The organism is bacterium, from assembly GCA_016699995.1.
Lineage (GTDB): Bacteria > Patescibacteriota > Doudnabacteria > UBA920 > UBA920 > UBA920.
In genome coordinates, this window is sequence record CP064996.1 from 746,571 (window position 1) to 861,913 (window position 115,343).

The 115,343-nt window shown below is 44.6% G+C and carries 107 protein-coding genes, 5 tRNA genes and 3 rRNA genes (2 of these 115 cut by a window edge); 21 read left to right on the forward strand and 94 right to left on the reverse strand.

The window, feature by feature from the left end:
- From queA to IPM19_04030, 6 genes are all read left to right on the forward strand, one after another.
- Positions 1-146, forward strand: the 3' end of a protein-coding gene (queA, locus tag IPM19_04005) for a tRNA preQ1(34) S-adenosylmethionine ribosyltransferase-isomerase QueA (GenBank protein ID QQS22765.1). Its footprint begins 910 nt before the window's first position; 146 of the gene's 1,056 nt are visible here — the last part of the coding sequence; its start codon lies off the left edge, out of view; the stop codon is at positions 144-146.
- A gap of 69 nt (positions 147-215) precedes the next feature.
- Positions 216-965, forward strand: a complete 750-nt coding sequence (locus tag IPM19_04010; GenBank protein QQS22766.1) for a prolyl oligopeptidase family serine peptidase — start codon at positions 216-218, stop codon at positions 963-965.
- 2 nt (positions 966-967) lie between these two features.
- The gene (locus IPM19_04015; protein ID QQS22767.1) at positions 968-1,993 is read left to right on the forward strand and encodes a DUF3048 domain-containing protein; all 1,026 of its coding nucleotides are present in this window, start codon (positions 968-970) and stop codon (positions 1,991-1,993) included.
- 25 nt (positions 1,994-2,018) lie between these two features.
- Entirely contained in the window at positions 2,019-2,489 is a 471-nt protein-coding gene (bcp, locus tag IPM19_04020; GenBank protein ID QQS22768.1) for a thioredoxin-dependent thiol peroxidase, read from the forward strand.
- A 21-nt stretch (positions 2,490-2,510) separates the two neighbouring features.
- Positions 2,511-2,786: an acylphosphatase gene (locus IPM19_04025; protein ID QQS22769.1), complete on the forward strand. Its 276-nt coding sequence runs from the start codon at positions 2,511-2,513 to the stop codon at positions 2,784-2,786.
- 425 nt (positions 2,787-3,211) lie between these two features.
- On the forward strand, positions 3,212-3,622 hold the full coding sequence (locus IPM19_04030) for a hypothetical protein (protein QQS22770.1): 411 nt from the start codon (positions 3,212-3,214) through the stop codon (positions 3,620-3,622).
- Positions 3,623-3,680: 58 nt separating this feature from the next.
- Here IPM19_04030 and IPM19_04035 read toward each other — a convergent pair whose 3' ends face one another.
- Complete coding sequence (locus IPM19_04035) at positions 3,681-5,042, reverse strand: sigma-70 family RNA polymerase sigma factor (GenBank protein QQS22771.1); 1,362 nt, start codon at positions 5,040-5,042, stop codon at positions 3,681-3,683.
- A gap of 181 nt (positions 5,043-5,223) precedes the next feature.
- Positions 5,224-7,005: a DNA primase gene (locus IPM19_04040; GenBank protein QQS22772.1), complete on the reverse strand. Its 1,782-nt coding sequence runs from the start codon at positions 7,003-7,005 to the stop codon at positions 5,224-5,226.
- 181 nt (positions 7,006-7,186) lie between these two features.
- Here IPM19_04040 and IPM19_04045 point away from each other — a divergent pair.
- The 3 genes from IPM19_04045 (at position 7,187) to IPM19_04055 (ending at position 8,067) form a co-directional block, all read left to right on the forward strand.
- Positions 7,187-7,274 (forward strand) — tRNA-Ser (locus IPM19_04045).
- 30 nt (positions 7,275-7,304) lie between these two features.
- A complete protein-coding gene (locus IPM19_04050) occupies positions 7,305-7,607 on the forward strand; it encodes a hypothetical protein (GenBank protein QQS22773.1) in 303 nt (100 codons plus the stop codon).
- Positions 7,608-7,656: 49 nt separating this feature from the next.
- The gene (locus IPM19_04055) at positions 7,657-8,067 is read left to right on the forward strand and encodes a hypothetical protein (GenBank protein ID QQS22774.1); all 411 of its coding nucleotides are present in this window, start codon (positions 7,657-7,659) and stop codon (positions 8,065-8,067) included.
- A 35-nt stretch (positions 8,068-8,102) separates the two neighbouring features.
- Here IPM19_04055 and IPM19_04060 read toward each other — a convergent pair whose 3' ends face one another.
- The 8 genes from IPM19_04060 to IPM19_04095 form a co-directional block, all read right to left on the reverse strand.
- Positions 8,103-13,946, reverse strand: a complete 5,844-nt coding sequence (locus tag IPM19_04060) for a fibronectin type III domain-containing protein (protein ID QQS22775.1) — start codon at positions 13,944-13,946, stop codon at positions 8,103-8,105.
- Positions 13,947-13,997: 51 nt separating this feature from the next.
- Positions 13,998-14,354, reverse strand: coding sequence for a hypothetical protein (locus tag IPM19_04065; protein ID QQS22776.1), 357 nt, complete (start codon positions 14,352-14,354; stop codon positions 13,998-14,000).
- 107 nt (positions 14,355-14,461) lie between these two features.
- A complete protein-coding gene (gene pyk, locus IPM19_04070) occupies positions 14,462-15,892 on the reverse strand; it encodes a pyruvate kinase (protein ID QQS22777.1) in 1,431 nt (476 codons plus the stop codon).
- 91 nt (positions 15,893-15,983) lie between these two features.
- Complete coding sequence (locus IPM19_04075; protein QQS22778.1) at positions 15,984-16,721, reverse strand: NTP transferase domain-containing protein; 738 nt, start codon at positions 16,719-16,721, stop codon at positions 15,984-15,986.
- 140 nt (positions 16,722-16,861) lie between these two features.
- Entirely contained in the window at positions 16,862-17,353 is a 492-nt protein-coding gene (locus tag IPM19_04080) for a hypothetical protein (protein QQS22779.1), read from the reverse strand.
- Positions 17,354-17,370: 17 nt separating this feature from the next.
- Positions 17,371-17,547, reverse strand: a complete 177-nt coding sequence (locus tag IPM19_04085; GenBank protein ID QQS22780.1) for a hypothetical protein — start codon at positions 17,545-17,547, stop codon at positions 17,371-17,373.
- A 109-nt stretch (positions 17,548-17,656) separates the two neighbouring features.
- Positions 17,657-17,772 (reverse strand): 5S ribosomal RNA (gene rrf / locus IPM19_04090).
- A 216-nt stretch (positions 17,773-17,988) separates the two neighbouring features.
- A 23S ribosomal RNA gene (locus IPM19_04095) occupies positions 17,989-22,123 on the reverse strand.
- A 658-nt stretch (positions 22,124-22,781) separates the two neighbouring features.
- Here IPM19_04095 and IPM19_04100 point away from each other — a divergent pair.
- A complete protein-coding gene (locus IPM19_04100; GenBank protein ID QQS22781.1) occupies positions 22,782-23,102 on the forward strand; it encodes a hypothetical protein in 321 nt (106 codons plus the stop codon).
- Here the strand turns inward: IPM19_04100 and ligA are convergent.
- On the reverse strand, positions 23,074-24,603 hold the full coding sequence (ligA, locus tag IPM19_04105; GenBank protein QQS22782.1) for an NAD-dependent DNA ligase LigA: 1,530 nt from the start codon (positions 24,601-24,603) through the stop codon (positions 23,074-23,076). The two genes, IPM19_04100 and ligA, sit on opposite strands and share 29 nt — an antisense overlap.
- Positions 24,604-24,628: 25 nt before the next feature.
- On the reverse strand, positions 24,629-25,168 hold the full coding sequence (locus tag IPM19_04110) for a hypothetical protein (protein QQS22783.1): 540 nt from the start codon (positions 25,166-25,168) through the stop codon (positions 24,629-24,631).
- Positions 25,169-25,258: 90 nt separating this feature from the next.
- Here IPM19_04110 and IPM19_04115 point away from each other — a divergent pair, with 90 nt between their 5' ends.
- Positions 25,259-25,633, forward strand: a complete 375-nt coding sequence (locus tag IPM19_04115) for a LysM peptidoglycan-binding domain-containing protein (GenBank protein ID QQS22784.1) — start codon at positions 25,259-25,261, stop codon at positions 25,631-25,633.
- 79 nt (positions 25,634-25,712) lie between these two features.
- Here IPM19_04115 and IPM19_04120 read toward each other — a convergent pair whose 3' ends face one another.
- From IPM19_04120 to pilM, 22 genes are all read right to left on the reverse strand, one after another.
- Positions 25,713-26,501, reverse strand: a complete 789-nt coding sequence (locus IPM19_04120; GenBank protein ID QQS22785.1) for a hypothetical protein — start codon at positions 26,499-26,501, stop codon at positions 25,713-25,715.
- Positions 26,502-26,664: 163 nt separating this feature from the next.
- Positions 26,665-27,075 (reverse strand): type II secretion system protein, encoded by a 411-nt coding sequence (locus tag IPM19_04125; protein QQS22786.1) that lies wholly within the window; start codon positions 27,073-27,075, stop codon positions 26,665-26,667.
- A 1-nt stretch (position 27,076) separates the two neighbouring features.
- Positions 27,077-27,763, reverse strand: coding sequence for a prepilin-type N-terminal cleavage/methylation domain-containing protein (locus tag IPM19_04130; protein QQS22787.1), 687 nt, complete (start codon positions 27,761-27,763; stop codon positions 27,077-27,079).
- A complete protein-coding gene (locus IPM19_04135; GenBank protein QQS22788.1) occupies positions 27,750-28,610 on the reverse strand; it encodes a prepilin-type N-terminal cleavage/methylation domain-containing protein in 861 nt (286 codons plus the stop codon). Before IPM19_04135 ends, IPM19_04130 begins: the two co-directional genes overlap by 14 nt.
- Before the next feature lie 30 nt (positions 28,611-28,640).
- Positions 28,641-29,462: a prepilin peptidase gene (locus IPM19_04140; GenBank protein QQS22789.1), complete on the reverse strand. Its 822-nt coding sequence runs from the start codon at positions 29,460-29,462 to the stop codon at positions 28,641-28,643.
- A complete protein-coding gene (locus IPM19_04145) occupies positions 29,462-29,848 on the reverse strand; it encodes a hypothetical protein (protein QQS22790.1) in 387 nt (128 codons plus the stop codon). The genes IPM19_04140 and IPM19_04145 overlap by 1 nt, the downstream gene beginning before the upstream one ends.
- A gap of 81 nt (positions 29,849-29,929) precedes the next feature.
- Complete coding sequence (locus IPM19_04150) at positions 29,930-31,225, reverse strand: sugar transferase (protein ID QQS22791.1); 1,296 nt, start codon at positions 31,223-31,225, stop codon at positions 29,930-29,932.
- A complete protein-coding gene (locus tag IPM19_04155) occupies positions 31,218-32,339 on the reverse strand; it encodes a glycosyltransferase (protein ID QQS22792.1) in 1,122 nt (373 codons plus the stop codon). The genes IPM19_04150 and IPM19_04155 overlap by 8 nt, the downstream gene beginning before the upstream one ends.
- A complete protein-coding gene (locus IPM19_04160) occupies positions 32,336-32,764 on the reverse strand; it encodes a glycosyltransferase (GenBank protein ID QQS23424.1) in 429 nt (142 codons plus the stop codon). Before IPM19_04160 ends, IPM19_04155 begins: the two co-directional genes overlap by 4 nt.
- 1 nt (position 32,765) lies before the next feature.
- Positions 32,766-33,455 (reverse strand): hypothetical protein, encoded by a 690-nt coding sequence (locus IPM19_04165; GenBank protein ID QQS22793.1) that lies wholly within the window; start codon positions 33,453-33,455, stop codon positions 32,766-32,768.
- A 9-nt stretch (positions 33,456-33,464) separates the two neighbouring features.
- Entirely contained in the window at positions 33,465-34,382 is a 918-nt protein-coding gene (locus IPM19_04170) for an FkbM family methyltransferase (GenBank protein ID QQS22794.1), read from the reverse strand.
- Complete coding sequence (locus IPM19_04175) at positions 34,372-36,312, reverse strand: O-antigen ligase family protein (GenBank protein QQS22795.1); 1,941 nt, start codon at positions 36,310-36,312, stop codon at positions 34,372-34,374. The genes IPM19_04170 and IPM19_04175 overlap by 11 nt, the downstream gene beginning before the upstream one ends.
- Positions 36,313-36,391: 79 nt before the next feature.
- A complete protein-coding gene (locus tag IPM19_04180; GenBank protein ID QQS22796.1) occupies positions 36,392-36,802 on the reverse strand; it encodes a prepilin-type N-terminal cleavage/methylation domain-containing protein in 411 nt (136 codons plus the stop codon).
- Positions 36,803-36,936: 134 nt separating this feature from the next.
- Positions 36,937-37,344, reverse strand: a complete 408-nt coding sequence (locus IPM19_04185; protein QQS22797.1) for a type II secretion system F family protein — start codon at positions 37,342-37,344, stop codon at positions 36,937-36,939.
- Positions 37,265-38,140: a type II secretion system F family protein gene (locus tag IPM19_04190; GenBank protein ID QQS22798.1), complete on the reverse strand. Its 876-nt coding sequence runs from the start codon at positions 38,138-38,140 to the stop codon at positions 37,265-37,267. Before IPM19_04190 ends, IPM19_04185 begins: the two co-directional genes overlap by 80 nt.
- Positions 38,141-38,142: 2 nt before the next feature.
- Positions 38,143-39,213, reverse strand: coding sequence for a PilT/PilU family type 4a pilus ATPase (locus tag IPM19_04195; GenBank protein ID QQS22799.1), 1,071 nt, complete (start codon positions 39,211-39,213; stop codon positions 38,143-38,145).
- A 9-nt stretch (positions 39,214-39,222) separates the two neighbouring features.
- Complete coding sequence (locus IPM19_04200) at positions 39,223-39,648, reverse strand: hypothetical protein (GenBank protein QQS22800.1); 426 nt, start codon at positions 39,646-39,648, stop codon at positions 39,223-39,225.
- A 9-nt stretch (positions 39,649-39,657) separates the two neighbouring features.
- Positions 39,658-41,463: a type II/IV secretion system protein gene (locus tag IPM19_04205; GenBank protein ID QQS22801.1), complete on the reverse strand. Its 1,806-nt coding sequence runs from the start codon at positions 41,461-41,463 to the stop codon at positions 39,658-39,660.
- A gap of 1 nt (position 41,464) precedes the next feature.
- Positions 41,465-41,719, reverse strand: coding sequence for a hypothetical protein (locus tag IPM19_04210; protein QQS22802.1), 255 nt, complete (start codon positions 41,717-41,719; stop codon positions 41,465-41,467).
- 13 nt (positions 41,720-41,732) lie between these two features.
- The gene (locus IPM19_04215; protein QQS22803.1) at positions 41,733-42,344 is read right to left on the reverse strand and encodes a hypothetical protein; all 612 of its coding nucleotides are present in this window, start codon (positions 42,342-42,344) and stop codon (positions 41,733-41,735) included.
- A gap of 5 nt (positions 42,345-42,349) precedes the next feature.
- Entirely contained in the window at positions 42,350-42,910 is a 561-nt protein-coding gene (locus IPM19_04220; GenBank protein ID QQS22804.1) for a hypothetical protein, read from the reverse strand.
- Between the two features lie 32 nt (positions 42,911-42,942).
- Entirely contained in the window at positions 42,943-43,956 is a 1,014-nt protein-coding gene (gene pilM / locus IPM19_04225; protein QQS22805.1) for a type IV pilus assembly protein PilM, read from the reverse strand.
- Positions 43,957-44,150: 194 nt separating this feature from the next.
- Between pilM and IPM19_04230 the strand changes: the two genes are divergently transcribed.
- From IPM19_04230 to IPM19_04240, 3 genes are all read left to right on the forward strand, one after another.
- Positions 44,151-44,226: transfer RNA gene (locus IPM19_04230), tRNA-Ala, on the forward strand.
- Positions 44,227-44,309: 83 nt separating this feature from the next.
- Entirely contained in the window at positions 44,310-44,549 is a 240-nt protein-coding gene (locus IPM19_04235; protein ID QQS22806.1) for a hypothetical protein, read from the forward strand.
- 71 nt (positions 44,550-44,620) lie between these two features.
- Positions 44,621-44,697 (forward strand) — tRNA-Ile (locus IPM19_04240).
- A gap of 101 nt (positions 44,698-44,798) precedes the next feature.
- Here IPM19_04240 and IPM19_04245 read toward each other — a convergent pair.
- From IPM19_04245 to IPM19_04275, 7 genes are all read right to left on the reverse strand, one after another.
- On the reverse strand, positions 44,799-46,142 hold the full coding sequence (locus IPM19_04245; protein QQS22807.1) for a hypothetical protein: 1,344 nt from the start codon (positions 46,140-46,142) through the stop codon (positions 44,799-44,801).
- Between the two features lie 161 nt (positions 46,143-46,303).
- Positions 46,304-46,459: a hypothetical protein gene (locus IPM19_04250; GenBank protein ID QQS22808.1), complete on the reverse strand. Its 156-nt coding sequence runs from the start codon at positions 46,457-46,459 to the stop codon at positions 46,304-46,306.
- Positions 46,460-46,493: 34 nt separating this feature from the next.
- A complete protein-coding gene (locus IPM19_04255) occupies positions 46,494-47,234 on the reverse strand; it encodes a ZIP family metal transporter (protein ID QQS22809.1) in 741 nt (246 codons plus the stop codon).
- An 89-nt stretch (positions 47,235-47,323) separates the two neighbouring features.
- Positions 47,324-48,445: a M23 family metallopeptidase gene (locus IPM19_04260; GenBank protein ID QQS22810.1), complete on the reverse strand. Its 1,122-nt coding sequence runs from the start codon at positions 48,443-48,445 to the stop codon at positions 47,324-47,326.
- A gap of 125 nt (positions 48,446-48,570) precedes the next feature.
- The gene (locus IPM19_04265; protein ID QQS22811.1) at positions 48,571-49,227 is read right to left on the reverse strand and encodes a hypothetical protein; all 657 of its coding nucleotides are present in this window, start codon (positions 49,225-49,227) and stop codon (positions 48,571-48,573) included.
- Positions 49,217-49,729, reverse strand: a complete 513-nt coding sequence (gene coaD / locus IPM19_04270) for a pantetheine-phosphate adenylyltransferase (GenBank protein QQS22812.1) — start codon at positions 49,727-49,729, stop codon at positions 49,217-49,219. Before coaD ends, IPM19_04265 begins: the two co-directional genes overlap by 11 nt.
- Before the next feature lie 267 nt (positions 49,730-49,996).
- Positions 49,997-51,463: ribosomal RNA gene (locus IPM19_04275) — 16S ribosomal RNA — on the reverse strand.
- 546 nt (positions 51,464-52,009) lie between these two features.
- Here IPM19_04275 and IPM19_04280 point away from each other — a divergent pair.
- Positions 52,010-52,450 carry a hypothetical protein gene (locus tag IPM19_04280; GenBank protein ID QQS22813.1) on the forward strand — a complete coding sequence of 147 codons (441 nt, stop codon included), beginning with the start codon at positions 52,010-52,012 and terminating at the stop codon, positions 52,448-52,450.
- A 93-nt stretch (positions 52,451-52,543) separates the two neighbouring features.
- Here IPM19_04280 and IPM19_04285 read toward each other — a convergent pair whose 3' ends face one another.
- The 4 genes from IPM19_04285 to IPM19_04300 all read right to left on the reverse strand — a co-directional run bounded on the left by IPM19_04285 (position 52,544) and on the right by IPM19_04300 (position 56,117).
- Positions 52,544-53,158, reverse strand: coding sequence for a DNA-3-methyladenine glycosylase 2 family protein (locus tag IPM19_04285; GenBank protein QQS22814.1), 615 nt, complete (start codon positions 53,156-53,158; stop codon positions 52,544-52,546).
- Positions 53,121-53,795, reverse strand: a complete 675-nt coding sequence (locus IPM19_04290; protein ID QQS22815.1) for a 3'-5' exonuclease — start codon at positions 53,793-53,795, stop codon at positions 53,121-53,123. Before IPM19_04290 ends, IPM19_04285 begins: the two co-directional genes overlap by 38 nt.
- A 151-nt stretch (positions 53,796-53,946) precedes the next feature.
- Positions 53,947-54,162 (reverse strand): hypothetical protein, encoded by a 216-nt coding sequence (locus IPM19_04295; GenBank protein ID QQS22816.1) that lies wholly within the window; start codon positions 54,160-54,162, stop codon positions 53,947-53,949.
- 92 nt (positions 54,163-54,254) lie between these two features.
- Positions 54,255-56,117 (reverse strand): ABC transporter ATP-binding protein, encoded by a 1,863-nt coding sequence (locus IPM19_04300; GenBank protein ID QQS22817.1) that lies wholly within the window; start codon positions 56,115-56,117, stop codon positions 54,255-54,257.
- A gap of 476 nt (positions 56,118-56,593) precedes the next feature.
- Here IPM19_04300 and IPM19_04305 point away from each other — a divergent pair, with 476 nt between their 5' ends.
- Complete coding sequence (locus IPM19_04305; protein QQS22818.1) at positions 56,594-57,085, forward strand: hypothetical protein; 492 nt, start codon at positions 56,594-56,596, stop codon at positions 57,083-57,085.
- 34 nt (positions 57,086-57,119) lie between these two features.
- On the opposite strand, the gene IPM19_04310 is transcribed toward IPM19_04305, so the two are convergent.
- The 9 genes from IPM19_04310 to rny form a co-directional block, all read right to left on the reverse strand.
- On the reverse strand, positions 57,120-57,695 hold the full coding sequence (locus tag IPM19_04310) for an ATP-dependent Clp protease proteolytic subunit (GenBank protein QQS22819.1): 576 nt from the start codon (positions 57,693-57,695) through the stop codon (positions 57,120-57,122).
- Positions 57,696-57,756: 61 nt separating this feature from the next.
- Complete coding sequence (nusA, locus tag IPM19_04315) at positions 57,757-58,992, reverse strand: transcription termination/antitermination protein NusA (protein QQS22820.1); 1,236 nt, start codon at positions 58,990-58,992, stop codon at positions 57,757-57,759.
- 194 nt (positions 58,993-59,186) lie between these two features.
- The gene (locus tag IPM19_04320; protein QQS22821.1) at positions 59,187-59,600 is read right to left on the reverse strand and encodes a YraN family protein; all 414 of its coding nucleotides are present in this window, start codon (positions 59,598-59,600) and stop codon (positions 59,187-59,189) included.
- A 93-nt stretch (positions 59,601-59,693) separates the two neighbouring features.
- The gene (locus IPM19_04325) at positions 59,694-60,104 is read right to left on the reverse strand and encodes a hypothetical protein (GenBank protein ID QQS22822.1); all 411 of its coding nucleotides are present in this window, start codon (positions 60,102-60,104) and stop codon (positions 59,694-59,696) included.
- Between the two features lie 98 nt (positions 60,105-60,202).
- A complete protein-coding gene (locus IPM19_04330) occupies positions 60,203-60,730 on the reverse strand; it encodes a class I SAM-dependent methyltransferase (protein QQS22823.1) in 528 nt (175 codons plus the stop codon).
- Between the two features lie 75 nt (positions 60,731-60,805).
- Positions 60,806-61,639, reverse strand: coding sequence for a YmdB family metallophosphoesterase (locus tag IPM19_04335; protein ID QQS22824.1), 834 nt, complete (start codon positions 61,637-61,639; stop codon positions 60,806-60,808).
- Entirely contained in the window at positions 61,639-62,163 is a 525-nt protein-coding gene (locus IPM19_04340) for a hypothetical protein (GenBank protein QQS22825.1), read from the reverse strand. The genes IPM19_04335 and IPM19_04340 overlap by 1 nt, the downstream gene beginning before the upstream one ends.
- On the reverse strand, positions 62,160-62,537 hold the full coding sequence (locus IPM19_04345) for a GNAT family N-acetyltransferase (GenBank protein ID QQS22826.1): 378 nt from the start codon (positions 62,535-62,537) through the stop codon (positions 62,160-62,162). The genes IPM19_04340 and IPM19_04345 overlap by 4 nt, the downstream gene beginning before the upstream one ends.
- Before the next feature lie 3 nt (positions 62,538-62,540).
- A complete protein-coding gene (gene rny / locus IPM19_04350) occupies positions 62,541-64,085 on the reverse strand; it encodes a ribonuclease Y (GenBank protein QQS22827.1) in 1,545 nt (514 codons plus the stop codon).
- Positions 64,086-64,424: 339 nt separating this feature from the next.
- Here rny and IPM19_04355 point away from each other — a divergent pair, with 339 nt between their 5' ends.
- The 3 genes from IPM19_04355 to IPM19_04365 are packed head-to-tail and all read left to right on the forward strand — an operon-like array spanning position 64,425 to position 66,040.
- Positions 64,425-65,006, forward strand: a complete 582-nt coding sequence (locus tag IPM19_04355) for a peroxiredoxin (GenBank protein QQS22828.1) — start codon at positions 64,425-64,427, stop codon at positions 65,004-65,006.
- A 4-nt stretch (positions 65,007-65,010) separates the two neighbouring features.
- Positions 65,011-65,622, forward strand: a complete 612-nt coding sequence (locus tag IPM19_04360) for a superoxide dismutase (GenBank protein QQS22829.1) — start codon at positions 65,011-65,013, stop codon at positions 65,620-65,622.
- A gap of 1 nt (position 65,623) precedes the next feature.
- A complete protein-coding gene (locus IPM19_04365) occupies positions 65,624-66,040 on the forward strand; it encodes an NUDIX hydrolase (protein QQS22830.1) in 417 nt (138 codons plus the stop codon).
- A 31-nt stretch (positions 66,041-66,071) separates the two neighbouring features.
- Here the strand turns inward: IPM19_04365 and rplS are convergent, their stop codons facing one another.
- The 38 genes from rplS to IPM19_04555 form a co-directional block, all read right to left on the reverse strand.
- Positions 66,072-66,479: a 50S ribosomal protein L19 gene (gene rplS, locus IPM19_04370; GenBank protein ID QQS22831.1), complete on the reverse strand. Its 408-nt coding sequence runs from the start codon at positions 66,477-66,479 to the stop codon at positions 66,072-66,074.
- A gap of 13 nt (positions 66,480-66,492) precedes the next feature.
- Complete coding sequence (locus tag IPM19_04375) at positions 66,493-67,449, reverse strand: RluA family pseudouridine synthase (GenBank protein ID QQS22832.1); 957 nt, start codon at positions 67,447-67,449, stop codon at positions 66,493-66,495.
- 36 nt (positions 67,450-67,485) lie between these two features.
- The gene (locus IPM19_04380; protein ID QQS22833.1) at positions 67,486-68,577 is read right to left on the reverse strand and encodes a hypothetical protein; all 1,092 of its coding nucleotides are present in this window, start codon (positions 68,575-68,577) and stop codon (positions 67,486-67,488) included.
- A gap of 34 nt (positions 68,578-68,611) precedes the next feature.
- Positions 68,612-69,343, reverse strand: a complete 732-nt coding sequence (trmD, locus tag IPM19_04385; GenBank protein ID QQS22834.1) for a tRNA (guanosine(37)-N1)-methyltransferase TrmD — start codon at positions 69,341-69,343, stop codon at positions 68,612-68,614.
- A gap of 214 nt (positions 69,344-69,557) precedes the next feature.
- On the reverse strand, positions 69,558-69,899 hold the full coding sequence (locus tag IPM19_04390; protein QQS22835.1) for a KH domain-containing protein: 342 nt from the start codon (positions 69,897-69,899) through the stop codon (positions 69,558-69,560).
- A gap of 178 nt (positions 69,900-70,077) precedes the next feature.
- Positions 70,078-73,980: a hypothetical protein gene (locus IPM19_04395; GenBank protein QQS22836.1), complete on the reverse strand. Its 3,903-nt coding sequence runs from the start codon at positions 73,978-73,980 to the stop codon at positions 70,078-70,080.
- Positions 73,977-75,410: a hypothetical protein gene (locus IPM19_04400; protein QQS22837.1), complete on the reverse strand. Its 1,434-nt coding sequence runs from the start codon at positions 75,408-75,410 to the stop codon at positions 73,977-73,979. The genes IPM19_04395 and IPM19_04400 overlap by 4 nt, the downstream gene beginning before the upstream one ends.
- A gap of 38 nt (positions 75,411-75,448) precedes the next feature.
- Positions 75,449-75,925, reverse strand: a complete 477-nt coding sequence (locus IPM19_04405) for a hypothetical protein (protein QQS22838.1) — start codon at positions 75,923-75,925, stop codon at positions 75,449-75,451.
- A 110-nt stretch (positions 75,926-76,035) separates the two neighbouring features.
- Entirely contained in the window at positions 76,036-81,966 is a 5,931-nt protein-coding gene (locus IPM19_04410) for a hypothetical protein (protein QQS22839.1), read from the reverse strand.
- Positions 81,967-81,974: 8 nt separating this feature from the next.
- Positions 81,975-82,484, reverse strand: coding sequence for a hypothetical protein (locus IPM19_04415; protein QQS22840.1), 510 nt, complete (start codon positions 82,482-82,484; stop codon positions 81,975-81,977).
- A gap of 114 nt (positions 82,485-82,598) precedes the next feature.
- Entirely contained in the window at positions 82,599-84,107 is a 1,509-nt protein-coding gene (locus IPM19_04420) for a hypothetical protein (GenBank protein QQS22841.1), read from the reverse strand.
- Positions 84,108-84,251: 144 nt separating this feature from the next.
- Positions 84,252-84,725: a hypothetical protein gene (locus tag IPM19_04425; protein ID QQS22842.1), complete on the reverse strand. Its 474-nt coding sequence runs from the start codon at positions 84,723-84,725 to the stop codon at positions 84,252-84,254.
- 78 nt (positions 84,726-84,803) lie between these two features.
- A complete protein-coding gene (locus IPM19_04430) occupies positions 84,804-85,508 on the reverse strand; it encodes a hypothetical protein (GenBank protein QQS22843.1) in 705 nt (234 codons plus the stop codon).
- 68 nt (positions 85,509-85,576) lie between these two features.
- Positions 85,577-86,101, reverse strand: coding sequence for a 30S ribosomal protein S16 (gene rpsP / locus IPM19_04435; protein QQS22844.1), 525 nt, complete (start codon positions 86,099-86,101; stop codon positions 85,577-85,579).
- Positions 86,102-86,272: 171 nt separating this feature from the next.
- Positions 86,273-88,906 carry an AAA family ATPase gene (locus tag IPM19_04440; protein ID QQS22845.1) on the reverse strand — a complete coding sequence of 878 codons (2,634 nt, stop codon included), beginning with the start codon at positions 88,904-88,906 and terminating at the stop codon, positions 86,273-86,275.
- A gap of 192 nt (positions 88,907-89,098) precedes the next feature.
- Positions 89,099-89,785: a ribonuclease III gene (rnc, locus tag IPM19_04445; GenBank protein ID QQS22846.1), complete on the reverse strand. Its 687-nt coding sequence runs from the start codon at positions 89,783-89,785 to the stop codon at positions 89,099-89,101.
- Positions 89,786-89,800: 15 nt separating this feature from the next.
- A tRNA-Val gene (locus IPM19_04450) sits at positions 89,801-89,876 on the reverse strand.
- A complete protein-coding gene (locus tag IPM19_04455) occupies positions 89,842-90,828 on the reverse strand; it encodes a hypothetical protein (protein ID QQS22847.1) in 987 nt (328 codons plus the stop codon). The genes IPM19_04450 and IPM19_04455 overlap by 35 nt, the downstream gene beginning before the upstream one ends.
- A gap of 51 nt (positions 90,829-90,879) precedes the next feature.
- A complete protein-coding gene (ftsH, locus tag IPM19_04460; protein ID QQS22848.1) occupies positions 90,880-92,781 on the reverse strand; it encodes an ATP-dependent zinc metalloprotease FtsH in 1,902 nt (633 codons plus the stop codon).
- A gap of 15 nt (positions 92,782-92,796) precedes the next feature.
- A tRNA-Leu gene (locus tag IPM19_04465) sits at positions 92,797-92,883 on the reverse strand.
- Between the two features lie 94 nt (positions 92,884-92,977).
- Positions 92,978-93,769, reverse strand: a complete 792-nt coding sequence (locus IPM19_04470; GenBank protein ID QQS22849.1) for a hypothetical protein — start codon at positions 93,767-93,769, stop codon at positions 92,978-92,980.
- Between the two features lies 1 nt (position 93,770).
- Positions 93,771-94,190, reverse strand: coding sequence for a hypothetical protein (locus tag IPM19_04475; GenBank protein QQS22850.1), 420 nt, complete (start codon positions 94,188-94,190; stop codon positions 93,771-93,773).
- Positions 94,191-94,296: 106 nt separating this feature from the next.
- A complete protein-coding gene (locus IPM19_04480; protein QQS22851.1) occupies positions 94,297-94,728 on the reverse strand; it encodes a hypothetical protein in 432 nt (143 codons plus the stop codon).
- A 119-nt stretch (positions 94,729-94,847) separates the two neighbouring features.
- Positions 94,848-95,312, reverse strand: coding sequence for a hypothetical protein (locus IPM19_04485; protein QQS22852.1), 465 nt, complete (start codon positions 95,310-95,312; stop codon positions 94,848-94,850).
- A 3-nt stretch (positions 95,313-95,315) separates the two neighbouring features.
- Positions 95,316-96,170, reverse strand: coding sequence for a hypothetical protein (locus IPM19_04490; protein ID QQS22853.1), 855 nt, complete (start codon positions 96,168-96,170; stop codon positions 95,316-95,318).
- Positions 96,171-96,173: 3 nt separating this feature from the next.
- The gene (locus IPM19_04495) at positions 96,174-96,629 is read right to left on the reverse strand and encodes a hypothetical protein (GenBank protein QQS22854.1); all 456 of its coding nucleotides are present in this window, start codon (positions 96,627-96,629) and stop codon (positions 96,174-96,176) included.
- A 4-nt stretch (positions 96,630-96,633) separates the two neighbouring features.
- Positions 96,634-97,434 carry a hypothetical protein gene (locus IPM19_04500; protein ID QQS22855.1) on the reverse strand — a complete coding sequence of 267 codons (801 nt, stop codon included), beginning with the start codon at positions 97,432-97,434 and terminating at the stop codon, positions 96,634-96,636.
- Positions 97,434-98,744 carry an extracellular solute-binding protein gene (locus IPM19_04505; GenBank protein ID QQS22856.1) on the reverse strand — a complete coding sequence of 437 codons (1,311 nt, stop codon included), beginning with the start codon at positions 98,742-98,744 and terminating at the stop codon, positions 97,434-97,436. The genes IPM19_04500 and IPM19_04505 overlap by 1 nt, the downstream gene beginning before the upstream one ends.
- A 38-nt stretch (positions 98,745-98,782) precedes the next feature.
- Complete coding sequence (locus tag IPM19_04510; protein QQS22857.1) at positions 98,783-99,679, reverse strand: NTP transferase domain-containing protein; 897 nt, start codon at positions 99,677-99,679, stop codon at positions 98,783-98,785.
- A gap of 21 nt (positions 99,680-99,700) precedes the next feature.
- Entirely contained in the window at positions 99,701-101,200 is a 1,500-nt protein-coding gene (locus IPM19_04515) for a YifB family Mg chelatase-like AAA ATPase (GenBank protein QQS22858.1), read from the reverse strand.
- Between the two features lie 56 nt (positions 101,201-101,256).
- Positions 101,257-101,715, reverse strand: a complete 459-nt coding sequence (locus IPM19_04520; GenBank protein ID QQS22859.1) for a signal peptidase II — start codon at positions 101,713-101,715, stop codon at positions 101,257-101,259.
- A 6-nt stretch (positions 101,716-101,721) separates the two neighbouring features.
- A complete protein-coding gene (locus IPM19_04525) occupies positions 101,722-102,027 on the reverse strand; it encodes a hypothetical protein (GenBank protein ID QQS22860.1) in 306 nt (101 codons plus the stop codon).
- A gap of 673 nt (positions 102,028-102,700) precedes the next feature.
- A complete protein-coding gene (locus IPM19_04530; GenBank protein QQS22861.1) occupies positions 102,701-104,872 on the reverse strand; it encodes a hypothetical protein in 2,172 nt (723 codons plus the stop codon).
- 82 nt (positions 104,873-104,954) lie between these two features.
- Positions 104,955-106,025 (reverse strand): recombinase RecA, encoded by a 1,071-nt coding sequence (gene recA, locus IPM19_04535; GenBank protein QQS22862.1) that lies wholly within the window; start codon positions 106,023-106,025, stop codon positions 104,955-104,957.
- A 9-nt stretch (positions 106,026-106,034) separates the two neighbouring features.
- Positions 106,035-107,042 (reverse strand): DUF4115 domain-containing protein, encoded by a 1,008-nt coding sequence (locus IPM19_04540; GenBank protein QQS22863.1) that lies wholly within the window; start codon positions 107,040-107,042, stop codon positions 106,035-106,037.
- 215 nt (positions 107,043-107,257) lie between these two features.
- Positions 107,258-109,498, reverse strand: coding sequence for a DNA translocase FtsK 4TM domain-containing protein (locus tag IPM19_04545; GenBank protein ID QQS22864.1), 2,241 nt, complete (start codon positions 109,496-109,498; stop codon positions 107,258-107,260).
- 165 nt (positions 109,499-109,663) lie between these two features.
- Entirely contained in the window at positions 109,664-110,293 is a 630-nt protein-coding gene (locus IPM19_04550; GenBank protein ID QQS22865.1) for an Hsp20/alpha crystallin family protein, read from the reverse strand.
- Between the two features lie 120 nt (positions 110,294-110,413).
- On the reverse strand, positions 110,414-111,544 hold the full coding sequence (locus tag IPM19_04555; protein QQS22866.1) for a hypothetical protein: 1,131 nt from the start codon (positions 111,542-111,544) through the stop codon (positions 110,414-110,416).
- Positions 111,545-111,831: 287 nt separating this feature from the next.
- Here IPM19_04555 and IPM19_04560 point away from each other — a divergent pair, with 287 nt between their 5' ends.
- Complete coding sequence (locus IPM19_04560) at positions 111,832-112,569, forward strand: aminoglycoside phosphotransferase family protein (protein QQS22867.1); 738 nt, start codon at positions 111,832-111,834, stop codon at positions 112,567-112,569.
- A 54-nt stretch (positions 112,570-112,623) separates the two neighbouring features.
- Positions 112,624-113,262 (forward strand): dephospho-CoA kinase, encoded by a 639-nt coding sequence (locus IPM19_04565; GenBank protein ID QQS22868.1) that lies wholly within the window; start codon positions 112,624-112,626, stop codon positions 113,260-113,262.
- On the opposite strand, the gene IPM19_04570 is transcribed toward IPM19_04565, so the two are convergent.
- The gene (locus tag IPM19_04570; GenBank protein ID QQS22869.1) at positions 113,248-113,994 is read right to left on the reverse strand and encodes a DUF1801 domain-containing protein; all 747 of its coding nucleotides are present in this window, start codon (positions 113,992-113,994) and stop codon (positions 113,248-113,250) included. The two genes, IPM19_04565 and IPM19_04570, sit on opposite strands and share 15 nt — an antisense overlap.
- Positions 113,995-114,104: 110 nt before the next feature.
- Positions 114,105-115,343 carry the 3' portion of an AAA family ATPase gene (locus IPM19_04575; GenBank protein QQS22870.1) on the reverse strand. The gene runs 1,458 nt beyond the window's last position, so the window shows 1,239 of its 2,697 coding nt (coding positions 1,459-2,697); its start codon lies beyond the right edge, outside the window; its stop codon occupies positions 114,105-114,107.

Below are 115,343 nucleotides of genomic sequence, written 5' to 3' on the forward strand. Positions count from 1 at the left end.
TAACGAATTTTCACGTCCCTCGATCAAGCTTGCTTATGCTTGTGTCTAGTCTTATTGGAAGAAAGAGACTCTTAGAGTTGTACAAGATGGCGATTAGAAAAAAATACCGCTTATTCTCGTTCGGTGATGGTATGTATATAAAATAATGGGATACAACAACTTTTAACATTAAATGACTGCTAGTTTTACGGCAGTTATTTTGTTAAAATAAAGCCATGCATACATACCGAACAAGGTTTGCCAGAGAAATTGTGGCGGAATTTTTACCACCAGCCCGTGCTACAAAAAAGCAGCGAGTAATTTTACTGTGCGACGGCGCACCAAGCATGCCTAACAAAAAGCAGATGTTGGAATTTTTCAGCAAGAAGGGTTTTTGGGCAATTCACGTCCACTACCGCGGCAGCTGGGAAAGCGATGGTAAATTTTTAGCGAAATCCCCCCATCAGGATGTTTTGGATGTTATTGAACAACTTCCAGAAGGCTTTACGGAACTATGGGGAAATAAAAAATTCAAAGTTAAACCAGACAAAATTTATGTAATCGGCGGCAGCTTCGGTGGCGCTGCAGCCATACTAGCGAGTATGGACAAACGGATAGATAAAGTGGCAGCAATTTCTGCTATGCTCGACTGGACAAAGCCAGGGCCCGACGAGCCATATCCTAAGATGGTTCGGTTCTTTAAAGAAGCTTTCGGCAACGGATACAGGCTGCACCCGAAAGGCTGGGACAAGCTAAAAAGCGGTAAATTTTATAATCCAGTAAACCATGTTGAGGATATAGACGGGCAAAAAATCCTGATGATTCACGCTAGAGATGACCGTACCTGCCCTTATAGCATAACCAAGAAATTTGCCGAACAGACAAAAAGCAAGCTTATCTCCCTCCCGCGTGGCGACCACATGAGCTCCAGTCTGATCATGAAGCCCCGTTTCTATAAATCATTTCTTAAATTCATCAAATCCTAACCATGAAACTGAAAATTGCTGTAATCATAATCCTTGTTCTAGTAGTTGGCTTTACCGGCTGGCGCATTTGGAAGGCTACGCGCAACGATTCCAGCAATACTACCTCACAAGAAGAAGTAAAAAAATTACCAAGTATAAATGGCGAATTAGTGGATGAAGACAAAGCCACCCGAAGGCCCATTGCGGTAGTAATAGAAAACCATTCCGACAGCCGGCCCCAGTCCGGCTTAAACGAAGCTGATATAGTTTATGAAACTTTGGCAGAAGGCGGAATCACCCGCTTCCTGGCTATTTTTCAGACAAAGGATCCAAAGGAAGCTGGCCCGGTTCGTTCCGCGCGCCCGTATTTTAACTTTTTATCCAACATGTGGGGAGCTTCATACGTACACGCCGGTGGCAGTAAGCAGGCGTTGTCGGAATTAGCCTCCAGAGTTCATAAAAACCTGTTTGACGTTAATGAATTCAGCTACGGCGATTACTTCTACCGGGATACCGAACGTTACGCGCCCCACAACCTTTACACCGATATTAAAGATGACCAGCGCAAGCTGCTGCAAAAGAAAGACGAAAACCTATGGCAAAGCCGGATCATCTTCCAAACACAAACCACTGCGCCAGAACAGATTATTCCCGAAATAACCAAAGTTACCCTGCCTTTCTCGACGGATAGCTACGAGGCTACTTACACGTACGACCAGCAAAGCAATTCGTACAAACGCTTCATAAAGAGTATTGCCACCATAGACAAAAATGGTAGTGTCCAAGTTTCGCCAAAGAATGTACTGATTATGCTTACAGATATTTCCACTAACCCCAATGACGATTTAGGTACGCAAAACATCAAGCTCACTGGCAATGGACCCTGCTTCCTATTTAACAACGGTAAATTCAAGCGATGCAATTGGGAATACCTGGAAAACAGACACGTTTATACCGATGCCGAAGGTCTACCGCTGGTATTGGAGGCTGGCCAAACCTGGATTGAAGTTTTCCCAAGAAACAGGCAAAATGACATTAAATGGCAGTAGTTAAAGCCTTATTATCCTTTATTATATGACTCTTAAAATAAACCAAAAAGCCCCTGACTTCACACTTCCGGACCAGGATGGCGCAAAACATAAGCTCTCCGATTACCAGGGCCAATGGGTGCTTGTCTACTTCTATCCAAAAGACGACACACCAGGATGCACCACTGAAGCCTGCACCTTGCGCGACAATTTTCCGGCCTTTAAAAAATTAAAGGTTAAAGTCTTCGGCATAAGCGTGGACAGCGAAAAGAGCCATAAAAAGTTCGCAGATAAATACCAGTTACCCTTCACAATATTGGCAGACGAAGACAAGAAAGTGGTCGAGAAATATGGAGTGTGGCAAGAAAAAAGTATGTACGGCAAAAAATATATGGGCACCGTACGAAACTCTTATTTGATCAACCCAGAAGGCAAGATTGCCAAAATTTACGAAAAGGTTAAGCCTGCTATGCATGCAGAAGAAGTTCTGGCAGATATTAAAGAATTATCGAAATAATAAATATAGAGATTGGAAAATATGAAGAAACACGTATCAATTACAGTCCATGGCAAAGTTCAAAAAGTTGGATTCCGCTTTAGCGCAATCGAAAAGGCTTTGGAATGGAATTTGGTTGGAGTGGTAAAAAACTATGACAACGATAAGGTCCAAATTGAAGTTGAAGGAGAGCTTGATGATCTGCAAAAGTTTCTAAAATGGTGCCATGTTGGACCGCAAGGATCCAAAATCGACAAAGTTGATTACGTTTCCACCGAGGAGCTACAGAATTACGAGACCTTTCAGGGAGAATGGTAAATTCTAATACAAAATAAAACCGGCGAATGCCGGTTTTTAATATACAAATTAATGACTAGTGTTGAGTAAAATTAAAACTCCTGCATGCAGGTAACCTATTTTCTGTTAGGTTGCTCTGCCGTAGGAGTCTTAGCGTAGGTCTTGAGCCATGTGCGATATTTAATTGTCTTATAGATGACTGCCAGGCGTTCGCGCCTGTGGGCTTATCGCTTTTGGCTAAAGCACCTTTCCCATTACTGGATTAATCATCAAAGGCTTTCCCCTTTCTACCTTTAGGCTACACCCGTCCTTCACTAGGGTCAAGGGTAGTTTTCCACTGTTTTTCCATACTTCCCATACCTAAAAAGAAAAAAATAATCATTGACTTTGCCAAGAGGATTATTTATACTTTAAGGTATTTTTAGCCTATTTAAGGAGGATTTAAGATGGGAAAAATGGATAAAACGGATCGTTTGTTCTTGCTCGTATTTATGGCAGCCGTGGGAATAATTTTCTCTGCCTTTGATATCAAGGAATATGCCAAAAGCATGAATGACAGCTGGTTGGCATTTCTCAATATGGGAATTTCGCTTGGGGCCTTTGTAGGTGCTGCAATATTGGCCAAAAGGCCCTGGCAAAAAATCATTTTGCTTTCACTAATGACCATCAGCGGATTTGCCCATTGCGGACTGTCCTTGCTCAAAGCAGTTTCTGTACTCAGAGACAGCGCCTCGGTGCTGTTTTACCTGTCCGGAATTCTGATAATGGGCATAATCATGCTTCTGGGCTGGCTAATGGCTTATACGGAAATCAGCGAACCGGCAGTCGAAAACAACAACCTACTCGGCAACGAGTAGGTTTTAATTTAAAAGCTGCCAGTGAAGGCAGCTTTTTATTTGGCAATCTTTTATTAAATTAGTAATCGCGGAGCTTGTGAATATCTGGATGTTCTTTAATCCGATCTAAGGCTTTAGCCTCAATCTGGCGAATACGTTCGCGGGTCACGCCAAATTCTTCGCCGACTTCTTCCAAAGTATGGGTTACACCGTCTTCCAAACCAAAACGCATCTTAAGAATTTTTTGCTCGCGCGGGTCCAGATCTTTCAAGATTGATTCAACATACTCGCGCAGCAATTGACGGCCTGCCATTTCTGTTGGCTTGGGCTTATCTTCGTCCTCGATGAAATCCTGCAAATAGGAACTTTCTTCGTCACTACTGTCTTCTCCAACTGGCGCATCGATTGATACGGTTTCCTGGGAAATCTTTTTTAAATGATAGACTTTTTCTACTTCGATTCCCATTTCGGCGGCAATTTCTTCCGGCAACGGCTCGCGTCCCAAATCTTGCACTAACTGGCGCTCTGCCTGGGCATACTTGTTCAGAGTTTCCACCATATGAACAGGGATACGAATGGTTCGGGATTGATCCGCTAAAGCGCGAGTAATGGCCTGGCGGATCCACCAAGTGGCATAAGTGGAAAACTTATAGCCTTTGGTCCAGTCGAACTTTTCTACAGCGCGGAATAAACCAAGATTACCTTCTTGGATAAGATCCAATAATCCTAGGTTTCGGCCCATGTATTTCTTGGCGATAGATACAACCAAACGCAGGTTGGCTTCGGTTAAGCGCTTGCGGGCCCCTTCGTCGCCTTTGCCGATACGCTGCGCTAAGTCGATTTCTTCCTCGCCTTTCAGCAAAGGCACTTTGCCGATTTCACGAAGGTACATCTGAATAGAGTCGTCGTAAATATCTCCCAAATCGAAGCCTTCCAGCAATTCATCTTTCTTCTTCTTGGTAGAGCCTTCTTCTTCTAGCAGTCCCTTGCCTTGTTCCCAAACGCTGGCAACTTCCTGATCGACAATTTCTACGCCGTTGTCTTCCAAGGTATCCATTACCCGTTCCAGCAAGTTGATGTCGTCTTCTAACTGCGGGAAGATATGCAAAATTTCAGCTTCAGTAACGAAGCCCCGACCCTGCCCTTTAGCCATTAAGCTGTCTAAAGCTTCCTGGAACTTTTGGGTTTCTTCCTCAGTTAAAACTAGCTTTGCGAGCTTGCGTCCAATGCGCTTGCCTTTTTTCTTTTTTACTTCCGGAGCTGCGGGTTTTGGAGCCGGCTTAGCGGTGGCTTTTGGTGCAGGCTTAGAAACTGGTTTTACCGCCGGTTTCTTAGCGGGCTTAACAGGTTTGGCCGCTTGTTTTTTGGCAGGTTTCTTAACAACTGCTTTTTTTGTTTTAGCAGGCTTCACAGCCTTCTTCACAACTTTCTTCTTAACCATGTATTAAATTATTTAAAAATTAAACTTAAGCATGAACTATTGTATGAATTTATTTTTGTTAAGCTGACAGTCCGCTAGCGCCGGCCACACCGGGCCGAAAGCGCTGTCGGCGTACAAAAATAAATTCATGAACATAATAATTCATGTTTATCATTACAGTTTTAAATTGTTTTTTTATTTCTTATGCCTCGCGCAGTTTAGTTTCGATTTCAAAGCGCACCTTGGTTAGTTGGGCAAACCGGGCGCCTAACTGCTTGGCAAAATCTAAGTTGTTTTCTAATTCAGCTTTCTTGATGGCAATAGTCAGCTCTTGCAAGTAATTTTTTAACTTGGCTAACTTAAACAAGAAAAAGCTTTTCTTTAACTCGCGCATATACGCCAGTTGGTTGTTGGACAAATTTTCTAAGTTAGATTCTACCATAAAGATAGCTTCTTTGACAAGCGAATCTTCGCAATTAGACAGATCTTCGCCTAAAATGGCTTTCTGAAAATATTCTAAAAGTTCTTCCGATAAGAGCTGATCCGGTAGGCTTTCTACCTGAACAAACTCTAAAAACTCAGGAAAAACAATCATTCCGCCCAAAATCTCTTTCTCCCAAAGGTTAACCTCTGGCACGTGAGTCTTGGTTATTTCGGGCTGTTTTGGCTCTACAAACTGGCCGGTTGGACCATAGCCAGAAATAACCGCCTGAGACAATTCCTGCTTAAGGGCCGATTCCGTAATCACAAACTCAGAACTGATTTTGCGCAAATAATGATCGGCCTCAACCGCTCCGGTAATTTGCTTAATTAGGGGTAAAATTGTCTCGATAATAAACTGCTTCTGCTCGAGCGAACCATAGCTATAATCATTCCTTGCCTGCTCTAGGTAATATTCCACCACCGGATAACTGCCGCTAATCAGCTTCTCCCACATCGCAGGACTCTTATTAATCAGCTCATCGGGATCTTTGGCAGAACGCAAATCTACCACGCGAACTTCCATTTCTAACCCCAAAGCCAAAGCTGCGGTGCGCAGCGTAGCCTTGTGCCCAGCCGAATCATTGTCGAAGGCTAAAACCAAAACTGGGTTAAGTCGTTTTAATACTCGCAGCTGATCTTCCGTAAAAGCCGTACCGCTGCTGCCAACTGTATTTTTAAATCCAGCCTGATGCGCTGAGATTACATCCATCTGACCCTCCATTACTACTACCTGTCCGCTTTGCCTAATAGCATCCTTGGCAAAATTTAAACCAAAAATTATTTTGCTTTTGTTATAAACCGGCGTTTCCGGACTGTTGATGTACTTGGCCTGGTCTTCTTTTGCTCCAGGAAGCACGCGTGCAGAAAAACCCACCACTTCGCCATTGAAAGTAAAAATAGGAAATGTCACCCGGTCGCGGAAGCGGTCAAAGACTTTGCCATTACTGCTCTCTGCTAATACTCCGGCCTGCAATGCCAAAGGCTGGTTAACATCTTTCTTTTTCAGTGCAGTTAACAGCTGGTCAAAACTGTTCGGAGCCAAGCCGATACGCCAGCGTATAATTGTCTCTTCGGCAATGCCGCGCTCCTTTAAATACTCGCGGGCATACGCGCCATTCAAACTCTGTAAATATTTTTCATAATAGCTGCAGGCAAATTCATTGATGCGGGTAAGCTCTTCTAAGACAGATTTTTCTGGACCGTTCTGAGCCTTAAACTTCGGCAATTCGATGCCCGCCATATCCGCGGCCATTTCTAGCGCCTCGCGGAATTCTACATTCTCATAGCGTTTAATGAAACCGAATACGTCTCCGCCCTCACCGCAACCAAAACAATGCCAAATCTGCTTGGATGGCGAAACCATAAAGCTGGAAGATTTTTCATTATGAAAAGGGCACAAACCTTTAAGGTTAGCACCGCTTTTCTTAAGCTGAACATAGCGGCCAATAACCGTGGCTATATCGAGCCTGTCTTTTACATCCTGGATGGTGTTATCTGTCACTTTCGTGGGCTGTTAAAAGGGTTTTCTCCTATTACTGTACCAATAAAAGGGCCTTTTGAACACTCGACAAAATCGGGCCAAAATGCTAGAATAAACACTGAATTTACTATAGTAAGTGAGCGATGGCTCTGCCAGCGCGAACGAGGAGCAGGGCGGTTTACCGCATCTGCGGCCAAATCATGGAGACGTCGCATAGTGGTCTAGTGCGCTCGCTTGGAAAGCGAGTAAGGGTCAAACCTTCGAGAGTTCGAATCTCTCCGTCTCCGCCAGGAAGATTTTCATTAACTTATAGAAATAGTATGGCAAAGTCCCAACTCAACAACTTAAGCAAGCGCCAAATTTTGGAAAGCTTGATGTACGAACAAAACCAAAGCAACGCTACCCTCTCCCGCTTGGTCACCGCAGTAGCCCGCACTGCGGGCATTGATCCGGAAAAGTTGGCAGAAAATTTTATCGATGACAAAGCCAATCAAGAATTTATCGATAAATTCAATACCAGCGTAAAGAGCAAGCACGCTACAGCTCATGGCCACAACGATGCTGCAAATATCGCAGGGGTAGAAAATACCCCAGCAGAAGGATCGGAAGAAAAAACTGAATAACTATGATAAAATAAAATGGTCTCGCGAGAGACCATTTTATTTTTACAAGATGAAGCAGCAGTATTCAAGGTTAAAAAATTATTTTCCGATTATGGTCTGGCCGATGCTAGTCCTGGCTTTCCATTTAATATCCCAGGAGCTGGGTCTATATGCGACTTTGCGCTGGCTCGATACCCCTATGCATTTCCTGGGTGGACTAGCAATTAGTTACAGCAGCTACTACTTATTCGCACACCTGGAAACTAAAAATGAGCTGAAGGCCGTGCCGAGCGTGAAGATGTTTTTGGCCATAGCTATTACAGCCTTGGCCGCTGTCCTCTGGGAATTTTCCGAATATGCCAGCGATTCGCTGTTAGGGACTTTAATGCAGCCGAGCATTATTGATACTCTCAAAGATTTAATGATGGGGTTGCTCGGAGCCGCGGTCGTGGCTTTCTACAAAAAATTCAAGAATAAGTAAACAAAAAACGCTGTCCTGCGACAGCGTTTTTAAATTTATCGGAATTGGCCGGCGCCGCGGGCTTCTATGACGGCTGACTTTTCCTTTGCTATATCATGCTTGTTGGCTGGCACAGCATCTGAAGCATCATAGCCCCAGGAGCTCAAGACGCTCATAGTTGGAATGCCCTTGAGCCCGTCCTCGCCCACCAAGTAAATGGTTTTGCCGATTTTAACCAAGGTTCCGGTGCGATGTGCTTGATCTTCATTGTCGATCAGACTCGTCGGCTCCATAAAGGAAACGTCGCCATTCTGTGATTTGCTAAAGGAATAACCGAGGCCTTTAAAGACTCTTTCGGATGTAAAGCCAGCTTTCTTGCCGGCAATTATCAAATAGCAAGTACCCCTATCTGATCCTCTGTCAGAACAGATTATACTGCCGTCACGCGGAGCAATAAACCCTTCAATCGGCAGCTGCAGATCGCCGGTGGTAGCTGGTACGACAGACTTAAAATTATTAAAGGTATAAGAAAGGAAGGCTCCTGCCGAAGTATAAGGCCTTAACGTGTTATTGCTGGTGACTGTGTATATAGTCCCGTCGGCAGTTTTGATGTTAGCGCCTGCCTTGCTAGCCGGACCCTGTTTGGTGGTTTGCCCGGATTTGGAGTATTCGATAGTAGCAGTAATAACTTCACTGGATTGCCCGTAGGAAGTATACAATTTAGCGTACACGGTCTTGAGCCCATAGTTGCATACTGCCAAATGTTTACACAGATCCCACTGCTTACCAGAGGAGTACTTTTCCTGCCCTACAAAACTGAAGTCGGAGGTATTGGAAATTGCCATGTTGGCTATATCCGAACCTCCATTGAAGGACAAGACAACATTAGAGCTTGATGTAGTTTTTGCACCGCCGTTAATTTGAAGCTTAAATCCACCGGAAGGAGCGACAGGAGATAAGTATGCAATTGACGGCAAACCGCCTCCGACTGAAGGGCTGCCAAAAATAGAGAACACAGAGAACTGCGTGGTGGTGCAAGTAATTGTATTTGCAGAGGTATTTACAACGCAATCGCTTAACGGACTCCAACTAACGCCGTTATACCTGTAAACTACTAAAGCTGATTCGTTGATCCCTGCCACATCGCTCTCCTGATAGCTAAACGTCAAAGTAATGGCAGAGTTAAAGCTTGTTACAGGGGTATCCAGATTGGTCAAAGATTTAAGGTCGAAAACCAGGCCCACAGGGTTAACCCCGGACGGCTTGCCAATATTCGCCAAGACAGTCGTCTTATCGAGTTCTTTGATTTGGAATGTTGCGTTAGCACCTACGGCCCCCATAGGTATGGTCAATTCCAGGCCGTTGGAACCGGAAGTCAATTGGGCGGTTCCGCCAGTGCCATTATTTACGCTCGTAGCAGACTGGGTCACGACTGTAGCAGAGCCAGCACAGCCAGTAGTAGTGAAGCTATTGGCGCCGCCGGTTGCCAAGTTGCTGGCTGCGTCATTTGATTTAACTCGGAAATAATAGGTAGAACAAGAAGTTAAATTGGTAAGGTTAACGGTGTGGCTTGTTACGCGGGGAGAAGTATCAGCTTCGCTAGTGGAAGTCCCGTAGCTAGAAGTAAGGCCATATTCCACCATAGATGAGCTGTTCTCGTCCGTGGTCCAAGTGATAGACGCAGAATTACTGCCCGGGGTTGCAGAAACTGATGAAATCGACGGTGCGGTGCCATCGGCAGTGGTGGAATTCACAGATGTTGTATTTCCAGCTCCATTAGAATTGGCAGCTTTGACCCTAAAGTTGTAAGCTGTTCCACTGGACAAACCTGTTACCGTAGCAGAGGCTGTCGTAGAGGTGCCATCATTAAAAGTGCTCCAGGTGCTCGCCGCTGATTCTTTATACTCAATAATATAGTCGGTGATGCTAGATCCTCCATTACTTACCGGAGCGGTCCATGAAAGCGCAACCGAAGTACTGCTCGGATTAGCAGACAAGCTGGTTGGCAACCCAGGATAATTCAATCCTAAAACATTTTTAGTAACCGTAACCATGCTGCTTGTAACGGTTTTCAAACCGGCATAGCTCCAGTGGTTTGCGTCACGCAAAGCTGCACCTGTGGAATCGATAGCGTACACATTAGGCTCCGAAGCGGCTAACTCATTGATTGCCGTGTTATAGGTTCCGTAACCCATAGACTGGAACCCTGTGAGAATAATAATCGCTCCGGGCAAATCGGCTTTAATCCTGTCCATCCATTCAATCATATTAGTCTTCCAGGTTGAAACGTTATTTCCAGCAATAGCATCATTAATACCTAAGCTTAAAAATACTACCCATTTGCGGTTTTCCGGCAGCTGGGTTTTGGCAGCCGCTGTACGCTGCAAAAATTTGGTCCAATATGTCTGGCCGACAGCCCAGTTGGTAACTTGAGAACCGCCATGGCCAGTCTTAACCAAATAAACTTGAGGATTATCTGGGAAAGCATGCTCTTCTGTAGAGTTTGCCAATTGAAGTTCAAAGCCATGACAACAGTCATAATAACCTTCTAAGCCAGAGTGGTCGCGCAGGTTATTTGTCCCTATATCCAAATTCTCATACAAGAAATTGCCAGAAGTTAGATTCATTATCTGTACCGCCGAGCGAGATGCCAATTCCCCTACGGTAGCTTGACTATTTAATCCGATACCACCAGAATTGCTTTCGCCGGTAATAACAAAACTCAAAGTACTGATTGCATCGGGCGTTGCAGAAGCAATGGCTGAAGACGTACCGGGATTGCCATCATTAGAGCCTTTTACTCTAAAATCGTAAGCAGAACCATTTGTTAAGCCAGTAACAATGGCCTTTAGGCTAGTAGAAGTACCGTCATTAAAAGTCGACCAAGTGGAAGGTTCGGAAGAAAGCTTGTACTCAATAACATAATCGGTTGGCGTGCCTCCCGAAGTCGGAGCATCCCACCCGAGCAGCACTTGGCGGTTAAAACCGGTTGCAACCAGACCTGTAACTTGACCGGGGGCTTGCGGCAACTGAGGAGTTGCCGAATTTGACGCGCTTGAAGCTGCGGAATCGCCCTGAACGTTAGTGGCTTTGACGGTGAAAGTATAGGCTACGTCATTAGTAAGCCCGGTCACAGTGATAGGAGAGCTGCTGCCGCTGGCTGTAACCCCGCCCGGCGAGGACGTAACTGTGTAGCCAGTAATGGCGCTGCCGCCATTAAAACTCGGTGGTGTAAATGTAACGACTGCCGAACCATTGCCAGCCGTAGCGGTACCGATTGTCGGGGCATCAGGAACAGTATCCACCGGAGTTTCACCGTAGACAACAACTTCATCAAAGGTACTGGCAGTGCCGGAGTTCTGCAGGAACACGGGTTTGTTATTAACCACAACAGCCGTGTTGTGAGTACATACCAAGACATTGTCCTTATAAACTTCAAAACCACCAGAAATGATTTTCATCTTGTAAATTGCTGCTCCAACGCTAGCCGTACCACAACTCGTTTGGGTCATAGCAGTATTGTCCCAAGACAGCGCTAAGATAACCGACGAACCCGCTCCAGATATATATACGAGGTAAGCCTTTTTGTTCGCACTTGCAAACTGATAATCACCGTATCCCAAGACGGGACCGGAGCCAGAAATCATGCTTGCAGAAATTTCTAGAGAGGTGGAACTGAATACATCCTGGGAGATTAAAGCATTTTGAGCCCAGTTCCCACCTACATAACTATCTGCAATAGTTAATGAACCATTTTGTTGAATCTTTCCCGTCGTCCCGCCGGAACCAGTAGGGTCATATTCATACCATTTATCAGTATTAATGGTTGTCCCAGTAAAACTATCCGTGAGTTGATTCGCCAAAGTACTCGGAGTTACCGAGTTTGAAGCTGAGGATGCCGAGGAAGTTCCAGCTGAGTTGGTAGCGGTAACCGTAAACGTGTAAGAGACGCCATTGGTAAGGCCTGTCACAGTTAGCGGCGATGATGCGCCAGAAGCAGTAAAACCGCCTGGAGACGATGTCACTGTATAGCTAGTTATAGAAGCGCCGCCATTATCCACCGGAGGACTAAATGACACAGTGGCTTGAGTATTACCACCTTCTGCTGATACACCAGTTGGGGCATCTGGTGCCGTTGGAGGGCCAGGGGTTTTTGTAGCAGTTCCGCTAGCGGTGCCAGTGCCTATAATATTCACTGCTTTAACCCGGAAATCATAACTTAGACCGTTGGTTAAACCAGTTATAGTAGCAGTGGTAGAGGTAGAAGTACCATCGTTAAATGTGGACCAAGTTGTTGGCTCTGAACTCAGCTTATACTCCACTATATAATCTGTAATGGCTGTGCCGCCGTTACTAGCCGGTGCAGACCAAGACAGCCCAATCTGGGTGTCTCCTCTGCTTGCACCGAGAGAGGTGGGAGCGCCGGGAACAGTCGGGCCAGACACAGCAATGTTCCATTTAGTAGAGAGATAGTTTTCTAAAATATTTCTTTGATCAGAAGTGATTGTCGAACTATAAGCGATGACTTCAGCAATATCGCCGTTCCAATAACGGCCGCCGCCGTTAATCATACCTATTGAAGAAGTTGTATTGGTCATACTGGAAGGCAGCTGAAAAACACCAATCCAATATTCATTTAGAGGCGAGAAGTCGTGGCCGCTAGAAGCAGCAATAGATGTGCCATTGCGGTGAGCCAAAGAGAAACTGCTAGTCGCTGACCCTAATTTAGTAGTACCATCTATCCCATTCAAAACATGACCGTTACCTGGCGAGGTTCCTGTAAAATCACCGATCAAACCTGGGTAATTGCTGAAAGCCGCGGAAGTACTCTTTTTGGCAACGATGGCTACGGTGCGGTATGTAATTGAGCTGCCAATATTAAAATAATCATCACTGCCGTCAAAATTCATTACCGAACGGCCATTAAGGGCATTGGACACTAACGTCGGACGGGCTGTGCTCGCAGATGTAGCGTTTTTGCCATTTCCGCTTTTGTCATTGACCTGACTGATCCTGTCCCCAGACACGCTCATATTATCCGCATCTGCCCCGTCTAACCATAGAGCCAAATTAGGAATACTTGGAGGAATTTCTTCGTTTGGAGTAACCGCATTAGATGCGCTGGAGGCTGACGACGTGCCTATGGCGTTTGTAGCAGTAACTGTGAAAGTATAAGAAACACCATTAGTAAGGCCGCTCACAGTAATCGGGGAAGAGGACCCCGTACCTGTAAAACCGCCTGGGGAAGATGTCACAGTATAACCAGTAATGGTACTGCCGCCATTAGAGCCGGGCGTGAAGGAAACCGAAGCAGACTCATCACCAGCTACCGCAGTGCCAATTGTAGGTGCAGCCGGCGCCGTGGGCGCAGAAGGGGTTGCATTGGCAGTACTACTGGCTGTTCCAGTACCGACAGCGTTAATGGCGCTCACTCTAAAATTATACAGAGACCCGTTGCTTAAGCTTGTAACCGTTGCCGAGGTGGAAGTAGATGTACCGTCATTAAATGTGGACCACGTAGTTGGCTCCGAATTCAATTTATACTCTACTAAGTAATCCGTGATGGCAGAACCGCCATTCGAACCAGGAGCAGACCAGGTTAGTGCCACCTGGGCATCGCCTGCTTCCGCACTTAAACCGGTAACTTGACCAGGAGCCGTTGGCGCTCCGCCATTGCCTGTTACTAAGACATCATCGAATGTAGATGCTGCGGCGGAAGATTGCAAAAATATTTTCTTATTGTCCAGTGCTACCCCAGTACTCTGGGTACACATCAGCACGCCATCTTTATATACTTCAAACCCGCCAGAAATAATTTTCATTTTATATACAGCACCGGCGGTATAAGTGCCGCAGGTTTGATTGGCCACCAATGTTCCATTATTCCACACTAAACTCAAAGGATTCCCAGATCCTAAAATATCCAGAATGTAAGCCTGAGTTCCCCCAGATTAGAAATTATAATCACCATATCCCAGTAGCGCGTCTGAGCCTCTGGTAATTCTGGCGGAGACTTCTAAAGTGTCCGAGTCAAATGTATCAACCGACGTTAAAGCATTTGTGCCCCATACACTTCCAGCAAAACCCTGGGAAGCAGTTAAGGTGCCGTTCTGTTGAATGTTGCCGGTTGTCCCACCAGAACCGCCTGTATCAATTTCTTGCCATTTATTCGTGTCGATCGTCGTACCAGTAAAGTCATCCGACAGCAAAGTTGCCGAAAAAACAAAAGGGACAGATGCAAATTGTCCGATTATCACAGAAGATACCAAAAGAATTACTGCAAAATAATTGCGGAGATTGGAAGTCATTAGATTGTTATTTATATTTTTATTTCAAGTCTTAAATCTGGCTCTATTATAGCATAATCTGACAAAAAATAAAAGGCCTGCTTTACAGAGCAAGCCTTCGATTGAATTTATTTTACATTCACGGCCTGAACTAAGTTCATGCGCTGTCCTAACGGATTCCCCGCGACCAATACAACTTTCTGCCCTTTATGAATTAGCTTCAACCTTTTCGCCTCCGCTACAAAATATTCCAACAATCCTTCCACATTCTTTAAGGCCGTTAAGCTTTTTACGTATAAAGGCCTAATCCCCCAGAATAATGCCATCTGCCGATATACTTTAGGCCTGTCTGTAAGAATTAAGATCGGGGCCACGGGCCGTTCGCGAGAAACAAAGCGGGCGGTGTAGCCGCTCTCGGTAGTACCGATAATTGCTTCTGCCCCGACACCAATCGCCAAACGCAGAACAGCGCCAGCAATTAAGGAAGCCTTGTAATCTTCTATCTCGGCCTCCATGCTAAACGGCTGGGCCGGCATATCATCGTAAGGGGAATTTTCTGTGTCTTCTATGATGCGGCGCATTTCGGCCACAGCTTCGATTGGATAACTGCCGGTGGCGCTTTCGCCAGAAAGCATTACTGCGTCGGCGTGGTCTATAACTGCATTCGCAACGTCGGAAACTTCGGCGCGCGTAGGACGTGGGTTGCGGATCATGGAATCGAGCATTTGGGTCGCCACGATAACCGGTTTAGCTACGCTGTTGCATCGCGAAATTAAATCCTTTTGGATCATCGGCACTTGCGAGTCCGCAATCTCTACGCCCAAGTCGCCACGTGCTACCATAATACCGTCGGCCTCCCGCAGGATACGATCGAAATTTTCCACGGCCTCCTTGCGTTCGATCTTCGCAATAATCTTTGGAGCGGAGCCGCCTTTGCGCAAATGCTTGTTTATCAGTTTTCGCAAATTGCGAATATCAGCGCCATTGCGAACGAACGATAGCGCGACGTAATCCACGTCATTTTCTAACCCAAACTTTAGGTCAGCCAAATCCTTGTTAGTGATAATCGGGAATGTAATAGTACTGTCTGGTAAGTTAACGCCCTTGTGAGATTTCACCACTCCTCCGTTAACAACCTTGCAAGTGATCTTCCCATGAGTCTTAGAGCCAACCCTGCTCGGCGCCACACTTACCACCTTAAGTTCCATTAATCCATCTTCTATTAAAATGCGCTCGCCCCGCTTAACAGAACGGCTAATATCGAAGTCCATATCAAAATCCCTGCCCAGCATAACTGTCTGACCCTTTTTTATAGCGACAGGCTTCTCTAATTCTCCAATTCGGATTTTAGGACCCTGAAGATCCTGCAAGATAGCTACCGGCTTGTCCAGTTTCTTAGAAGCGTCCCGGATGGTCTGCATCAACTGTTGATGGTTTGCATAACTGCCATGAGAAAAATTAAGGCGGGCCACATTCATCCCGTTCGCTACCATTTTTGTTAAAATTTTTGGATCTTCACTGCTCGGTCCGATCGTTGCTATGATTTTTGTTCGCTTCATAAAGTTTTTTAATTACCTTTTAATTATAGCAAAAAGAAAAACTTGGCAATTTACGCCTTAGATAAGCGCAATAATGCCGAGCAAGAAGATTTTAAAGCAGTTTACGAGCGAAATCTAAATCTTCTGGATTGTTAATTCCGTAAGCTTCCTTAGGATCGATAGATAAAGAATTCACTTTTTTTCCGTCTTTAATGGCCAGCTCAATGATATCGGTTAAATAAAATTCATGCTGATTATTATCATCGGTGATCTGAGCAAGCTTATCCCAAATCCATACTGAGTTGAACATATAAGTTCCGGTGTTAACTTCTGTAATGAGCCTTTCTTGATCGGTGCTGTCTTTAAATTCACGTATCTTGTTTACTTCGCCAGCCGCGTTGCGAATAATTCTTCCCCAACTAGAGAAATATTTGTTGCCACCTTCGAAATTTTCGAGTTTAACAGTGACCATAGAGACAACAGAGCGGTTTTGATGGTGAGAATCAATTAATTTCTGTAACGACTCTTTGGTGGTAAAAGGCATGTCACCATTTAGCACTATAAAATTCTCCGCCACTATTTGATCTTTGGCAGAAAGTACCGCGTGGCCGGTTCCTTTTTGATCAAACTGAGTGACATAAATATATTCATCACCAAGAGCATCCATTACCATCTCTTTTTTAAAGCCAACCACTATTACCGGCTTGGTGTCCTGAGGCAGGCCTTTGATCTCATTCAATAGATGTAAAATAATAGGCTCTCCGATATTCAAGGGCAATAAAACTTTAGGAATTTCTCCGCCCATACGGGTGCCTTTGCCTGCGGCAAGAATTACAATTTGCTGTGACATATAGTTATAAAAAATGCTTAAGTAAGGCTTAAGCTAAGGCAATTATATCAATTTCGAGACAATAAAAAAAGCCTAGGAACTAGGCTGTTGAATTAAGCTTTAGAAAGGCAAAAAGCTAAAAGACTTTGTCGGATTTCAGCTTATGCAATCTCTCGTTGCTCACACTGCTTGCGAAAAGGCCATAAGCTGCCATCCAGAATCCACGGCTTCATGCCCATGATCTCCTGTTTGTAGGTGAGTTGCGGTGCCACCTCGCGGAGAATGAATATGCCTTTCTTAAGATAGAAGGCTAACCCGATCTCTATAAGAGTATTGCCGCCTACATAGCCTTCAAGGCCGTGCTTCTCCTCGTTAACAACCAGAATATTGTCACACCATTCGATCTTCTCAAAGTGGTCCCTAACCGCACCTTCTTTAAGATTCCAAATTTCGTGACCTGCTGGGAAAGCGTCTATGCTGCCATTGTTTCGGATGTACTCGCCAAAGTATAGCTTCCTGCCGCCGCCGTAACTTTCCGGCACTTCTAACGCCAGTTCAGGAATCTTAACTTCGTGACCAAAGCCAATTAATTCTTTCTGGATCCTCTCCATTTCGCTGTATGCGGACATGCTGCCGCACAAAGTCATTCTCATAATTCCTCCTACGGTTTCTATTTTGCAGCAATTGCGATAGCTAGAATGACATGAAAGATTCCCCAAACGATGTAAATAGAGTGCCACCCGAAGTCCCTGAAACTCCGATGAAGCCTGTGACCTCTCAACACGCCTGTAAAAATGAAAAACGCGCCGATAATAATCTGAGTGTAAGGGCTCCAATACCATTCCATACCACCATCCTCCTCTGCAACTGTTGTTTTCTTAATATATCAAATTCCCGCACCCTTGCAAACCGTCATAGCTAAACAAAAAACCCGCCTTTAGGGCGAGTTTATTGTTAAAGGGCAGCTACCTACTTTTGCACTGGCATGCACCAGACTATCATCGGCACGAGCGCGTTTTACTGCTGAGTTCGGGATGGGATCAGGTAGGACCGCACTGTAAATGCCACCCGGCTGGCAATTCCTGCTATTACGGCAAGCCGTAAAAGAGAAACTACCAGCTAGAAGGCATTTAACCTTTTAACTTTGAAAACTAAATAGTGGTAACGAGTTTTGCCGGTTTTAAACCAGCACCATACTCTATTGCAAGACACTCAAACATTAACCGCGATTTGCTATTACAAATTGCTTGTCAATGATTCGTATAATCCCTTTCTAAAAAGAAAGAAATAGATTAGAACTTTCGGTTGATTAGTATTGCTCGGCTCAATTTATTACTAAACTTACACCTGCAACCTATAAAATCGCCACTTTTTAATCCAGGCAAGCCCTTCATAAAAAATATTGATTGAAATACGCAGTAGTCTTCTGCGAACCTTTCGTATCCCGAAGGATACAACGAAACCTAGTCTTATGGACAGCTTCGCGCTTATATGCTTTCAGCGCTTATCTAAACTATACCTAGCTACCCCGCCATGCTCCTGAAGGAACAACGGGTACACCAGAGGTATATGCATCTCGGTCCTCTCGTACTAGAGACGCGCCCACTCAAGTTTCGTACACCCACAGCAGATAAGGACCAAACTGTCTCACGACGTTTTGAACCCAGCTCGCGTACCACTTTAATTGGCGAACAGCCAAACCCTTGGGAGCTTCTTCACCCCCAGGACGTGATGAGCCGACATCGTACCTGAATCCATACTTTCATATGGTGCAGACTATATCTTCATCTTATCAACGACGTTAGGCTGGTAGGCCATAGTCTGTTTGTTTATGTTGCTAAGCAACATGATAAGAGTCGGCGTGTTACCTTGCGCTACTCATTATGTAGCCGACAAAGTCTCCTCTTTCGAGTCAGTCGTTACGGGGTCAACGCTAATACTAGCGCGACTTCCCACGGTATCGCCGTGTAATACTTTTCTAACATACCACAGTATTACTTACGGGTTCACCGTTATAAGCCGATTTTATTTTCTTTCTATTATATCTAGAATAGTTTTACCTATTCTAAGACGGACGAAAGACCACAGTATGAGATCGCTCTCATAGCACCCCGATTAAGTTAAGGTGCCAAACCTTCTCGTCTATGTGGACTATTGGAGAAGATCAGCCTGTTATCCCTAGAGTAACTTTTATCCGTTGGGCTTTGCGTCTTCCACTCGAACGCATCGGATCACTAACTTCTGGTTTCCCACCTGCGCGAGTCGCCACTCTTGCAGTCAAGCAGGCTTATGCGTTTGCACTACCAGCGCGATTTCCATCCGCGCCTAGCCTACCTTAATAAACGCCTCCGTTACCATTTAGGAGGCAACCGCCCCAGTTAAACTACCCACGAGCCACTGTCCTTGATCAGGTTAGAATCAAGTTAGAATCAACATTCACACAGGGTGGTATTTCACTATTGCCTCCATTGTCGCTAGCGCGACAACTTCAAAGGCTCCCACCTATACTAAACAGTGTAAACACTGATTCAATAACACGCTATAGTTAAGCTTCATAGGGTCTTTCCGTCTTGCTGCGGGTAGACGGCATCTTTACCGCCATTGTAAGTTCATCGGAGTGTTCGTTAAGACAGTCCTCTACTCGTTATGCCATTCGTGCGGGTCGTAACTTACACGACAAGGAATTTCGCTACCATAGGACGGTTATAGTTACCGCCGGCGTTCATCAGGGCTTGGGCTCCGAGGTTGCCCCAGGAGCTTTGACCTTCTGACACTGGCCAGGCATCAGCCCGTATACATCAGCTTGCGCTTTAGCACGGACCTAAGTTTTTGATAAACAGTCGGGAGAGGTCATTCGCTGCGGCCTGTTTAACATGCTGGGTAAATGGGCGGAGACTAAAGTTTTTCGTAACCTTGACCTAGCTTGGCACCAAGCGTTTAGTTTACGATTATTTTAGACTCCGCAGCTCGTCGGAAGGAGGGTTCCGTACGACGAACAAGAAATGGAATGGGAAGACAACCGCTAGATAGCAGTTATATTCACCTAGAAATTAGGTGAGCAAAGCCTCTTAACAACTGAGCCGGGCGGCGTCATTGTTTTACTGCAGCTTAGAAGCTTTGCTCACCACGGCCTACCGGCACTCGCTTCACCCCCTTGAAAGTATGAGGCGGTGCTATTCTTACCTACCGGAAGAATTCCAGAATTGGCAGTATGGCCGAAACAAAAGTGGGACACACGAGAGGGATTGAACCCCTGACCTCTGCCGTATCAAGGCAGCGCTCTACCCAAGTCGTAATAACTAGGATCTACCCGGGTAGATGCCTAATCTTCGTACACTGAGCTACGTGCGTCATTAACTTTTATATTTTTCTTTTTTCCATTTACCCAGCATGCAAACAGGCAAGGTATATACCGAAGGTACACCTGCTGTATTGCCGAGTTCCTTAACGAACATTGATCCGGACGCCTTAGGATTCTCTCCTCATCCACCTGTGTCGGTTTGCGGTACGGACAGTTACACGCGTAACCACGACGCTTTTCTTGGCACCTTGGTTCACCCAAATTGCTCTTGCGAGCTTTCTCCATATCTTCGAGATTACACCAAGCTAAAGTCCCGGAGGACTTAAGCCCAGTTTGAAATTCCGGATTTGCCTAGAATTTCTCCCTACGGATACAGCGACGTACATAGTCAGAGTACGCTCAGGCTACCATGATGCGTCCCGTCTTGGATAACGCATAACTGGTCAGGGAATATCAACCCTGTTTTCCATCGGATGCACCCCTTGGGGCGCACTCTTAGGATCGACTAACCCTGGGACGACGATCGTTGCCCAGGAAACCTTGGATATTCGGCGAAGGGGATTCTCACCCCTATATATATTACTTATTCCAACATTCTCACTTGTGCACAGTCCACGAGCCCTTACGGGTCTCGCTTCTGCCCAGTACACAACGCTCCTCTACCGCTATACAAAAATAAATTTATGCATAACCCGCGTCTTCGGCACCTAGCTTAGCCCCTATATATTGTCGGCGCAGGATCGCTTGACCAGTGAGCTGTTACGCTTTCTTTAAAGGATGGCTGCTTCTAAGCCAACCTCCTGGTTGTATGAGCAATCCCACATCCTTTGCACTATAGCTAGGATTTGGGGGCCTTAGACGGCGGTGTGGATTCTTCTCCATTCGACCAATGGACCTTAGAGCCCATGGTCTAACTGCCACGTTATTTATTCATCAGAATTCGGAGTTTGGTTCGAATCCGACAGTTTCCCACCGGAGTCCGATTCAGTGCTCTACCTCTGTGAGGAACACGTGACGCTAACCCTAAAGTTATTTCGAGGAGAACCAGCTATCACCCGGTTCGATTAGAATTTCTCTTCGACCCACAGCTCATCCCCTGTTTTTGCAGCAACAGTGGGTTCGGACCTCCCGTTGCTTTTACACAACGTTCATCCTGGCCATGGGTAGCTCACTCGGGTTTCGGGTCTAGCGCGTGCGACATTAAAGAGTATATTCAGCGTCCAGTCGAAACTGAAAACTGAATATATCTTTATACGGACTATTAATCCTCGCTTTCACTACAACTTCGTGTTTGTTAACACTTAGTTAAGCCACACACAACTAACTCGTTGGATCATTCTTCAATAGGCACGCCGTTAACCTGCGCTGCGGGCAAGCCCGAGCGTTAGGTCTTCGACTCCTTGTAAGTATATGGTTTCAGAGACTATTTCATTCCCCTTCCGGGGTGCTTTTCACCTTTCCCTCACGGTACTCGTTCACTATCGGTCACTATGAGTATTTAGCCTTACGTATTAGTCTACGCTAATTCAGTCCAGATTTCTCGTGTCTGGACTTACTCAAGAAAAAGATCAGGAATTGTATGATGTTTCACTATACGGGACTGTCACCCTCTTTGGTCCGCCTTTCCAGGCGTGTTCTGCTACATAGCACACTAATGTTCCTCTGCGGAATTACTGTTCCGCAACGTCAATTCTTATAACGCCTATACTGCAACGCCAGTAAGCTTTAAATTTAATCTCGCTAGTAAACTAGTTTGAAAAAATAACACAGTAAAGGTTTGGGCTAATAGATAATTTATTCACCAGACACCAGCATAGGTGTACGATGAATAAATTTCTATATATCTCCGCGTTCGCTCGCCACTACTAACGGAATCGACAAGTGCTTGCGCACTCTTTCTTTATTTTCCTCATGCTACTGAGATGTTTCACTTCGCATGGTTCCCGCTCATTTATACCCCACGGTATAAAGGCATGCATTCTTCAAATGCATAGGTTTCCCTATTCAGAAATCTCCGGATCAAAGGTTATTGCCACCTCCCCGAAGCGTATCGCCGGCTATCGCGTCTTTCATCGGCTCATAGTACCAAGGCATCCACCATATACCCTTCTCTGTTTTAATCTACAAGATTATACAGAATTATTTTTGGCTTGCGCCAAAAGTTTTGACAAGCAATTCGTAAAAACAAATTACTCGTCGGATACAATGTTTGATAATTGGTTCAGTACAACATCTATTCGCTGTACTTAATTTATTATTCTCACTCTGCGAGCTTTTCAGCCCGCTTATGATTTTACTTACAATATTGTTCTGTTGGTTGAAGACAGAACAAATTACCACTATTTAGTTTTCAAAGTACATGACTGATTTCGGCTTGCTCTATATTATAGAGCGAACTGGTGACTCGAACGACAACTTTCCAGTTGAAGATTGAACGAGGCACAGAAATATTTCCAGTCAGATAACTACTGCTCTGCTAACTAAGTTAGCATCCGGTAACATCTCGCCTGATTCCCTAAGAATTAATGGAAGGGCTACATACCTGAGAGCAGTAAATACCTGATTAGAAAATTGTGTTTGAAAGAACGGGTGGAGAAACAAATTTTGGCGACAAAAAAACCGCAAATCGCGGTGTAAGCTAGGCGTTAAAAAGCGCTAGTTACATAAACCGCGGAGAGTTAAGAGTTAATGTAGTCTTTAACATATTTTGTCGTGTTTCTTTAAGAAATAAATCTTATAGGCATATTAATATATAGAGGATGCCTTGTCAAGGGTTTTTCATGGAAATTTTGAAGAAAAACGGTCATTTATCTGCCCAAGAAAATGTCACCCCAAAACCCAGCCAAAATAAACCGGATCCTAGAAATTCAACATGTGACAAGACTTGGAAAATTTTGGCAAGAGGGTCTTATAATTTCATTGAATCAGTTTCAAAAGCTGGTTCGTCCAAGGTATCTCTGGGACCACAATCCAGCTTTTTGGAGAATGCAGCTTTTTCAAGTAAAATTATTGATCAGGTGTCGGGACTCTCTCGAAAAAGCAGCCACGAAACTCGTATTTTATTTTTACACGCTAAAAAAAACCCCCCAAACTTTTTTTAATAAATATTTGAAAGTCCGGTCCCTTCAAAAAAAAAAAAAACCCCAACCCCCTCATTTTTTTATATTGAACCCCGCCCCCCCCAAAAAAAACTCTCGCGGTCTTACCACCCAAAGACTTGATCTTCGCTTTTGCTTCGTCGCGACTCAGAGTTTCCAAAGTTCCTGTAATGACAAAAGTCTTACCGGTGAATTTACCAGCCTGCTTTTTAGCCGGATTGATTATAGACACGCCGTTGTTGAACAACTTGGCTATAAACTTTTGGTTCTCTTTATGTTTAAAAAATTCTGCCACACTGCGCGACACCACCGGTCCAATATTTTCCACATTATTAATCTGATCTTCTGATGCAGCCATTAACTTTTCTAGAGATCCGAAATGATCTGCTAAGTCCTCGCTAGTTTGTTCGCCCACATTATTAATTCCTAAAGCATAAATAAATCTGGCTAAAGGAATTTTTCTATGCTCATTAATAGAGGCGATAATATTTTCGGCGCTCTTCTCGCCGAAACGTTCGAGCGTATTAATATCGCCGACTTCAAGAGCAAATAAATCGGCGGCGTCAGAGATTAAACCTTCGTCCTTAAACCGAGTAATGATCTTGGGGCCAATAGTATAGATCTCAAATGCATTTACAAAATGCTCCATGGCCCGCTGGTTTTTAGCCGGACAGCTTGGATTGGTACAGTAGTAAGCTGCAGATACCTTACTTGTACTGCCAGATTTTGCAACGCCGCCGATCATCTGCTTTTCTACTTTCCCCCCGCAGACCGGGCACTGCTTTGGCATTGCAAAAGCCTTTTCTTTTCCGGTTCGCAGTTTCGGCAATGCTTCTACTACGGCCGGAATAACGTCGCCGGCCTTTTCTATGACCACTGTATCGCCAATCTTCACTCCCAAGCGTGCCACCTGATCCATGTTATGCAAAGTAGCCTTGCTTATGGTAGAACCCGCTACTATAGTGGGCTTAAATACTGCAAAAGGAGTCAGCACCCCTGTGCGGCCAACATTCACTTTAATGTCCAGAACCTGAGTAGTAGCCTTTTCTGCAGGATACTTGAATGCAACCATATAACGTGGTGCCTTGCCAACCACACCCAAAACCGGATGAAGCCCTAAATCATCAACGGAGATAACCACGCCATCGGTACCATAATTAAACCTCTCTCGCTTTTTGCCTACTTCCTCTATAAATTCTTGAATATCCGAAAACTTATTAGCCACCAATTCATGACTGTCCACTTTAAATCCAAATTCCCTTAACAGGTCATGCTCTTCATTATGCCTGTGCAACTGCTTCTGCCAAGATTCATCAATCTGAGCGATATCCCAGGCAAAAAAATCCAAACGGCGCTCAGCTGCCAGGCGCGAATCCAGTTGGCGCATGCTCCCTGCCGCACTGTTGCGGGTATTAGCCAATAAAGGCCTGCTTGCTTTTGCATACATCTTATTAAGCTCAACAAAAGCCTTGCGGGACATGACAACTTCTCCACGAACTTCCACAGCTTCGGCTGGTAATCTTCCGAATTTAATGATTAATGTTTTTCGGCATGCGGAGCTTTAAGGGAATGGCTCGAATCGTACGTGCATTAAGAGTCACATCCTCGCCTATAAACCCGTCGCCGCGGGTTGCAGCACGGATCAATACACCATCTTCATAAATTAAAGAGATAGCCAAGCCGTCCAGCTTAAGTTCGCAAAAATACTGCAGATCTTTTGCGTCGGCGCTCCGGCCGGCATCTGTTAAAATCTTAACCACTCGCTGCTGCCATTGCTTTAGCTCTTCTAAACTAAACACATCAGTCAAAGATAGCATGCGCACCGCATGCTTAACTTTGACAAACTTATCCAGCGGCCTGCCGGCGACGCGGTTAGTCGGAGAATTTTGATCTCTAAGTTCTGGAAATTGATCTTCTATCTCTCTCAGCTCGCGAGACAAAGAATCATATACATCATCGCTCACTCGAGGGTCGTCCAAAACATGATATCGATAGCGCATGTCTTCGATCTGCTCTTGAAGTTTCTGAATTCTCTTTTTTGCCTCGATTAAAGTCAATTGTTTACTCATATTACTTATATTATACCGGAAAAATGCCCGCGATGGGGATAAGTAGCCCATCAAATTTTGATCAATTTGTGATAAAATAAATTTACTGACATGAACCCAAACCGAAACAAAATCAAACTTTCTCCCAGACTCCGCTGGGGCGTAGGACGCCAGGGATTAAACGTTAATTTCTTCAAAATTGGCGGAGGAATTTTCCTCGCCCTAAGCTCAATTCTCGTAATCCGCGCCGGTTACCTACTCCTATCCGGCGATGACGCCCCTCTAGAACAGCCGCAAGTACTAGGCGCGATAGACAACTCTGGCCAAGAAGCGGCATTTACCGAATATAAAGTAAAATCCGGAGATACATTGTTCACTATCAGTAAGGACCACGGAGTACAATGGACTGCCCTAGCCACTCTAAACAACCTAGAGGCGCCCTTCCCTCTGCGGGTCGGCCAGACTCTAAAAATTCCAAAGCAATAAGTCAAAAACTAAAGACCCGTCATATGCGGGTCTTTTTAAATTCCATTCAAGATTTGAGAATAATGAATTCGGCGGGTAACTAGGGCACAGGAATATATACGGTATAGGTTCTGGTTAATCCCAAATAATTCGCCACGACCTTCAATACTTTTTTTCCTATAAACGGTAGGCCCTTTGCGGTAGCCCCATCGGCAGCATAAGAAGTGATATTCAATTGAACGTTATTCACCGGATCCGTATTCTGAACGATCAGCTCATACTGATAATCGGGGAAAAAAGTGGAAATAGACATCGGCGGTCCTTCTGATAGATTACCATAATCGGTAGTAGTTTCTCCGGCTTCGGGGTCTTTAGGTATGCCGCGCAAGCTAATGCGAAGTTGACCTGTATTGCCTACCGCAACCCGCTGCAACCGGATTAATCCATACTGCAAGCTATAGTCATTTAACGAGTATAAAGGAAATACTTGTGTCTCCCCGGCAAAAATAGTTGTCAGTTTAGGAGTTTCGTCAAAATCCAAAGGCTGAGGATCACCGTCTTTTTCTGTGGGAAGCTCTAGTCTCACGTTGCCTATCAAGCATATCCCGTTTCTGGAGGGGAAGCAGGAAGGCACATCCATTAGCGTAACGTTATCACCGTCACTACGCTCGTTAACATAGCGTTTGTACTGAAACAAGGCCTCTTCGGTTACGCCCAAAGTCGCATACAAGTTAGGTTCGCTGCGAACCAGGTCGCGGGAAGCCCGAAGTTCTATAAAGACGATAGTCGCCAAGCTGAACACGATAGCAGTTATAGCTGCCAACACAAGCACCGCCATCATTAGCGATACCCCTTCTTGCTTATGGTTCTTATAGAGGTGGAATGTCATATGCATCGGTAGAGATTGTGCTCTGATAATTAATAACTGACTCGTCGCGCAAGCCTTCGTATACCCTGAAAGCTGGCTAAAGATCGTTACCATTGGCTGGACGCCTTTATTATTACTTAAAGGATCTGTTGTTGGCCTAACAATAAATCTAAAAGTATCCGGATTAATCGTTAAAGTTCTGAGGATTAATTGACTCTTCCGTTGACGTGGAAGAAGTATCTCTGCGGAGCATCAGCTCTTTCGTGTCAGTTTTAAAGTAGAAGCATAGCCTGTCTCCCGTATAGGTGATAATAGCCAAAGACTGGTTGGCATTATTAGCATAATTACTCGCTGCACAATTGCCGCTTCCATTGTAATCCACACGCCCATTGCGGATTTCCCTAGACAATACCTCTGTAAAGTTGCGGGCCGCTTGCGAAACCTGACGCTTTGCCTGCACCTCACGATTGATGCGCAGAACATAATTGAAGAGCACCAATACGGCGGAGATAACCATGGCAAAAATCCCGGTAGCAACAATAATTTCTACTAAGGTGAATCCAAACTGCTTTTTATGAATTAAACGTTGAGACATGCTAATAATTCTTCCAGTTAGTTAGATAGGTTTCTAAAGTAATCAAACAAGAATTACTCGTAGGAACATCAGCAGATGCCGGACATCGCTTGTCTGTCCACCAAACATCCACCCGCACTCTTACCCTCGGCCCGGTTGATTGGTCAAAAGGAGGAAAATCCTCTGTAGTCAAAGTGATTTTACGGCTGAATCCAGAATCACCGGTACTATCTGCGCTTGGCTTAAAAAAACCGGTCGCGAGATTGCTAGTATCATAGTCCAGGCCATAGCCGCTATTGGTTTGAGTAAGTTCCCAGTAAGAGTGTTCATTGTTGCTGTTAGCATTAAAACCCAGTCTATAAGTTCTAGAAATAGCACCACCCGGGAAAATGCTGTAACCCCCGCCAGCCCCATTTAGCCACCCCTGATAGCAATTGCCGGCATCGGTCTGGGTGTAAAAATCAAAACAATTAGTGCTAAGACTGGTTCTTAGCCAGTTGGTATCTCGCATGTTTTTTACAGCCTCCATGCCTTCACGGGCCAATCCCGTAGCCTGAAGCTGTTTAGAGATGCCGCTAGTGGCATTTAAGCCATATACAGCCAGTCCAACAGCCGCAGAAATTCCCATGGTCAAAACTAAAGCCGCGACCATGGTCTCGATTAAGGTTTGTCCACGCTGATTTGTTTTTAAATTTTCATCGACTAACATTCGTATAGCACTTATAACTTGAAGCTAACAACGTCCGAACAGTCTCCACCAGAATTCTATAAAACCCGCCTTCAGTACATTCCGGAGGAAGTGGTGGATCTACTGTCTCATCGCCGCCGCCGGTAACATCGCCGGTCCCATCTCTACCTCCACCACCGTATTGACCGCCACCACTCCCATCACCGTTTCCATCGCCGTCGCCAGGATTATCGATTGCTGGACCACCTAAAAAGTTTGGTCCTGGTTCTGCTTGCTCAACTTTTCCACTCAAGCCATGCACCTTTAAAACCTTGGAACTGCCGTCCTGAGAATGAGACAATGTTAAATCCATGCTGTAGTTCGCCCAGGGAGCTAGTTCTGGGAAATTTTGAGCAACTGCCGAAATGCTGGAATCGCAAATACTTGAACCGTACAAATATGTTTTTCCAAAAACAACACCAGAAATAACAAAGGCACACTTATAATCTGTCTCAACACCGGACGAATCTCTGAGCGTTATATCGCCCGCAGTAACACCTGACGGTAGGTTTATCGTTTCAACATCATAGTAAGAAAAAGATGTGCTAGCAATCGCGTGGACAGTATAAGAAGACGCACCGCCTTCGAAGCGGGTCAGATAATACTTTGGAGCTTCGCCGGTCGGCAAGTTACGGGAAGAAACGGCGTAAGCTTGCACCTTACGAAGGTTAGTAATAGTTTCATTCTGGGCAATTGCTAAAGTCCGGCGAGGCTTTTGCTGGTTCCAAATTACAATGCCGGCGCTAGTTAACAGCACCATAATCACAAATACCACCATCAATTCGATGACGGTAAAACCTTTTTGTCGGTTTGTCTTTTGATTTCTCATAGTTTTGAGCTTTTCTTAAGTATAACACAATTAAACTAGGCCAATTAAGCCAAAGTACCAGTTAGCCAACTGCAAACCAAACACTATAGTGATCAGGGCAGCTACCGATAAAAAGGTACCAAACGGAATTTTGCTTGTGAGCTCTTTCTTTCCGGCAATAAGCAGCGGCAAAGATACTGCACTGCCTAACAAAAAAGCAATAAAATAACATACCCATATCTGCGGAAACCCAAACATCGCCCCCAAAAACAAGCCCAGCTTGGCATCACCCAAGCCCATCCATTTACCCTTGGAAATTTTATGTAAAATATAGAAAGGAACAAAACCGGCAATCATGCCAAGAAGGCTGTTTAAGAGATACAACCCTTGCCCATCCAGCGACATGCCGGAATACCATCCAAAAAACGCAACCATCACCAGCAGTACCGCCGTCGCTGGATATACTACCTTGTTTAAAATTAAATAATGTTCTAGGTCGATAATAAAAACGATTAACAGCACGGAAAAAATAAACCAATACCTCACAATGAGTACGCTGTCGATTAGCCAGTTATAAGCAATAGGCGACACCAGAATTACCGCCAGAACAAATAAAGCCCCGGTAATAAGCTCGATTAAAGGATATCGCAAAGAAACCTTCTTCTTGCAATAACGGCACTTGCCGCCAGAAACTAGATAGCTAAACACAGGAACCAAATCTTGCCATCCCAGAACATGCTTACAATGTGGGCACTGGGAACGGCCGGTAATTTTCTGATCCCGCGGCAATCGCCATATGAGAACATTTAAGAAGCTGCCGATAAACCAACCAAATAAAAAAACCGCCAGTAAAATAAGAGGATGTGTTTCCATTATTTTACTGGAGCTTTAATGATGTTTACGCCTTCCTTAAAACCGCTGACTCCTTTAGTGAGACAAAGTCGCAATTCATAGTCGTTTCTAAAATTATTGGAGTACTGAAACGTCGCAGGGCATTGCTCAGAAGGATATTGCTTAGGAGGAAAGCCGCTCACGTATTGGCGCATAAGATTATCGTCTTTAAACTCGTCTGTTGCCGGGTAGCGATTTTGGTCCTGATAAAAATATTCCAATGCTTGTTTTATGGCGTTAGCGTCTTTAACTGCCTGCCGGCTTTGGCCAGCGTGCTGACCCGCGCGGTAAGCCCACCATAATAGCAATACTGCCAGCGCTATAAAAATGACCCCTGCGGAATACTTAAGTATTTTCAACTTATTCATGCATATATTATAACATTTATACCCAGGTTTAGGTTATCTCAAAACCAAAAATACGCCCGTAAAGCCTGTGCCTCTTTTTCTTTACCGACCTTGAAGACTGAGAATATGAAAGATTGTCCTAAGGATAATTTCTAGATCAAACCACAGGCTGCGATGCTTGATATAATAAAAATCATATTGCAATTTAAGCCTAGTTCCCTCTACAGAATTGGCATACACATGCAGCTGGCTCCAGCCGGTAAGACCAGGCTTAACAATATGGCGTTCGTTGTAATAAGGGATCTGCTCAACAAGACTTTCTACGATCGCCGTCTGCTCTGGCCGCGGACCCACAAGGCTCATGTTGCCTAAGAAGATGTTCCAAAATTGAGGCAGTTCATCCACGCGAAGCCTGCGCAAAAACTTGCCCACTCGAGTGATGCGCTTATCTTGTTCTTGAGTCCAGATATCTGTTGGACTGCCGGAGGTCATGGTTCGAAGTTTGAAAACGTTAAAAGGCTTTCCGCCTTGTCCGATCCGTTGCTGAACGAAAAATACCGGCCCGGTAGAATCTAATTTGATTATTACGAACAAGAAAGGCAGCAATATAGCCAACAGCAGACTTCCTAGTGCACCAACTACTAAATCTAACACCCGCTTAATGGCATCGCTCAAGCGCCGTGGAGCATAATTGACCGAGCGTAAAAACCATATCTCGCTTACCTTTTCTAAAGGAACCATGCGCTGAGTAAGTTCTATAAATTTGTGGTATTCCAAAAATTCCACACCTTGCCGCTTATGCTCAAATAAGCTGCGCAATTCGGAATCGTTTAAGGAAAAATCAACAGGTAAAATTACTGTTGCTCTATTCAAGTGAATATCTAAAGAATCCAAATCATACCTACCAGCAAACCGCCAGCCCAAAGTCCGGTGCACATCTAAATACTGTTCTATACCAACATGCAAGTTTTGCTCATACACCAACGGATGCAAATACAAATGCTTTTTCCAAATCCTCGGAAGGATATTCTGGATCAAACTATACCATAAAGCCAAGCCCAGGGTGGTGATTAGCAAATGAACCACTAAGAAGCGTCTTGGTGTTAGAATTAATTCCGGCTGAAAGTAAAAATAAGCCACAGCTATTATACCGCAAGTAAGCATCGCGCCCAGCAAGCGTGAAATAACCAGCAAGGTAGAACGGAAGGTAGCAAGGTCAAATAAGGTATATATGAATAACACCACCAGCCATATCGCATAGATCACCGAAAAATGCACTAAGTGGTCTTGCCACCCCTGTTGCGGCAAACCGCCTGGATACCAAATCATAATAGTCAACACCAAGCCCGCATAAAAGAACAGCAATGCTGGCGCTATTAGTAACCAAAATCTATTCATGGTCAATAATTGTTAACTCGATCAATTTCTTGAGGTTTTCCCTGAATCTGCCATAGCTGTACTCTCCGGTCACTCTGGCCAAAGCTGCCTGCCCATACCTGTGACGCAACTCAGGATCATCTGTTAATCTCATTATCGCTTGACGCAAAGCAGATTCATCAGCCGGCCTAACCGTTAGACCTGTGTACTCGTGCAGACTAACTGTAGGAACAGCGGTCGGAAGATTAGTATTAATTACCGGCAGGCCGTGCGACATAGCCTCCAGCTGAACCAACCCAAAGGCTTCGGATTTAGCAATCGACGGCAGTACAAATATATCGCTATCGGCGTAAAGCGCGGACAAATCAGCAACCGGTGGGATAATTCTTACATTAACTAACTCTAAATCTTTGATTAAATCCTTTAGCTGTTTTCTCAATGGCCCTTGGCCAACTATGGCAAGCTCTGCATCCACGCCAGCCATGGCTTTAATCAAATATTCATAGCCTTTATAGTATACCAACCTGCCAACGGACAAAATCTGGACAATCTGATTAGCGGAGTTACCCGAACCTTTCTCATTCACTTTTTTAGCAGGCAACTGTCCACCCAAAAATGGAATAACTATAAGCTTACTCCTACAATTATTTAGTAAATTAGAATTCTCAGCAATTGCTTCATGAGATACAATCACCCGTAAAGCTTTTTGCAGAACCATTTTTAGTAGCGGCCTAATAAACATAGCCATGGCTTTTTGCCTAACAATATCGGAATGATACCAAACCACCATAGGTTTGTTTTGGGCGTAGAGCCAGTAAGCAAAGAAGCCGAATGGAAAGGGGTGGTGCAAAATGATCAGATCATAATTGCCTGCTATCTCCTTAAATTTTTTTAGAAAGCTCCACGACAGCGGCATGCCAAAAGCCACCCCTGCCCTGCTTTGCCTGTAGATTGTATTAGCGCTGCCATTAAAGCCCGAACGCGCTACCTCGACAGAGTCGTGCTTGTCTTCTGCGAAACACAGCACATCGCCTTCAATATTCTCATTGCCAAAAACCTGGTGGATATCTCTGACCACTGTCTCTATCCCACCAATGTGAGGATGAAAATATTTATTTACCTGAAGAATCTTCATTTGGCAAACGTTTGCAATAATATTTGAGCAGCTTGTTCCCAGCTAAAACGGGTTATATTAGATTGCCCTGCCCTGATCAAAGCTGCAGAGGCTTCTGGTTGCAGTACACGGGCAATTGCCTCTTCCAAGTCTTTAATGTCATTTGGATCTACCAAAATAGCGCCCTCGCCTGCTACTTCCGGCATGGAAGTCGTATTGGACGTTATTACCGGAACGGCCAAGCTCTGAGCTTCCAAGATAGGCAGCCCAAAACCTTCATAAAAGGAGGCAAAGTACATCGCCGCAGAGTTGCGAATTAAGCTTACTTTTTCCTGGTTGCTTACAAAACCCAAAAATCTGATTCTTTCTCCCATTTCCAGCTCCGCTAGCAGAGCCTGCAAATTTGCAAAGTCCTGGTTCTGATTACCGGCCAGAGCAAACGCCAGCTCAGATTCGGGATGGGACTTGGCATATTCGGCGTAAGCCTTGGATCATTCCGGCAATGTTCTTGCGCGGATTGAGACTACCCACATAAAACAAATAAGCTTTTGGTTTTAATTTGAATTTTGCCAGCACTGGACTGTCTTCTGACGTGTCCACGTGCGGCAAATGCGGCACAGCCTCTTTGACCACCGCAACTTTATAAGGATCGAACCCATACTGCGAAACCAGTTCCTGCTTGGAGAAATCGGAAACTGTAATAATCCTTTTTACACATTGGGCTGAGCAGGAAACTGAGCTGGATGTAGGCCCGGGAAAGCAAATTTCTAAATTCCTTAAAGCGCTTGTAAGCTGCATCATGAATAGTGTTGACCTTGCTGCATGGTGCCAAAAACTAAAAAACGGCGACGGACTATACAATACATTTACTCTGTGGACCGCCGCATAAAAGGGCATTAAAACTTGCTGGGTAAAAATTACTCCCGCCGAATTTCTAAGCCTATAAAAGTTAACTACCCTCACCCGATCGGACACGGTTTCTGATAGCTTATCCAATTCTAAAAACTGCTGGCTGCCCTTGTATATAATAATTTTATGTCCGCTGCCAATTCTGGCCAAAGCGCCGATAATGTTTTCTGTAAAAACTTCGGTGCCCTGGTAAGTGCGAAAAATGGTTAAGTCTATTCCTATGGTCATAACTGCATGCTAAAAATGCCCGATCAAATTTTCTGTCTTACTTACCCCTTCAAACCATACTTCAAGATCCTCAATCTGGTTCTCATCGCCACTGCTATCCAGTTCGTACAGTTTATAGCCTAACTGTAAAAGCAAAAAAGCTGCTTCCTTGTGGCGGGAGTTGTTCGGACCAGGCCAGACTTCCATGGCCAGTTTAGGCCTAACGGTGCGCAAAATATTCATCCCGCCCCGCAAAGCATCGAGCTCTGCATTTTCTATGTCCAATTTAATAAAAGTCGGCCGCAGGCTGTTTTCGGAGCTAAATTCATCTATAGTTGTGGTTTCCACCGGTACCGATTCCAGCTTGGTTTCTGACTGCGTAATCGACAAGGCCTCTTCTGCGTAGAATGAATTGGAGCCGCGCTTCCCCCCGGCAGTGTAAACATTCAGGTTCCTCTCCCCGGAGCGTTCAACTACGGCCTTAGGCACAACCTGAATATTTGCAAAGGGCTTGGTGTTCTTAAGCAGTATCTTGCGAGTGCTGGGAGTCGGCTCAAATGAATAAATTTTACTCGCGCCCTGTGTAGACGCCTCAACCACTAAGCTGTAAAAACCGTAGTGGGCGCCGATATCAAAAAATACTTCCTGATCCTTTATATTTTTGAGCATCCATTTGGTCAGGTTAGTTTCATTTTCCTCGCCGATGATTCCGCACAGATAATAATCCATAAAATAGCCTTCGGTATAAAAATCCTGACCGGTAAACAAAGTGTTCTTTACCACCCAGCTACTTTGCAGATTTGGCATAAATTTGAACAGAACCTTTGTAACTAATGCCCGCCATGGATAATAGCGCAGCTTTCCTAATACCGAACCCCGGAAAATAGAATGAAGTTCTTTCTCTTTAGACTGAGCTTGTTCAAATTTTGCTAGTAAATTAAAGGTCATTTGGAAAATTGATTTGGTTTAAGTCTGGGGCCTGTTTTATTGAGTCTATCACACCTTTAAGGCGCCGATGAGGATTAATTTTAAATGCCTCAGCCAAAGCATGAAGGGTTCCTTCGCGATCTTGCAAATAGAATTCGGTCTGGGCCAAAAACAGCCAGGTGTTGTAGTTGCCATCATCGAACACTATCGCGCGCCGGGCATATTCGTTGGCCTTTTGAAATTCGCTGGTACGGATCATGTTAATTACTGCGACTCGCAGCGTGGGCTCGTAATTGCCATTGTGCGCAATCATGTTCTGGGTGGCCGCCACAGCCTTTGTGCGATAATTGTCATTATTAACTTTCTGATACATCTGAATATAATAATCAGCAACAGATTGGTAAACCCCCGCCGAGGAAGGATGCTGATCCTGCAACTGCTCTAAGCCGGCTTCGACAAGGTCATGCTTGCCCTGTTCCAGCTGGGCCTTAAGCACAGACAGACGCGCATTCATATTATAAGGGTAAAAAGAAACTGATTTCTTAGCCATAAGCTCTGCGGCGCTATAATCTTTAGCGTTCAGATAAATACCGGATTGCCTTAGCATTAATTCGCTGGCTAGCATGGATCCACCAAAAACGATAAATCCTATTCCGAGCATAATCAAAATAGACTTGAGCCAAAATTTTAAGCCTATACTCCAAACTCCGGAGATATAACTTAAGCCAGTTGCTGTAAGCACCGCGAGCAATATCCAATTAGGGAGAGAAACTGGGGTAAAACTGCCCACCAATAGCCAGATCGCGATAGAAGCCGCGACAGCGCCAGCAGCAGCATCTCTGGCCACAAACCACCTCTTCAAACTCGCCAAGGCGGCCGCTCCAATGATAGCAAGCATAGAAAGCGTCAAAGGCAATCCCGCGCTGGAGGCCTGTTGCAGAATAACGCTATGCGCGTCGTCAAACCACTCAGTGCTGGTCAGAGCCGGATGCTGGCTGGCCCGAAATGCTAAAAAATAATTTCCAAAACCGTGACCAAACAGAGGGTGGGCAGCAATTTCGTTAGCCGCGATTTCCCAAATCAGCCAGCGGCTGCCAATTGATCGGTCGCTAGTGCTAGTTTCTACAGTAGGCACTTCAACCCGTGTTATTTGATAGTAAGTCCAGTAGCTAGCAGCGGACAAAACAAATATTGACCCCACAAAAATGGCCCATTTAAACTTTTTTGAATAGATAAGAATCAGTATCCCGGAGATCATAGCGGCAGCCAGTCCAAGCATGGCGCCGCGGCTGTTAAAAATCATCAGGCTCACCAGGCTGATTGCAAAAATAGCAAAATAGTATATCAACGCGGAGCGGTTCTTAGAATTGGAGAGGAGCCAGACTTGCACCGGGATAGTAACAACAACAAACATGGAAGAAAAATTGGGATTACCCAAAAAGCTAGGGATCGCGCTTCTAACACCTTCATACAATCCTCCGTAGTATCCAAAGCCGAAGCTTTGGATGATTCCCCACAGGCCGATCAAACCGCTCATCAAAACCAACACTTGCAGCATGCCGTATTTTTCTTTAACCGAATAAAAGCCCAGAACGATTATAAAGACCCACCAGGTTAAGAAGAATATTGCGGAATTTATAAACCGCGGATAAGTACCAAAAATGGAATTAATAGGATCCAAAGAAAAAATTGGCCCCAACACTAAAAAGATGAAAAATGGGACTGATAAATACCCCAACCATTTAGGAAGTTTTAAAACTCTTTGCGGCTTGGAAAAAACCAAAATAAAAAGCAGTGTACCCAGACCCGTCAACCAGACAATCAATTTGGGAAGTTCTACCCCTTCCTGAAATGCTCCGACCGTAGCTAGGGAAGTTATGGCTAGCACCAAAACTAAAAACCCGCTGGCCGGATTTTTTAAAATTGGGAATCTCTCAACGATTACTGACATGACTTAATTATACACTGGCCGGGGATACAAAAAAACCAGCCCGAAGGCTGGTTTTAATTTTGTTTCAATCAGCTGAGAATTACTGAATACCGGCTGGTGAAGCAGTGTGAGTACCCCCACCCAAACCACCAGTAGTAGCTCCTACACAGAAAGTGATAGTGTAACCAGTACCGCTACCAACTTGAGTGTAAGTGTAAGCAGTGGTACCACAGGTACCGTCAACTGGGCTCGGCGGAGTTGGAACACCACCTAAGTAACCAGCAGAGACCAATTGGCCTACGCTAGATGGATAGCTGCTCTGGTCGTTGAAATACAATTCCAAAGCGCTAACCATTTGGCGAACATCAGCAACACGCTTAGCATCACGAGATTTAGCACGAGCTGAGTTAAGCGCGAGCAATACTACAGAAGCCAATAAACCAATGATAGCAATAACTACCAAAAGTTCGATTAAGGTAAAACCTTTTTGATTTTGTTTCACTTTATTCACCCCCGTTCTCCTTGGATTAAAGAAGTCACAGCTCCTCCAACTGATCATCTATTATTAAATTTACTTATCTTAATTATACCATATGTTGAGCAACTGCAAGCGCAATTATCAACAAGTTGGATATTGAATGGAAATTAGCCTACTGAGCTAGCCAAGTTATAAATTGGCAGCAACACGCCGGCTACTAACAAACCTACACCTATACCGAGGATTACCATGATAATCGGTTCCAATAAACTGGATAAAGTACTAATCTGAGCGTCAACTTCCTTTTCATAAAAGTTAGCCAGCTTTAAGAGGATAGTATCCAATTCGGCAGTCTGTTCGCCTACGCGCACCATCTGGGTCACCAATGGAGGGAATTCTTCATATTTTACCAAGGCATCGCTAATGCTCTTACCGTTTGTGACCTGGTCAGCTGCCTCTAACATAATCTGCTTGTAGACAACATTGTTAATAACTTCACTGATGATTCTTAACGCTTGAATAATAGGAATGCCTCCAGCCACCAAAGTAGCAAGGTTGCGGGCAAAACGGGCCATATATCTTTTGCAAGAGCTGTCCAATTAATGGAAATTCATTTTTAAGCGTATCCCACATGTATCGGCCAGGGGTTGTAGTTACGTAATACCGGAGCAGTAATACGCCGCCGAATAGCACCAAAAGTACCAGCCACCAGTAGACCTCAAAAAAATCAGTTGCAGCTATTAAACCTCGCGACACCATTGGCAGTTCGGCGCCCTGTTCTTTTAAAACTCCAATCAAACTAGGCAAAACAAATTTGAACATCAACACGCCTACCAAAACCAATGCAGACAATACGAAAGTCGGGTAGGTTAACGCCGATTTAACCTTAGAACGCAGTTCATAATCTTTTTCTAACTGGTCAGCCAGGTAAGACAAGCTCTCGGAAACCTTACCGGACGCTTCGCCGGAACGAACGAGGCTAATATACACATTGCCGAACACTTCCGGATTGCGCGCCATCGCCAAAGAAAGGCTTTGTCCGCTTTCCACATCGGCAATTAAATTGCGGATAACAACCACCAAGCCCTTGCTAGCCACCTGGCTTTCCAAAATACGGAGCGACTGTAAAATCGGTACGCGCGCCGAAGACAATGTAGACAGCTGGCGAGAAAACACCACTAAGTCTTTATAGCTGACCCGGTTTAGAATATTTTGAAATTTAGAAACAATTGTTTCCTTCTGAACATCCAGGCTAATAATAATCAGGCCATTGTTAGCCAATAGCTGTTCTGCTTTTGCAAGGTTGGCAGCAACTACAAACCCGCGCTTTAAATCTCCTTTTTGATCTCTTGCTTGATATACAAATCTCATAATTAACCTAACAAGGACATGAAGTAATCATTATCCAATACAAAATTTTCTGCGACGCTGCGTTCCACCAAGCCTTCTTGGACGAGCTTAGCCAAAGACTTATCCAACGGCACCATCCCCTCTTCGCTGCTGGTATGAATGATGTTTGCTATCTCATAAATCTTGTTGGTTCGGATGGTGTTGCGAACAGCATGGTTTACAACCATAATTTCTGTAGCAGGGATACGGCCGCCGCCGACTTTAGGCAATAAGCGAAGGCTGGCTACGCCCAGAAGAGTGTTGGCCAGCTGCGCTCGGATTTGGCCCTGCTGGTCGCCAGGGAACACATCCACAATACGGTCAATGCTTTGTGCGGCATCGTTGGTGTGCATGGTAGCAAAGATCAAGTGGCCGGTTTCCGCCAAAGTCAAAGTTGCAGCAATAGATTCCAGATCGCGCATTTCACCTACCAGCACTACGTTAATGTCTTCACGCAAAGCAGCTTTTAGAGCGTGCCCAAAAGACGGGGTATCTTCGCCTACTTCACGTTGGGAAATAAATGACTCTTTGTGGGTAAACAAAAATTCCACCGGGTCTTCGATAGTTAAAATATGCTCAGTGCGGGTATTGTTAATATCATTGATCATAGCTGCCAAAGCGGTGGACTTACCATGACCAGTCGGACCCACAACCAAGACCAACCCCTGCTTGTACTGAGTGAAATTCTTAAGGATAGGAGGGAGATTAAGCTCTTCCAAAGTGCGGATATGGGTCGGAATCAAACGAAACGCTGCGTTCCATACCCCTTGCGCTTTGTAAACGTTCACACGAAAACGGGCATTATCTTTGTATGAATAAGAAAAATCCAGATGCATCTGCTCGCCCAAATTCTTCTTTTGGACATCGTTGAGCATGACGCCTACTAAATCCGATACTGCGTCTGCGCTCAGGATTTGGTAATCTTCTAAGCGGTAAATAGCGCTGTCGATACGCAAAATAGGGGGCTCCCCGACTTGCAAATGAAGGTCGGAAGCATTGCGTTCTAGCGTAATAGCTAGTAACTTTTCTAATTCAAGTTCGCTGGCTTTATACATAGTTTGTTTTTATTTCAATAAAATTTGCTCCAGAGCAACCAATAAATCGCGGGGTTGGGATAAATCGCGATTAATGTGCATTCTGGCACCTAGCTTCATAATAGCATCAATTTCCTTTTCTTGCATGGTTTTCGCCATAGTTAACAGTGGAAGTTGAGGATTCTTGGATACGAAACTGGCCAGCACCTGCATCTCGCTGGACAATCGCTCTAAACTAGGGCTAAAGATAACCACATCCACAGGAGAATTGGTTACGTGATCCGCCAGTTGGCTCAAAGATTCGAACCCGGATACGTCCATATTAGCCTGTTTGAGCTTTTGGCTGTAAAAGCTCAGCGACTGGGTATCGCTATCCACTAAGGCTATTACTGTGCCAACCAGGCTATAAAATGGCTGGTTGCGAAGGGAGTATTTTTTGGTAATTATTACGTCCATAAGGCTGGTTTACTCTGTGGTTACGCGCGCGATCTCTTCTAAAGTAGTTTCCCCGCGCAAAACCTTAATGATGCCATCCTGCTTCATGGTGATCATCCCCACCTTTGCCGCAGCTTCATAAATTTTATGGGCAGGCAGCTTGCTAAAAATAGTGGCCTGAAGCTCTGGCAACAAAGGTAGAACTTCAAAAATACCCATGCGGCCCTTGTAGCCGATATTGCCGCATTTATCGCAGCCCACGGCTTCGTAGGCCACTAGCTTATCCATATCTAAGTCTTCTAGGTATTCTTTAGGTACAGATTTCACAGTAGCTTCTATGTCCTTCATCAGCACTGCATTGATCTTTGTTTCCTTCTTGCATTCATTGCAGAGTTTTCTAACCAGACGCTGGGCCATTATCAGGTTAATGGATGCTGAAAGCAAAAATTCTTCGATCCCCATGTTGGTTAGACGAGGAATGGCACCCACTGCATTATTGGTATGCAAAGTAGAAAATACCAAGTGACCGGTTAATGCAGCATGAACGCCAAGCTCGGCGGTTTCTTCATCGCGGATTTCACCAACCATTACAATATTAGGATCCTGACGCAGGATACTGCGCAGCCCGGACGCGAAAGTTAAGCCAATCTCGGGCTTGATTTGGCTCTGGTTAACGCCTTCGATAAAATATTCCACCGGATCTTCCAAAGTCACGATATTTACATCGTTGGTATTGCGAATAGTCAAAATTGAATACAAAGTGGTAGACTTCCCGCTTCCTGTCGGACCAGTGATCAGGAATACGCCGTGGGTCTTTTGGATATTCTCATTAACCCATTTTAAGCCGCGTCCGCGCAGCCCTAACTCTTCCAGAGTCGGCACCTTAGTAGTCTTGTCTAAAATACGCATCACGATCTTTTCGCCATACATAAGAGGCAAAGATGATACGCGCAAGTCTACAGACTTTTTGCCGATGTCAACGTGAAAGCGGCCGTCCTGAGGCAAACGCTGCTCGTCAATTTTTAGGTTGGATAAGATCTTAATGCGAGAAACTATTGCGGCTAAAACATTCTTGGGCAAACGCAAACTGGTGTGGAGAATACCGTCTATGCGATAGCGAACCCGCACATCGTTTTCCGACGGTTCGATATGGATATCCGAAGCGCTGGCGTCAATAGCATTGGATAAGATTACATCCACAATCTTAATAATCGGCTCTTCTTCTGTTACTGCCGCCTGGGCGGAAGCTTCTTCCCGGATCGTGTTGCGATGGTCAGGGATCATCTGGTCGACTGCTTCTTTATGCGCAATATCTTCTAAAGCCTGCCCCACGACTGTTTTTAAGTTCCTCTTAACTCCTGATAGGAAAGATTCTACGCCGCCTTTAGAAGCAACATAGACTCTGATCTGAAAATTATTCTTTTGGCCCAAAAATTCCAAAGCTTCCAGTGCCTGAATGTTGCTAGGGTCGACAATTGCAATCTTAAGATCCCGTCCGGTAAGCTCGTAAGGCACCATTTTGTAAAACAAGCGTGATTCCTCGGGAATCAAATTTATGACATTGTCCGCAACGTTGACATTGCTCAGATCCACATAGGGCAAGTTTAAAAATGCCGCCCGGGCTTTAGCGACATCTTCATCATCTAATATTTTTTCGCTCACTAGCAATTCTGCAACCTGCTCTAAGCTAAGCGCTGCCTCTGATGAGCCAAATTTAGCCGATTTGAGATTGAAGAATTTGTCCTGCTGCTGTTTGGTTAAGAACCCATGATCCAACAGGAATTGTTCAAAAGTTGCCAGCTGCGAACTGGATGTATTCGGTTTTGAAGTAGCCATGCTATTTAACTAATGTTGCGCTCTGAGCGCCAATTTCTGCAGGAGTAACTACCGGATACGGGAAGAGACGGCCGTCTTTGTTGTATGACTGCACAGTATTAAAATCGAGTTTAGTTCCTTCTGGGAGCACAGTGGAAACCGGAGCAGCATTGTTAGTAACGGTCTTCGAGTTATTTTTTGATAACGCTAAATAACCAAGCACGATCGCTGCACCCAAAGCTACTACTATTACGATAAAAGAAATTGTTTTTTTCATCTCGAATTATTTATTAAACTGCTTCGTACACGTAAGTTTTAAGCTTTACAGTAAACCTGGTAACGCCATCGCCGCTAGTTACATCCATATTGCTTACATCTACGATACGGCCAGAAGATTCGACAATTTGCAGGAAGTTGCGGAACTGATCGATATTACCGCTGACAGTAATGTTAACATTGACTGTCTTTAATGCGCGCTTGGCGCCGTAAGGATCTTCGAGTACGGTTTTATTTCCAGCAGCAGGGGTTTTACCAACAGCTTCGTCGGAGATATTGATCTGGGATACTTGCATACCTGAAGATGTGGCGTAGCTTTCAAATAAGATAGAAAGCTGGGTAGCGCGGGTGGCCAAAGGAAGCGCTTCATCGACAAGCTTTATCTGGTTTTCGGAAGTTTCCAGCTTGGAGATGAGCTCATTCATTTCCATTTCATCCGCCTGAATCTGATCCAGTTGACCTTCCGCTGATTTTAACTGATTGCTCTTTTCGACATAAGAATTAAATTTTGGTATTAAAATAAACCAGGCAAAAATAACCAGCACAATTATTATCAAAATAGACTGGAAAAGAGGGTTTTGAGCCTGCTTTGATCTCATTATAGAATTCATGTTTGGAGTATTCATAGCAGTTATTTCTTTAATAGATCTTTATTCAGAGTAAGGCTGAGGCGCATCGAAGTAGCTAGAAGGTTACCCTGTTCCGCTTTGGCTAAGGACATAACTTTTACGTTAGAAAATTGCTTATTATACTCCGGCAAGTCAAAGACCTGCAAAAACTTTTCCGCTTCGGCATACGAAGGAACAGTAACTGTTAACTCTAAAGTTCCGTCATCAGTGGCAGAGATAGAGGTATACTGCGCAGAAGTCAAAGTTACCCGGGCTAATTCTGGGAGCAAGCCGGACCAGTACAGATGAGTAGTCAGGAGCTGATCTATGTTCTTTAACTGTCCTTGCCGAGTCAGCAGCTCTTTGCGCTTTTCGTTGTTTTGCATCTCAGCGACGGTGCTATCGATAGTGCGCTTTACATCAGCGGTCTTTCTTTCTGCCTGCCAGCTGAACAAAAATAGCCCTGCATATAATAGCAAAGCGGCCACTAAGGCTATAGTGACTAAGCGGAGAATCCACTGCTTGCTTCGCGCGCGAATAACGTTAGTATGCGCTTGCGAATCTAATAAATTAATATCTGCCATTTGATGTTAGTTTTTGATTTCTATTATATAGACTATTTGGTTTGTCTTAACGCTAATCCCACAGCTACTGCGATCTGCATTGTAAACCGCTTCAATACCGGCTCGACTTCGGCTGGATAGCTAAGCTGGGCGATACTGTCGCCGTATACCACAGAAGGAGCAAGATCCGAAAAATACTCCTTTAAGCCCGGCATCTGGGAAGCGCCGCCAGCTAGAATAATGCTGTCTACGCCTACGCTGTGTGATTTATAAAGATCCAACACCTGCCTGACCTCTGACTTGATGTTCTCCACTACAGGCTTTACCGCTTCTGGAAGGAACTCTGTTGAATTATTCATTCCGAAGTCTCTCTTGAATTGTTCTGCCCGAGCAGTCTGCAAATTCAATGTCTGGGAAATCTTCTCGGTAATAGTATCCCCTCCGATGTTAAGATTGCGAGTCAGCTGAAGCAAACCTTGCTTTATAAAGTTAATTCCAGTGACTTTTCCACCTATGTCAATTATAACATAATTTTTAGTCTGGTCCTTAATTAAGGCACGAATTAATGCCAAGGCCTCGATTTCTATAATCTCCAGCTCCAAACCTGCCTGTTGAAATATTCTTATATAGATATCCCGAATTTGCTTAGGAACCGCTATCAACAGGATCTTGAAGGTATTATTAGCCATATCTTCGGAGATAAGGCTCCAGGATAATGTGACTTCCGAAAAGGGCAAAGGGATATATTTTTTGGCCTCAAATTGAATAGCCGACTCCAATTCTTCGTCAGTCATTTTTGGCATATCGATTACCGAGGTGAATACGGCGGAATTAGGAAGGCTAACCACGCAACGCTTTGTGGTAGCCCTAGACTTGATTACTAAGTTGCGCAGAAGTTCCACATTCTTGTCGATGGATTCCTGAGTGCTCTGCATAGTGATAGGTTCTGCCAAATCTACTATGCCATAAGTTTCTATCAATTGGTCGTCATCGCGCAGCTGCACCAGCTTAATGGCTTCTGTGCCGATATCAATGCCTAAAATGGATTTGTCTTTACCAAACCACATAAAAAATCTGCTTGTTCTTAATATTAGTCAATTTTATTTTGAAAAATTTTGTTTCGGACTGCGTCTTTCGAGCCTAGAGGTTCATTTTGTCTTTTTTAGAATACTATATTTAAGGGTGTATTGTCAAAATTAAAAAGGTCTGTTACAATACCTGAGTTAGTTAACCATATTTGCCCGTCGAAGATAGACACCACGGGCCTCTAGCTCATCTGGTAGAGCGCCGCATTTGCACTGCGGAGGCGAGCGGTTCGAGTCCGCTGAGGTCCACCAAAAAACCGCCTTAGGGCGGTTTTTTCATACGCAAAATATCTTATACCCAGGCCGCCGGCCTTTATATATAGTATAATTACTTTATGAAATTTATCGTTGGTCCCTTACTCATTGTGCTTGGCGTACTGTTTATGAAGTACACCGTGTGGATTACCCAGCAAGTTGGGAAAGTCGGTTTCGCCGACAAATGGCTAGGCTTCCCGTTTGCGGGCACCTATTCTTGGTGGAGATTGATAGGATTGTTAATGATCGTCGGCGCCCTGCTCTGGATGGGTGGATTCCTGGATTTTGGCACTGCAAATATCGAGATTCCAAACTCCTAAGCTCCGAGCTATGCATCTGCCTCGGGGTATTGATTTTTAACCCGTCTACTGCTAAACTTACTCCTATGTGAGGGCGTGTAGCTCAGATGGTTAGAGCGCGTCACTGATAATGACGAGGTCCCAGGTTCGATTCCTGGCACGCCCACCACCAAAAAATCCGCTAGCCGAAAGGCAGACAGCGGATTTTTTGTTAGACGAGAGATCACCCCCTCTGGACTCTATAAAAGCGAGTCTGAATATTTTTAAAAATTATACTATCAATAGCATAGCAATGAGCATTGCCACGAACGAAGCATTGGCCACTAAGCTGAGATGCTGAACATGGCGCTTAATGGCAATCGCCAAGATCAGAGCCGTAAGTATTCCGGCCAAAATTAATAGCAAGGATTTTTGTTCCCACACTTTAGGATTGAATGAAGTGCCGAAGATGGTAACCTGCGCACCCTCTACATTACCGCCTACGTTAAGGCTTCGGCTGAATTCAGCTACCGGCTGCTGATGCATTTGGCCATTCATGTCGGTAACCTGAACAACTAGGTTATCGTACTGGCCGAGGGACGCGATCGAGATGTCTGCTTTCCATAGGCCGTTGCCAATTGGATCCAGCATCACGCTGCTATTGCCAAAGAAGGCCATGGCTTTAACTGTATTTTCGGAAGCTTGGATTTCTAAATATAATTTATCGCCCTGTAAAGAAGTTTTTGTTTCGATAATCTGCAAAGGAGCAGGGTTAACTGGCGTAACCAGTAATGGCAAGTTGTTAGGACCGGGTGTCGCAACCACTGGTTGCGCTACTGCTGCAGGTGAAGCTAAAGGAGATGCTCCAGACTGTGCGCTAGGAACAGGCAAAGGACCGCTCGCCGCTGGCACAGCTGCCTGAGGGACAGAACTAGGAGCTGGTTGCGGTGCAGGAGCAGCAGCCACCTGAGTAGGCTTATCCTGAGTTGCTACCGGCGCATTAAGAGGATTGGCGAACATTTGTACAACAATCGTAGTTTGATGATTGTCATAGGTTCCTTTTGCAATACCAATGCCAATTTGGGTGAAGTTCTTGTTTAAAATATTTGCGCGGTGACCAGGGCTGTTCATCCAGGCACTTTGCACATCTTCTGCAACCGTAAAGTCGATGGCTAGGTTTTCACCGGCAGTTGTATACTTGTAGCCAACTGCTTTAATGAAGCTCCAAGGAGTTGCGCCGTCCGGAGTGTTATGCGAAAAATACTGGCGGGCCAACATATCGTCCGCTTTATTCTGGGCAGCCTTTGCCAGCAAGCCGCTGGTGGTCAATTCGCCCATGCCGGCATCAACACGGGCGCTGTTGGCCAAACTGACGATTGTTTCGTTAGTGATGGCAGCAGCATCAGCTGTTACGGTCGGACCAAGGGCAACAAAAGAAATGCTCGCCACTTTTATTGTGACAACCAATATGGACAATAACGCCAAAACCCGATGACTCAATGCATGCGGGTGATAATTGTTTCGCTCATGCGGGATCACATGATCGGCTAAAGATCGGGCTGCCCGTTTGAGGGTAGGCATGTCGATAGCGCCAAAAGATTCCGAAATCGGCAAGTAGGTAGACAGGTTATTCATTTGTATTTTTGTTTTTGTTTCGATGGATTTGGCCGAATTTGTTTTTGATTCGGACCAAACTTTCAATTTATCTGTTACTAGTATATCATAATTTTCATAAAAAATCAAGCTCTATTCTATACAAAATTCTAAATATAAAACCTCCCATGCGGGAGGCTTTATTATTTTCTTCGAACCACTGTGGTTGCATCGTAGTTGGTAGAGTCGATGTCAGAGATCATAATGTAACTGACGAGTGACACTCCGGAAACCAACAGAAACACAATTGTCCATATAAACCAGCGGTTATCGGAAACTTCCTTAGGTTTAGTTATCATGGTTGTAGCTTTATTAATCTTATTATACCACAGATTATTCCAACTTAAGCAGTAAAGCCATTATTACTACACCCAGCACGAAGCTGAATATCTGCCAAAACGACTTAACCGGTGAGCGCTCCTTATGGAGCTCCGGAATAATATCAGACATGGCAATATAGATGAAGCTGGCGCCGGCAAAAGCAAGCAAGATTTGCGGCGTTTCCATGTTGGGAGCGAATGCAAGTACGATTACAGCACCCGCGATCGAGGCTAAGGCAGAAATGAAATTATACAGCAAAGCTTTGGCACGGCTCCATCCCCCATGGACGAGAATTGCAAACTGGCCTATCTCCTGAGGTATTTCGTGAAGAACCACTGCGATGGTGGCGGCAATACCCAGAGGCACACTCACCACAAAACTCGCCGCAATAACCATGCCGTCGATAAAGTTGTGCAGAGTATCACCAGCCATACTGGTATAAACTATCGAATGAACCGATTCTTCGTGCTCATCATGCGAATGATGCCATAATATGTATTTCTCCAAGAGGAAAAATATCACAATGCCGATTAGGAAATAAATTCCCATACGCGGTCCGAAACCGACCTCGCTCATCTCCGGAATCACGTGAATAAACACGTCACCCAACAATGCACCGGCCGAGAATCCGACTAAGTAGTGAAGAATTTGCTTTAAGAACTTTTGATTAATTCCCAAAGCGACAATACCAACCAAAGAAACAACGCTCACTACCAATACGCTGATTAAGGTATAAATATATATTTCTGTCATGAATAAAAAATTAGTTTACCTACATATTATATCTGCTAATCGGATAAGAAAAAAGAGGCGCTGCTAAGAGCGCCTCATTATAATTCAAACTAAGGAGCCAGGGCGATTTCGCCGTAATAAGTTGGGTCAAAATTACTCGAGCAGTACTCGCTAGGATCTATTCGCAGGCCGGTGATTATGCCAGACCATTTGTAATGCCAAGTAGAATTCACATGGCCATTGAATGGTCCGATTCCGGATGGGTGATAGTACAAGACCTTGCTCTCATCAAAGAATGGTTCAAAATTTGTCGTGAAATAAATTTTACCACCATAGGAAGAGCAGACGTTATACAGATCCAAATAGACTTGCTTATAATCCGAAGCCTCCGCGGCAATAGAACTGCTGCAAGGCTTTGCCAAACCACAGTTAGTCAAACCGCTGCGCTTAATATACGGATCGTAGTCGCCGTCCATCCATAGCGCATCGCCGCTCACACCCCAAGAACGAAGATTAACCAAGTCCCATAGCTCACGGTTGCCGTATTCTGAGAACTTCCATTTATAGCCGTTCTGGAGCAATACCATGGGGTTGTAAGTTCTGGCTGTTACAGCAAAACCGTCATCCCGATAGTTAAGCGTGCGGCTAGATGGGTAATACGGTTCGGCATTACCATCATCCTTGTCTATCTGGTAATGCAAATGCGCACCGGTTGAATTGCCCCGGCAAACATCTCCCGAACCGCCGCCGCTTTTGCCAATTACTGCCCCCGCATGAACATAATCACCAACACTCACCGGAACCCCGTAACTATAAGTCCTGGATTTTAAGTGGGCAAATGTCTGATATATGGCCTCCCATTGCCTTTGTGGGTGATAGCTACGCACTACTATCAAACCACCCCACGAATTGTCGCATCGCGACACCACTACAGTACCAGCCATTGGCGTTCGTACATCCGTACCAGAACTCACAGCAATATCTACCCCGGGATGCTGGCCGCAGCCCTCACCTCGGCATCCGCTGGAAACGCCATTGTCCTGATTATCCCGGTACAAAGTAGTGTATTTGCTTTTGCCCGTATTTGGACTGCCGTTATAGGTGCCGTTATAATCTGGCACCGAAGCGATAGGTTTGAGTGCCTGAGCAGCTGCACTGCTTGTACATAAAGCAATTGCTACCAAACCCGCCACAACAACTAAAAAGCATTTTACGTTTGAATTGAATTTCATAATCTCCTCCTTAACTATGTTTCAATTCTATCGACAGGCTCTTCAAGCCTGGTTGAAGATTTATTCAAAACCCATTCAACCCGCACACTCTAAACTAAAAATAAAAACCCTTACCAAAGTAAGGGTTAAAATATTTTGCGCTCCAATGCAGTTAAGGAACGGTCCATATTAATTTCTGCCTGCTCGCTATACTTGTCGTGAAAAAATTCTGTGGAGTAGATCCGGTTACGGCTCAGAAAACTTTCCAGAACCTTGATCCGGCCCTTAGTGAAATCCTCTTCCGAAACCCAGCCGTATTCCTTGCGGACGTTGGCTTCGTATTCGTCAAAGATTTCTTTAGGTTGGCCAAGTATAGCCAAGTCGATATCTACCAGAATCTTTTCGTCGTCCTGCTGCGGCAACGCATTATGCTTAGTGATCAAAATCAGCCGGCGCACATCATCTTGTAAAGTTTGCGGCAAGCCAGCCGTGCACATTAGTGCCATGGCGTATTCCGCGCTTAGATCCTCGCTAGTCAGCTCATTGAGGTTAAGCAATTTGGTGTCATACACCACGTCGTGCAACCACAGCGCTAGTTCCACCGCATGGCGGTTAGGAATCTCTAATCGATAAGCTTGCAACTCTCTTAGGCAATGCTCGATGTGGGTCAAAGTATGGTAATACCTATGAGGCTCCGAGTAACGGTCGGCTATCTGATTATAGACTTCGATCGAATTACCTCGTGCTCCCAACTCTCTATACAGACGGATCCATACCCACCGCAAGTCGCTTCTACTGCTCATTTTTCTTCTCCTTAAGCCGTTCAAATACTGGAGGAGGTACCAGCTGAGGCAGCTTAGTTTCCCAATCTTCCCCCATCCAGTAATACTTCACCCAAGTCGAGCTGGTATTACCCAACTCATACGGAGGCATTACAAACCAATGCAATACACTCGGATAGATTGATTCGTTGAATGTAAATAGTCCCTGCTCTTCGACAAAATCTGAAGGGCTTCTCATGCCGCGAATCATATCTGTGACGCGCCTTGCTCTGGCATAATCTATAACTAGCTTGCCGGATGGCAAGATGACAACTTCGACATTTTTGCCACGGCCGGATAAATCTGCAGGGAGGCAGTCGAGAATCATTTGCCTGCGCTCTTCATCGGTAAACATATATTTCTTACCTGGATTAACGGCGATCAAAATGATCAAGTTGTCATGACGCTTGAGTGTCTGATCTACGACGTATTGGTGACCTTTAGTGAACGGGTCAAATGAACCTGCATACAGTGCTAATGTCATAAGTCCTCCTAAATTTCTAACTTTGTAGTATAGGCTTTTTAGACGGTTTTGTAAACACCGGCCATTTGCCCAATTTCAAACAAACAAAAAACACCCTTACGGGCGTCCTTAAACTTTTAGATAAAGTATTTAACAACTAGATAGTGATTAAAATGCAACCGACTACATGTCTTTTGAGTTTCGTCATATTATAAATAATAGACGACGACCACAGAATATCAAGTTCTTGTTTCGAAAAACGAAGAAGCATGAAATTTTATTCCTTAGAAAGGAGGTGATCCATCGACAGCTTCCGCTACCGATGCCTTGTTACGACTTAGCCCCAGTTACGAGTCTCGGATTGGAGCCCAAATAAATGGACGCTTCATCCGCTACCCACTTCCATGGCTTGACGGGCGGTGTGTACAAAACCCGAGAACGTATTCACCGTAGCGAGGCTGATCTACGGTTACTAGCGATTCCGGCTTCATGAGGGCGAGTTGCAGCCCTCAATCCGAACTGGGGGATAGTTTAGAGGATTTGCTCCGGATTGCTCCTTGGCGTCCTTTTGTAATATCCCATTGTAGCACGTGTGTCGCCCAAGGCGTAAGAGCCACGCTGATTTGACGTCATCCCCACCTTCCTCCGGCTTAAACGCCGGCAGTTTCACCAGACACTTGTAACTGGTAATAGGGGTTGCGCTCGTTATCACACTTAAGTGAACACCTCACGGCACGAGCTGACGACAACCGTGCAGCACCTGTGTAGCACCCTCGAAGGCGGATCTATTTCTAGATCTTGCAGCTACATGTCAAGCCTTGGTAAGGTTCCTCGCTTATCGTCGAATTAAACCACATGCTCCACCGCTTGTGCGGGTCCCCGTCAATTCCTTTGAGTTTTAGTCTTGCGACCGTACTCCCCAGGCGGTACATTTAACGCGTTAGCTTAGCTACTAAAGAGGGTCGATACTCCCTAGCAGCGAATGTACATCGTTTACAGCGTGGACTACGGGGGTATCTAATCCCCTTCGCTCCCCACGCTTTCGTCCTAGCAGTGTCAGGTAGCACCCAGAAGTCTGCCTTCGCTATTGGTATTCCGAACGATATCAACGCATTTCACTACTACACCGTTCGTTCTAACTTCCTCTTTGCTCCTCTAGTTTTGCAGTTCCAATGGACAGATTCCGAGTTGAGCTCGGAGATTTCACCACTGGCTAACAAAACCACCTGTCGGCACGCTTTACGCCCAATAATTCCGGATAACGCTTGAGGTCTCTGTATTACCGCTGCTGCTGGCACAGAGTTAGCAACCTCTTATTCGTTAGGTACCGTCAAAATATTCTTCCCTAACAAAAGGACTTTACAATCCGAAGACCTTCATCGTCCACGCGGCGTCGCTGGATCAGGCTTTCGCCCATTGTCCAAAATTCCAAACTGCTGCCTCCCGTAGGAGTCTGGACCGTGTCTCAGTTCCAGTGTGGAGGTTTCCCCTCTCGGGGCCCCTAACCGTCATAGCCTTGGTAAGCTTTTACCTTACCAACTAGCTGATGGTGCCCAGGCCGCTTCTTTAGCGCATTGCTGCTTTAATCTTGCGATCACATTGAGAATTGCTCCACCTTTCGGTGGGTTATGCTCAACTAAAGGTACGTTCCTGGGTATTACTCACCCGTTTGCCGCGGGTCTAAACCCGCTCGACTTGCATGTCTTAGGCACGCCGCCAGCGTTCATCCTGAGCCAGGATCAAACTCTTAAAATAAAACTGCGCACTCTATATATAGAGCTTGCAAGAGTTTGTTCTCACACTATTACACACCGAAGTGTATAGTGCTCATTGGAGAACTTGGCGATAGATTTATTTTTAAACGTTCTATCAGACGTTTGAAGTATTATTGAACTCAAAAAACTTGACGTAATCAATTCCCATACAAACAGACGCGACGGGCAAGCCCGTCACTTCTCTTAAATATAGGCGACAATCTACAAATGCATCCATATATAGATGCAAAAGTTTTGTACAACATTTTAATCACTATGCAGTTGTCAAAGTACTATATGGTTTCGCTAATTAGGAGTATAAAAAACACTCAAAGTGACCTTTGAAGTGCTCATTTCCCGGCATGGCCGGCCCTAGATAATCACCGTAGTTACATCTAAGTGGAATTGAGGTGTGTTTGCTTTTAAATATTCTTAATTAGGATTCAAACCAATCTTCTACTATATTAGAGGTTTTGCTGGAGCTTGTCAAGGGTTTTTTTATGAATTATGATCAATTTTAAGAAAGCCAAAATCAAGGAGGCAAATTATGGATACTCGATTCATTTTTGCTTATGGATATGGGGATAATACCCCTCAAAGCATCAAAACTGTTGAGCTAATTAAGAAGGCCGGGCCCAAAGGCATAGGCTGGTGGGAAATAGAAGCCGAACTAGCTTTGCAAAATAAGTCTAAAATCGGAGCCCGTCCGTCATTAGGAATCATGCCCTGGGCAGAGCCAAGCAGGGTCGGATCCAGGCTAAGCGGGGTGCTTATACCCCTTACTACCAATCGCCTCGTGATGGAGAACCTGGAGATGATCGAAAGTGAGGGCCATGCTATCGGATTCACAACTTTACGAAAAGAAGTATGGGATGAATCCAACGGCGAATGCTGGCTCGACCTGCAGATCAAACCGGACGGCAACCAGCTTATAGGAATACTTTCTCTGTTGGATAAAAAAATGAAAGCGTATCCGACAATGATGTAAAACATAAAACTTACGATTCAATCGTAAGTTTTTTTATTTCAATATTTAAGCTTGTATAAATACCCCCGCATGCATAAATATCCCTTCGCCGACTTACTGATTAGGAGTATTATTCAGGCTCTTCCAAAGATAGCGGCTGGCAGTAGTTCTATGGGGAGACCATTTTTTTGTAATGCGTTCGAGCTGCTTTTCGGTGGGCGGTTTCTTGAGCTTATAAAGCTTGATAATGGCATTGCGCAATCCTAAATCACCATTACTAAACACATCCGGACGCATTAAGCTAAACATCAAAAACATTTCCGCAGTCCACCGGCCAATGCCTTTAATTTTTACCAGCTCAGCAATAACTTCTTCGTCTGTCATTCGATTAAGGCTGTTAAGCCGCACTTCTTTGGCAATTACTTTACTGCAGACATCTTTGATATAACTAATCTTCTGGTAAGATAAACCGGCTGCGCGCATTTTACTGTCATTAGTCCTTAATATCACTTCGGGCTTGGGGAATTTCTTGTTTGGAAATAAAGCCAAAAACCGGGCATAGATCGTATCAGCTGCTTTTACCGAAAGCTGCTGGGAAACTATGACTTCTACTAACGACTCCAGGTGGGTACGGCGCGACTTCTTGCGCGGCTCCATGATGTTCAATTTTATGAAGCTTCCCAAAATAGGGTCAGCCAATATTAAGTGCTTCTCCGGGTTCTGGTTCATAAGTAATTTGGTCTACAGAAATTGATTTTTGGTTAATAGCCACCACAGGCGTACCCGGCTTTAGTACTGAATTACCCAGACGGGTCTTAGTCGTAACCTGCTTCATTGCCTTTAACAAAGTCTCCCCATCTACTTCGCGAGCTGAGTGCTGCAAAAAATCCCATAAGACTTTGGCGTCATCGAAAGCACGGTGGCGATTAGCGCATTCAAAGTTATACCGTTCTATAATGGCGCTTAAATTATGCCTTTTATGTTCTTTATAAAGGGCGCGCGAAAGTCGGACAGTACACATACGGTCCAGGTTAAACGCCAAATCGGCTTTGCGGAATTCTTCACGCAAAAAATTATAATCGAACGTGACGTTATGAGCCACAAAAATGGCGTCTTCAAACTTAGCAAGTAAATCTTCGGCAATATCTTCGAACAGCGGAGCATTGGCCACGTCTTGGTCGCTGATTCCAGTCATGCGCGTAATAAATTCCGGGATCTCCTGCTTCGGATTTATAAGAGTTTGGAACTGCTCCACGACTTCGCCGCGCTCTATGCGCAATAAGCCGATCTCGATAATACGACTAAAAAACGGGCTTCCGCCAGTTGTTTCCACATCTACAATTGTAAAGTTTTGCTCGTTCAACATTGTCTATATTATAGCTAGGATTAAGGCACTGGTAAATTAAAGGGTTATAGCGACCCTTTATAAAATAAAAAGACGTAAAATTACGTCTTATGAATTACAAGGCATCTCCGTCTCTGTTATCAATCTCACTTCTAGCGAAATTTTCATTAATTTAAGACGGATGAACGTAGGCAATAATAGCTGTCAAACGAGTACTAGTCTCATTAATCTGGGTCTGCAACCATTCAACACTTTTTACTTGTCCGGTTTGCTCCTGGATTCTTTCACTAAATACATTAACCTCTCTGGTAAGGTCCGCCAATACTCCTACTGTGGACTGATGAAATTCAGCAGAAAAAACCTGATATTTAACTACTTTTCCAAACATTATTTAATTCCTCCTTTTCGAAATAACGTCACATCATAGCTAAAATTTTTGCTAGTGTCAATAAAAAAGCACCAACTTAGTTGGTGCTTTAATTAAGCTGTCGAACAGGCAAATTCGGCTGGTGCCAAATCTTCACCCCACTTCTTCTCCTTATTATCGCTACCATTGTTTAACTCAAGGTCGCACAAGTGTCTGTAATAAGGACAGGTTATCAGTAATTCATCGTGAGTGCCCTCCCCGATCATCTCGCCGTTTTGCATTACAACAATGCGCTGGGCGATTTTGACTGTCGACAAACGGTGGGCAATAACAAACACGGTTTTGTTTTCGTGCTGGTTAACCAGACGGGACAGCGATTCCTGGACTTCCTTCTGGGAAGACCCGTCCAAAGAGCTGGTTGCCTCGTCGAGCACTAATACCCGGGAAGATTCCCGAATAAACGCCCGCGCAATAGCAATGCGCTGCTGCTGGCCACCAGAAAGATAAACGCCATGTTCGCCGACTTTGCTGTGAATGCCGTTCGGCAAGCTTTCGACAAAGTCCCAGGCATAAGCCTGCTTAAGCGCGTTCTCAATTTCCAGATCGGTTGCATCCCATTTACCGAGGGCAACATTTTCTGCGATCGTAGAACTGAGCAAAGAGGATCTTTGTGGCACCACGGCCAATCCTTCGCTGCGATAGCGGTGAAGGTCAAGCTCGCGGATATCTATACCATCAACTTCGACCACGCCGCTGGTTGCAGGACGCTCGCCTGCTATTAGGCAAGCCAGCGTGGATTTGCCACCGCCAGATTCTCCGACCAAGGCAATGACTTCTCCTGCATTAACTTCTAAGTTAATGTTGCGCAGGGCCCATTTTTCTTTACCCGGATACTGGAACGACACATCTTTAAAGCGAATCGCACCCTCCAGCTTTTGCGGCCATTTAGGCTGCTCCGGCTGCGGCATGTCGCTAGGAGTGTTAAAGAACTCTACCATCTCGCGCAGCGACTGCATCCCGCGATAGTAATAGCGAAAGAAGTCGTTAAGCTGATACAAGTTGTTCAGCATGCGCGTCATCCAAAACATAGCCATAACCATTGCGCCGACAGTAATGCCAACGCCGTACTGAGTTTGTCCCACCAGCAACCAGTAAAACACAACGGTTAAGGTGGCAACCAACACTTCATGGGTTGTTAGGCGATTTCGCCAGGGCCTATGCCGATCTCGGTCATCGCTCCAGTATTGATTATAAGAATCGCAATGCTTTTGAACATATTCATGTTCCCTGCCAAATGAACGCAAGGCGTACCAGTTGGAAGTCAAGCTTTTTGAATGCTCACTAATCTCTTCGCGCTGGTTATACCAGCTCTTAGACAATCTTTTCATTGTTGGCAGATTGATTCTCGCCAATACCAGATAAAGAGCAAAACAAATAAGTCCGTAAACCAACAGTTGCCAGCCGATTATCAGCAGAGCAAAAGCCGTGATGACAATTCTCATGATTACAGGTAAAGCTCCGTAACCTAGAAAGCCGACAATATATTCCAACCGGTCGATATTTTCTTTTACCTTCGAATCCTTCTCGCCAGTGGAATGCTCAACGTGCCATGAAGTAGGCAGGTTCAGCATTTTATCCATCGCAGCAGCATGCATAGTTGCAAACTCGCCGCAAAAGAAATCGTTGCGCACATTATCCATTTTAGTGTGGACGAACGCACCTAGCACCAACGAGACCAAAAGAAACGCTGTCAGATAAATGAACTGGGAAATATTTAGCGGCTGCTGCTGAGCAACCGTCTGCACAATGATTTCTGTAATGCCTTGGACAGGCCAATACTGGACGATCATTATGATCTCGCAGGCCAAAATCAGCAGCAAAGTCTGAATCAACAGTTTCTTAAGCTTGGGCCATTCTTGGTCGAAAAACTTAGATGCATGACGCAGAGCCATGATATCTTTCCATATTTTCCTCACAATTTTTTCCTCCTATTTGTTGTCAAAGTATTGCGGAATTACCCACTAAAAAGAACAAAAATCCCGGCTGTTTTCGCCGAGTTTATTAAGGTTTCTTAAGTTTTATTTCAAGAAATCTAAGTTAACACGGCAAAAAACCATTTGCGTAAAACGCAATGCGACCGGATACAATATTCAATTGTGGCACGATTGTGTGCATGGTCATGGCTTTGCCTTTCTGTGCCATCTCTATTGCTTGGCTAGCAATTCGAGGCCCATTAGTTAATTAATAAGACGGTGTTATAACCGTAACGTTACAGTTTATACTAAATTTTTACGCATGTCAAGATGGCCCATGCATACATCCATTTATTATTTTTCAGTTGTGATTCACGTCTGTCCCTGATCGCTGGTTATTTAGAACACAGTTTTCTATTGACATAGGAGACTACACTTGATACGATAACTCCTAAAACAAATATAGGAGGATGAATTATATGGAACCTAAGCGATTAGGTTTGGACGTAGGCAACGTCCTGGTTATGGCCACGCAACAGGAAGCATTGCAAGATGACTTTTTGCTTCGCAAGCCTACCGACAACGCTTTCGAAACGATCGCGTCATTGGTGCAGGAAAAAATATTTGAGCCAGAGAATATTTTCATAATCTCTGCATGCGGCCCGGATACCGAACAAAAAACCAAACAGTGGTTCCGACATCACCGAATTTTTCACCGAGTCGGCATCCGTTCGAAAAATTGGTATTTTGTTCGCCACCGAAGCGACAAAGCACCGGTCTGCAGAGCCCTAGGAATAACTCACTTTGTGGACGATCGATTGGATGTTCTCGACAACATTCACAGGGAATCACCGAGAACAAAGTTGTTTGCTTTCAATCCCAGGTCTATGATGATGAGCTTGGCGCAGTGGCAATACATAACAGTCGTGAATAATTTTGTAGAATTAGAAGCCAAATTAAAAACCGCTTGAGACTCAAGCGGTTTTATTTTCACGACTATTTTAGCTATTGAATGATCTTATCGATAATGCCGTACTTTTTGGCTTCTTCCGGAATCATGAAGTAATCACGGTCGGTGTCCTGTTCGATTTTCTTTAGCGGCTGGCCGGTGTGCTTAGCCATGATCTCGTTAATCTGATTCTTAATGCGCAGCATTTCGCGAGCCTGGATCTCTACATCCTTTTGCTGACCCTCTACACCGCCCATAACTTGGTGAATCATGATGCGGGCATTAGGCAAGGCAAAGCGCTTGCCTTTTGTGCCGCTAGCAAGCAGCACCGCAGCAGCAGAAGCCGCCTGGCCAACACAAATAGTAGCTACGTCAGCTTTAATGTGCTGAATCGTGTCGTACATAGCCATGGCCGAAGTCACGCTGCCGCCTGGGGAATTAATATATATCTTTACATCTTCTTTGGCGTTTTCGGCATCCAAGAACAATAGCTGGGCAATTAAAGTATTAGCCACAGCATCGTCGATGGGTTCGCCTAGAAAGATAATGCGCTCTTTGAGCAAACGGCTATAAATATCGTATGCGCGTTCACCCATCGGAGACTTATCGATAACCATTGGTACTAAAGGCATAGGTTTAAAATGATTAATAATTATTTGCCGCGGGGGTTACCCATGTACGGCCACAAACGGTTTATGCTCGAACTTCTTCTTCGCTGGCTGCTTCTTCTGCTACATCTTCTTCTACAGTATTAGCAAGGGGGGTTTCTTCTGCAGTACCTGCTTCTTCGTAGCTGCCGGCTTCAGCAGCTTCGGAAACTTCAGTAGCTTCGGAAGCTTCAGCTTCCACAGCTTCGCCGCTTTCTTGACTAGCTGCGCTGCCACCTTCGGAAGCAATGTCGATTTTCCAGCCTGTTAAGCGAGCTGCCAGGCGAACGTTTTGTCCGCTCTTGCCAATGGCCAAAGACAATTGATCTTCGAGTACACCAACTTGAGCAGACTGTTCTTCCTGATTCAACTGAACGTTTAAAATCTTGGCAGGAGACAAAGAGTTAGCAATAAACTTTACGGGGTCTTCGCTCCATTCAATTATGTCGATTTTCTCGCCGCCAAGCTCGCCCATAACAGTTTGCACGCGGGTTCCTTTTTGACCAACACAGGCACCGATTGGGTCAATGCCTTCCTGGGTAGAAGTAACTGCGATCTTACTGCGGCTGCCGGCTTCGCGGGCAACGGCTTTAATCTCGACAGTGCCGTTAAAGATTTCTGGAACTTCCAATTCGAACAGCTTGCGGACCATATCCGGATGGCTGCGCGACAAAGTAATCTTCGGACCTTTGCTGGTTGGCTCTACATGAAGGATCAAAACTTTAAAGCGCTGGCCGACTTCATACTTTTCGTTGCGGATCTGTTCGGACGGGAACAAAATACCAACAGCTTTTCCGAGATCGATTAAAACCGTGTCGCCTTCGACACGTTGGATTACACCATTAATGAGGGTGCGTTCTTTAGCTTTGAAGTCAGAGAACTGCATGTTGCGTTCTGCTTCGCGTAATTTTTGGATAATAACCTGCTTTGCAGTCTGAGCAGCAATACGGCCGAATTCCATGCCATCTTTTGGAGTGATCTCCTGGCGAATTACATCGCCGGCCTTAGCGCCCTTTTGCCATTCCTGGGCCAATTCGATGCTTATTTCCTTTTGCTGATCTTCTATTTCTTCCTGGTTAATGGGCACTACAGTTTTTTCGTCGAAAATCTTGGCAGACAAATCCTCTGCATTAAATTCCACGACAGGGTTCTGTCCTGGTTCGCCGAAATCTTTACGAAATGCTGCTGCCAAAGAGGCTTCGATCATTTCGATGATCTCTTCGCGGGAAATACCTTTTTCTTCGGCAATTTGCGCCAAAGCTTGTTCTAATTGTTCGTTCATATTTAATTGCGCGTAACTACTAGTCGAGCAGTTAACTATTTAATTGTTTAGGGTTCATGATATTGCTTAAGAAAGATCTCGTTCGCACAGCCGCCAGAATTTCTGAAGGAAATTCGCCAGCGGCGTAGCGACGGAAGCTTTCGTAGCAATATCATGGGCCATTAAACTAAATAAAAAGCGAGCTATGAGCTCACCTAGTTCAGTTCTACGGCATTTGTAATTATTTTACTATATTTTACGAATTTGTCAAGGCTGGAGGCAGGCAGGGCGCGGGCGGCAGAACTTAATAAAATTGCGCAGACATCGATGCGGGGCTGCAAATTTCGATATTGGGAATGGCGGGCCAAAAACCACGTCACCACTTTTAATAAGCGGGCCTGCTTTTGCGCCGGCACGGCCTCCTCTGGCAAGCCATACTTGCTAGACACGCGAGTTTTTACTTCCACAAAAATTATCTGGTTTTTGCCTAAGACGATTAAATCTATCTCACCCATCTGCTTGCCGGTGTGATTAAAGGAGTTGCGAGTTAGCAGCTTATACCCCTGTCTAATATATAGACGAGCTGCATAGTTCTCGCCCCATGCGCCCAATGTTTTATCCTGATTCATTGCCTAAGATTAGCAATAACCGGTTCAACTTGGCTTCAATAATTTCTCAAAATTGAACAAAGAGAATGCAAGAAAAAAAGACCCGTGGGTCTTTTACTTTTTCATATTCAGATACTTTTCCTTGAGCTGTTCTTTATTAAGCAAGTTCATATCCTTGCGATACTGAAACAGAAAATACTTGAGAGGCTTAATGAGGAAGTAAATTCCCGCCAATCCGATCAGCAAAGCAGTGGTACGGCTTCCTAAAGCAGATACATATTGCCACCGCAACACGTACCATATCATTTCCAGCAAGCCTATGGTCATAAAGACGGAGCTCAAGCGGCCAAATTGCGGTCGCTTCAGTTTATCTGAGCTCAGTAAGCGAACGATGAGAAAAACAACACCCAATACCACCAGAGCCGCTCCGAAATACAAAATAACTTTATCTGTTAAGTGCACTACGCCGCGCTCGATACCAAACCAATATTGCTTGGTAATAAATTCATTCCAGTTGATAGTCATAGGAATATTTTACCCATATTCCCGCCTTCGGGCAAGAGGATAAAAAAACCGGCCAAAGCCGGTTGGTAAATATGAGGCGGTTATTTACCCCAAAAGAATTATTGTTTTTCAAATACCATGGCGTAGTGGTACACATCGCCGTTTAAGTCTTTGGTGTGACGAAAACCCAGCTGCTCCAATTCGGCTCGAAGATCATGCTCAGAAATGCGCTTTTCCATGCTTGGACCAAATGGGCTATGCTCATCTTTCCAGTCGACGGTCAGCAGCTTGCCGCCGGTTCTAAGCAAGGCATAAGCATTCTTTAGCAAAGCATGACGGTCTTTGACTTCGTGCAAAATACTTGCGGCAATGACGCCATCTTCTGCCCCATGGGGAACCTTGTCAAAAGGCTTTTCCAAATCTGCTTGGTATACTTCTACATTATGCAAACCGCTTTGTATCGTAATAGATTTAGTTGCAGCCAATTTTGAATCCTGAACATCCACGGCTGCCACGCGCCCGGTGTTGCCGACAATCTTCCCGGCGGCCAAAGTATAAAAGCCGCTGCCACAGCCAAGGTCGGTGACTTTGTTGCCGGCTTTTAGGCCCATATGGGCGACGACTTTTTCTGGTTTGATAAATTGCATTTTACTTTTGGTTTCTTATAAAACTTTAAGAGCTTAAGTATTGTAGCCGGATTGGCCCTATTTAATTTGATCCAGTTATGCAGCTTCGGCCTCGAACGGAACTTCGGCTTGCAACCTCTGAAAGCCGACTATTTTATTTCCATCCAATTCGACTAACAGGGCGTTGGCTATTGCGGTTCCTGATTCCGGAACTTCCAATTTGAACTTGCCGCGGCCGAGAAACACATCTAAGGAATTTTCTACCCTTACTCCAAGCACGGAATCCCGCGCTCCGGTCATGCCCAGATCTGTCTGCAGCAGCGTTCCCTGCGATAGCACTTTAGTGTCTGCGGTCGGGATATGGGTGTGGGTTCCGTAGACAACCGTGGCGCGGCCATCGGCATGCCAAGCAAACGCGTTCTTTTCGCTGGTTGCTTCGGCATGCAAATCTACAATGATTATATCATCTTTTTGGGCTTGGTTAGAATACACTTCGTCAAAGGCAAAAAACGGATTGCCAATTTCACCGCGGAATTGCTTTTCAAAAAATGTCTGACCCCCTAAATTGATAACTAAGTACTGTTGGCCATTTTTGCTAAAGCGGTAAAAGCCATGACCGGGAACTGTCTTTCCTTCCGCATCCAAAGTAACATAGTTGCTAGGGCGCGTAATGCTGTCGAATTTATCAAAACACTCCTCCGCCCGCGGTCCGCTGTCGAACACATGATTGCCAGAAGTGTAAGCGTCAAAACCTAATTCATTCAGCTCTTCTATATGGCGTTCGATGATGCCTTTGCCATGAGTTAAGTTTTCGACATTGCCAATAATTACATCTGGGTTATGTTCCTGCTTCCACAATGGCAAAACCTGGGCTAACGCTTGGCGCCCAGGCCGTCCCATAATATCTCCAATGAGTAAAATCTTTGCCATTAATGCTGGTCTATTTTTGCCTCGTCTGGCAATGAATTCCAAACGATTGCTTTAATGCTTTCTCTGCCTTCCAATATAGCTCTGGTTAACCGGTGCATACCGTCAAACGGATGAGAGTGGACTTCTTTATCGCCATAAATCCAAATCGGGTTTTCCAAATTATTAGCTGCACGCTGGATCGATTCAATATGAACGATCCAATTAGGATGGCTATTCTTCAAACTCTCTAAGAATTCGTCTACATCGCTGTTGCCCGATTCTTTATAGCTCTCCCATAAAACAATAAAGTCATGCGGCCCCAATTTTTGTTCATCTTTAGTGCCCCAATAATAATTCCCTTCGGAAACAGAACTCTGAATTAACTCATCTGAAAGGGGAATTTCTGTAGCTGGAAATTCTTGCTCATGATCCGTTAAATACTGCTCAAGTTTAACTACATCGTACAACTGGTCATTTACAGTTGTAGATTCTTTACGTCCGTCTACCCGTTCTGCTCGCTTAAATTCTCTGTTATTATCCATCATTTTGACTCATACTTTCCGTTTTGCCAAAAACGCTTTTTGGTGGCCTTACCTTCTTCTACTAATCCTTCCCAAATCTTCGCCGGAGGCTCGGTGAGAAAATTTCCATCCGAAACCAGCTTTATATTCTGGGGGCCCAAAAGCTCAATCATCTTTTTGTAAGCCATCTTTCCATAACCCTGGCCGCGGAATTGTTCCTTAATGTTCACCGATTCGATATTCGCTTCATCCCCTTCTAGGGTTAAACAAAAGGTCCCGATCGGCTCACCCATCTCGTTGCGAATCTCGTAAATATCCATGGGGCCGTCAGAATCTATCGGAGTCGAAGGTATTTCTACCGACTTATCAAACTGAGCAATGTCGCCGCGTTCTCCCATAAACTATCTTGCGTATTCAATAACGCGGAAGTCGCGGATAACCTGTACGCGAATTTCCCCTGGGAACTTAAGTTCGGTTTCCAAGCGGTTAGCAATATTGCGAGCCAGCTTCTGGCAAGCGTAATCATCTAATGCAGTTGGAGTAACAAACACGCGCAGTTCGCGGCCACCTTGAATAGCATAGGTCTTTTCTACACCTTCAAAGGAATTAGCAATGGCCTCCAAGTCGCCTAAGCGCTTTACATAGTTTTCAAAGCTGTCCTTACGTGCCCCTGGACGGCTGCCGGAAATGCCATCTGCTGCGTCTACCACCATAGCTTCGATAGAGAACGGTGCGCGGTGAGTAGCATGTTCTGCTACGTCGGTATCATGGTGATGAGATTCGATAGCTTCAATAACCTTTTCGTCCAAGCCAAACTTTTCTGCAATGCGGCGGCCGATCTCGATGTGAGTGCCTTCCATATCCTGATCCAGAGCCTTGCCGATATCATGCAGCAACGCACCCTGCTTACAGATCATTTCATCTGCACCAAGCTCGCGAGCGATGAGAGCTGCGATCTTAGCCATTTCTACAGAGTGAAGCAATACGTTCTGGCCATAAGAAGTACGGAACATCAAGCGTCCAACCAAATGAACCAGTTTCGGCGGGAAGTTTGTAATGCCAAGTTCGTAAACAGCATCTTCACCAGCCTGCTTAATCTTTTCGTTAACTTCGGCCTTACTCTTTTCGTAAGCTTCCTCGATGCGAGCCGGATGAATACGGCCATCCTGCAGTAACTTTTCTAAGGTTAATTTAGCAATATAGCGGCGGATTGAGTTAAAGCCAGAAACCACTACAGTGTCCGGGCTGTCGTCGATCAAAATTTCCACACCCATCAACTGTTCGAAGGTGCGAATATTGCGTCCTTCTTTACCAATAATACGGCCCTTCATTTCTTCGTTCGGAATTACCACAGTTGTAGTGGTGCTTTCGGCAGTCACTTCTGTGGCAATACGTTCGATAGCCTGAGCCACGATTTTACGGGCTTCTTTTTCTGCAGATTCATGAGTTTTGTTAAGCAGCTTGCGATGCAAGCCAAGCATTTCTTCGGAAATGCTTTTTTCTGCATTTTCCATTAATACTTTACCAGCTTCTTCGCGAGTCATGCCGGCAATTTTTTCCAAATTAGCCAACTGCTTGGCGCGCAATTCTTTAATTTCCTCCTGGCTTTTGGCCAACTGTTCCTTTTTGGCTTCAATTTCTTCGGTCTTTTTTTCTAAAGCAGAAGTCTTTTGATCCAAATCCTTTTCGCGGCGATCGATGCGGTCTTCGAATCGCACAATCTGCGCACGAAAATCCTCTTCGGCTTTTTTAGCCGAATCCGTAATCTCCAAAGCTTTAGCCTTGGCTTCGATCATTAATTCTTTTTCTTTGTTCCTGGCATCTTCCAAGATTTTTTCTGCGCGGCTCTCTGCTCCGGAAATCTTTTTCGACGCCATGTTCTGGCGAACTACATAGCCGACAATTCCGCCGACAATGAGTCCTGCAATTGCGTATATAAATAACATAAATAAAAACCCTTAACCGATTCGAAAGGGTTCTGGCTAGCTATATTTAGTTTTAACTACAAAAGGCCTTAATTTATATTAATTAAGACTTAGTGATTCCTTAATTTTACGGCTCTGGATAAGCCCCAAAACGGTGTAATTTTTTAAGAAAATAGTAGTTAAACGCATAAGTATTGCTTCCAAAAACTCTCAAATCAGAATTTATAATCTAATTTTATGTCTTCAATATACCACTTTTTAAGCCGGAGGGTCAAATACCAGATCACCTATGCATAATTGGTTGATTCTTTACTCCCCAGCAGTTAATATGAATATATAGACTATTAATTCATTTATTTTATGCACGATTCATATGAAGAGGTAATGTCCGACATTCGAGACGAGATGTTCGATATTGCTCCAAAAGTTGGTCAGCCTGCTCCGGAATTTTCCGAATTGCAAAGCTACCATAAAGGAGAATTTCACAAAGTTTCCCTGAGCGACTATAAGGGCAAGTGGTTAGTGTTATTCTTTTACCCTCGCGACTTCACCTTTATCTGTCCGACAGAAATTGAAGAATTCGGCCGACTATATCCAGACTTCCAAAAATTGAACTGCGAAGTCCTTGGTGCCAGCACCGACAGCGAATTTGCTCACAAGGCCTGGTACGAAACTGATGAACGCTTAAAGGGAGTTACCTATCCGATTATCGCCGATACCACTCAAGAGCTGGCCGATATGTACGGAGTATTAGACGAAGACGGCTCTGCTCAGCGCGGAACTTTTGTAATCGACCCAGAAGGAACTCTAAAGTTCATGCTTGTATCCGCTGATTCTGTCGGCCGCAACATTCAGGAAACTCTTCGAGTTGTAGAAGCGGCCCAGACTGGCGAGAAATGCCCAGTAAACTGGAAGCCAGGCCAAGAAACATTAGGCAAATAATTATATGTTCGAAGCAAAACAATTTGAATCTATCAATGGCGTAGAAGGCTTAAGCGGCAAGCTCATGAGCGAGCACTACAAGCTCTACGAAGGTTATGTAAAAAAAGCCAATGAGATTCAGGAGAAATTAAAAACTGTAGACTTAAGCGCAGCCAATGCTACTCAATCGGATTTGCGGGCACTAAAGCTTGGTTACTCTTTCGCAGTTAATGCTATAAAGAGCCACGAGCTTTACTTTACCAACCTATCCGGAAAAGGCGGGCAGCCGCAGGGTTGGCTGGCTAGCGAAATAGAAAAGACTTTCGGTTCTTACGATAACTGGCTTAAAGACATGAAAGCTACAGGCTTGGCAGCCCGCGGCTGGGTCTGGTTTGCGTTTGATTGGCAAAACGGCAGCATCTTCAACTATTTAGGCGATGCGCACGATGCTTTTCCTATCTGGCATGCTACACCGCTAGTTGCACTCGATGTTTACGAGCACGCTTACATGATGGATTATGGAGTGGCCCGTGCAGACTATATAGACAGCTTCTTTAAGAACCTCAACTGGAATCAGGTAGAAGAATTCGCGTCCAAACTCTACATGGATAAGTGGACAGAAAACCCTGCTAAATAATATGGCCCACGCAAGCTTCAATGTTGGCGTTAAGGCCATTATGAAAAACTCTAAAGGAAAGATCTTGGCGCTAGAGGCCCACATGAACGGGCCAATGGCTGAGTACTACGATATGCCCGGGGGTAGGATTGACGAAGAAGAAGTTGGAACACCATTCTCAGATATCTTAAGGAGAGAAATAAGAGAAGAGCTGGGAGATATAGAATTTGATTTAGACCCAAATCCTATTGCTGCAGTAAGCTGGTTATGGCCTAACGGCCAGCCGATGACTTTCATCTATTACCCGGCAAAACTTACTGGCGGCGAGCCGCAGATAAGCGAGGAGCATCTATCGTATAAATGGGTGGAGCCAACAGAGGAAGAGCTAGACAAATACTTCACCTCTTACCACCGGGCTGCTTTAAAACAAATTGCATAACAAAAAACCCTCCTTCAGGAGGGTTTTAAATTTATTCAGCCTTAACAGTCTCTTTCTTTGCAGACTTCTTGTTCTTAGACATAGCTGTTTTGGACTTGGTGGTGTTCTTGCGAACGCGAGGAGTATTGTCGCGCAGCTTGCGTACGTAGTAGAGCTTAGCCTGGCGAACCAAATCGTCTTTTACAACTTCGATCTTAGCGATGTTGGGGGAGTGCAAGGGGTAAATGCGTTCTACACCGACACCGTTGGAGATCTTGCGAACCATAAAAGTTGCATTAGCTCCGGTTCCGCCTTTGCGGGCAATAACCAGGCCTTCGAAGATCTGAATACGTTCCTTGCCGCCTTCTTTAATGCGGTTGTGAACCTTAACAGTATAGCCGGTCTTGAAATCTGGGATTTCCTTCAGCTGTTCTGCTTTTAAATTCTTTACAATTGGCATGTGATTAAATTCTTTAAAGTTGATTAACTTTTTGACTATTTAAATTATTGAGGATCGCTTTCAGATCATCCGGAAAGTCGCTTTCCGCTTCGATCCACGATTCGTCCGGCAACTGAACTTCAATCTTTTTAGCATGAAGGAACTGCCGATCCAGGCCCAGCTTGCCGGCATTCTTGCCGCCGTATAGCTTGTCTCCCACCAGCGGAAAACCCGCTGAAGAAAAATGAACGCGTATCTGATGCGTTCTACCTGTGTGTAATTTTACAACAACTAGGGTGTATTCGTCAAGGGTGTCGTCGGTCTCGACAGTGAGGTATTCCAGCACTTTATACTCGGTTAAAGCCTGTTTTGGCATCACCATATCCTTCTCTTTGGTGGTATAGCGGCGGAAATCCTTCTTGCTTTTACCCAAATCTTGTTCAAAAAAGCCATGTTTTTGAGGAATTTTACCTTGAACTAGAGCTATATATTCCTTTTTCACTTTCCTCTCCAAAAATGCATCTTTAAGATGTTCGTACATTTCCTGAGTAAGCGCTACAAGAATAACCCCGGAGGTTTCCTTGTCCAAGCGATGGACAATGCCGCTGCGCCCTTCTTCGCCCACCAGATGAATATCTTTAAAATGGAACAGCAAAGCCTGTGCCAACGAATCGCCTTTGAAGCCCGCGCCAGGATGTACTGCCATGCCAGCCGGCTTGTCTATTATCAACAATCCATGGTTGTTGTACAGTGTTTTAAGAGGAATATTTACCGGCCCTGGCGCTTCTGGCTCGGCGCTTGGCGCGTAGGTTATGTGCGAACCATTACGGATAGCGCGATGCGGGAGAGTTTCTACTTCACCGTCAACTTTAACAAGACCAGCCTCGATATCCCGCTGAATTTTGCTGCGCGAAATATCTATTAGCTGGTTTGCTAAAAACTTGTCCAATCGGATCTTTAATTCTTCTACTGTAAATTTATGACTTGTCATGATCGCTTACTCTATTATGATATTTTGGCATCAATACTAACTATTGTCGACCCCGCCCCGGCTGGCAACTTCAATCCTGCTAGCGCCAGCATCTTCCTGGCCAATAGCATTTAAAACTCTCACTTTTTCTACCAACCCTTTGGTCATGCCGGCATAATTGCCGCCACCAGGACTGGTGGCAGTCCCGGCCGTAAATTGAGCGACTGATTCTTCTTGGCTGAATTCTTTTTCCCCATATCCCTCGCTGACCATTTCGAAAGCTTTAACTACTTTCTCCTGTATCATCCTGCCAAGTATTTTATCTGGACTCTGCACTTCGTTTATATAATCGGTTAAGCTTGGTATGTATATAGAGCTGTACTTTAAAGCATAGGGCAAAGTTAAAGTGCGGACTATACTTTCATCGTGATTGCTGCGGTCAGTTTCGATGCTTAAAATTTTGTGATTAAAATTATCCTTCAAAATCTCCGGGTCGTCTTCTAAATGCCGCAAAAAAGTAATTTGCTCCTGCAATTCTTCCCGTAACTTCTGCCTATCTGCAGATTCCTTAGACTCACCGACGATATTTTTGCGGATAGCGCCGATTAGGGCCGAAAAACCGCTTGGCTCTCCCAATAAATTACCATTCTCACGGGCATATTTCTCTATATTCAGCCGTAACAGAGTTGCCGCAGATTTAACATCATTCCTAGCGCCTTCTGTGAATTTTACGTCCTCTGGGTTTAGTGGCGTTCCTTCCGGTAATACTTTAGCTATCCGGGAATAAATTTGATCCCTGCCTAAAGCTAAAATCTCCTTTATAGTCGCATCCGGAAAGTCTTTCTGAATGTCCCGGGCAGTTTTAAAAAAGGCATCTACCAATAGCTCTGCATTTATCCTGCCCCGGCCCTGAACAATCGATAAATTGCCCAGCAATTCCTTAATATATGAATGACCTTCCTTATCCAGCCGCAGCAAATCTGCCGGACGTAATTGATCAACCGGCTTCTCCTGCCAGCGCCTTTCTTCGGATTCCCTGGCTTCGGCAATTTGTTTTTTTCCGACTTCTATAAACTCCTGACTTTCCATTTCGTGCTGCATAGCAGTCTCTGGATCCGGAGTGTAACGCGGTTGTTCGAACTTTTCCATTTTGCTTATTTAAAATCTTAGTCGAAGGGCCATATTAATTGAACAAATCTGGCCGACGCTTTTTGGTGCGCTTGCGGCTTTCTTCCTGCCGCCACGCTAAAACGTTCGCATGGTGCCCTGTTAACAATACGCTAGGGACACGCAGCTTCTTTCCATTAACTTCTAATACTTCAGGCTTGGTATATTGAGGATACTCTAGGAGCAAGTTATCAGATTTACTCTTGGGTTCTGAAAAACTTTCATTATCCGCAGATTCATCTTTCCCTAACACGCCCGGCACCAGACGCAACACCGCCTCGCTTATAATCAATGATGGCAATTCGCCGCCCATTAGCACATAATCACCAACCGAAAGCTCTTCATCCACAAACTTGCGTGCTCTTTCATCAAAACCCTCGTAGCGGCCGGACACAAAAATTAAATGTTCATATTTTGCCAAACGACGCGCATGGGCCTGGCTAAATACCTTGCCCTGTGGAGTAAGCAGAATGACCCGTGTTTTCTTGCGATTAGCCGGAGTTAATTTGCCGACTGTTTTGACAATAGCCTTTATAACAACGTCCGGTCGCAACACCATCCCTAAACCGCCGCCATAAGGACGGTCATCTACGGTCTTGCGCTTGTCCAAACCGAACTTGCGCATATCAACAGCTCCGAATTTTACCAGGCGGTTCTTAATGGCCCGGGCAATAATGCCAAAACTAGTGTACTGTTCTACAAAATTCGGGAACAAGGTAATAACTGAAATTTTAAAAGTTTTCTTCATATAAGGGTTCTGGTTTATTGATAGCAGCTGATTGCTAAGAACATAGTCCGCAAACGCACGAGCGAGCCGAACGGCGAAGCGAGGAGTGCTATATCCGGGCAAACAGCTGCTATCAATACCTAAATTTTAACACAAAACCCGCAAAACCGGCCTTGCGGCACAGTTGCGGGTTTTGATTGTTCTGTCCTGCTACAACTGCAGGCTAAAAGATAAATTAGAGCTTGAAGTCATCCATATCAGCCTGCGCATCTTCATGATTGTTGTCAGCCTGAGCTGCATCATCATGAGAACGGCGAGGGCCACGATGAGATCCTTCTGGTTCGTAGATCTTTAGGTTAACACGAGCTTTGTGCTTAGCGCCAACGACACGCAACAGCGTGCGAAGAGCTTTTGCAGTTTGGCCCATGCGGCCGATAACTTGACCCATATCATTAGGGTTGATGTGCAAAGTGATAAGAACGCCCATTTCGTCTACGCTGCGTTCGGTCTTTACATCGTCTGGGTTATCAACCAAAGACTTAACTACGAACTCTACAAATGCTTGATCTTGTTCCATGGTATCTAGTAGTGTTCTGCGAATAGTGGAATTACTGGCTTCGACCTTACTGATTAACAGCCATCTATTTGCTAATTGGAGAATAACATAAATTACAGCTTATGTAAAGGAATAACGTCGTTATGGTTAATAAAATATAAAAGCCGCGCTTTTGCGCGGCTTTGATTGTCGACAATCGTTACGGAGCGGTTTCGGTTCTGGTCGGAGCACCTCCCACAGAGAAGGTATATGGAGGAGTGGAAACTTTCTTTCCCGCTGGTAATTCATTTGAGTAGATATAAGCGATGTTCCAGAAGCGGTGCAATAGCCCCGGGGTACTGCTTGGCGCTGTTGCCTTGGCCGAAATCTTAATCGTACAAACCGTGTATTGGCCAGGAACAGCCGGTGCCGGCAAGTTAGACACCCTAAACGGATTGGATTTCGTGCCAGCTCCGCCCGTAACACAACCGCCTTGATTTTCTAGCCTTAGATCGGTGAGGTTGTGAAGATCGGTTTCGATGACCCGGATATTAGTGAGCTCTACATTGCCGCTATTACAAACATTGATATTGAAGTACACCCTGCTGTTAGCCCTAATTATGGCATCGCTTGGCAAGCTGAACGGACTATTGTCTTGGCATTGCAGCGGCGACCCTGTAACTGCATCTATCGCATATACGTCCTTGTCGGATTGGTCCAGACTAGGAGCACAGGCCTCAACATAGACCGGATTACTCCTCGTTATTGTCGAAGTAGCTCCGCCCAAAGTTGATTTTATACCGTAGTAGCTTGATATGTTAATTTCTGGGCTGTTATCGCGGAAGAAGAAGGTAGAACCTGATACAGTGGCAATTGGCCCGATTGGAAATACCGGTACTCCGCCACTGCCTAAGGTGACGGTACGGAAGATCTGATAGCCATCCGGAGTTGGCCCGCTCATTGGAGGTCCCCAGGTTACTGTAGCCTGGCCGCAGGTGGTAGTAGCATTTACATTTGTAGGCGGTTCTACAGAACCGGCACCCACTATTACAGTCACAGGGCAATCCTTATAATTAACTCCCAAAATACTAGGTGATGGGGTGCCGGTAAATACGATCATGTAACTTCCTGGCACAATCATTGAACCGGCAGAAATGCTTATAACCGTAGTTGCAGGTGGATTATTAGGATTGTTGTTTATATAACTAACGCTTAAAGGAGTGGAAGAATTAGTAATGGCAATCGCCGTACCTGCAGGCCAATCCGAAGCTGTAGTAGTAATAGTGATAACCCCCGCAGAACCGCCTGCCATTATTGGCAGTGGTGAGCCAGAGCATTCAAAAGTAAAGTTCGGCTCAGGATCCGGGGTATTCGCTACATTAATAGTTACGGTGGATGTAGGCCTTGCTCTTGTAACCTCATTAATACAGCGCAGGGTAAATGTAGTGGTAGATGTAATAGGAGATGTTAACGTGGTAGTGGTAGTGTTCGGCGTTGGAGTATATCCAGAAATAGCTGGAGTCAATGTGCAGCTGTTAACATTCAAAGAACTGGCCTGCAGCTGAGCGCGGTCTCCAGAATTAACAGTACATGACCCGTCTACAAATGTCGGATTAACCGGGTTAGTGCCTTTGCATTTTAATACTGCTTCCGCTGGAGGGCCTGCTGCGACTATAATATCAACTTGCGACTCGCTCGAACTTGATCCATCTACGCTGGTGCATCGCAAAGTGTAAAGCTGGCTAGATGTTAGATTAGGTGTGTAGGTCTGGGTGGTGGCGTTCGGCGTCGGGGCATAACCAGAAATAGCTGGGGTTAGGGTACAGCTGCCTGCATTGGAAGAACTAGCTTGCAACTGAGCCTGGTCGCCAGAATTGATGGTACAACTGCCAGTCACAAACTCGGGGTTAACAGGGTTAGTGCCTTTGCATTTCAGTTCAGTTCTGGCGTCTGCGACAGTAGCTATTCTAATTTCAACCTCATCTTCTTGAGGCTGTGAACCTGGCCCGCCATTGCAGCGGAGCGTGTATCTAGTGTTAGAAGTAATATTAGGAGTATTGGTCGTAGTAGTAACGTTTGGCGTAGGGGTATATCCGGAAATAGCTGGAGTTAAGGTACAGCTAGTGGCGTCCGCGGAACTAGCCTGCAGCTGAGCACGGTCTCCGGAATTAACCGTGCAAACACCGTCTACGAACGTCGGGTTAACCGGGTTAGTGCCTTTGCATTTTAAGTCGACAAACGCGTCAACAGCGTTAGCTACTCTGATTTCAACTTCATCCTCCTGAGAATTAGTACCATCGGCGCCTTGGCAGCGAAGATTATAAACAGTATTGCTCAGTATTGGAGGAGTACTAACAGTAGTGGTTTCATTTGGGGTCGGAGTATATCCAGGTATCCCCGGTGTTAGCACGCAGGAAGTGGCATCTCCCGAACGCGCCTGCAGTTGAGCGCGGTCTCCGGAAAAGACTGTACAAACACCGTCTACGAATGTCGGGTTAACCGGGTTAGTGCCTTTGCATTTTAAGTCGACAAACGGGTCAACAGCCGGCGGGCTGCCAACTATTACGGTTACAGAATCCGGCTGAACCTGTTCACCAAAAGAAGTAATACAATCGATTTTGAAGGTATAGCGGGTATTCGACTGTAAATTAGTCACACCTTGGGTGCCTGTCGGAGGCCTTGAGCCAGACCAGGCAGGATAATCCCCCTCTGTCATCGAGGCGGTGCATTCTTCTACGTCTCCAACGGGAGCCCAAGACAAAGTTCCGGAATTAATTGGAGGATTCAAGGTAACAGGACCATCAGAGCCGTTAAATTTAATGTTAATAGAACCTGGGTCGGATGTAACATTAATGCGAATCGGCGGACAGTTAACACCGCCAGTACCGGTTACCTGGATGGTGTACTCGCCTGTGGTAGTGGCAGGATTAACACTGGTGGCAATTGTGGCTATAGCAGCGCCGCTATAAGGAGCCGTCTGAGGATTGCCGCTAATAGTTACTACAGGAGGAACAGGAACCGAAGGCGTAATACTAGTTACGGTAAAATCAACCGGGCTGTTATACCCATTTTGCGGAACAACACGCATAGTCGCAGAGCGATTGCTGCCTCGTGGAACACCCTGAACACCAGGAGGAGAAACAGTACAACTATAGCTAGGTGCATCCCCTACGGTTATTTGAACACTAGAAACCTGAGATGCGACATTATTCAATCCATAACAAAGGATCGAGTAGGTAAATGTGCCGGCTGAGGTAAAGGGACCAACTTGCTGGGATCCGCCTCCGGGAGGTGGTGGGTTAGGAGGCGTATAAGCCGCCTGCCCCAACTTAGCACCGTTCCAGTTAGGCGCTGGATTGCTGCTGCTCGGATAATTATTAGTAGCCGAGCAAGAATCGCCTATGTTAACCGAACTAGTAGACCAAGTTAAAGTGGGAGTAGCGCCGTTAGATACGGTAACGCTCTGCTGCCCGTTAACTAACAAAGAGACCGTCGGATCTTTAACCACAGCTAGGTTTGTGGTGCCGGTTTTGATTGTTGGAGTAGGGGGCGCATTCTGCACCCTAATCTGAATAGAAAGCAGGCTTTCCCCATCATTGAAACCTCCCCAGCAGCTATTGTGACCGCCAACAGACATAAAAGTATCGGCAGTTATAGGGCTAGTGAATCCAGCTACCTGTTGCTGTTTTGTAAAATAATACCCGGTCGCATAGAACCCTGCTTTATTTGATGGGGAAGTAACTGTCGCCCCAGAACTATAGCCGTGCGTAGAGCCCTGACTGCGATTGGTTAATTCTACCCCCTCAGTATGATTAGAATAGTAAATCACCGTACCGGAAGGAATTGTAACTTCTGCAAAAGTAGGCTGGGGTGCATCGAAAGAATTCCACCCCTGATTTTCGTAGGTGCCGATAATTGGCCCGTTAGCGCTTCCGCTACGCAATGTAGCATAAGAAGACGGAATCGGTGCAGGGCACGAAGTCTCCGCTATCGCGTTCTTGATAACACTTCCAACGTTTTTGCCTTCTGCTGCCGGAAGAGCTACCGCAAACCCAGCAGCAACTACCGCAAAAACAAACAGAGCAACTTTGTACTTCATCGATTTTTTTAGGCTCTTAATCATAATTGTCCACTCCCTCTAACCATAATGCTTTCACTGCTTACATTAGTGATCGTTGATTGCTGATTTTCGGGTACACTGGACGAATTGCTTACGGTTAAAATGGTGGTTCCGCCGCATGGCAAAGAAGTAGCACCTAGCGATAAGTCTACTCCGTTAAGTGTGGTTTGCGCCAACATCTCTGTAACCGGTCCATTAAATCCGCCTGTGCATTCTATAAAAACCTGAAAACGCGCATTGCTGCCGATATTGATCCGATTTGGGTTAGTATTGCTGCCAATGCCGTTAGCAGGAGGCGCAGGAGCAGGAGTGATTATAATATTAAAATTACCACCGGCACCATTTACCACTAGTTGTGCGCTGCAAGTTTTGGTTGTGCCGCCGCTGGTGCCTGTGTACGTAACAGTGTAAGTGCCCTGCGGGGTGTTTGGACTAGTACTTACGGTAGTCGCTGTGGAAGGATAGGGACTATTTTGGGTGAAGCTGGCAGGTGTTACAGTTGGCGCATTGGCAGGGCTTGGAGTTATGGCCGCAGAGTAACTTACGGAAGAATTAAAGCCCCCGGACGACTGAGTCTGCACATTGAATGAAGTGGTGCCGCCTGGATCGAGCGTAGCGTTATTAGTCGTCACCGAACAGGAAAAGCTAGCTTGAGGTACATATTCTGGCGCCAATATATTCACGCCGATATCATTGCACTGGTATATGCCATTTCCGCTTTCAGCGTTCCACACCTCAACTGTTACCGAAAGAAGCTTCACGCCAAAAGTAGCGTTGGGAGAAACACTATAGTCCCAACGATTGGTAAGGTTTGTATTAGGTATGCTAGAAGGATGATATGTGGTGGTAATATAACCTTCTAAATCCTGGCCAATGAACCATTGGGCCGCACCGCCGCCCTCAAAATTTGGAATATCGGGCACAAAATCCCATTCCCACGAGCCGCTGCCAGAACCGCCAGGATTATTGGTATGGTTTAATCCATAATTGCTGCCTGCTAAACATTTATAACCCAGCCCATTTAAGTTGCCTATTAAAACACTGGCAGAAGCCTGTTGCCCTTGAAAAGTGACAACAACTTCCCCGGCTCCAGGCTGCGTTCCTTCATAAGTATCTAGAATACCATTAGAAATGGATACCCCGGTTAAGCTGGCATAACTCCACACCGCACCGCTATCGTAACTTACATCAAAAACGCCTCCAGGCTGATTGCCGTTAGTGTCAAAAAGCGCCGCAAACTGAAAATCCTGGCCTGGCCAGATATTCACTTCCCCTCCAGGAGTAAGGGTTAGGGTAGGTCCTGTTTGTGCTTCGGCGACTTTTGGCTTTAAAACGCCTACATTAGACGCAAAAGCTGCCGTGCTTAAGCTTATGCTTAGTACGAGAGCAAGCATTAACTGCAGTTTGGAATAAAATCTTTGATGGGCTTTCATAATTATAAACTTTACATCTTTAAGTGGCTCAATAGAAGTTACTTCTTGAGTTCGCTATAGCTAATGCTAACGGTTTTAGTCTTAGACGAACCTTTGTTTTCGTCGATAGTGACTTGGATATTTTGCTTGTCTTTACTGCCAGCGATCATCTTATAGCCTGGATCATTTGTGGTAGCGATGATAGTCCAGCCGTTGTCCTTAAGAAACTTTTCATAAATCCCATAATTTTCCGCTAGAGTTAACTGCGTTTCGAAGGTGCGGGTAGCCTGAAAATGGCCTTCCGGGGTAGTAGAATTGTAATTTTGTGTAATCTTGGCGTCAGTTTCTAAAGGAATATCTTCCGGAAATTTATCCGGAAGTTTTGCAAAGTCTACGTTAGTCTTCTGAACGCTTGGCACCTGATCATTGTAAAACTGTTCAGTATCAGATGATCTCTTATCTTTGATAAAATACACTAGTCCGGCAATGATGAGAAAACCGACTACCACTACCGCCATTAATCTTTTATTAGGCATGATTTTATTTCAAATTTAGTTAACTTTCCTTAAGTATATCACTATTTTCTTAAAATCAATAAAAAACCACTACAGACGTAGTGGTTTTTGAAATAGCTGATTTTATAAGGCTATGGAGCGGTTTCTCCGCGGCTTGGAGCGCCTCCCAAAGAAAACAGGTAAGGAGGAGTGGCTACTATCTTGTCCGGCAATTCATTGGTTTCGATTGTAGCAATATTCCAGAATCGGTACAGCGCACCCGGCTGATCACCCGGAGCATCGATGGTGGCCGAAATGATGATGCTACAGACATTACCCGGAGCAATATCCTTTAGATTATATGGACCTGCACCGGACCCGCTAGTGACACAACCGTCTTCATCTTTATGTAATTGGATGTTGGATAAGTTGAAGGCGGTTGTTTCGACAACTCTTACGCCGCTCACAGAAGAGCTGCCACTATTACATACGCTGATCTTAAAGTAAGCAGTTTCACCGGCTTTGAATAATCCATTACTACCAGGAGCAAATGTATCGGAATTATTATTACAGCGCGCCGGAGTTCCGCTGTAATTACCAACTTGAGACAGGTCCTTATCCGAATTGTTAATAGTAGCAACACATGAGGCAGGAACCACGCCGTTGCTAGCAACCAATTCAGAAGGATTGCCATTTCTTATTGCCACAACACCGTAGAAGTTAGGGCTGTCTAACGATAGCGGATTATTGTCGGTAACAGAGAAAACTGGATTGCCTGGCAAGCCAAAGTCGGTAATGAGATTCCCAAACGGAACAAAATTAACCGGCTCTCCTTTTTCACTCACGGTCGCTGTGCGGTATGTCTGGTAGCTGTTAGGAATCTGCCCAGAGAGAGGGCGCTGCCAGGTAAGCACAACAGTCCCACAGCTTGCGCTGGTAGCAGCCTGGACATTGCTTGGAGGATCGGTCGGAGTAACTGCAACCGGATTAACGACTAGTGTAACATTACAGCTGTCTGCCGAAGCGCCGCTAGCAGAACCCGTAAATGTAAGGGTGTAAGTTTGCGGGGTTGCATCACTGGCTGCAGTAATTATGGCGGTAGTAGTGCCAGGGGCTGCATGAGGGTTATTAGAATAACTAATGGTTGGCAATACGCCGCTGTTAGGACTAAAGCCATGGGAAATGGAAATGGCCTGTCCGCTCCAGTTCTGAACAGTACTAGTTATACTCACAATACCAGATGCACCACCGGCAGTTATAGTAGTTGGGCTTGGAGCACAAGCCAAATCATAACTCGCTGCAGCTAAAGCAAAGGTGACTTGGTCAGACTGCGGAGTAGTGCCGGCGGCACCGTTACAAGTAAGAGTGTAAGTAGTGTTGGAAGATATGTTTGGTGTGTATACTCCGGTGGTTTCCTGGGTACCTGGGGAATAAGCTGGGATAGCTGGGTTCAACGAACAACTGGTCGCGTTAGAGGTGGTCCAGAACAGACGGCCTGGAGTACCGGATGTCACGCTACAAGGACCATCGGTCGGGGTGGAGCCGGTGGTACCCAAACACTGCAAATTCACAGTAGGATTAACCGGGGCTGAAGTTACCTGCAGAGTTACATTACAGCTGCCATTGGCAGCACCGCTAGCGGAACCTGTAAAGGTCAAAGTATATGTTTGAACAGTAGCATTACTTGGCGCTGTGATAATAGCCGAGGTAGTACCAGGAGGACTCTGTGGATTATTAGAGTAGCTCACGGACGGCAACACTCCGCTTGCAGGGCTAAAGCTGTGAGAGATAGAAATTGTAGAGCCGTTCCAGTTAGAAACTGAGCTCGTGATATTAACCACGCCCGAGGCGCCGCCAGGAGTAATACTTAACGGACTTGGCGCGCAGCTTAAACTCATTGTAGGAGAAACAACGTTAATAGTTACGTCGTCAAACGCGTTCGGCGGGCTACCAGGACCGGAACAGATAATTCGGAAAGTCGATGTCGCGGTAAGCGTGCGCGTCACCGAGGTAATGCCGTTGCTTGGGGCGACAGCACCAAGGTTTTGGTTAACCGGAGAAATCTGAGACAAAGAGCATGCATCTGCATTAGCATAGGTCCAAGTCAAATCCGTGTTGGCGCCGCTATAAATTGTGCAAGGACCATCTTGCGGGCCGCCAGCAGTAGAAGTACAGAACAAATCTACTGTTGGTAAAGCACCTGCGGAAACGTTAACAGTCACGTTACAACTTGCAGACACAACGCCAGGCGCAGACCCGGTGAAGGTCAAAGTGTAACTGCCGGTGCTGGTAGAAGATGTAGTAGAGATAACCGCTGTAGTAGTACCCGGAGGCGTTTGCGGGTTGTTCGAGTAAGCCACCGTTGGTAAAGTGCCACTGCTTGGATTAAAGCTATGAGAAACGGTAACTTGAGATCCCTGCCAACCGGTTACCGAGGTAGTGATGCTTGCTACCCCAGGGGCAGAACCACGGGTTAAGTTAATAGGAGAAGGAGCACAGTCCATGCTCAATACTGGCTGCAAAATATTAATAGTAACATCATCCGAAACAGGACCTGTTCCGTTTATACCTTGGCAGGTAAACACGTAGGTAGTGTTACTATACAAAGCAGGCGTAGGATTATCATCATCCGCATTTGGCTCTGGGCTATAACCAGCGATAGCTGGACTTAAAGAACAGCTTTGTACGTTAGTGGAGTTAAAGTATAAGATAGCGCTATTGCCATAATAAACAGAACAAACATCATCATTGCGTGGCGCACCGTCGCCTTGCCCTGCACAACGCAAATTCACACCTGGTTGAGGACTGTCGCTGACAATCAAAGTAACACTGCAATTTCCGCTAGGAACACCCTCCACAGGTGGGTTAGGGCTAGCCGTAAACGTAATAGTATAAGTACCCAACGTGGTTGAAGCTGTTGTAGAAATGGTAGCTACAGTAGTACCAGGCGGCGTATGAGGATTATTAGAATAACTTATAGTCGGCAAAGTGCCGCTGCTTGGATTAAAACTATGTCCAATACTCACCGAATAACCTGGCCAACTGCTAACATTGGTAGTAATGCTTACCACCCCTGGAGAACTGCCCCGTACTAAAGATATTGGCGAAGTACAACTGAGGTTTATGCTCGGTGGATTAACAATAATTGTTACATCATCCCTAGCCGGATCAGTTCCAGCTTGGCCCGGGCAGTATATGGAATAAGTAGTTGTGGAAGTAGGACTGACAATTCTTCCAGAAGTCCAGCTGGATGTGGGGACAGTTCCTATACCATTGCTAATGTCACACGTTGTAGTATTAAAAGATCTCCAGACCAAACGGATATTCTGGCCATAATCGATTGTACAGGGTCCATCCAACGGGAAGCTGCCCGGCTTACAATCTAAGTCGGCTGTCGGAGTTATATTGAAAGTAATAGTGTCTGTAACCGATCCACCAGGACCTTCGCAATACAAAGTATGTGTCGACTGCTCGTATAATGGACCAATAGTCTGGCTTCCAGGCATATTTGGATCATCAACTTCCCCTGGAGGAGCGGGTGTCACAAAACATTCTGTGACATTTGTCGCCGACCAATATAAAGTTCCGGTACCGCCCTCATTTACAATACATGGACCATTAGACTGAGGTCCGCCGTTAGAGCCAACACATGTTAAATCACCTGTCGGGGTAGGAGGAGGGCCAACATCAATAAGTACAGGTGTATCTGTATGGGGTGTGGTACCTGCTGCGCCAGTGCAAGTTAAGCTGTAAGAGCGGTCAGCATAAAGATTCCCTGTAGCCACACCAAAGGTTTCGCTGGTACCAGGTGTATAGTTAGGAATTGCCGGACTTAAAGAACAGTTGCTGGCATATTCAGAAGTAAAAAATAGTTCTGCGGATCCGCCATATGGAACCGAGCACGGACCCTCATTACCCCTAAAACCACATTCTAAGTCGCCAACAGGGTTATTTGGCGCTCCTACGTTTACCTCAACAGTATCATCAGCGGTATCGCCAAATTGGTTTTGGCACTGAATTCTAAACTGATAGGTTTGATTTTGCAGCAGCCCGGTAACAGACTCTGTCTGCCATCCGGAGTTGGCTGTAGACTTACTGCCCGACCATGCTGGGTATGAAGGCGAAGGCGGGGTAACCATGTTCGCAGTACAAGCTGTAGCATTGGTAGTTTCCCATCGCAATGTGCCAGTAGATCCATTAGCTGGTGTAGGTGTGGTTGGCCCGTCGGAATTATTAAATTGAATTCTAGTCGTAACCTGTAATGGCGTTACAGTTAAACTGGCATTACAAGTTCTCGTTAAGCTGCCGTTAGTGGCGCTAAATGTAAGATTATAAGGTTGGCTGGATGTTAAGTTGGTGGTAGAAATTTGTGCGACATCCTGATAACTATTGCTGCTGTTTAACACCACCGGAGAGGTCACCAAAGCAGGACCAGAAGGATCACTGGTCATCGTCACGTTCACAGGAGATGTCATTCCAGGGTCAGGATCTGCGTCCATTAAGAAATTGGCAGTGGTTCCCCTAACAACACTCTGATTGCTGCCGCAGGTAAAGGTATAGCCACTGCCATTTACTTGTAAGTTTATTGATGCTTCGTCTCCAAAAGTTCCATTTTGGTAGTACTGGTTCGTAACTCCCACATTATTCATATCAACCATTTTAAAGCGCAGCGTCTGGGTACCGCTTGCAGAGGCGCCCGGGGTTATGTTAACCGGAGCAAAGTCTGCTGTGTCGCCCGCCAAAACATCTACCATCCAAGGATCGTAAGCTGCTGCAATATAATCATAATAAACTATTCCACATTCTTCACCGCCCCCACCGGGATCTGGGTAGGCTTGAGCTTCCTTAGGTAAAAGGTACGACAATACTTTGTTTAATGTACTGTTATCAACCACAACCCAACCTCCTCCTCCAGGGTATCCGCCGCCTGGACCACCGGGCGTGCAAACTTCCATCTCACCGCTTACACGATGGTATGTTATTTCCTGTTTTATAAAGAAAGGAATGGTATTTTGGTTTGTGACCGAAGCTGGATTGGAAGGAATGACTGTATAGCCATTTGAGAATGAATAGGTTCCATTGTTAAAACCGACTTCGTTACTATTTGTCCCCAATGCCTTGGACCGCACTTCGACATCGGCGCTATCGGTACGAACTAAACGAAAACGCTGGGAAGAGTAGATTTTATAATCCGTGCAACTATTGCTTCCATCGGGGGCATAAGGAAAGACATTTTCGTCACAATGGCCATCGGTATCACGCACAATGTTATTATTATCGCCAACAATCCCCCAAGGCATGCCCGTATTTCTCATTGTAATATTATAGTTGCCGTTATAAGATTGTCCTGCATTTACTGTAGTCGGCAAAGTAGTACTCACATATTCGGCGTCTGGAGGAGCATTAATTTGCCCGATCCTTAAGCCAACCTGAAAACAGCCTGGGTCATTATCTCGCGGGGAATAGGCCCAATCCCAGCCATTTTCGCCAACGCTCGGAGCTTGGCCCTGGGAAACCCATCGCATACCGCCCGTAGCCCCACAGCCATTATGGTTCTCCTCGTAAGCTACTGCTACACCGACCTGCACGCTGCCAAAAGTAGTTCCGACTGGAAAAGTACCAGCAGGAATGTTTCTTGTATTGACAACTACCTGCATGGTCCCGTCTAGAGTACCACCGGAATTGCTTGATCTCATTAGACTTTTGCTTTCAGAATAACCTATCTGGCTTGCCCAACCTGTACATGCCGTCACGCTAAACTGGTAAACTAAACAAACCTGAAAATCTTGGTTATAAACAGTCCCAGAAGCGTCTAATATTCTGGCTCTCAAACAATCTGGGTCGTTGCCATCATAGGTGCTTGTACCGAACGTGCCCTGGTGCTGATAGCAATCTCGCGGAACATCTGGAGATGAGTCTTCGTCATCACCGTACTGAATATGAACTGTTGGAGCTGATGCCTGGGCCTGTGCTTCTACCTTTGGGGTATGTTCTACTAAGTAGTAAGCTGCACCCAAAATAGCCAAGCCGAACAGGCCGAGCAGAAAGATTTTGGTATAAGTTGTAATTTTGTTTTTGTTCATGGAATCTCTTATTTAGATTCTGGTTTTATCGGATTGAGTATGGTGATTTCCACCTCTGATCCTTTATTATTTAAGCCAGGATTCACCACAATCATTAGCGAACCCAAAGGACTGCTGTATGCCAAGGGTGATACTAGAGGACCGCTAACATTCCTTTTCCAGCCCAAATCTTCGAAAAACTTAGAATATTTAACCAAGGATGCCTCTGCGCTGGTATTAGTAGAAAGCTTGCGAGTAGACTGGATTTGCCCGGTTGGCGAGGTAGACTCATAATTTTGCAAAATCCTGCTACCAGGGTCTATCGGCAAATTGTATGGCATGCCGACAGGATTTTCTGATTTGGGAATTTCTTTAATTTGAATTTTTGCCGCTTCTTCTCTAGTTTCTTCTATCAGCTTCTTATTGCTGAAATATTTAAACAAAAAAAATCCTGCCAACGCCAGTGACACGATTAAAATTATTACCAAAATAGTAATTCTATTAGCAGAATTAGGTTGCTCGTTTATTTGATTGTTCATTTTGTTTCTAAAAGCGAACTTTATGTATTGATTATAGCATAAATCAAAAAAAATTGCAACCGTTTAGTTTTCAAAGAAATAAAAAAGCAAGATTTTTCGAATCTTGCTTAATCTTTAAAGGTCAGAAGGGTAGTTATTTCCCAGATCCAGTGTTACCCAGACTTGATACCGGATGCTTGCCGCAGTTGTTATGGTCACTCCGTACTTTGCCATGGAGAAAGTCCTTCCAGGCCGCAAAGGAGCATCCTTGCAGCATTCTGTTTCTGGGGTGGAATCGATGAGTACTGTGCCAGTGGCGGTGTTTTCCAAATCCTTGCTTACCAAGCGGATGCCTAACCCCCCGACATAACCCTGAACATCGCTAGGGAACATGTCGTAATACGGCATCAAGGACCTGGTTTCTAAAACCATCACCTTATCTGACAAGGTTCCGTCCAGATTCCTTAGCTCAATGAATATTCCAGGCGGAGGCACGTTAGGACCTATGCCTTTACCCGGCCGAGACGGGGTCTGGATCAAAATCCTATGCCTGCCCCGAGACGAGACGACCGGATAACGCTGGGCAGGGCTAAGCCAGCCAAACTTTATGCGGTTAATGAGGTGATTCATGATCAAGCCAGTCCCCAACGAATCAGCATGATCTTTCTGAAGCAGAATCGGTCCGTTTTCAAACTGCTGGCCGTTGCTATGTTCCGCCTGGCCAAAGGAGTGGTTGAATTCATGAATAAGTGTATGCAGCCTATCCTGCAAATCTTCGTCGGTGCCGCTGGATGGAATCTGCATAAAAATATACACTACCCCGTTGGGGTCACCAAACACACCTACCTGAGCAGAAGCAGTTAAAGTACATGTCTCCATAGGAGCATACAGCAAAACTCTAAACTTGTAAGCAGTTTTGCTAAAACCCTGAGCCTCAGCAAGATCATCTGCCTGCATCCTCCAGGAATTCATCATTCCCTGAAAACAATCTTCGGGCCCGACAGTGATCGGTAGCCAAGGGGTAACATCCCCTTCTGGATCAATGACTCCCTTCAAGCCAAATTTCCAAAAAGATGAATTCCGGAAAAACATGTTAGCCGACATTACGTCCGTCATACCCCAACGCTTAATCTGCTGCGGCGTATAACTAGTGCTCGGAACGGCGCCTCGATGAGCCAACATAAACAGCGTATTCCTAAAGCCTAAAGTCGCCTGAGGCATTGTAAACGGAGTATTGGGGGCTACCGTAGGATTCTCGCCAATCGCAGACCTTTGTTGGATACTGCTTGTGGATTCTGCAGGCAGGGCATTTTGCTTTGCAGTTTTAGAAGATGCCTTAAGCTCATTCATCTCAAATAAGTCATCGGTTCCTCGCCCGGAAATAACAACCTCTTTGTTTAAGACTGCCGCAAAATCTGCACCGCTTTTGTCCGCAATATAAGTATGGCGAAAATTCTTTCCATCCCAATACTGAACGAAGTAGCGAATCTGCATGGGCATCTCACCGTAAGGTTCAATAATCTCCATGCGCAAAACTCCCGAGACTTGCCTGGTCGCATTTGCAGAAGCAATTAAGCTAAAACAAAATGCACCAACAACAATCATACCTGCAATAAAGGCAGGTAAATACATTCTAACCTTCATTTTTTTACCTCCTTTATAAAACAAATGAACTATTTTCTATCCAAAAAGTACCACAAATTCTTGATTTCGTCAATTAATCAATTTAGGGCGGTCTTTTATAATAAATAAAAAGCACCGCCTCTAGCGGTGCCTTTACGGTTCTCTTTATTTAAATTCGGTGAGGCTGAGGGTTACAACATTGTTGTTTGTTGTTGGATCAACTGCAAATGATGCCTGTAGCTGCTGCTTTTCCTTTCGGCCTAATACCATTTTTAAAGTTGGTTGATCCAAAGTGGTAAGAATTTCCCAACCATTGTTCTTTAGATAATTAGTGTAGAGGGTTAGGTTGGCAGTCAACGTCGCCTTGCTTTCGAACTGGCGGGTTGCATTGTAACGGCCATCAGTTTCGGTTGCATTAAAGTTTTGGGTGACCTTAGCACCCGCTTCCATCGGCAAATCCGCTGGGAACTTATTTGGCAAAGTGCCTTCTTCTACCTGTTGAATCTCTGCTGTCTTAGGAAGCTCTTCCTTCTCAGCTTCCTTAGAAACTGGATTCTTAGACAATTGAATTGCCACGAATAGTAATGCCAGCAAAGCCGCTATCATTACTACAAATTTGAAAACTGTACTATTTTCCATTTTTTTGTTTCGTTAGTTTGCTTTTCTTTATTATACCACAGAATGCGTGGTAAATAGTAAATTGAATAAATCCCGGCTTTAACGCTGTCTTTGCTTGGTGAGCTTTGCCTGCAGATATAAGCGCGAAGGCGAAAGGCTTAATTCGGGAGCATTGCGCTTTGGCTTGTTTATCAACTGGGAATACTCGGAAGACCCGCCACTGTTTCTGGCCGAAGGGGTATATTCAACTCGGCCTTTCCCCACCTTAATGCCTACGCGAACGTCGTTGATAACGATCCCTGCGGGCAGAGGTCGGGTTTGGTAATAGAGCCATAAACAATCTGGGGTTTTCTTGCGATCCTTAGGGACAACATTTTTAGTAGACCCTCCCCCGGAAGAAACCCATGGAGTCCACGCTACAGCCGTGCGCTCGGAAGTACAGCCAGAACCTCTTTCTGCAGTAGCCAAGCCGATCCGAAAGTCTTCATTATAAATACTTGAACCAATGGCGATCGAACCCACTTCTCCTGGATCAAAGAAAATGGCAGCACAGTCTGGGTTCTTGGTGTTATCATCCGTTGCCATTACCGAACCCCCAGGCGTAACCAAAGCAGAATTCCTTTCCTGGCTGGTGCAATATTCATCCATCATTCCAATAGCAAAACCTTTTGGCGCATTTACAGGACTACTGGCTGCTCCCGATATCCGAGGAACGAGACTTTTTTCGGTGATAGCATAGCCAGCCGTCGCGATCAGAGCCAAGCAAGCTAGCCCTAAAACAATTAAGTTTAATTTTGGTTTCATGAACTTTTATTAGTTGTCTTAAATATAACAAAAATCTCGTCCCAATCAAAATGGAACGAGATTTAAATTTAAGCTTTAACTTCTTCTGCAGGAGTTTCTGCAGTAACTTCTGGAGTTTCTGGAGTTGCAGTTTCTGGGGCAGGAACTTCGGTAGGTACTTCTGGAGCAGCTTCTGGAGTGGTTTCGGCTGGTGTTTCGGAAGCAGTTTCAGTTACTGATTCTGCTGCATCGGTGGATTCACCTGCATCGCCGCCTTCGGCCGCTTCTGCTGCCGGAGCTTCTGCTGCCGGAGCTTCTTCGGCTACAGCCTCTACTGGCTTCTTAGGAACAGTGAAAGCTTTCTTCTTATCTGCTTTTAAAATATCCTTAGTCACAAACAGGTTATGAACAGTTTCAGAGAGTTCTACATGCTGATCATTCATCCAGTAGTTGAGGCGCTCCTGATCGCGGATAGTCAATTCTTTGTTATGAGGATTATAAGAACCAATAACCTCTACAAATTGTTTTTGGTTAGCAGCGGTTTTCTGCGCCAACACAACCTTATACATAGGAGTGTTGCGCTTACCGCCGCGCTGTAAACGAATAGTTAACATTGAAAATATAAAATGATAATTAAAGTGTTTTTACTATATTATCCGATACCTGTAGCGGGTTTGACGGCCCCGCATGGGTTGCGCAAATAAGTAAAATGACTTCAATAGTCTACCATCCAAAGGCGATCCCGTCAAGGCTTATAATTAATAAACACCGGCTCTTGCCGGTGCTTATTTTGCATATACTGTAGCTTGATCCATCTTAATAGACAGCAGCTGAGACACGCCGTCGTCACCCATTGTCACGCCATAAAGGATATTTGCCTGCGCCATAGTTTCTCTATTGTGAGTGATGGTAATGAACTGAGTTGAATCGGAGAGCTTTCCCAAAATTTGCCCGAAGCGGATTGTGTTCGCCTCATCCAAAGCCGCATCAACTTCATCCAATACGACGAACGGAGATGGGAAACATGTCAGAAGACTACAGAGCAAAGCAATAGAAGTTAAAGAACGCTCACCGCCAGACAAAGACTGAATCGAAGAGAGCTTCTTGCCCGGTGGAGTCGCTTTAATATCTACACCAGCAATAGCCAAAGAGCCCTTTTCATACTTGGCCACAATTTTTTCCTCCGGTCGTAAATGCGCGTCTTTTGCTTCTTGCGCTTCTTCGAGTGCTTCTTCTTTGGCTAGTTCTGCCTCGGCTTCGGTATCGTTGTCGTGAGATTTTACTAACGCCAAGTGAGCCCGGCCGCCATTAAACAAAATTCTGAAGTATTGTTCGAACTGATCGTTAACCTTATGGAACGCGGTATTAAACTTGCTCTTAATGTGCTCATCTAATTCGTCCATCACTTTGCGCAAATCATCCATACTCTTATGCAAGTCGTTAACCTGGATTTCCAAGTTAGTAAAACGGCTTTCGGTCTCATGGTATTCCTGAATCGTCAGCTCGTCCACTCCCCCAATAGACTCGATCTGTTTTTTAAGCCTTAAAATTTTATCTTGCAAACTAGAATCCGTACTGGCGATTTTAGATTGTTTAATTTGTGTGAACCGTTCTTGTCCAAGCTGAGTGATAATCTCTGCTGTTATAGCTTCGGCCTGGGTTTCGTAGCGGGCCTTTTCTACCTGCAGCTTGCTTTCCCCATCGCGCACAGCGCCCAGCTCATCCTGCTGCCTGCGGAAGTTCTTATCTTCTTCTGCAATAGCTGCTTTCCAATTAGATTCGGCTTTATAAATTTCATTAAGCTGCTTTTCGAGCTCCTCCTGCTCTTGGCTCTTGGCTTCAACTTTATCCTGCAGCTTCTTTTCCTCTTCCATCAAATCGGTGGCAAAACTTTCGGAAGAAGAGGAAGAGGCTTTTTTAAGCTCTAAGTCCACTTGTAACTTTTGATTTTGCAGGGATGCCAGCTGGCTGGTCAAAAATTCGCGGCTTAACTGAGATTTGGATTGAGCCAAAGACAGCTTGCTTAATTCTTCTTGCAGGCTATCTTTCTTTTTGGATAACTCTTGCAATTCCTGCTGCAGCTGAATTAATTTCTGGCTAGGATTGATAATGGCATCATGGGTGACTTTACGGAAATTATCCCAGGAAGAAGCTAAGTCTGTTACCGCATTCAAAACCGGCGATAATTCGGAAGCCTGTTCCAAAATCCCTTGAAAAGACTTAAAACTTTTATCAAAGCTTTCCACTTCTTTACCTACCACCACCCAATCTGCCCCAGCCGGGTTGTGCAATGTTTCCTGCAGATATGTAATTTTACTACTAATCTCTTCTACAAGTTTGGTTTGTGCCACGATTTGGTTCTGCGAGTGGACAAAGTCGGTTTCTGCTTTCTGCAGCTGCGCTTCTAGTTCTTTAATACGCTGTGTGATTTTATGGCTTTCAATGTTTAAGCTTTCAGTGTCGCCGCTGCCGGTCTGCATGCTGGTCATCTTACCGCGCACTAAGCTAACCTGCTCTAACAGAGCATTCTTTTCATTTTGGATAATTTGAATCCGCTCTTGCAGTTTTTTGTAGTCGCTCAAGGCCTGCTCGTTGTCCTTTTCATGTTCTTCTATTTTCGCCAAATGGCCAGACATCTGCTGCTCAACTTTAGCTCTCTGCCCTCCTAGCTCCTGCAGCTTAGAATTTAAACCATCGATTTGATCGTTAAGCGCCCACCATTGTGTTCCCAGGTGTTCTTCTAAATAAGTTTTAAGCTCTGTCTCGATTTCGGCTCGCGCTTCCATGCGCTTAGCCTGGCGGCGCAAGCTCTTTACGCGCGGCTCTAACTCTTTTAACAAATCCTCAGCGCGCATTAAATTCTGAGCGGTCTGCTCCAAGCGGCGCAAAGTGCGCTCGCGCTTTAAGTAATATGTTTTTACGCCGCTGGCTTCGTCAATTAAGTTTTTTATTTCCGACGGACCAGCCAAAATCATTTGGTCAATCGTGCCTTGACCGATAACCGTGTACCGGGAGGTGCCGATATTGCTTCGCAGTACCAAATCCACAATATCTAACAAGCGGACGCGGGCACCATTTATTAAATATTCGCTTTCCCCGCTGCGGGTAATGCGGCGGCCTATTGAAACTTCGGCAGCGTCTAAAGGAATCTTGTGATCGCGATTATCAAAGGTAGCAAACACTTCGGCAAATCCTGCCCGCCCTTTTTTATCGCTCCCGGCAAAGATTACGTCTTCACTCTTCTTGCCGCGCATCAGCTTGGCGCTTTGTTCACCAAGCACCCAGCGCAAACAATCAGCGGTATTAGATTTACCGCTGCCGTTTGGGCCTACAATGGCAGTGATGCCTTGGCCAAATTCTAAAGTTGTCTTTTTTGCAAAGGATTTAAAACCTTGTATTTCTAACCGTTTGAGGTACATAACTTGTTTAATTATAACATACGGTGCTATTTAACATTGTCGGTCCTATCTTTTGCAATAAACAAAAACGACCCCTTATTTTAGGAGTCGTCTTTGTGAACTTTGTGTTTGTTTGGTTACTCGGAGATCGATCTAAACTCAGATTACCAACGGGCGAAGCATGCGTCAACGCCAGTTATCCCCATTGAGTCATTAAGCTCCCAAATTTTTGAGGGCGTTCTCAGCAGCAGCAATCTCTGCCTCTTGCTTGCTGGGTCCTTGGCCGCGGCCGATCTCTTTTTGCCCCTGATAGCTGGCTACTACAAATACCTTATCGTGGTCAGGACCACTTTCCGATACAACTCCATAAGTTGGAGTTACGCCATGCTTATCTTGTACTAATTCCTGAAGCTGACTTTTGGGATCTAGATACTTCTGGCCGGAAATAATTCCCGGTAGCTCTATTAAAACTTCCTTTTCAATAAATACCTGGCTCGGTTCGTATCCCAGATCCAAATACAATGCGCCAATTAAAGCTTCGATGGCATTAGCAAGAATAACCTGGCGAGCGCGGCCGGTATCTTTGGCTTCGCCCCGGGACATAAGTAGGTATTCTTCCAACCCCATGCGCTTAGCTATAGCTGATAGCATTTTATAATTCACCAAAGCGCTGCGAAAATTGGTTAATTCTCCTTCTGGATGATCGTAGTTCTTGTACAAATGTTCTGTGGCGACCAATTCCAACACTGCGTCCCCCAAAAACTCTAAGCGCTCGTTATGAGGAAGCTCAAAGCTGCGATGTTCGTTTAAATACGAACGGTGGGTAAAAGCAGAAATATATAATTCTAGCTGCTTGGGAGCAAAACCGGTAATGGCCTGTACATCTTTGCTAGTTAACATGAAAAATTCTATTAATGGTGGGCGGTACAGGAGTCGAACCTGTGACATTCACAACGTCAATGTGACGCTCTACCAACTGAGCTAACCGCCCCCGGATCCTTAACATGAAGCAAGAATCCCTGATATTTTAATATAAATTCACGCTCTTGTCCATTTATTGGTTTCAGCAGGCTATCGAAGAATACAATCATAGCTACATTGAAGAATATATTATTTACAATGAGCCAACCTAAGAAGATTATCACTGCCCCAATGTAAAACAGGCCTTGCCAGTCCTGAGTCATAAAACTCTCGTGCAGAATCGGAATGCTCGACAAAGCCTGTGGCAAAGCCCATATTATTAGACTCCCCATCGAAATCGCTATCATAAAGATAAAAGTCAAAATCACTGTCAAACCAAGAGTAGGTTTGAGCTTCTTAACCAGAAGCTCGATCGCCAAATTGGATGCTTTGGAAAAATTCTGCTCATACCAAAACACAAACAACACAACCAGCATATTCCATAACGAGATTATTACCAATGCAAGCAGCAGGCAAACTACGAGTACAATCGATTTTATAAAATTCTGCCCTGAATGCAGCTGGTAGTAGCTAAATAAGCCCAAGATGCTCGTAGTTAAAGCCATCGTGATTAAGCTGGCCAAATACACCCTCCATAATATCGCTCCTCGGCTAAGCAGCTTTAAAACCGAGCTTACGGAGTTATCAAAGCTGCCCTTTCGGATACGATTGCATAAAAAACATTTCGCTTCATCCTGGCCATGCAAGCTATTATGAACCTCGAGAAAAAACCATAGCTTTAAAAAAATCACAATGAATAAACCAGCGCCCAATAATACAGCTCCGGCAAGGCCAAGCACTATTGGATGGCTCCCCGCCAAGTTTGCATAAACCTTAGCAATAAACCCATTGCTCTTTAGCCAAGACAGCAAGTACCACCAGTGCAGGTTAAACCCAGAAGACAAAAAAATCCCCAAAGCCCACAACCTTGGCTGGGTTGTAGTGACAGAAAGGGATTTTTTTAGAATCTGACCGTAAGACATAAGCAGCAGTCTCGTAAATTTATTTTAACCAAGTCTCGCGTCAAGAAGATTTTAGGCAGGAATAGACTCGCTTGGAGCCTGCTCAGAACCGACTTCGGGAATTTCTGTAAACTCCGGGGTCTTCCTTTTATTAGGAGGGATAATATCCTTAACAATTTCTTCAAACTGTTCCTTTTCCAAAGTCTCTTCTTTTACTAATCGGTCAGCAATAGTGTCTAAGTAAGAACGGTATTTAGTCATGAGTTCGGTTGCCCGCTGTTCTGCCTCGCGCATAATGCGGCGGACTTCATCATCAATTTTTTGCGCTACAGATTCGCTATAATTTTTTTGCTCGCCAAGATCGCGGCCAAGAAATACATTGCTATGCTGTTCACCTAAAGTTACGGGACCAAGCTCATCGCTCATGCCGTATTGAGTGACCAGATTTCTCGCCATGTTGGTAGCAACTTTTAAATCATTGCTGGCGCCGGTAGTAAGCTCTCCATAGACCAATTTTTCTGCCGCATAACCGCCAAGCAGTGCTGCGATTTCGTCCAAAAAACCGGATTTGGTATGTAGGTGCTTGTCTTCCGTTGGAAGCTTCATAGTATAGCCCAAGGCACGGCCGCGGGATAATACAGTAACTTTATGAACCGGGTCAGACTCCGGAAGAACTGCGCCTACTAAAGCGTGCCCGCCTTCATGGTAGGCAGTGCGCTTTTTCTCCGATTCGCTCAGAAGATGGCTCTTGCGAGAAGGGCCCAGCATAACTTTTTCTATAGCTTCTTTGAGTTCGCCGGTGTCAATTTCTTTCTTATTGGCGCGGGCGGCTAAAATAGCTGCCTCATTGATAACATTCGCCAAATCTGCACCGGAAAAGCCTGGAGTGCGTTCTGCTACCGAACGAAGATCAACATTCTTCGCCATCGGCTTGTTTTTAGAATGGACTTTCAAAATAGCTTCGCGGTCATTAATGTCCGGCAAGTCTAACATGACTTGTCGGTCAAAACGCCCAGGGCGAAGCAAAGCCGGGTCTAGCACATCCGGACGGTTAGTAGCTGCGACTACAATGACATTGGTATCAGTCTCAAAACCATCCATCTCTACCAGAATCTGGTTTAGAGTCTGTTCGCGTTCATCGTGGCCGCCGCCAAGGCCTGCGCCGCGCTGGCGACCAACGGCATCAATTTCATCGATAAAGACAATACAAGGAGCATTGCGCTTTGCTTTTTTGAACAAGTCACGGACACGGCTCGCACCGACACCCACGAACATTTCCACGAATTCAGAACCGGAAATATGGAAAAAAGGAACATTTGCTTCTCCGGCAACCGCGCGAGCCAATAGTGTCTTACCAACACCAGGGCTTCCAAGCAATAAAACGCCCTTAGGAATCTTTGCACCAAGCGCCAGAAACTTTTGTGGGAATTTTAAGAACTCTACAACTTCCTGCAATTCTTCTTTGGCTTCACTAGAACCCGCCACATCGGTGAAGCGGACTTTATTCTTCATCTCATCAGAAAGCTTTACCGAGGATTGGCCAAATGTGAGTGCTCTGTTATTAGAGCCCTGGACTTGGCGCATTAAAAAGTAAATAAACAGAGCAATTAAGATGAAAGGAATCAAAAATGGCAAGATTGTTCCAGCCAATACAGTAGCAAATGAGCTGTTCTTAAATTCAACTTTCACTTTCCCGATCTGATCTGCAGTCACGCCGCTGTCGATAAAGTACTGGGGAATTTCGGTATTTACACCAATCGCCGAAGATAGCTTGGTGTCACTGTCTTTAATCTGAGCAGTCAGGGTTCCTGGGCCGACAACAATCTGATCAACCTTCTCTTCCTTAATCAAACTTGTAACTTCGGACAGAGGTACTTCGCGCACTTTATCGTCATTCATAAAGGCTGCGATCCCTACAGATACAATCAGGAAAACTATTAAAACTAAAATAATATTTTTGACAATCTTACCCATAAAATAATTTAATGATGGTGCCGGGGAGAGGACTTGAACCTCCACGGTATTGCTACCGCCAGCTCCTAAGGCTGGTGCGTCTGCCAATTTCGCCACCCCGGCAAGCTAATAAAATTTAATAACCAGTAGCTACTACTGGTTATATATTATACTAACATTTTCAGTTTTTTCAAATACCCATAAGTTAACAATTGGGCTATTTATTGGTCAAATAATTGGTCAAAGCTTGAACCACCGCAAAGGATACAACGACTATCACCAAACCGATTAAAGCGTTAACCAAGGTCTTACGGCCGCTCTTTGCCTGGTCTTCATTGCCGCGTGCTGTCATAAACAGATAACCGCCGTAAATGATCATTATCACCGCTACTATCCCAGCTAAAGATAATAAAGTAGAAATAACTTGGGTAGCCAGACCGCCTAATGTTCCTTTGCCGGCGACCCCTTCGGAGTTACCGAAAGGATTATCTGGAATACACAATGGGCCTTTGGATGTGAAACCGCTTGGACAATCGCCGGTTCCAGCTGTATTAGAGCTCTGAGGTTTAGTTCCGCCTGTATTGCCGGTTCCGGTTCCTGTATTCCCCGTCCCAGTGCCAGTTCCGGTTCCGGTTCCAGTGCTACCACCGGTAATGCTGTTTTTGTTAACGAGCTTAATGTCTTCGTAAGTACTTGGATCTGCCTCGTAAACACTACAGTTGGTTTTACCTGTTCGGTCTACTGCATTAAAAATTCCAAAGTCCTGTTCCTTTGGCAAATAAGCTACACATACGCCCTGAAAAGTAGTCGGAACTTGAGACGGTGCAATCTCCTTAACATCTTTCGCTGTCGAGCACTTACCGGCGGAGTCTGGCCAGCTAACCGCGAATGTTTTGGTATTTAAACAAAACTTCGACACATATTGTACCAGAGCCTCAGACCTGTGAGCAGGCACCGCACTGAAGATCAATGCAAAGATAGATACTAAAACCAAGCTGGCTAACTTCATACTATCTCTCATCTATTAAGAATCTATAGGCTACTTGAACAATAACAAACGAAAGAACGACAATCGCTAACCCTATCAAGGCGTTCACCAAAGTGGTTCGTCCCTTCTTTGCCTGGGCCTCGTCACCTCGAGCGGTGATATAGTAGTATCCTCCAATGATTATAAAGAGTACAGAAATAATTGCCGCGAGATACAACGCATAATCGATTATGGTCTTAGCTAAGCTCTGGGGAGTCGCGCCTTTGTCCACGACTGTCTCTGGAAAAACCTCTTTAATATCATTCAAGCCGTCCTGGACTCTGTTCCCCGAAGAGGAAGTAGGTGTAGCTGCCCGCTGTGCATCGGCAGCAGTGATTGGCATCCAGCCGAACACAACGACTGTTACCAAAGTAAGAAACATGTGAAGCAATACTTTTTTCATATTGTTGTTTAAAATAATTCCGGAGGGAAAATCATATAATTTTGCCCCCGGAATTATCCCGCATATCAATTCAACCTAAAGGAAAAATCTGAATGCGGGAAAAACTTTAGCTTCCAAAAATGCCACCGCCGCTGCTGTCGCCAGAAACGAAGCGGTAAACGATTTGAACAATAACGTAAGACAGTACGATAATAACCACACCGATCAATGCATTGAAGATTGCGGTACGGCCAGCTTTAGCTCCTTCTTCATTACCACCGGCGAGAATGTATCGGAAACCACCGTAAATTAAGAAGATAACTGCCAAGATAAAGGCAATTGCTAACGCCCAGTTGATTACAGTCACAAAGATTTCTGCCAAACCGCCTTCATTACAGCGGATACCAGTTTCTTCTGGACAATCATCAACGAAATCATCTACTAATTGCGCATGACCTACTTGAGGGGCCATCATTAATAACGGCATCAAAGCAATACCGATAGCAGCAATTGCCTGAACAATTGTAGTTAAATTTAAGTTCTTTAATATTTGTTTCAAATTTCTCACCACCCTTCTGCTTGAGCTTTTAAACTCATATCGCAAAGTGCGAGTTACTGAGATTCTGGCCAATAAATCGGCTGGAATTCATTAACCTTATTGTACTATACAGATCGCGATTAGAAAAGCTGATTGTCAACAATCAAATTTACAACGATGGTAACTATGGCTGTCGCAATGATTGCCAAGGCCACGCCTCCCAACGTATACATCATCACAGTCTTAGCTTTCTTGATCTGCGCATCGTTGCCGCGGCCGGTCATATACAAATATCCGCCGTAGATCATGGCTAAAACTGCCCCGATACCGACTACAAAATAAAGCCAGTAAACGATCTTTTTGTAAACCGCACCTTCGTCGCAATACTTTGGTAGTTCCTTTAGACGGTCTCCGCCGAAACCAGTGCTATATTCATCAATCTGATTCTGCAAACCTTCGCACCCCCAGCTGTCTACATCATTGCCAGGAGCCGGCGTGGGTGCAGATTGAGCCAAAGCAGATTGGAACAGATTAACTTTCGACGCGCCAATAAAAGCAACAGCTCCGATCAAAATTGTCAGTAATAACAAAAATTTTAGTTTCATATATTATCTTGCAATAACTCGTTCTATTATCGCCACAATACTAAATGACATTAAGCATACAATCAACCCGCCGATCGCCCACATCACTGCCTTCTTGCCGTTCGTTAAGCGAGTCTCATTGCCCGAAGACGTAACCATTTGGAAGCCCCCCCAAATAATCACTGCAACTGCTATCATCGCTGCAAGCATCAGTAAAATATTGATGATGCGAATAATCAACTCGGGCACCGAATCAAATTCCAATGGATTAGAAAATGTGCCAAGTACAGCATCAAAATCTCCGCCGATCACCTTAACAGAAGAGTCGACGTCAGCACCTCCCCCGCCGGTACCAGAACCGTCGTCATTACCATTGCCGTCTCCGCTGCCGCCGTCGTCATCATCACCGGTACCTCCACCCCCGCCGCCACCTTCTTGCGGACCTTTGCCGATTTTCAACTTTACAGTTCTTTCCTGATATACGCTAGAGAAGTCATTGGAACCCAAAGTGTTGTTAGTCTGAAATTTAATGGTATAGTTGCCATTGCCGATACCTAAATTATTTCGCAAGTAAACACTCTTTTCTGTAGAACCCTGGTTTAGAACGAAGTTATCTGTATTATTGCTCCAGGAATAGGTAAAGCGAGCATTCTTCCCACAAGGATGAAAACCTAAAGAGCTGGCAGGGACTTTAACATGAACCTGAACCTCGGTGCTTAAATCATCAACCCTTAAATCGATAGAGCCCGTAGGGGCATTAGGATGATAAAGCTTAAAGTCGGCCTGACAGTTGGATTGGGCAAATATCTTGGTTGGTACTAGCATAGCCGAACCAACATACAGCGCAGCGATAAAGGCAATAATAAATTTATTCAACATATTTTATAGTAAGGACTGAATGATATTGACCAAAGCAAAAGCACTCACAGCCACCACTAAGCCGATGACTGCCCAGGTCAAAGTAGCCTTTGCAGATTTGATCCTCGATTCATTACCCTGATTGAAGATCAGCATAACTCCTGCGTAGATAATGACTATAGTAGATACCATGGCAATTATCATTAGCAACCAATTGATAAGCTTCGCGACTAAATCAGAAACATCTCCGCTATTGGAAGGGTTTTTAATGCTTAAAGAACCTTCCCAGTCGACACCATCATAAGTGCGAGCAACATAGCCAGAACCTTCCTGAGGCTTGGTAGTGGAGGTAGCTGGAGGCTTTACAGTAGAAGTGGCGAGGTCCTTCGGCTTTGGCGGTTCGACCGCGAGCACTTGGACAGGTGCCAACAAATAAATACTGAAAGAAAGTAATATCAAAATTTTCTTAAGTACTCTCATGATATTAATCAGAATTAATATATTCTCTCGGATTACTGAGGATCAAGCCCCCATTGCGAATACCAATATTAAGCGAACCTGCAAGAAGGGAGTTAACCAAAACAAACGCAATTGCAACCAACACTAACCCACCCACTGCTCCTCCCAGCTTTCTTTTTGCTGCTGTGAGCTTAGATTGGTCGCCGCCGTTGAACTGAGAAATGATGATCTGAACCCCTGAGATAATAATAAATAAAACGGCAACCAAGCCCGCCATCGTAATAAGGTAATTGATGATAATTACCATTGCTCTAAACAGATGAGTGACATTGCATGGAGTATCTACAGTATTACCGCAAATTACAAAACCCGACCGGCCGGATTCATCTACATCTTCTCCGGTGTCTTTATCTAAGTTTCCAGGCGGTGGCGTGCCTTCGCCTCCTTGAGGTTTATCCGGAGCCCGATAATTATCTTTTATTGCCTTAATCACCGCGGCGCTTGCGCCGGCATCTGTTAAGGCCTTTTCGTCGGCGGAGGTCGGCTTAAAGTCGACTCCAGACTTGTTAATTTGCTTGATCAGTTCTGCTGCTGGCGGCTTCTTTTCTTTAACCATAGTCAGGACTTTTGACTTAGTCAAAGCCGTACCTGTGTAAGCCTTGCCGGAAGCTTCTTGAACTTTTGCACCGCCATCCTGCGCTTGAGCCAGCACGTCGCGCGCTGTTCCGGAAGAAATTATTAAAGCAAAAATTAAACACACCGCGGTTAACCCCGCTAGCAGAAAAGGCCCGAAACGGCTCTTTAACTTATCATTAATGTACTTCATTAAAATAACCTCCCTTGCACCAAGGCGGACGCCTGGCTCTGAGCTCGGCTTAAGCTGCTATTAACGCTTTGGTTTTTAAACAGAATATTATTTATAGCTTCTCCTATTAATTCATCAAACTTTTCTTCGCTCACTTTATAAAAAGATTTAGCAGTAAGGTTTGCATGGGCGAAGACACCGATGTCCAAATCCTGGGTTTGCAGTTCTATCAAATCGCGGCGGGAGGATGGCTGCTTATCTTTGGCGTAATAGGCATCCAAGGCCTGCTTGCTGGTTGCAAATTTTAAGAAGTCCCAAGCATCTGCACTATTTTTACTTTGCTTGCTGACTACTTCTCCAAAATAGCTGGCAAAATTCACGTTGGGTTGAGATAGATCAAACTGTGGTACCGGTGCGACATCATAATTTAAGTTTGGAGCCTTTGCATCAATTTGAGACCTAGTATAACTATAGCCATACAAAAACGCTGCGCGACCATTGGCAAAAGCATCTACCGAATAATCACTTTCCGAATTCCAGGTATAGTTCTGGCTGGACGGATTGGCAAACGAAGTATAAAACTCCATAGCTTCCACACCCGGATTAACGCTACGTCCATTACGCTGGACACTAGACGCAAAGCGCGGCGTACGACCGTCATTGGACCAAGGAACAGTGCCAGACTGGAGCATTAACAGGTACACAATATCCACTCCCCGGTTAACATTGTCATGTGTCCCCATTGCTACACCGCTGCGGTCAAAGTAGCCCTGAGAATTTTGGCTAGAAATTTTTCTCGAATCACGCGCCAGTTCATCCCAGCTTTTGGGCGGGGTGGCAATACCGGCAGTCCCTAATATATCCTTGTTGTAGTACAAGGCCAGAGAATCAACCCACATAGCAGTGCCGTAAATTTTATCGGCGCGGATAAAATCTGTACTGACCACGTCAACAAAGCCATCTCTATACTCTTTCATCGTATAAAGCTTATCCGGCGCTGGGGTAACTTTATCTAAATATTCCGGCAGCCAAGTATTATTGATAGAAAAAATATCCGGACCGGATCCGCTCGCTAATGCATTCAGAAGATCGCTTTCGTAGTTTTCGATGTTTTTCTTAGTGTACTCGATCGTAACATTCGGCTTAACTTTTTTGTAGGCCTGAATAAGTGTATTCATCTTGTCGCTGTCAACAAAAGGCTTCCAGATACGAAGCGTTACCTTGCCTGCCTTCTGATTGCCGCCGCCGCAGCCGGCAGAAACCAAAACTAAACAACCTATCACCAAGGCGAAGGTAAATTTTTTAAAAACAGAGTTTTGATTTTTTTTCATTTTTGTTTCTTTTATTTTAAATCACTTCGAAGGCTTTTTTACACCTTTAGATTTTTCAAGAACTCTGCAAATTCATCATGCAAATCGTCATGCTTTAAACCAAATTCCACAACGGCTTTGATGTATTCCAGCTTGTTGCCACAGTCGTAATACTTGCCATCTTTAACTTCTATCGCATAGCAGTCCTTATTCTGTTCTAATAAGACCTTAACTCCGTCTACATAAACCAGTTCGCCTGGGGTATTTTGCTGTTCATAACGGCGCATTGCTTCTTCCAAAGCAGGAAAATAATCGGAGGTAAACAGCATTCCAGAGACCACGGCACAATGGTCATTTTCCATCGGTTTTCCCGGTTTTTCTATAATTTCTTCTATTTTTAAAGCATTTTCCCCGACTTTCGTACCGGCAGCATAGCCATATCTCTTATAATCATCAGGGTTTTTGGCATCCAAGCCAGCCAAAATGGCGCTTCCGCCGTGCTGTTCATATGCCCTGATCAGCTGCTGACTGCGGCTAGGGCTGGCTTCAAAAACATCATCCCCCCATAGCACCAAAAATGGCTCATCGCCTATAATATGGCGTGCATTCCAGATAGGAGTCGCATTGCCCAGGGGTCCTTTTTGGCGAACATAATAGAAATTAGCCATTTCTGCAATTCGGCGAATTTCTTCTAGTTGTTCGTGCTTTCCGCCCTCTTCTAAACGTTTTTCTAACTCAAACGGGTAGTCAAAATGGTCTTCAATATTGCGCTTGTGCCACCCTGTGACTAAAATGATATCTTCGATACCGGCAGAGACAGCGTCTTCCACCACATATTGAATGATTGGTTTGTCCACTAAAGGCAACATTTCTTTTGGCTGCGCTTTGGTAGCAGGCAAGAATCTGGTTCCGAACCCAGCAACAGGAATTACGGCTTTTCTAACTTTTTTGTGCATATAGTGGTATTATAGCACAACCTAAATGGAATTATTTATACGATATTGTAAACTTTCTGCCAAATGGCTCGATTGAATATCTCTACTCTCCTCCAAATCGGCAACCGTACGGGCAACCTTCAATAATCGGTTTATTGCCCGGCCAGATAAGTTGAACTGATCAGCTGCCTTTTGCAATAACTGTTCGCTGTCTGAATCAAGTCTGCAAAACTTTTTGATCTCGTCGCCATTCATCTCGCTATTTGTTTTTATGCCCCCGAACCGACGTTGCTGAACACTCCAAGCTTTCTCGACCAATCTTCTCATCTCTGCCGAAGTAATTTGGTTATCACTGATACTAAACTCTTCGTATTTTAACCGTGCAACTGTTAAATGCAGATCAATTCTATCCAACAACGGACCAGAAATTTTTTTATTGTAACGGAGAACATCTACAACCCGGCAACTGCATACTAACTTTGCATCGCCATAATTTCCGCAATGACAAGGATTCTGAGCAGTAACCAAAATGAATTTGGCCGGAAAGGTTACAGTACTCCTCGCCCGCGTAATGGTAATACTTCCATCCTCCAACGGCTGGCGCAAAACTTCTAACGCATTCCTATCAAATTCGGGCAGTTCGTCCAAAAACAAAACACCATTATGAGCCAAACTTATTTCGCCGGGCCGTGGTTTGGCTCCGCCTCCTATTAATGACAGCATCGACGCAGTATGATGCGGCGATCGAAACGGACGGAAACGCATTCTATTGCTACTCTTGCCAGCCAAACTATGCAAATTTGCAGTTTCTATAACTTCCTCATCAGTAAGCTTAGGAAGTATCCCTGCTAGAGCCCTAGCAAGCATAGTTTTACCACTGCCCGGAGGGCCGACCATCTTGATGTTATGAAAACCGCTAGCGGCAATTAGCAAAGCTCGCTTAGCAATGCTTTGCCCGGCGATTTTTCCAAAGTCGATTTCTGACTCTAAACGAATTTCTTCTTCCTCATTTAAGCTCGGGGCGTGTAACTCTGCACCATGCACCAAATGATTTATAACTTCTTTTAAATTTTGAACAGCATATACTTTTACACCCTTAACCAAACAGGCTTCGTGATAATTTTCTAAAGGAACGTAAACCTCGCTTAAAGATTGCTGCTTGGCAGCCAAAACCATGGAAAGCACTGCTGTACCTTTGCGTATCCGACCGTCTAGCGATAGCTCGCCAATAAACATTTTACCCGATGGCTCAAAGACTATTATGCCGCTGGCCAGCAGTATGGATAAACATATAGGCAGATCAAAATGACTACCGACTTTTGGAATGTCCCCCGGAGCAAGGTTCACAGATATCCTAGTGGCTGGATAATCATAGCCGGAATTTTTTATTGCCGACCTTACTCTTTCCCGACTCTCTTGCACTACTGTGTCAAGCAGTCCCACTATGATAGTTGCCGGCAAACCGTTGCTGACGTCAGTTTCTATTTCCACCAGCTTCGCATAATACCCATCGGGAGTTGCAGTCAAAATTTTCTGAATCATAAAACCAGCATAACTGCTGGCTGCTCAAAGTCATATCAATTTTATAAAAGCATTTGTTAAATTTTTTCTGAATTTGTTTTCGAGACGACAACTAATATTGCTCCCAGGAAAATATAGATATCTGCCAAATTCAAAACTCCATTAAGGACAAAGATGTAATCTGTCACATAGCCAAAATAAATTCGTTCGGCTAAGTTTGCCACTCCGCCGGAGATAATTAATCCGAAACCAAGTTTAGACAAGTTACTGAGCTTGTTCCAATAACGGATTAAATAATAGGTCATAAACCCGAAGACCAAGAAGTACAAACTGTAAATTACTGCGAGAGGAATATTTATGCTGAACGCAAATTTTTCGTTATAAAAAATTTTCTTATTGGAGTTTTTCACCAGTACTCTTACTACTTGTGTTAGAACGATAAACCCGATCGAGCTTATTAGCCATGAATAAAAACCGGGCGACGATTCACGCCTTCCGGTCAATTCAGAATTAGTTTGAGTAACTTCTTCGTTCACGAAAAATTAAAGTGCCTTGTCTGCCCACGGGATGGCACGCAAGCGTTCTTCAGAAATTTGATTGCCTTCATCATCTGTGCCATAAGTACCATCTTCGATCTTCTGCAAAGCTTTGGCAATCTTTTCTAAGTCAGAAGTAATGCGCTCCGACATATCGCGGTTAACATCATCCAATTGGACTTCCGTAGCGTTTTCATCCAAGTCGTCGCCAATTTCGGAGTGGCCGCTCATGGCCGCTAAGTCGTTTTTTAAAGTTTCCTGCTCAGCCAATAGGCTAGCTTTCATTTCTGTAATAAAATCTTGAGATAACATAACTATTCATTAATTACTTCTTCATTATACAAGCAAGTAGATATATCGCCAAATCTCATTTCAGCGCATTTTGGGAAATAAAAAAGCGCCCCATCATGGGCCCCAAATTTTATAAATGAACAGGCCTGATAGAGGCGCTATCTGAAAGCTTCCAGATAGTCGCCGCTCGTGCTGTAGGACCCCAACCTTTGAGATCCTAAAGCACAAGCGGTCGCTACCAACTTAATAGCTTCCAGGTTCGAGCAACAAAATGTTGCTTGATAAGCGTCTGCATTCCAATCGATGTCAAACTGCACTCCAAACTCCTCTTGTGGTCGTTAGACCTAAAACTTTTTGTTCTTTTTGTTTTTGTTTTTGAAAAATTTTTGTTGCTGTTAAGGTCAGCAAAGAACCTACATTGATTTTGGTTTTCATACAGCCCAGATTGGAGTAGGCTATGACGAGAAGTTTAAAGGAAGCCTACCTCCAAGCTCTCTAGATGCTTAGAATGGGCAGATTTCCTTAGTTCAGTTTGTTTTATATTTTGATTTCAAAGATCACTTATCGATTACTTTTATATATTAGCAGAAATTTTTGCTTTTGTCAATTGATGCGCTTCGACCAATAACAACAAAGCAAAAATAAAATTTCCCCTAGTGGGGAAATTTAGTTGTCCACAAATATTTTTACAGACTTAGCTAATGAGTTCTTTAGAAACAAGCACTCGGGGAAGCTTATGTCCGGAAAGTTGCTTGAGATTGAAAATGAAGTCATTTAGATTAAGGATCTTAACCAATTCTGGATAGCTTTCTGAGTAATTTGCCAACAATGACCGGATGTAAGGATGCTGTTCATCTGTCTTTGGCCAAGTTAAGTAAATAACCGTGCCACTGGGTGCGCTATACCTTTGCTTATTAATGAATTGGCTGGTTGCCAGCAGTAATGCATTAGGAAAAATGCGGAAATTTCTGAATATCTTGTTGCCGCTGCCTGAGTATTCCTGAGCAAACAGCCGATAGCTGCCAGATAAGTCGGCAAAGTGATCCTTATAGAAGGACTTTGCTCCATTTGGTCCAGGGAAGACCACCACCACAGGGAAGCTACTATCGCCAAGCTGTTCGAAAATCTCCCTGGGATTGTTTAAGTCAAATTCGATTGGTTCTTTGTCTATCCTTACATAATTCTTAATATTATTTACAATCTCAGTATCTAGTCCTAAGCGTTCGGCTAAATAAAAAAGTAGATCTTTTTGCACCAGTGTATCCGTAAACCTTACTGCCTTAAAACTAGACATTAAATTCGCAGCCATCTCCTTAATTTCTATAGGCTGGCTATGCAGTACCACATTCTCATCCGATAGCTCGATCCACTTCACTAGATTCTCCTCAGATTTAAAGAATGAGTTCAAATCGTTCGTGAGCTTCTGAACTCCTTCAAATCCCTTCGCATTGGAAAGGCTCTGCAGTTTTGCCGCCAGGTTGCTGGCAGCCTGCTGAAGACGATTGTAAAACACTCCATACTTCTCTTCCAGATCAGACATGGAAATGTACTCGAGATCCTTCAGATTCTTTCTTAGGGTGATTTGTACCAACCCAAAAAACAGGTCCGTGCTAGACAATGATTCAATGACATCGCGCTTATACTTAGATTGACCCAAATCTGTTTCCGGATTGTAGATTGACTTCAATACATAATTGAACGAGTACCAGCTAATTCTCTCTGTACTGTTATGAGTGATGAAATATTCGAAGCGTTGGAGATCGCAAATCTGCAACTTGCGATCTGGCTCTAAATTATCTTCGGCAAGCACTAATAATGTCCGAAAATCTGATGCAATAATTCTGGCATCGCTTGCCTTGTAATCCCCGCCGCAGATAAAAGTCTTAAACTGCCCGCCAAAGAAAGACAGGTTTAAATCTAAAATTGTTTTGGTTTGCCAGTTAGTATGAAGCCAAACTAAAATCTTCAAAATAAATCTGTACTCCTCCGGTGTCTGCGCACTAGCCTTGAACTGTTTAAAACTTTCAGCATCGAATAGGTCTTTTGTTTCAAATACACCTTCTACTAATCCTGCTTGCCACAACTTTAAAACTTCCTGCTTGCTGCGCATTGCTAACAGCCATCGACCTTCCTCTTTTTGCAGAGTCTTTGCTACGCGTGATTCGTGCAAGTGATGCTTGCTATCGATAGTAATAACTTCACCCAGTGATTCAAGCTCGTCTTCTGCTAGTTCGCTGCGAGACAACGAATCATTAGATTCAAAATCCTTATGCGTAATTTTTAGCTCTAGCAATTGCCTCCAAGAAAAATTGCCCTTATCCAAAAACTCAGCTAATTCAGACTTTAACTGATCGGAAAAATTATTATGGATAGCAACCATCTTTTCTAACAAAGAAATAGTAGACAAGCAATCCGCCAAAGCCCTATGACTGTCTTTATGCTCAATGCCGAAATAATGCATCAGGTTTTCCAAATTATAGCTATGGTGAGTAGGGAGGATAAACTGTACCAGTTCCAAGGTATCAATAAATTCGCCGGATAGCTTTACTCCAGCCATCTCCAAAAATTTAATATCCAGAGTAGGATTATGAGCGACCAATGTTGCACCCTGCAGTTTCTCAGTTAGAAAATCCTTAAACTCGCCAATCGACGGAGCCGTATCAATCTCTTCCTGGGTAATACCGGTTAGACCAAGAATTTTCTGGTGAACCTCAATGGTAGGCTTAAAAACCTGTGACCATGTTTCGCCAACCCTAAGACCAGAATCAGTCACATCAAAAAACGCAAACCCTATTTCTAGGATTTGTTCTTTTTCCGGGTCAAAGCCGGTAAATTCGAGGTCTATACTGCAATATTTCTTGTTCATTCTTCTATATTATAGAGGAAATTGGATTTTAGGGCGAAAGGTAAATTTAAAAGCCCCCGGAGGGGCTTTATATATAGAGGATTTATTCTTCGTCTTCTTCCATGTCTTCCATGCCTTTGTTAGGGATAGTATCACCGGATTTAAGCTTGTCACGCAAAGCTTTATCAACCTTTTTAAAGACTTCTGGGTTTTCCTTAAGGAACGTTTTAGCGGTTTCTCGCCCTACTCCCAGCTTTATATCTTCGAATGAATAAGAATTACCGCTCTTAGCGATTACTTCCATCAAAATGCCAGTATCCAAAACGTCGCCTGCTGCGGAAATACCCTCGTTATACATAATGTCGAATTCAGCTACCTTGAAAGGCGGAGCCACTTTATTCTTTACAACCTTGGCTTTAGTACGGTTGCCGATAATTTTGTCGCCGTTTTTGATCTGAGCGCTGCGGCGAACTTCTACGCGTACAGAAGCATAAAACTTGAGCGCATTACCGCCAGTGGTGGTTTCCGGATTTCCAAACATAACTCCGATCTTCATGCGGATCTGGTTGATGAAAATTACAGTGGTGCTGGTTTTAGAAATAATGCCGGTAAGCTTACGCAATGCCTGAGACATCAATCGTGCCTGCAAACCCATATGAGAAGCCCCCATCTCTCCTTCGATTTCTGCACGAGGAGTCAACGCAGCTACGGAGTCGATTACGATTAAATCCAAAGCGTTGCTGCGAACTAAAGTTTCAGCGATATCCAACGCCTGTTCGCCGCTGTCTGGCTGAGAGACTAATAAATCTTCCAGCTGCACTCCAATCTTTTTTGCATACTCCGGATCCAATGCATGCTCGGCGTCAATAAAAGCTGCCTGTCCACCCTGCTTCTGAACTTCTGCAATCATATGCAGAGTCAAAGTAGTCTTACCGGAACTTTCCGGTCCGTAGATTTCTACAATTCTTCCTTTTGGAATACCGCCCACTCCAAGCGCCATGTCCAAGCTGATGCTTCCTGTCGGGATGGCTTCTACATTTAATTTCTGGTTGTCAGAAATCTTCATAATACTGCCATCACCAAACTTGTCGCGAATCTGATCGATAGCATTTTCTATTGCCCCGGCCTTGCCGGAAGCTTCGACTGTTTTTTTTGCTTTTGCTGCTTTTGCCATGCTCGTATGTTAATTAAGAATCTTTTTAGTAGTTGCCGAAGGATTATTTTCCTTTACAAATTCATTGGCTTCTCTGTTAAATGGAATAGTCAATGTCTGTCCTGCTTTTCCCAATACCCCAAAATTATTTCCATTAAAGACTGCTTCCGTACTGCCAGCATCGCTGGTGGTAACTTCGATGTCATCCTGCGCGACAATCTTTTTGGTAGCTCCGCTCGGAACTAACTCCTCGGACAAAGACTGGCCGTCGCGCTTAATGGAAATAGTAGTCGCTTTTTTAAACTTCAACTCCAAAACTATTTCTGATGGCTGCGAAGTGGCTTCGCCAGCAACTTTAGGCACATCATCAATTCGCAGCGATACTAATTCATGCTTCTGCTTTCCAAACCGATTAGTGGCCCCGAAACGAACATCTTTTTGTCCTGGAGCCACACCCAGAGTAGTTTCGAAGCTACCATCACTTTGCACTAAAACGTTTTGCGAATTTACGCTAACAGTAATTCCTGGCTCTGTCTTGCCTTTAACCACCACGGAACTGCCCTGCAGAACAGTGTCCGAACGCGGCTCTAAAATAGTGAGAGATGGGGTGTGGTTAACAGAAAGGGCTTGAAACAAAATGTAGGCAAAAGCCCCTACGCCGAGGACCAGACCAGAAGCGATAGTCAGGAATGCTGGGGTTATAGAGATTTGGGAGACTAGAGCCTGCCAGCCCTTTTTGGGGGTAATCTTCTCCCGGAATGATTCGAGGGTAATACCTTTTTCCTTTTTAAACTGCTCAGTAATATCTTCGCAGGAAATTCGGTACAATTCCGCCATTTTTTTTAAAAACCCTAACACGTACACGTCCGGCGGCAAAACCTGATATTTGCCTTCTTCTAAAGCAGAGATGAATTTCTCAAAAATTCCTGTTTTCTGGCCGACTTCTTCGATAGTTAAGCCTAAATGCTGGCGAATAGAGTATAGGTATTCCCCTAAGGTTTCTTGAGCCACTTTTTTTGTTTCAAATCCTTCTGACATATCCATTATATTAGCATAGACATAAATTCCGGTTAAATTTTAAGTCTAATTTTCCCAAGATTTCCTGAATTTTTACAAAATAATATAAAAAGAGAAAGCGTTGGTTTTTAAGCGACTTCACTTCACAGTCGCCAGCCGCAGGCTTGCGGCGTGGGCGACGTAGAAGTTCAGGAGCGGAAAACAAACGCTTTCTCTTTTATTTAGTTTTTAAAAATTTACAAGTCTTGTTCTTCCCCGCCGTATTCGGCGCGTTCAGAGTCGGATACACCATAAACCTCACGTGGCTTGGCTCCGTCGGCAGGTCCGACGATTCCTGCATCTTCCAAGATGTCCAACAAACGAGCAGCCCGGGCGTAGCCTACGCGCAAACGTCTTTGCAACAAAGATGCGGATGCTTTCCCTGCGCGCAAGACCTCTTCCTTAGCCTCCTCAAACAAGTCATCTTCATCACTGCCGCCGCCACCGCTGTCTGACATCCCTGGAATACCTAAACCTTTTTTAGGCTTATCAACTATTTCTTCGTTATAAATTACTGCACCTGCTTGATTCTTAAAGAAGTCTACGACTTTATGAACTTCCTTTTCTATTACCAGAGTACCTTGTATACGTCTAGGCTTGGTAGTCTCTGCAGAAGTGAACAACATATCACCGCGTCCCAAAAGTTTTTCTGCACCGCTGGCATCAATAATAGTTCGGCTGTCAATCTGACTTGGAACTTTGAATGCTACACGAGAAGTAATATTGGCTTTGATCAAACCTGTGATAACTTCCGTACTTGGCCTTTGCGTAGCTAAAACCAAGTGAATACCAACTGCACGAGCCATCTGAGCCAACCGTACAATGGCTGCTTCTACATCCTGCTTGGCGACTGCAATTAAATCTGCCAACTCGTCTACTACTATTACTATATAAGGGAGCTTAAGTTCGTTCTTCTCATTGTATTCTGTAATGTTGCGCTTGCCGGCTTCTGCCACCAGCTTATAACGCCGTTCCATTTCTGCCACTGCCCACTTAAGAGCATTGATAGCTTTGTCTGTATCTACAATTGGCGAGGTCAATAGGTGAGGGATACCGTTGTACGGAGTTAATTCCACGCGCTTCGGATCTACCATAATAAACTTCACATCCTGCGGGGTGTTTCGGTAAAGCAAAGAAATGATCATGCTGTTTACAGCCACACTCTTACCTGTGTTAGTCGCGCCAGCTACCAATAAGTGGGGCATTTTAGCCAAATCCACTATTTGAGGTCGACCGGCTACATCGCGACCTAAAGCCATAACGAGCTTGCCGGAATTATTAACAAAATCCGTAGTCTGCATTACTTCGCGCAAAGTCACCAGCGCAGTAGACTTGTTTGGCACTTCGATGCCTACTAGAGACTTGCCTGGAATCGGCAATTCCATACGTAAAGATTGCGGCGCAGCCAAAGCCAGCGCTAAGTTGCTTTGCAGAGTCGCGATCTGGTTCAACTTTACGCCTGGTGCCGGAGCAAAAGTATATTGAGTTACCGTCGGACCAACATTAACCTCTCCCATCTCCACATTAATGCCGAAGTCTGCTAGAGTTTTTTGAATCAAAGCGACATTAGCTTCGATATCACCCGAATCCACTTTGCTCTTATTTTCTTCTAATAAATCAAATGGAGGAAGCTTCCAGTCGCGGCGGTCCTCTAAAATTATTGATTCCATTGCAGAGATAGCTTTGTCCTCTTTTGTTTGTTTTCCTGTCGTAACATTTACAACCGGCTCCACTGGCTGAACCTGCACCTCTTCCTCTTCTTCACCATCAGCACCGCTTGCATCACTAACCCGCTCATTCATTGCATTGATCTTGAGTTCGGTAACTTTATTTTCCAGTTCCTGCTCCTTCTTCTTATTCCATAGCTTCAAAGGAGTAAAGTTAAAGGCAACCAAAATGCCGATAACAAGAATTCCTAAAATGATCAGCCCCCCAGCCCAAAAACCAAGCGCGCTTAGCAAAGGTCCAGCAAGCATCGCGCCCAGGTAGCCGCCAGCTTTTCCACTGCTTGCCAAGCTGAATGCTGTCTGGCCTTCATCTATATATAGAGCATGAATCAACCCAGCAGCGCCCCCGGTAAGCAGAAACACTCCTAAGTAAGTGCGCAGGTAAGGATGGGCCTGCTCCTCCTCTTCTCCGATCTCATCTTCTGTGACTTTTGGTTTGGACTTAAACAACACCCAGGCAATAAGCAAAAACAAGAACGGCACTAAGTATGCGATTACTCCAAAAAGTATGGAGATGAATTTAAAAATTAGCTGGCCCAGAGTTCCGGCCGCTCCGATTAAGCTCAAACCCACAACGCCGGCCAAAACTATAAATACAATTATAGAGATGCTGCGCTTGGTTTCGTGAGCAAGGTTAAGTTTTGGGGTCTTCAATTTTAGTGAGCTGTCTTCTTCCTGTCGCTTGGTATATTTTCTTTTAGTACGAGCCATTTGTTTCTGTGTCTATATATTAGGGTTTAAAATCATAATGAATTATACCATTTTACGGCCTATTCTCCCAACAGTCTATATATTCAAAATAAAAGACCTCTATTTATATATAGAGATCTTTATTGAAATTATAAGCCCTTAACTTTCACTTTTTTAGTCTTAGCTTTAGCGGCTTTTGGAATGATTATGGTAAGAATACCGTCTTTGAGATCGGCTTCTGATGTGTTCGCTGTCGATATCTACCGGTACGATCACGCTTCGGGAGAATCCTCCCCAGTAACATTCTTGGTAGAAGTAGTCATCATCATGGATTTTCTCTTCTCGGGAGCGAGAACCCTGGATGGTCACCATGTCGTTTGCCACGGTAATATCAATATCATCCGGGCGAACACCGGCTATGGTGGACTTGATGATTACATTATCCTTTGTTTGATACATATCTATGTTCAAGGCGCCTTCGTAATCTGTCATCCAGTCTTCGTCCTGCTTAGAAATAGGAGTAGAAACAGCAGCCGGCTTTACTGGAGGCTCTTCCGGAGCTTCTTCATACTCTTCTCCGTCTTCATCAGCTTCTTCTTCATCGGAATAATCCTCTCCTTCGTCCAATTCTTCGTCTGCACCCTCTTCTTCTTCCTCGTAACCCTCTTCTTCGTCAGCCGGATTAGCGACGTTTACCCCTACTGGAGAACCTTCATCATAGTAATCCTGCTCTACATAGACCTTTTCCACGGTCTCTGGTTCGGCCACATTCCCGCCCATGATTTTGCCAAAAAATGATTGCTTTTGTCTTGCCATGCGTTTTCTTTCAGAAACTTACCTTTTTATTCTCGACGTTTGGTAAGTTTTAATAAGTTATGTCTGGTTTTATAATATAGCAGTTCAAAAGACCCGTCAAACAATTTTTTTCTGCTTTCTCTAGCCGTGAAACAGGCTATTTACAGAGGCTTTTAACACTTTTCCCTCGTTAGGCGACTGGGTAATCTTATATCCATTTTTTGTTTCACCAGGTGATTCACGAGCCTCGTCAAAAGTGTTGAGTAGTTTAAGAGTTGAATCGCATAGATTTTGTGCAGTAAGGGGTTCTGGAATAGGATTAACCAATCCATTATCGATTAAGTACTCATAGTTCGGCTCTTCCTGGCCTGGGAGTGTATGGGTTATCTGGATCCGGATGCCAGCCTGCAGAGCTTCTGCGATGGTTAGCCCTCCCGGCTTTGTTACCAAAACTTCTGCAATCTGGTATAACTCTGTGGGGTTGTCATAAAAGCCTAGCGCTGTGACTTTTGATAAGGCAAAATTCTCTACCTGCTTTTTAAAGTCCAAATTCTTTCCACACAAAACCAAGACATATATATCAGGGTCACGACTGGTTAGTTTAGTTAAATAGTCTTGTAGCAAGCTGGCATCAAAGCCAATTCCTAATGAGCCGCTGGCAAAAATGATAATTTTATCTGAGTCATCAATGCCTAATTTTTGGCGCAATGTATCTTTATCTACTTCAACTTTCGGCTTTAAAGTTATTCCGCATACAGCGATCTTTTTCTCTGGTATTCCCAATGCCATCATTTCTTGCTTTTGCTCCTCTATGTTTGCTAGGTATAGGTCTGCCTGATCATACAGCCAAAACTTATGCAGATGGTAATCGCTAAAAGCAATAATGAATTTTCCAAAAAATAATTTTTGCTCAATGAGCGCAGCAGTAGCCGCAGACGCTGTTGTCTGAGTAGATAAAATACAATCTGGCCGAAATGTTTTTACCACCTCGTGCAGCCTTTCCGAATTTCCCTTAGCTAGAGGAACTCGCAATGGCAACGAAATTAAGTTAACTATTTTGCTGAAGTAAATCCAGCGCCAAACAAACGGCAAGCGGCGATTAATAAAACTGTGCAACCATACACCGAAGTCTACCATCAAGCCTTCTTGCACCTGCAGTATGTCATGCAACAAAATTTCATAACCGTCTTTCTGTAAATGGTAAGCGATATTCTCTGCAATATATTTATGACCCAACCCCACCGAGGTATGGAGGATAAGAATTTTTTTCATACTATTATAGTATAATAATTTCAACATGACGGAAATAGAACATATTTTAAAACGCTGGCCTATCGATAAACCTGTTTCAATTAAAAAAGTGGAGACTGGACTTCTTAACAAGACCTATGTCATTCGAACTTTTGATGGTTTATTTGTTTTGCAACAGCTCCACCCGGCCGTATCTTTAGATGGCTGCACCGAAAACTATTTTCAGGTTACCAAGTTTCTTTTAGGTAAAGGCAAAATCACCCAAACAATTACACCAACCAACGAAGGCCAACTTTGGGTTGATATAGATGGGAAGCCGCTGGAGACTGATCCATGGCATAGAAGGCGAAGTTTACACCGCCACCCCTGCAACAGAAATCGCTTTCAGAGCTGGCAAGGTCTTGGCACAATTTCACAGCCAATTGAAAAACTATACCGAAGAGCTAAAGCCGACTCTTCCAATGTTTCGGTATGATGAAGTTCTAAATAAACTAATCAAGTACGAACCGCAATTTCTAGCGACTAGAGACCCTAAAGTTATACAAGCTTTCACATTATTAAAGGATCAGTTTCCCAAATTACTGCTTCCTAAAAACTTACCCGAGCAGATTATTCACACGGACCCAAAAATCACCAATTTTCTGTTTAACATCCAGGACCAGGGAATCTGCATGATAGACCTGGATACGATTCAAAAGCTTTCTCCGTTATACGATATAGGTGATTGTGTAAGGTCGCTGTGCGGCCAGAGTGAAGACAATCCGAACAATGTTTTTGACAAAGAAAGATATGAAGCCATTATCAAGGGATATTTGCATGTGGAACAAACGGCCTTTGCAACAATCCTTTCGGATACCGAAAAGGCTCTCATTCCTCAAGCTTGCCAGCTGATTATGCTTGGCTTGGCATCACGTTTCTTAAATGATTATATAGACGACAATTACTTTGGCTGGGATGAAACAAGGTACACAAGCCGAAAGGACCACAACCTGGCCCGAGCTATAGGACAGATCGCTTTGTGGCACAGCATGAAACAGCAGGCTTGAAGTATATTGCTAAATCTGATAAATTACCAAGACGTTAAAAATTCAGGAGGAAACATGGAAGCTTACGGACTAACCGGAAACATCGGCTGCGGCAAGAGCACAGTAGCTAAAATACTCGCTAAATTTAAAGGCGTAGCTGTCTTTGACTGCGATCAAATCTCCAAGGAACTTATGTCGAGCGGCAGATACATTAAAGAAATTAATACAATTTTACAAGATAATGTATTCGACATCACCCATGGCAACCGTCCCGACCTGCCTAAGATAGCAAAGATAATTTTTAGCCATCCGGAGCGGAAAATGGCTTTGGAAAAATTTATTCATCCATTTGTATGGCAAGAAGTCGAACAGCAGGTTAATGCCCAGGACGGCAAAAAGCTCTGCGTAGTCGAATCGGCGATTATCTTCGAAACCAGAAATCAGGACAGATTTACAGATATCATTACCGTAACATGCAATCAGGTAGAACAGCTGCGGCGCTTAAGAGAAAATCGCAAGATGAGTGAGGACCAAATCAAAGCGCGCATCGTTCAGCAAGTCCCTTCTAGCTATAAAGAAAAAAATGCTAGATATGTGATTAACACTGACTGCAGTCCGGAACAGCTCGAGCAAAGAGTAGAATCACTTTACCGGCAGCTGCGGTTTCGCAATTGGCGGCAGCTTAAAAATAACTCACGTCTATTTCTGACGTGATTTTTTATATGCTTCAATGTATTTTTTCACCGACTGATTCTTTAAAACTTGCTGTATAGTTTTTAAATCCAAATCTTCAATTTTCTTAAACCGCAAACAGCTTTTTCCCATATCCAATTTCTTGCCAGACTTTTTATATCCATCAACCAGCATCTTGTAAGTCTTTGGGTCGCCGTATACCGTCATTAGATACAAAGCGTAATAATTTTTTTGAACCGCCAGACCCATAAAAGGCAATGGCTGCTTTGGATCATTTAAATAGCCTTCGGGAAATATTTTTAGCGGGACAGAATAGCAAATCATTCCCCATTGCATAAACTCAGCAACTTCTTTCGGTAAGAAAGATTTCAAATTTTTGCGCACATACTCTATAACAGTTTTCTGCTCTGCTGTTAGCGCTTTGATATATTCACTGGGAGTCTTGGCTTTTGATTGCATAAATGTCTTTGGCGGTGTTTTCTGGACGAAGTTCGAACATTTTTTGAGCAAAACCCCCAATAAGGAAGCCAGCCCCGCCACTGCTCGGAAACCTCGCCACACCACAGAAAAATACTCTTTGCTCTTTTCATTTTGCGCGCGCCCGATTTCTTTTTCTTCTAATGAAAAGAGTATTTTTCTGCGGTGTTCTGCCTTCCAAGTATTCAGGCAGGTGGCGGGGCTGTCCTCAATTTGATTTCGAAAAGAAAAAGCGGAATTCCCCCCAAACCCCCCTTCCGCTTTTTCTTTTCTCAAACGGAACGGGAACGGAAGCAGGCGGGCAAAAATTCCTTCCCCCCAACCCCCTTCCTTTTTGCCCGCCTGCTTGGGCTTCGCCCCCAAAACTTTTCGGCGGGACGGCGGGACTATTTAATATTAAGCTTTTCACCTCTTTTTTCAAATGCCTCTTTTCCGCCTTCAAGTTTTAGCAATTCCTCTCTGTTTTTTGTGTCCTCAATTGTCGTTTCAATAACTTCCGTTTGCCCCGATTCATTTTTCAAAATGAAAATTTTCTCTGCATCTCCGTTGATTACAAAATTTGCGTTATGGGTGGCAAAAATGATTTGGCGATCTGATTTTTTCTCTTTCAACAAAGGCACAAGATAATTCGCAATCAACGAGCTATCAAGATGAGCCTCTGGCTCATCAATAATTAGCGGATAATTCCCAAACAAAAGTAAAATCACAACTACCGCCGTACATCTTTGTCCGAAAGACGCTTGTTCAACATCTCGATTGTCATATTTGACTTGGATTATTTTGTTTAGCTTCACATCGTACAAATGTTTATCCCTAATTGCCTGAAAGATTTGAAAATTTTTCTCTTCCTTAAAAACCTCATCAAGAAATTTGGTGTATTTTTTATCGCTCTTCTGGGATTGTTGGATAATTTTTCTAACATCGTCAAATGAGTTTTTGGAAAAAGTTTGCTCATTGCCCGTTATAAATTCGCACACTTCTTTGCCTCGTTCCGTATCGTGGTACTTTGTGAAAAAATAATTGTAAAACTCTTCTGCCAGAGCAACCCAAGCACCTTTTTCGTTGAAAGAATATTCGAGTGAAATTTGCTTGATATCTTTCCCTTGATTGTCTTCAAACTGTTTCTTCAATAAATCCTGCAAGGGTTTCAATATCTCGGTAATTTTTGTTTCGTAATTTTGTTTATTTGTGCTTAATCCAGCGACAACATTTTCGAGCGTTGCAAGCACTTTTGTTTTTGCCTCAATTTGAGCGGTTAAGCTCTTAATTTCGCTTTCCAAGTTCGTTATTTTTTGTGGAGCGGATTTGATCTGCTCAACGCTTTCGGGAGTATAACCAGCTTTCTCAATTAGTGTCTTGGCTTTAGCTTCCAATTCTGTCAGAGCTTTTTTGATCTCCGATTCTTTCTTTGCTTCCTCTGCAAACTTTTCTTCTTTCAATAATTCAACCGCTTCAGCAATCTTGGCTACTGCAAGGTCATAGGCTTTTTCGTATTCAGTTTTTTCAACTTCTTCTTTTGATTCTTCAGATTCAGATTCTGGAATTAGATCAGACAGTGAATTTTTAAGATCAGATATATTTTCTTTCCAATCTTCTAACTCCTGCAACTCTTTTGATTTATCTGT

Coding starts and splice junctions, on each gene's coding strand:
- IPM19_04425 (QQS22842.1), bottom strand. CDS start 84,725: ATGGAAAATAGTACAGTTTTCAAATTTGTAGTAATGATAGCGGCTTTG.
- IPM19_04245 (QQS22807.1), bottom strand. CDS start 46,142: ATGAATAACCTGTCTACCTACTTGCCGATTTCGGAATCTTTTGGCGCT.
- trmD (QQS22834.1), bottom strand. CDS start 69,343: ATGAAGAAAACTTTTAAAATTTCAGTTATTACCTTGTTCCCGAATTTT.
- IPM19_04330 (QQS22823.1), bottom strand. CDS start 60,730: ATGCAATTTATCAAACCAGAAAAAGTCGTCGCCCATATGGGCCTAAAA.
- IPM19_04265 (QQS22811.1), bottom strand. CDS start 49,227: ATGAGCAGTAGAAGCGACTTGCGGTGGGTATGGATCCGTCTGTATAGA.
- IPM19_04560 (QQS22867.1), top strand. CDS start 111,832: ATGGGAAGCCGCTGGAGACTGATCCATGGCATAGAAGGCGAAGTTTAC.
- recA (QQS22862.1), bottom strand. CDS start 106,025: ATGGCAAAAGCAGCAAAAGCAAAAAAAACAGTCGAAGCTTCCGGCAAG.
- IPM19_04080 (QQS22779.1), bottom strand. CDS start 17,353: ATGAGAATGACTTTGTGCGGCAGCATGTCCGCATACAGCGAAATGGAG.
- pilM (QQS22805.1), bottom strand. CDS start 43,956: ATGTGGTTTGGTAAAGACAAATCCATTTTAGGCATTGATATCGGCACA.
- IPM19_04010 (QQS22766.1), top strand. CDS start 216: ATGCATACATACCGAACAAGGTTTGCCAGAGAAATTGTGGCGGAATTT.
- IPM19_04565 (QQS22868.1), top strand. CDS start 112,624: ATGGAAGCTTACGGACTAACCGGAAACATCGGCTGCGGCAAGAGCACA.
- IPM19_04325 (QQS22822.1), bottom strand. CDS start 60,104: ATGACTATCAACTGGAATGAATTTATTACCAAGCAATATTGGTTTGGT.
- IPM19_04035 (QQS22771.1), bottom strand. CDS start 5,042: ATGGTTAAGAAGAAAGTTGTGAAGAAGGCTGTGAAGCCTGCTAAAACA.
- IPM19_04335 (QQS22824.1), bottom strand. CDS start 61,639: ATGGCAAAGATTTTACTCATTGGAGATATTATGGGACGGCCTGGGCGC.
- IPM19_04185 (QQS22797.1), bottom strand. CDS start 37,344: ATGGCCCGTTTTGCCCGCAACCTTGCTACTTTGGTGGCTGGAGGCATT.
- IPM19_04495 (QQS22854.1), bottom strand. CDS start 96,629: ATGAGAGTACTTAAGAAAATTTTGATATTACTTTCTTTCAGTATTTAT.
- IPM19_04215 (QQS22803.1), bottom strand. CDS start 42,344: ATGAATACTCCAAACATGAATTCTATAATGAGATCAAAGCAGGCTCAA.
- IPM19_04260 (QQS22810.1), bottom strand. CDS start 48,445: ATGAAATTCAATTCAAACGTAAAATGCTTTTTAGTTGTTGTGGCGGGT.
- IPM19_04440 (QQS22845.1), bottom strand. CDS start 88,906: ATGTACCTCAAACGGTTAGAAATACAAGGTTTTAAATCCTTTGCAAAA.
- pyk (QQS22777.1), bottom strand. CDS start 15,892: ATGAAGCGAACAAAAATCATAGCAACGATCGGACCGAGCAGTGAAGAT.
- IPM19_04505 (QQS22856.1), bottom strand. CDS start 98,744: ATGAAAAAAAATCAAAACTCTGTTTTTAAAAAATTTACCTTCGCCTTG.
- IPM19_04110 (QQS22783.1), bottom strand. CDS start 25,168: ATGAGTAAACAATTGACTTTAATCGAGGCAAAAAAGAGAATTCAGAAA.
- IPM19_04305 (QQS22818.1), top strand. CDS start 56,594: ATGGAACCTAAGCGATTAGGTTTGGACGTAGGCAACGTCCTGGTTATG.
- IPM19_04065 (QQS22776.1), bottom strand. CDS start 14,354: ATGACTTCCAATCTCCGCAATTATTTTGCAGTAATTCTTTTGGTATCT.
- IPM19_04400 (QQS22837.1), bottom strand. CDS start 75,410: ATGAAAGCCCATCAAAGATTTTATTCCAAACTGCAGTTAATGCTTGCT.
- IPM19_04310 (QQS22819.1), bottom strand. CDS start 57,695: ATGCCTTTAGTACCAATGGTTATCGATAAGTCTCCGATGGGTGAACGC.
- rnc (QQS22846.1), bottom strand. CDS start 89,785: ATGTTAACTAGCAAAGATGTACAGGCCATTACCGGTTTTGCTCCCAAG.
- IPM19_04055 (QQS22774.1), top strand. CDS start 7,657: ATGAAGCAGCAGTATTCAAGGTTAAAAAATTATTTTCCGATTATGGTC.
- IPM19_04345 (QQS22826.1), bottom strand. CDS start 62,537: ATGGGAGAACGCGGCGACATTGCTCAGTTTGATAAGTCGGTAGAAATA.
- IPM19_04155 (QQS22792.1), bottom strand. CDS start 32,339: ATGAAGATTCTTCAGGTAAATAAATATTTTCATCCTCACATTGGTGGG.
- IPM19_04140 (QQS22789.1), bottom strand. CDS start 29,462: ATGGAAACACATCCTCTTATTTTACTGGCGGTTTTTTTATTTGGTTGG.
- IPM19_04100 (QQS22781.1), top strand. CDS start 22,782: ATGGAAATTTTGAAGAAAAACGGTCATTTATCTGCCCAAGAAAATGTC.
- IPM19_04125 (QQS22786.1), bottom strand. CDS start 27,075: ATGTCTCAACGTTTAATTCATAAAAAGCAGTTTGGATTCACCTTAGTA.
- IPM19_04290 (QQS22815.1), bottom strand. CDS start 53,795: ATGTTGAACGAGCAAAACTTTACAATTGTAGATGTGGAAACAACTGGC.
- IPM19_04410 (QQS22839.1), bottom strand. CDS start 81,966: ATGAACAAAAACAAAATTACAACTTATACCAAAATCTTTCTGCTCGGC.
- IPM19_04455 (QQS22847.1), bottom strand. CDS start 90,828: ATGTCTTACGGTCAGATTCTAAAAAAATCCCTTTCTGTCACTACAACC.
- bcp (QQS22768.1), top strand. CDS start 2,019: ATGACTCTTAAAATAAACCAAAAAGCCCCTGACTTCACACTTCCGGAC.
- IPM19_04085 (QQS22780.1), bottom strand. CDS start 17,547: ATGGAATGGTATTGGAGCCCTTACACTCAGATTATTATCGGCGCGTTT.
- IPM19_04120 (QQS22785.1), bottom strand. CDS start 26,501: ATGACATTCCACCTCTATAAGAACCATAAGCAAGAAGGGGTATCGCTA.
- IPM19_04470 (QQS22849.1), bottom strand. CDS start 93,769: ATGAAGTTAGCCAGCTTGGTTTTAGTATCTATCTTTGCATTGATCTTC.
- IPM19_04135 (QQS22788.1), bottom strand. CDS start 28,610: ATGAGAAATCAAAAGACAAACCGACAAAAAGGTTTTACCGTCATCGAA.
- IPM19_04550 (QQS22865.1), bottom strand. CDS start 110,293: ATGGCAAGACAAAAGCAATCATTTTTTGGCAAAATCATGGGCGGGAAT.
- IPM19_04360 (QQS22829.1), top strand. CDS start 65,011: ATGTTCGAAGCAAAACAATTTGAATCTATCAATGGCGTAGAAGGCTTA.
- IPM19_04235 (QQS22806.1), top strand. CDS start 44,310: ATGAAATTTATCGTTGGTCCCTTACTCATTGTGCTTGGCGTACTGTTT.
- IPM19_04320 (QQS22821.1), bottom strand. CDS start 59,600: ATGAATCAGGATAAAACATTGGGCGCATGGGGCGAGAACTATGCAGCT.
- IPM19_04025 (QQS22769.1), top strand. CDS start 2,511: ATGAAGAAACACGTATCAATTACAGTCCATGGCAAAGTTCAAAAAGTT.
- IPM19_04200 (QQS22800.1), bottom strand. CDS start 39,648: ATGGACGTAATAATTACCAAAAAATACTCCCTTCGCAACCAGCCATTT.
- IPM19_04340 (QQS22825.1), bottom strand. CDS start 62,163: ATGATGGATAATAACAGAGAATTTAAGCGAGCAGAACGGGTAGACGGA.
- IPM19_04365 (QQS22830.1), top strand. CDS start 65,624: ATGGCCCACGCAAGCTTCAATGTTGGCGTTAAGGCCATTATGAAAAAC.
- IPM19_04150 (QQS22791.1), bottom strand. CDS start 31,225: ATGAATAGATTTTGGTTACTAATAGCGCCAGCATTGCTGTTCTTTTAT.
- IPM19_04130 (QQS22787.1), bottom strand. CDS start 27,763: ATGTTAGTCGATGAAAATTTAAAAACAAATCAGCGTGGACAAACCTTA.
- IPM19_04510 (QQS22857.1), bottom strand. CDS start 99,679: ATGCACAAAAAAGTTAGAAAAGCCGTAATTCCTGTTGCTGGGTTCGGA.
- IPM19_04115 (QQS22784.1), top strand. CDS start 25,259: ATGAACCCAAACCGAAACAAAATCAAACTTTCTCCCAGACTCCGCTGG.
- IPM19_04545 (QQS22864.1), bottom strand. CDS start 109,498: ATGGCTCGTACTAAAAGAAAATATACCAAGCGACAGGAAGAAGACAGC.
- IPM19_04515 (QQS22858.1), bottom strand. CDS start 101,200: ATGATTCAGAAAATTTTGACTGCAACTCCCGATGGGTATTATGCGAAG.
- IPM19_04380 (QQS22833.1), bottom strand. CDS start 68,577: ATGGAAAAGTTCGAACAACCGCGTTACACTCCGGATCCAGAGACTGCT.
- IPM19_04190 (QQS22798.1), bottom strand. CDS start 38,140: ATGAGATTTGTATATCAAGCAAGAGATCAAAAAGGAGATTTAAAGCGC.
- IPM19_04355 (QQS22828.1), top strand. CDS start 64,425: ATGCACGATTCATATGAAGAGGTAATGTCCGACATTCGAGACGAGATG.
- IPM19_04205 (QQS22801.1), bottom strand. CDS start 41,463: ATGGCTACTTCAAAACCGAATACATCCAGTTCGCAGCTGGCAACTTTT.
- IPM19_04285 (QQS22814.1), bottom strand. CDS start 53,158: ATGAACCAGAACCCGGAGAAGCACTTAATATTGGCTGACCCTATTTTG.
- IPM19_04255 (QQS22809.1), bottom strand. CDS start 47,234: ATGACAGAAATATATATTTATACCTTAATCAGCGTATTGGTAGTGAGC.
- rpsP (QQS22844.1), bottom strand. CDS start 86,101: ATGTTAACTATTCGTTTACAGCGCGGCGGTAAGCGCAACACTCCTATG.
- IPM19_04030 (QQS22770.1), top strand. CDS start 3,212: ATGGGAAAAATGGATAAAACGGATCGTTTGTTCTTGCTCGTATTTATG.
- IPM19_04195 (QQS22799.1), bottom strand. CDS start 39,213: ATGTATAAAGCCAGCGAACTTGAATTAGAAAAGTTACTAGCTATTACG.
- IPM19_04050 (QQS22773.1), top strand. CDS start 7,305: ATGGCAAAGTCCCAACTCAACAACTTAAGCAAGCGCCAAATTTTGGAA.
- IPM19_04395 (QQS22836.1), bottom strand. CDS start 73,980: ATGATTAAGAGCCTAAAAAAATCGATGAAGTACAAAGTTGCTCTGTTT.
- IPM19_04540 (QQS22863.1), bottom strand. CDS start 107,042: ATGTCAGAAGGATTTGAAACAAAAAAAGTGGCTCAAGAAACCTTAGGG.
- IPM19_04015 (QQS22767.1), top strand. CDS start 968: ATGAAACTGAAAATTGCTGTAATCATAATCCTTGTTCTAGTAGTTGGC.
- rplS (QQS22831.1), bottom strand. CDS start 66,479: ATGCCAATTGTAAAGAATTTAAAAGCAGAACAGCTGAAGGAAATCCCA.
- IPM19_04220 (QQS22804.1), bottom strand. CDS start 42,910: ATGGCAGATATTAATTTATTAGATTCGCAAGCGCATACTAACGTTATT.
- IPM19_04075 (QQS22778.1), bottom strand. CDS start 16,721: ATGTCACAGCAAATTGTAATTCTTGCCGCAGGCAAAGGCACCCGTATG.
- IPM19_04415 (QQS22840.1), bottom strand. CDS start 82,484: ATGAACAATCAAATAAACGAGCAACCTAATTCTGCTAATAGAATTACT.
- IPM19_04170 (QQS22794.1), bottom strand. CDS start 34,382: ATGACCTTTAATTTACTAGCAAAATTTGAACAAGCTCAGTCTAAAGAG.
- IPM19_04475 (QQS22850.1), bottom strand. CDS start 94,190: ATGAAAAAAGTATTGCTTCACATGTTTCTTACTTTGGTAACAGTCGTT.
- IPM19_04175 (QQS22795.1), bottom strand. CDS start 36,312: ATGTCAGTAATCGTTGAGAGATTCCCAATTTTAAAAAATCCGGCCAGC.
- IPM19_04405 (QQS22838.1), bottom strand. CDS start 75,925: ATGCCTAATAAAAGATTAATGGCGGTAGTGGTAGTCGGTTTTCTCATC.
- IPM19_04530 (QQS22861.1), bottom strand. CDS start 104,872: ATGAACAAGAAATATTGCAGTATAGACCTCGAATTTACCGGCTTTGAC.
- IPM19_04295 (QQS22816.1), bottom strand. CDS start 54,162: ATGTTTGGAAAAGTAGTTAAATATCAGGTTTTTTCTGCTGAATTTCAT.
- IPM19_04420 (QQS22841.1), bottom strand. CDS start 84,107: ATGAAGGTTAGAATGTATTTACCTGCCTTTATTGCAGGTATGATTGTT.
- IPM19_04430 (QQS22843.1), bottom strand. CDS start 85,508: ATGAAACCAAAATTAAACTTAATTGTTTTAGGGCTAGCTTGCTTGGCT.
- nusA (QQS22820.1), bottom strand. CDS start 58,992: ATGAACGAACAATTAGAACAAGCTTTGGCGCAAATTGCCGAAGAAAAA.
- coaD (QQS22812.1), bottom strand. CDS start 49,729: ATGACATTAGCACTGTATGCAGGTTCATTTGACCCGTTCACTAAAGGT.
- IPM19_04390 (QQS22835.1), bottom strand. CDS start 69,899: ATGGAACAAGATCAAGCATTTGTAGAGTTCGTAGTTAAGTCTTTGGTT.
- rny (QQS22827.1), bottom strand. CDS start 64,085: ATGTTATTTATATACGCAATTGCAGGACTCATTGTCGGCGGAATTGTC.
- ftsH (QQS22848.1), bottom strand. CDS start 92,781: ATGGGTAAGATTGTCAAAAATATTATTTTAGTTTTAATAGTTTTCCTG.
- IPM19_04525 (QQS22860.1), bottom strand. CDS start 102,027: ATGTTATCTCAAGATTTTATTACAGAAATGAAAGCTAGCCTATTGGCT.
- IPM19_04500 (QQS22855.1), bottom strand. CDS start 97,434: ATGAAGTACATTAATGATAAGTTAAAGAGCCGTTTCGGGCCTTTTCTG.
- IPM19_04490 (QQS22853.1), bottom strand. CDS start 96,170: ATGTTGAATAAATTTATTATTGCCTTTATCGCTGCGCTGTATGTTGGT.
- IPM19_04250 (QQS22808.1), bottom strand. CDS start 46,459: ATGATAACTAAACCTAAGGAAGTTTCCGATAACCGCTGGTTTATATGG.
- IPM19_04210 (QQS22802.1), bottom strand. CDS start 41,719: ATGAAAAAAACAATTTCTTTTATCGTAATAGTAGTAGCTTTGGGTGCA.
- IPM19_04165 (QQS22793.1), bottom strand. CDS start 33,455: ATGACCATAGGAATAGACTTAACCATTTTTCGCACTTACCAGGGCACC.
- IPM19_04145 (QQS22790.1), bottom strand. CDS start 29,848: ATGAATAAGTTGAAAATACTTAAGTATTCCGCAGGGGTCATTTTTATA.
- IPM19_04280 (QQS22813.1), top strand. CDS start 52,010: ATGGATACTCGATTCATTTTTGCTTATGGATATGGGGATAATACCCCT.
- IPM19_04485 (QQS22852.1), bottom strand. CDS start 95,312: ATGAAACTAAAATTTTTGTTATTACTGACAATTTTGATCGGAGCTGTT.
- IPM19_04555 (QQS22866.1), bottom strand. CDS start 111,544: ATGAAAAAAATTCTTATCCTCCATACCTCGGTGGGGTTGGGTCATAAA.
- IPM19_04375 (QQS22832.1), bottom strand. CDS start 67,449: ATGACAAGTCATAAATTTACAGTAGAAGAATTAAAGATCCGATTGGAC.